We start from the raw sequence: 103,221 nt of genomic DNA, 5'->3' as shown, positions 1-103,221 counted from the left end.
GGCCAGGTCACGCGCACGTGGCTACCGGAACGAGGCCAACTTCATCGCGATGATCTACCTGATCGGCAGTCCGGTGGGCCGCCTGCTCGATCAGGCCAAATCCACATGAAGTGACGAAGAACCTTTAAAATTTCATAATTATCGATTAATTCAGGAGCCCGTCGTACAACAAGTAATCGTGCGCGCTCTTCTGCATGCTCGTTTAAAATTTGATCAGTTCTTTTCTGCGCGTGCATTACTGGATTTTATCCATCATCTGATCGCTGGTAATTCGGTGTTGTTTGATAATCTTTTCGCTTCACCGGGCTATGGTTTGGCAAACTCTTTAGTTGATCTTGACCCTTGCTTGGTGCGCTCACAGAAACTGGATCAGTTTGTTGTACAACATGCGTTATGTATAACAGATCAACAATTTGAAGAGTTCAAAAAATCTTATTGTGAACAATATGGTCATCGAGAGCTCTCATCTTCCAGTTGGATAAGAGCTTTCTACTGCCTTCAGGAAATAGATCTCGGCAACAATTATCATAAGTTTTTTTCTGAAGATTTTGCTTTGCCATTGTTTGATGAATATATTCGTGCATGGCAGCTACATCATTCTGATGATAGCAAAAAACAGTTAAGAGAGTTTTATAAAAAACAGTTAATCGAAAGCCTGGTAAAATTTGCCAACCGGCTGGAAACCAAAACGGTTGGCGATGGAATTTATTTGGAAAAAAGAAACAACATCGTTGTTTCAGCCAGGGTCGATGTGCGCCCCGATCTGGCTCGCATTGCTGATGCCAACCCGAAAAAGCATCAAATCCATTGTTTTTATGCCGTCATCAAGGTCGACCAAACTCAGCTTGAACCCTTTCCAGTTACTATTTCCTTTCTGGAACTGGCTCAGCGAATCCTTGCAGGCTACCGGCCCAACCGTCATGACAAGAATGCTGTGGTTATTTTGGAAGAGGTGATTGAAGAGCTGGTTGGCGTTGCCAATAAAACAAAATCGATCCACTTCCATGATCAGGACAGAGAATGGACATTACGATTAGAAGACGAAGAGTTTGTCGTGGAGGCAGAGTAGATGAGTCTTTATGAAAATCTGTCCGTTGTTAACAATCAAAAAATCAAAGAGAAAAATTTTGTTAACCATTATCTCACGTTTCGGCAGCAGCGAGGTGAGCGGAATAAAGACCCCGATACTTATTCTGTAGGTGGAGAACTGCTGTCAGTAGGATTGCAGCAATCATTAAAAAAAGGCCAAAATCTGGGAACTTTTACTGAAGCTTGCCGCGCTCGTTTTGCACAAAAAATTGATGAGCCAGAATTTCTGGAACTGCTCGAGGTGATGTACTTCGCTGACGATGCAAAAGGACTATTTGAAATCTCACCTGATTTCATGCTGTTCAAAAATGGTTCGTCTAATTCAGGCAATACCAGGCATGTTGGTGAGGTGTTAAGCGGTCTACTGGCTGCATCAAAAACAAGGATTCAGGCTAGCGAGAACAATATTAATTTTCTTGAGCGGGAAATTCTGGATGAATTTCATAAAGTGATCACCGACTTCGAGCCTGAAAAAACGGTAACCAGCTATCTGCCTTTTCTTGCAGATGATTTCGCTAAAGATTTCAAACTGCTATGTCAATATCCTAACTATATGATGCAAGCGCTCAAGGCATTTATAGCGTTATACAATTTTTTATACAGTTCTCAACTGGCTTTGAATATTAATTTCTGGAAATCCGAGCCTGAGAGTAAGCCATTGTTTTTTATTCTGGATACCGAGAAAGCTAGTACCGAGCGCAAGCAGGTTCGAAGCGCCGTCCAGGAACTAAGAGACAAAATCGCGGACCTGTTTCCGATGCTTTCCGCACTGGAGTATTTGAATCGGCCTGATTGCAAAAGCGCCCATCGCTACCCTCTCTGGGCGATCCGTGCCTACCTCCAGGATTGCTCCTTATCCGAGAGAGAAGATCTGGTTACTCGATTGTCCGCTTTTCTTGAGAGCTATCGTAAAGCTCGCAATCTTTCTCCCTGGGCTAATGAGATTACGACTCCAGATGAGGCTCTCGAAGCCATATCCGCTACGTCCAAGGAGGTTTTTAGTCAACCTCGCAGTGGTCAGCTAACCGTCAAGAAAAAGGTTGTTAGTGCTTTTGAAAATGAGGTAGCACGACACTTCATTCAAAATCGACGGCGTGGTGGTAATGTTTTGACTATCAATCAGGATTATTTGTTGCTTTTGACTAACCTGGCAGTTGGGTTCGAACCTCGCTTACAGTTTCAGCGGTTGATCGAAGAGTTTAAAGCCCGTGGCGTCTGGTTTGATTTACAATCTCAGCAAGCATTAATTGAGTTTTATGAACGAGTGGGAAATCTTGAAAGGATGAGTGATAGTGGAGACGCAGTCTATGTCCGAAAAACAATTTGAGTCTTTTCTGGTCGAAAATTTGAAAAATTGGCTAACAGAAAGGGTCAAGGCAGGCGAGCGTTTCCAGTTTCGTTCAACTGATCCGGAAAATACTATCAAGTTGCTTTCAGCGATCCATAACGCAGCTGATGGTTCAATGATGGATGGTGAAACTCAGTTGAACTATCTGCTAATAGATGATGTCAAGGTCGTGATTGCGGGACATTCTGAAGAGTACGGCATTGATGAAGGTTGCTATACAGAGAATTACCTGGCCAAGCTAAGAGATGATGCTGTTAATTGGGAAAGCACCCTATTAATGGTTCATAACAGTATGCTTGATACGATTACCAACAGCACCTTCGATCTGGCTAAACATGGTGCCGTCTGGTCAGTTGAAGGCATCAGGCAACAGCTTGATAGCCTGATCGACGACAGCATGAGCAATCAGAAAACATCCAGATGTTTGCTTGATTTCCAGGCTGAAGTTGTTGAATCGGACAATGCCAGCATCTTTGGATATCGAAGCCTTTATGAATCCATGACAAATGGTGAACTGCGATTTGATGAATTGGGTCTATTTAATGACCCCAGGCTCACTGATGACTGGGCTGCTCAGGGTGAAAATTTTAACCTTAAACAGATTGAACGACGTCTTGAAGAAAATCGAAAACTGCGTTCTGAAATCGAGTTCGAGATAGAGCATCACTCTGAAGAGCTGGAAGACCGTTTAGGGCAGTTTGGAAGCAGATTTATCAAGGACAATTTTGGTAATGGCAGTGAGGAATGGAAATCCAGAACTTTTGATGAATATACAAATGAAATAGAAAAACAAAAAAAGCAGGCTCTGGAGCTTGATGATATTTCGACGGCAACAGGCCTTTTGCAACATCGTAGTAAACGCGATAAAGGTGCAGGCCTGCGCGACATTCATATTCTGCTTGAGACCAGTCAACTCTCTGACAGCTTTGATATTTCGATCAAGTTTTCCGGGTCAAAAACGGAAAACAGTCAGTTTAAAATTATTCCTGCGAAGGGAATGCCAAATAGCGTTAGTTTTTATCATCGAGGGCGCGGCAATCAAACGACATTAACCATTAATGGAGTGGTTTCCAACCAACCGCTTTTTTTTACAGTAAAGTTGTCGCGCGAATTAAATTCTGAGCAGTATAGTTTTCATTGCGCTGTTATTCCTCAGGGTGTTTTTTATTTTGAGGATATGGTTAACCAGTTTTTGGTTAATCGCTCAAAGAAGGCGTTAGTATTACAGTCAAGTCAGCAATCCATTGTAGTTAATCCTGATGTCGAGGATGTGAAGGCTCTGGTCGACAATCAAGAATGTGTAGACGTTTCCCTGTTTGGAAAACTTGATTTTCAACAGTTATATGACGAGTCAGACGAGGTTCGCTTTCAGCTCAAAAATGGCGATACCGAGCTTGGTATTATGGTCGAGGGTGAACCAGCCAAACAGAATCTCGTGCTTCCGTTACTTGCTGACACCAGTCGTACGAAGCACTTATTGTGCGATCACTATTATGCTATCTACAAGCCTGGAAAAAGCACCGTAATATTGGATAATCAGGAAATAAAACAGGTTTTTCTGCGAGAACAGCTGCTGAATATCGAATACGATTTTATCGAAGATGAGCTGGTGTCCTGGGATAAAAATAGCGAAGTCTCAAACCAAGCAGACGCTCTGAAGGATGCAGGCTTTGTAGAGCTCCATGAAAGCTATGTAGCGTTTCTTCGCTATTTCAAAGACCATAATCGACGTACCTTACCTTCTCTTGAAAGCTGGGGTCCTAAAATCACAGGGCTGGCCAGAACCTATATTGATGCCTACCTGAATTACCTGGGAACTCTGGAAACTGGCAAAACACTGACCTCTTCAGAAAAATTTGTCACCAGGCTTGGTATCGCCCGGGTAGCTGATAGTCGGGAGGGCCGGCAGAAACAATACCTGACTCCGTTCCATCCGGTTGTACTGTCCTACTATTTGAATCTGATTAATGCCATTCGAGAAGATGGAAACAAGTACAGCTACAAGTCTCTTCCAAATGTAACGCTGAAGCGCCTCAACCCGCGCGGTCTGGTGCCTCATTTGTTCGATGTCCGTCAGGGTTATAGCTATACCCAAAGCGTGGATGAAAATCCTTTTTGGCTGGAAATAATTCCCAAGGAAAATTCCAGTTTTGAGTATGTCACCAAACTGGTTCGGCACAAGATTGAAGAGTTTGTCGAAACTTTCAAGAAACTGTTCGAAGAAGTGCCCGCTGCGCCCATACTCATCAACTCTATCAATAACGCAGGGAATCGAGAGCTTTTCAGAGGTATTTTGGCCTACTACATCGACCGTCTCGATGATGGCCGTCGAATTCACGTCAATCTTTATGATGATGACGAAATCGATACCGAGTTCGACATTTTTGCCGAGATGGCGACCTACGATGAGATCAAGGATCGATATGGTCTGGATAAAGGGGCAGCCAAACGCAATACCGACACGATCGTGGACGTGTTGCGCACCCATCTAAGCTTCAGCAAATTTCGAAACGGTCAGGTTGATCGTCAAAAATACGCTCACCTGAGCTTTTTCAGAAACAACCAGTTGATTGACCCGCGCAATAACGATGTTGATGAGCATATTTCCGGCATGTCGTGTGGCGGCCTCCTGGCGGGAGAATCCTCACTCAAGGAAAACGAGTTTTACTTCACCGGCCTGGGAATGAAGGGCGTTGATTGCTCTGACAAACCTCATCTTCGGGTTGCCAAGGCATTCAGTCGCCTCTGGCGGCCAGCCATCGTTAGTGGCGACACTTACGATAACAACTCTGCTATTCGCTTATCCGTTAGTACCTCTGTTAAAGAGCAGCTTGAGCGCTCCTACGACAGTTCGATATGGGTCACTATAATCGACCCGAAAGTAACCCTGGATTTCTTTCAGGATAATAATGACATCATCCTGATCCACTATTCGGATCAGTACACCAGCTCTTCCGGGTATGATGCTATTACAGTGACCAAGCAGTCCAACCTCTACAAGAGCGTATTGGGCAACGCCGGTGAAAGCCTGATTCGCGAGTTCAATGCCTTCAATGGCGAGTGGCTTTTGCAGATGGTGGATGACCCGCAACGAGAACGACTGGGTAAGCAAGGCGTAATCGCTTCTTACAAGGTTGTGGCTGCCATGTTGTCTCAGTCTGATATTTGCTGGGTGCCATTGTCTGTTGCCGAGATGATTCGGGTTGCAGGCAATATCGGCCTGGCCATGAGTGACTCGGACTTCTCGCGCCTGAATTTCAACATTAAGCATGGCGCGATCTCGGATGACATCCTGTTCGCAGGTTTCAAGAATGGGAAGCTTTACCTGCTACCCGTTGAAGCCAAGGCCGGTAGCCGTCCGGATTTCAAAAAAGCCTGCACACAAGCGATTGAACTCAAGCACTACATGGAAACCATCCTCGGGCAGGATAATTTGGCCGGCCGATTGTTTAGAGGGCTGTTTATTCGCCAGATTTTGCTCCAAGTTGAAAAGTATCAGCTTTACGAAGTGTTCGATAAAACCCATTTCGATAGCTTTCTTGAAGCGCGTGAAACATGGCTGGATGGCACCTACAGCATAGGGCAGTTAAATAATTACCCTGAAGCGATGGTTGTTGCGCTGCTTAACAGCGACGCCTGTTTCTCTGAAAACTACGAGGAAAGCGACGGGGTGCTGAAAGCAGAGATCCCTATTAGCATGATGGAGGCACTGATTCATACCCCATATCAGTCGCTAAAAAGCAAAATTCTGGAAGGCAAATCCTTGCGGATCCCCGAGCAGTACATGCTTGGTATGCAATACCAGGGTGAAGCCACCTCTGAAAAAGAAGGCCATGATAGCGCCAGAACAGACCATTCAGATGGGGAACATCCAGAGCGTAACAGCGAAGATGAGCAGTCATTCTCTGCAGCTGGGGGCGAAACGGCTGATGGGCATGAAGAGACAGGGCCTGCATCAACTCAGCCCTTGACCATACAGTTTGGTACTGACGTTCAGACCCAACAACCTGTTATCTGGGAGCCCACCGATACCGAGAAGCTGTTCAATACCAATACCGGCATCATTGGCACCATGGGGACTGGTAAAACCCAGTTTACCAAGTCGTTGATCACTCAGCTGGTCCGTAACCAGCATAACAATGTTGGCGGTACCGATATCGGCATCCTTATCTTCGACTACAAGGCTGATTACGTTAAGGATGACTTTGTAGCAGCCACCAATGCCAAGGTGTTTGACCTGTTCCATCTGCCATTTAACCCATTCGCGGTATTTGGCAATCGACCGATGCAGCCGATGCATACGGCTAATCTGTTTCGTACCACCATCGCCAAAGCGTTCGGTCTTGGTCCAAGACAGCAAAACAAGGTGCGCACGCTGGTGATGGAGGCTTATGAAGCTGCCGGGATATATCCGCAGGATTCTTCAACTTGGGTCAAACCAGCACCGACGCTTGCCGACATCTGGGCAGTCTTTCAGTCGCAGGAGAAGGTCGAGCAGGATTCTCTCTATGCGGCTCTGGATGATCTGATCGGATTTGAAATTTTTGAGCCGGATACCCGCAAAACGCAGTCACTTTACGACCTTGTCGATGGTGTCACCGTTATTAATCTATCCGGCTACGATCCCAGCATTCAGAATCTGGTCGTCGCGTTAACGCTGGATCTGTTTTACACCCAGATGCACCAACAGGGTAGCTCAAAGCTGGAAGGTAGCCTGCGTCAGATTTCCAAGATGATCCTGGTCGATGAGGCCGACAACTTCATGTCACAGGATTTCGATAGCCTGAAGAAAATTCTGAAAGAAGGTCGCGAGTTTGGGGTAGGCACCATCCTTTCAACACAGGAACTGACGCATTTTAAAACCGGTGATAACGATTACTCTACTCTGATATTGTCATGGGTGATTCATCAGGTTGCCAACATCAAGTCACAAGAGATTAAAGCCATTTTTAATACTCCAAGTAAGCAGAGTGAAGAATTTTATATGAGTGAAATTCGCAAGCTTGAAAAACACTATAGCTTGTATATCGATGGTAAAAAGAAAGTGGCCAAGATGAAAGATTTGGCATTTTGGGAGCTAGGCATTATACCGACACATATGCAATAGGAATCAAGGAGTATAAATGAAACTTCCCAATAGAAACGATTTTGTTATTTTAAACAAAAAGCTAGAAAAATACGCTAGCATTTTGGAAAAAAATTTAGCAATCTCATTGAATTTAAATAATGAGGGTCGGTGCCGTATTGGTTTCTATCCTTATATCTTGGAAAATGTTTGTGGTGAGACCGATATATCTGTTCTGACAGACTATATCGTTGATGCAGAGTTTAATAAGATTGTATATGGGCAGGCGATAAACGATCATGGTATAGATGCAATTTTTATTGATGAAGACGCTTTAGTCTTAAGGCTTTTTAATTTTAAATATAGGAAAAGTTTTAACCCTAACCAAACGCAATCTTTAAACGACAACTACACTTCAACGAAATTTCTTAATTTTGTGATTAACGGAAAGGAACAAGACTATAAGGTTCTTCCGGAAAAAATGAAAGAAAAAGTTTTGAAGGCGAATGAGATTTTTAATAATCCAAAGGGGGAGTGGCAAGTAGAACTTTATCAGGTAAGTAATGAAGCACAAGAAGTAAAAGAGGCCGGAAATGAATTGGCTTTACTGGCTGAACAATATGCTATCCAGATAATCCCGTTAGCATTACCTACTATTTTAGAATATATGTCAATTCGCCCTGAGCCGATAGATGCTACAATCATATTAGATTCTCAAGCTGTTATGAGCTATTCCGAAAGCGAAAAAGCCTCAGCTAAATCTTTTATTGTGCGAATGAAGTGTAGTGACCTATTACGTATAACATGCGATTCGCATGACCTTCGAGAACAGGTCGATTTAGAGGACAATGAAAACCTTAAAAGCTCAAATTTAGATTTTAGCGTGCTTTTCGATAATGTTAGAGGTTTTGTTAGAAAGTCAAAATATAACGAAAATATCGCAAAAACTTTAAAGCAAAATCCTAAAAAGTTCTTTATGTATAACAATGGAGTCACCCTTGTAGCCAACTCTATTGATTCTAGGGAGTTGCCAGGCAAAAAAAAATTAAAGCTCAATATAAAGGGTTTTCAAGTGGTTAATGGTGGCCAAACGTTAAGAACCATTCATGAGTTTAATAAAAAAGACGCTGATAACTTAGATAGCTATCTTTATGATGCAGAGGTACTTGTAAGAATTTTCATGCCAGATAGCGAATCCGATGAAAGGCATAAGATAGCAGAATATACCAATAGCCAAAATGCTATTAAATCAGTTGATTTAAAATCTCTTGCCTCCGAACAAATAGAGATAGAAAGATTTTTGAACGAAAACAACATTGCCTATGCTAGGAAATCAGGTGATACCGGGCCAGATGAAAATAAGTCCTACGATTATACAATCCATATGGAAACCTTTGGAAAAATTCTAAAAGCAATGTCTGGCCAACCTGAGAAAGCAACAAATGGATTAAAAGAAATTTTCGAAGGTAAATATGATGATCTTTTTATAGAAGGCTTCGATATGAATGCTGCCCCCGATATGATTAAAAAATACTATAGCATAATTCAAAAGTACAAAGACAAGAAAATAAATGGTAATCAATTGAAGTTTTTATATGTTTTATATTTCTCTTCTTTATTTGCTAATTTTTCTGAAGATAAAGTTATTGAATTGCTAGAAGAAAATGTAAAAACTTATTCTAATAAATATGAAACCACAGTAGTAAAGGCTTTAGGTTCAACCAATTTTAGACGTGGGTTTGAAAGCAACCTTGGAGCTTTAACGGCATAAAAAATCAATTTTAGGAATACAAGTTTTTTTTGAGATTTTAATAAGCCCTGTAGGTTTTAGGCCTCAGGGCATTTTTGTGTTTTGAAGTGACCCCCTCCATAGCTGCACAGGTTATAGTGCAGCCATCAGGAGGATAAAATGAGTGACGATACCCCATGACCTTTCCCCTGGATTAGCACCACTGACTCAATGAGATTCTCCACATTATGCCGCCCTGTGGGCATATTCAACGGGCGGCAGGTAATTGAGTGAGCTGTGAGGTCGAACGTGATTGTAATGATCTCTCCACTGTAATGACCCCCTGGTTTCTGCACACCCTAAACTGCTAATGCTGGATGTGCTCGGGGTGCCACATAGTCCAGAGACTGATGTGGCCGCTCTTCGTTGTAATACCGGATCCAGCGATCAATGACTACCCTGGCCTGGCCCAGTGACTCGAAGCGATGAAGCCAGATGCACTCCTCTTTCAAGGAACGAAAGAAGCGCTCAACGAGCCCGTTTTGTTCCGGTGTGTAGGGCGTTATAAACTGAATCGCCCCGGATATTCTAGACACCCGCCAGGCTCTGGAAATGGCGTCGTTCATACTCGATAGGTGACAGATTGTCACTCTTACTGTGTCGGCGCCTTGGGTTGTAGAACATCTCAATATAATCGAATACATCGCTTCTGGCGGCCTCTCGTATCGAATAGATCTTCCGCTTAATCCGCTCCCGCTTGAGGAGTTGGAAGAAGCTTTCGGCAACGGCATTATCATGGCAGTTACCTCGACGGCTCATGCTGCCCACCAGGTGATTGGCTTTCAGAAAGCTCTGCCAATCCGTGCTGCTGAACTGACTTCCTTGGTCTGAATGCACTATTACGACCTCTTGCGGCTTGCGCCACCACACCGCCGCCAGCAAAGCATCCAACGCCAAATCAGTGGTCATGCGCGGCTTCATCGACCAGCCAACCACCTGTCGAGAGAATAAGTCGATGACCACCGATAAGTAGAGCCATCCCTCGTAAGTGCGGATGTAGGTGATATCCGTCACCCACGCGACATTGGGCGCCGCCACGTCAAACTGGCGATTCAGGTGATTGGGTGAAACCACTGCCGGTTTACCACTATAGTGGCCAGGCCGTCGCCGATAGCCAGACTGTGAGCGTAGCCCTTCCCGACGCATTAGGCGGGCAACGCGATGCTTCCCACAGGCTTCTCCGATTTCTCTCAAGTCCCGATGGATCTTGCGATAGCCGTAAATCCCACCGCTTTCGAGCCAAGCATGCTTGATCAGCCCCAGTAAGCGCTGATCGTCTCGAGCCCGGTCAGAGAGGGTTCTACGGCACCAGGCATAGTAGCCGCTGGGGTGCACCGCCATCATGCGACACAGCCGCCGCACCGGATATTGATCCGCATGGTCTTGAATGAACGCGTACCTCAGTCGGACTCTTTGGCGAAGTACGCGGTGGCCTTTTTTAGTATATCTCGCTCTTCTGATACACGCTTCAGCTCAGCCCTTAACCGCCGGTTCTCAGCCTGAAGATCATCGTCCTGCTGGCGTTGCTCGGTAGGCTTGGCATAACGCTTGATCCACTGATACAGACTATGGCCGGATACGCCCAAGCGGGCGGCAACCTCGGCGACGGGATGGCCGCGCTCGGTCACTTGCTTGACAGCTTCGATCTTGAATTCTTCGGTGTATCGTTGATGGCTCATGAAACCTCTTGGATGCCTTCAGTATAAGGCCTGGAGGTGTCTACGAAACCCGGGGCGATTCACTGGGCCAGGCCAGGGTAGTCATTGATCGCTGGATCCGGTATTACAACGAAGAGCGGCCACATCAGTCTCTGGACTATGTGGCACCCCGAGCACATCCAGCATTAGCAGTTTAGGGTGTGCAGAAACCAGGGGGTCATTACAGTTTGGAATAGAGATTAACCTTTAGGTTTCTTGTAAAAATAGGAGATGTCTGAAACTTTTTTTACATGCCCCATTTTATGCAAACCCACATCAATTAATGACCGAACAATATCCTGAACATCGGCATCAATGTTTTGCTCAGCACAAAACTGCCGAATCAAGGCTTCATACACACCTGCCTGATCGCCAAACAACACGTCGCGGTTAATCACATGCGTCTGTTCAGGCTTGTTTTCGTTAATCGTTGCCGTATGCGTATCGCGCAGTGCCAGTACGATCGCCGTACGTGCCAGCACGTTAGGGGTCAGGCGGGTTTTCGTCTGTATATACTGCAGACGGTCCCATGTCTTCTTGCTTAACTGAATTCGAGAAGGAAACATTAGTGGGCCTCCTGCTCTTGCCAGAAATATCCTTCGTGGGCCCGGGTCGCGCCTGCTGCTGAGTCGTACTCAAGCTTATAGGCTCTGGAAATATCCGGAGACAACCTTGAATAGAACGACTCATCGACCTCGGTATCCGTCGACAGAATAATCATTTGATGACTCGCCACCGGGAAATACCCCTCCACGAGTCTGGCGCGGTGCTCTGAATCCAGCCTGCCCAGAGGAGTATCCACGATCATGGGAAGCTGACGTCCGGAGGTCTTGGCCAAGGCTTCAAGCATTGAAATGGCAAAAATCTGCTTTTCTCCGGCTGAGAGCTCATCCTTGGCAATGGTTTTGCCATTGTCTGTGAGAAGGCTCACATGGAACGTGCTGGTGTCGATACGGATTTGCAGATCTAAATCATCCTTCCGAGACAGTTTTGCAAAGCAATCGGTAAATTGTGTCTCGAGATCACGAATTTTCGCGGTGGCAGTTTGTCCCACGTAATCCGTGAGAAGACCGCTGGCATTATTGATGTAGTCAAACACTCGTTTTTGATCGCCCGATTTCGCAGCTTCTTCATAAAGCCGGTCGAGCCGTCGAGCGCTCTCAACGGCCTCATTGGCAGTTTCCCTTCCTTGGTTACGAAGCGTGTCAATTTCAGCATTCAGACGGCCAAGCGTTTGTTGCAGCTGTTGCAGATTTTCAAAATCGGTCGCGATCAGAAGATCATCCGGTGCCCGGGCGAGCGAGGCCCCTATCTCGTCGAGGTCTGTTTCAACCTTTTCCAGAGCTTCAAACAACGCCACCACATCGTCTTTCTGCTTTCGAGCTTCGCTAAATACAGAGAAAAGATGGCTGGCTTGAGATGGCGTAACATCATGGACGGGCTGTTGGTCTTCAAGGCCCTGTGTCGCCTGGCCAAGGTTATCCAGTTCTTCCAGAACAATGGCTAACGCGTCAGCAGATAACCTTGAATCAAGCGAATTTGCCAGTTGAGTCCGATATTCATCGTGAAGCCTGTGCTCACGATGAAGGGTTTGAAGATTAAGGTCGTGCTCAATCTGGCTCTCGGTTCTGACACAAAAGGCTTCTGCCAGCGCAAGAGGCGCAGCGTCAGACATCAGGATATTGATTCGGGAAACAATTTTGTCTCGCTCCCCCTGTAGCTCTACAAGTCTGGATTCGAGCTGCTTTCGAGGCGCAGAAAAATGGCCACCACGGTCGTCAATGTCCTTTTGGAGCCTGTTGGCGTGCTCCTGTGTTTCTGCACGCTGCGCATAAAGCGTGCTCATCTTCTGACGTACAGACTCAATCTGTGCTCTACAACGCTCAAGGCTGGATTGCTCCGAATCGATTTTCGACTGGATTTCCTGGGCTGAAGAGCGTTTGGTCAGATTCCGGTTTAAAACGGTCAGGTCGCCGGCAAGTCGCTCGACGACATCTAGGCCCAGCAGTTTCTTGATCGACTGCTCTAGAGCAGCACCGCCTGTATCATCTGCCAGCTGGGCTATTTTCTCTCCATCGAAGAAGAAGAGGTCCGACACGCCGGCGGGAATAAGCTCGTTCAGGAAATTTTGAGCCTGTTCCTGATTTAATCCTTTTATCGGCGCATCGTCTTCATGGATGGTCAGATATTCCTTGACGCCATTACTGCGTCGCTCCCATTCGCGCTTCACATGGTATTGGCTCTCGGTACCCAGCTTGGCATAGGTAAAGGTAAGCTCGACAGCTGCCGTATTGGCTGAGCGTCCCGTTGCGCGAGAATGATGCAGGGCTTCCAGCAAAAATTCATCGTAACGTCTTTGTGACACGGCGGAGCCCAGACACAGCTTCCCATACAGGGCGAGCCTAATCCCTAGAAGGATGCTGGTTTTTCCTGCGCCGTTGAGACCGCCAAAGAGAATGATGGGACGCAATTTGCCAGCATGTTTTTCCGGGCAAAGATTGAAATGATTCACGCCTTCGTAAACCCGGAAATCGGTCAGCGTAAGCTCTTTAATAAACATTAATGCAGGAACTCTGAAAATTCTTCTTTCACTTCTTCAGCGTAGGTCTTGCCACGTTTACGAAGGGAGTGATTGCGTTCATTGATGACTTCAAGGTCTTCCCAGTCTCTTTGGAGAATGCTTTCAAGGCTGTTCAGGATTCCGCGTCGATTGCCAAGCCCAGAGACCTGAAGTTCAGCTTCGAGCATCTTGCGGATAAGGGCAGCAGGTACGCCGTACTTTTCAGAAAGATGTTCCAGTGTTTCCGAATCCGCCCGCGTGAACGCGCCGGCGTCGTCTTCTACCCAATCCAGATCTTCACCGTAGACTGCTCGATAGATGCCCGGGAGAGAATCTTCCCAGTCGGGTTCATTGGGGTCTCTCAGCCATTCTCTTCTGATCATGTGCAGCTCGGGCCGCGTAATCAACTCAATGGACTCACCATCATCTTTGATCCCTTTCTCAATGGTCAGTAGCTCATGCAAAAATTCCTGACGTTTGGATAGCCAATAGGGACCCGGGATGTGGCGCACTTCCTGGATGCTGTCATCACTTATATCGCCCGAGTTATACGTGACACGCCCGGTCCGCCGACGAAAGTTGCGGTACTCTTCAGAGTTTTCGGGCTGACGAGACTGGTAGAGCTTGTTCCTGAAGGCCAGCAGCGGCGTCATCCAGCTGGCGCCTGATTCGATCAGCCCATGGAGTGCCTTGTCATCAGTCACTACGGTGCATGTCCAGCAGCCGAAGCGGCTATTGCCACAGGAAGGCGTGCTCTTGTCGATGACGATCGGGCACTCGCCTTGGTTTGACCCCTTGTAAAGTTCCAGAAGCTCTCTGTTGGAACCGCCCCAGGGGCAAGGAGCACTCATCAAATACATCCATACTTCATCTGCTGACCAGTTCTCGATCGGCATGTAGGTATAGGCATTAGGCAAAGAGGTATGGCGGCTAAGTGCCGAGCCATCAATCTTATGCTTGGAAATGACCTGAGCTCGAGACGCGCTTTCCTGACTACGAGAGCCCAAAACAACTACGGCCTCGCCAAATCTGGCGACCTTATCGAGGATAAATTCGCTGACAGGGTGAATTTTCATGCGCTCGGTGCACCATCGGAAACTCTGGTTGGGTGCAGGATAACCACGCCCCAATAAATTGACCCAGAAGGTCTGATCAGTCTTTGGTACAACGCTGTGAGCACTAATTGGCAGGTTTTCCTGCGGCGCTGACTCGTTAATCTTAGCGATGACACGTTGAATCATGTCAACGACAACAGGGGTTTCTACCAACGTGTCGGAAGAAACAACATACACATGCTTTTTACGCTTATCCTCCGGAAGCTGGAGTAGTGCCATATAGATAAGAGATAGAATGCATGTTGAATCCTTGCCACCACTAAAACCAATTATCCAGGGGCGGTCATCTGAGCAATAGATGGTCTGAATTTCGCGAATTAGATCTACAAGCGGGCGACCGGCAATGGTGTAATCCTGGATCATGGATAAGTGGTCCGGGAAAATGAATTTCTCTTCAGCAGCGGTCATTTAAAATACTCCTCATACTCCTGTTCTGTAGGCGTAAGTGGAATACCCAGCTGTTGCTTAATATAGTTGCCACTGAGTACCACACTACTACGTGCCTTGCTGATGCGGCCGTGATGCATGGCGCGCCCTTCCCAGTTACTGTTCGCTCGTGCCCAGTCGATGCTTTGTAGGCCCTTAAGAATGTCGCACCAATGCTGTTTCGGCTTGCAAAGGAGATCGGCACCTACATGCCCCATAGCCTGCAACATGACCCCATGAGCATGAATGTATTGCTCTCGTAATTCACAGGTTGCTACTTTTTTTTCCAATGCCAACCGCCAGTCTTGCATGTTGTCAGCGACCTCATTCCAGAACTCTACTGCCAGTCTTTGATCTTCTTCCATGACGGGGTCATGCTTCCCCTTCATCAATAAAGCCTTCGACGCATTTTTTATGGCTGAAAGGGTAAAGAGTTTGCTGCTCCGATTGGAGATACTCGATTTTTCCATTTCAGTAAGCCTGGAAAAGACCTTGACTTCTTTAACGACATATCTGGCGAGTTCCGATAAAGCATCCCGATGGTCATATAGAGTGCTTATAGAGTCACTCGGACGGACGGCATGCTTATTGAGATCAGCAAACATTTGCTGGCTTCTTTTAAGCCCATCATCAATGAAAAAAAGTACGGGGATATTGTCATAACCCAGTTCAGGGTTTTGCTCGATCGCTTGCTCAATGGCTTCACGTCGGTGCTGGCCATCATTGATCAAGATCCTGGCATCCATGGGAATGGAAAGCAGTCCGAGATTTTGTCCTGCGCCAGTATCAGCACTGGGTTCAAATGATACCTGTCCGTCTATGGAAGCAGTAATACCTGAAAGGGTGTAATCCATAGGGTTATCTACTAGATAGCTTACGATATCAGGTATACGAGTACGGTTAAGGGTGCGCTGTGCTCTAAGCTCAGGAGGCACTTCGTGCCCGTCGAAAATAAAAATTTTAGGTATCAGTCTCAGGGGACACATGGCCACATAGCAGGGCCTTCCAGATTGAACACCACGTGCGGCAGGAAAGGTATTAGAGAAGTCGGCCATGAATCCTCCCAAGAGAGGAAGTTAAAATAAAACGGAAGTTAAAATACCATTTTTTAACTTCCAGGTCAATTTATCTATAACTTTCCAGTATTTAAGCAGCTTACTATTGAAATTATTGAATAAAGCCTTTCATGTTTTATTTCTATTTCAATCTTCCTAGCCAATGAATATATAAAGCACCCTCCGATTGAGCCGCCTGCACTGAGGCTTGGAAAAATTTGCCCAAATCAGCGCTCTAAACCAGACTGAGTCAGACAGACAGCTATTGGTTAAGGAGAACCGATATGACGACGATGATTGTGGTAGCCGACGCAGCCCGTGCACGCATTTTCATGCACGATGCAGGTCTGATGAAAGAAGCCGACGCTCTGGTGCACCCTGAAAGCCGCGAGCATACGGGCGATCTTAGAACCGGCGGTAAGGGCGATTCGGGCAATGGCCCCCACCAGCGTCAGACCGGCGACGACGGTGCCACTTCCGACAAGCACGCCGAGTTTTTCGCCAAGGAAGTAGCGCAGTATATGAAGAAGGCCCACGATCAGGGCAAGGCGGATCGCCTCATTATCGCGGCAGCGCCCAAATTCCTCGGCGCACTGCGCCAGAAGATGGACAAGTCGTTGGCTCAATGCGTCGATCAAAGCGTGGACAAGGACCTCTCCAGCGCAAGCGCCGAGGAAATTCGTGACAAGCTGGTGCCGAAAGCCACCCTCGCCTGACGTGAGCACGAAAACAGCTCATGAAGCGTACCGCCCAAACGTAAAAAAGCCCGCGATTGCGGGCTTTTTTACAGCGGCACTGATCAATACTTACTTGATCTTGGCTTCGCGGTAGACAACGTGCTTGCGAACGACCGGGTCGTACTTTTTGAACTCAAGCTTGTCTGGGGTATTACGCTTGTTCTTCTTGGTGGTATAGAAGTGGCCTGTACCAGCAGAAGAAACGAGTTTAATCTTGTCACGCATGTCAGCGCTCTCCGAAAAAGGTCGTTGGGTTAGACGCGTTCGCCGCGGCTGCGCAGATCAGAAAGAACAGACTCGATGCCTTTCTTATCGATAACGCGCATGCCTTTGGAAGAAACACGCAGTTTAACGAAACGCTTTTCAGACTCGACCCAGAAGCGATGCGTGTGCAGATTGGGCACGAACCGACGACGCGTCTTGCGCTGAGAGTGTGAAACGTTGTTACCGGTCACCGGACGCTTACCGGTAACCTGACAAACCTGGGACATGGAAGCCTCCAAACCGTAAGCGCTGAACGCTTATGTAGGTATTAGGGTGATAGTGTCGGGCAAACCGGGAAGTGGCAGGCGCAGGCCTTATGCCCTGTACTCAAAGGGCGTACTTTATACCAGACACCCCACCCTCAAGCAACCCGAGGGCTTGGTTTTCGCTAAAAAAGGGCCAGTTTTCCCTAAAAAAGCGTGGCCGGAAACGCTATAGCCAACCCCGCTCGGCAAACGAGACAACCTCCCCATCACCGACCACGAAATGATCGAGCACGCGAATATCGAACAAACTGAGCGCATCCTTCAAGATGCGCGTGATCGAACGGTCCGCGTCGCTGGGTTCGGCCACGCCCGAGGGGTGATTGTGCGCAAAAATCACAGCACCTGCATGAAGGGCCAGTGCCCGCTTGGCCACTTCCCTCGGGTAGACGCTTGCCGCATCGAGCGTGCCGGTAAAGAGCTGCTCGAACTTGATCACCCGGTGTTGGGTATCGAGAAACAGCGCAGCAAACACCTCGTGGTTGAGGTCACGCAGATGCGCCGATAGAAACCGACGCACCAGCAAGGGGGACGTCAGCGCATCTCCCCGGCTCAACGTGGTTTCAAGGTGGCGTTTTGAAAGCTCGAGCACCGCCTGAAGCTGAACGTACTTGGCCTGCCCTAGGCCATGCGCCTCACAGAACGTGGCCTCATCGGCGTCAAGCAGAGGCCTTAATCCACCGAAGCGCATCAGAAGATCTCGCGCCAGATCCACTGCAGAGCGACCCTTGACGCCGACACGCAGAAAAATGGCCAGAAGTTCCGCATCACTCAGCGCATCCGGCCCCATCGTCAACAGTTTTTCCCGGGGGCGCTCACCCTCGGGCCAATGACAGATCCCCATGCAACTTACCTCGCACACAGTGTGAAGGTAAGTATCGACACCAGTTGCCTATTTCTTCAGACGCCAAGTACATGCAGCAAAGCACTCACGGGAGCGTGTTGGGGGGAGTCCAGGCCCGAAGGGCCGCCTTGCGCGCCACCGATTTCTGCTCGGGCGTCAATGACCAGTCACCCTCATAAAGCGCACCTTCCCAGGCCCCGTAAATCGGGTTGGGCAACAAAATGAAGCGCCGGCCGAACAGCGCCTGATCGGACTGTGCCGCCTGGCGACGACCCGAGGCGCTGTCGCTGTCGTAGGCACTTCGGAAGTCGGCCAGACTATCGCCCATCAGCAGTACCACCTTATGCTCGGCAAGGGCCTGGTCACGGCGGGCCTGTTTGTCGGAGTCGTCGGTCTTGAGCAGTAGCCTTGAGGGCGACAATTGCGAAAAGCCGAGCACGGCGAGGGTATCGTGTGTCGCTTGCCACCCAACGTGATCGCGGTTGGTGATGTAATAGACCGCAACGCCCTTTTGATCGGCGTAGTTGAGGAAGTCCACCGCCCCCGGCATCGCCTGCGCCTGTCTACTTTCCATCCAGCGTTGCCACAGCTCGTCGCTGTACGCCGTATCCTTGCCGACCAGATACGCCTCGAATGCACTGTTGTCGATGATGGTCTCATCGGCGTCCACGATTATCGCAAGCGGTTTGTCACCGGCCTTGTGATACTCAAGCGCTCGATCGAGCCGGTCACGGGCCACATTGAACGCCTGATAACTCAAGGCCTGGTATTCAGCCGCGCTTTGCATCCACGCGGTTGCCATCACCAACTGCTCATTGAGCTCTTGATTGGTATAGGAAGACGCGCTCTTGTCAGGTGGCGCCGAGGCGCAGCCACTCAATAGGCCGAGCGTCATCACGGCGAACGTACAGGATCGTGCAAGCGTCATGGTCACCTCATAAAGGGTCGGTTCGGGTTGGCTTGAACAACGGTTAAAGACAGCATAGCGGCTCACATGAGCGTTGCATCATGAACCATGACGGTCATTCACTGCGGTGCTAAGGTAGACGCCTGATCACAAGGAACTCTCACTGATATGTCTTCGTTGACCGGCCAGCGGATCCTGCTTGGCGTAAGCGGTGGTATCGCGGCCTACAAAAGCGCGATGCTTGCGCGCCTGATGAAGAAAGCGGGCGCTGAGGTACGTGTCGTCATGACCGAGGGCGCACAGGCATTCGTAACCCCCATGACCTTTCAGGCCCTGACGGGCGAGCCCGTTCGAACCACCCTGCTCGACTCGGACGCCGAAGCGGGCATGGGCCACATCGAGCTGGCGCGCTGGGCTGATCTCATCGTCATCGCGCCGGCAAGCGCCGATCTCATGGCGCGCCTGGCAAACGGCATGGCCAATGACCTGCTGACCACGCTGTGTCTTGCAAGCCCGGCCAAGCGCTATTTAGCGCCTGCGATGAACCAGGCCATGTGGGCGCATCCGGCAACACGGGAAAACCTCACTCGCCTCACAGGCCATGGCTGGCAGATGCTTGGCCCGGACAGCGGCGAACAGGCCTGCGGCGATGTCGGCAGCGGCCGAATGCTTGAACCCGAAGCGATCATGGCCGAGCTCGAACGAGAACGTGCGACACAACCAGAGGATTTTGCCCAGCGTACCGTGATCGTCACGGCCGGCCCCACGGTCGAGGCCATCGACCCGGTGCGTTACCTCACCAACAAAAGCAGCGGCAAGATGGGCTTTGCACTGGCCGAGGCCGCTCGCGCCCGTGGGGCACGCGTTATCCTGATTGCAGGGCCGGTCACACTCGACACGCCGCCAGGCGTTGAGCGCGTCAATGTTCAAAGCGCGCGCGACATGCTGGACGCCGCCTGTCGCTACGCCATTGATGCCGATATCTTCATCGGCTGCGCGGCGGTGGCCGATTACCGTGTAGCGACGCCTGCTGAGCACAAGCTCAAGAAAACGCCCGGCTCGAGTGGGCTGACGCTTGAACTGGTCGAGAACCCGGACATCATCGCAACGGTCGCGGCACTACCGACCCGGCCTTTCATGGTGGGTTTTGCCGCCGAAACACGTGAGCTTGAGCGCTTTGCCACCGACAAGCTCGCGCGCAAGGGACTCGACATGATTGCCGCCAACGACGTGCTCGCGCCGGATCTCGGCTTCGGGAGCGATCACAACGCCGTCACGCTCTACTGGCAGGATGGCGACAGCCCTCGCCACGAAGCACTGCCCCCGGCCACCAAACGAACACTGGCCCATGGTATTCTTTCGCGTCTTATGGCGAACTTCAGCGCCAAGGCATCATTTGACGACAGGACTCCCCATGGACAGACCGAGGCTTAAAGCCAAGATTCTCGACCCGCGCGTGCACGATTTCCCACTGCCCCACTACGCCACCGAAGGCAGTGCCGGCATGGACATGCGGGCCATGCTCGATGCGCCGCTCACCCTCGCCCCCGGCGAATGCGAACTCGTGCACACGGGCCTTGCCGTCTACATCGACGATGCCCGTTATGCCGGAATGGTGCTGCCCCGCTCGGGCCTTGGTCACAAGAAAGGCATCGTACTTGGCAATCTGGTCGGTCTGATCGACTCCGACTACCAGGGCGAGCTGATGATTTCGGTGTGGAACCGGGGTAACGAGCACGTCGCGCTCGAACACGGCGAGCGCATCGCACAATACGTTCTCGTTCCGGTCATGCAGGCCGAGCTCGACCTGGTCGAGGACTTCGAAGATAGCCTCCGAGGCGCTGGCGGCTTCGGCCATTCCGGCCGCCATTGACCGCGTGACTCAACGGGTTCGACCATCATGAACGACGCTTTTGCCAGTATTTTCAGGGCCTATGACATTCGAGGCATCGTGGACGAAGCCCTGACGATCGACGGCGCCCGTCTGATCGGCAAGGCCATCGGCAGCGAAGCGATTCACCGGGGCGAACATCGCCTGGCGGTTGCACGTGACGGCCGCGTGTCCGGCCCGGACATGGCAGACGCCCTGATTGACGGCCTTATCAGCACCGGCATCGATGTCATCGACATCGGCATGGTGCCGACACCGGTGCTTTATTTCGCCACGCACCACCTCATGCAGTGCCAGTCTGGCGTGGCCGTTACGGCAAGCCATAACCCGTCGAACTACAACGGTTTCAAGATTGTGCTGAACGGCGAGGCGCTGGCAAATGAAGCCATCACTCGCCTGCATGAGCGCATCGTTCAAGGCGCGTTCGCAAAGGGGCACGGGCAGCGCATCGCCCACGACCTCTCGCCCATCTATACCCAGCGCATCCTCGATGACGTGCACCTCGAGCGCCCGCTCAAGGCCGTGGTGGATTGCGGCAACGGCGTGGGCGGCGAACTCGGCCCGGCCATTCTCGCCGCGCTGGGCGTCGAAGTAGTGCCGATGTACGAGACCATCGATGGCACCTTCCCAAACCACGCCCCCGATCCCGGCAAGCTTGAAAACCTGAGCGATCTGGTGGCTCGGGTACGCCTTGAAGGCGCGGATCTCGGCATTGCCTTCGACGGTGACGCCGACCGCATCGGCGTAGTTACCCCAAGCGGCGAGATCATCTACCCGGACCGGCTGCTCATGGCGCTGGCCGAGGACCTGCTTTCCCGCACGCCGGGGGCAGGCGTGGTGTTCGACATCAAGTGCACCTCGAATCTGGCCCGCATCGTTTCCGAGGCCGGTGGCGACCCGGAGATGTGGTACACCGGGCACTCGCTGATCAAGGCGCGCATGCGCGAAACCGGCGCGCTGCTTGGCGGCGAGATGAGCGGCCACGTGTTCTTCAAGGAGCGCTGGTACGGCTTCGACGACGGCATCTACGCCGCCGCTCGCGTGCTGGAACTGCTGTCGAGACAGCCTGAGGACGCCGATGCGTTTTTCGCTCGCTACCCGCAAGATTTGTGCACATCCGAACTCAACGTGAGCGTGACCGACGCCGAAAAGTTCGCACTGGTAGAGCGGTTTGCTACCACCACGGACTTCGGGCCGGATGCCACCAAGACCCTCCTTGATGGCATTCGGGTCGACTACCCCGATGGCTGGGGCCTGTGCCGGGCATCCAATACGACGCCTGCCCTGGTATTTCGCTTCGAGGGCAAGAGCCAGGCTGCACTGGCCCGCATTCAGGACTGCTTCCGGGCCGCGCTCACAGTTACCGCGCCGCATGCCGTTCCCACGTTCTAGAAATCATCGCCGCGCACGCTGGAGCAGAACGCGTCCTCAAACAGCGCGTTCTGCTCGCCCTGTAACTTGATCGACCACGTTATTCAATCGACCACGCAACCTACTCAAACATTCAATCTATTCGAACACTCAGTCCATTCGAACACTCAACCGCCACACTCAGGAAGGTTCCATGAATTCACACGAGCGCGACCCGGCTCAGGTCGTCAAGATTCTTTCCGAAGCCCTACCCTACATTCAACGCTTTTCCGGCAAGACCGTGGTGGTCAAGTACGGCGGCAATGCCATGACCGATGACACCCTGATCGACTCCTTCGCCCGGGACATCGTTCTTCTGAAGGAGGTCGGCCTGAACCCCATCGTCGTTCACGGCGGCGGCCCGCAAATCGGCCAATTGCTCGAGCGGCTCAAGATCGAGTCCCGCTTCGTCGAAGGCATGCGCGTGACCGACTCGGAAACCATGGACGTGGTGGAAATGGTGCTTGGCGGCCTGGTCAACAAGAGCATCGTCAATCAGATCAACCAGGCCGGCGGCAAGGCGATCGGTGTGACGGGCAAGGACAACGCCCAGATTCGCGCCCGTCAGCTCAAGGTCCAGCGTTACAGCCCGGAGCTTGCCGCGCCTGAAATCATCGACATCGGCCATGTCGGTGAGGTGGAACACATCTCGACCGATCTGATCGACATGCTCTCCCAGGCCGATTACATCCCGGTCATCGCCCCTATCGGTGTGGATGAGCACGGCGCCTCCTACAACATCAACGCTGACCTAGTCGCCGGCAAGGTGGCCGAAGCACTCAGCGCCGAGAAACTGATGCTGCTGACCAACGTGGCCGGGCTGATGAACGCTCAGGGCGAGGTCATGACGGGGCTTTCGACCCAGGATGTGGACCGGCTGATCGAGGACGGCACCATCTATGGCGGCATGCTGCCAAAGATTCGCTGCGCACTGGATGCGGTCAAGCAGGGTGTCAACAGTGCCGTTATTGTCGATGGGCGCGTCGCGCATGCCATCCTGCTCGAAATCTTCACTAACTCGGGCGTGGGGACGCTGATTACCGACAACGCCTGAATCTTGCGGGCTTTTGGCCCGCTCTGATGTCTCAAGCAGGGAACAACGGCGTATGGCCACCACTAAAAAAGGCGCCGAACGGCGTGAACAGATCCTTCAGGCACTGGCGAAAATGCTTGAAAGCGATGACGGCAAGCGGATTACCACGGCCTCGCTTGCAAGCGAGGTCGGTGTTTCGGAAGCTGCGCTTTACCGCCACTTTCCAAGCAAATCAAAGATGTTCGAGGCGTTGATCGACTACATTGAAACCATTGTGTTCGAGCGCCTTGCGGTCATTGCCCGCGATGATCTATCGATCGACCAGCGCTGCCATCACACCCTGAAACTGGTGATTGGCTTTGCCGAGAAAAACCCGGGGCTGTGCCGTCTGATGACCGGAGAGGCCCTTGTCGGGGAAACCGCGCGACTCAAACCACGCATGCAGCAGTTCTTTGATCGCATCGAAACACAGCTGAAACAGAGCCTGCGTGAAGCTCAGGCCAGTGAGCAGGCGCGCCTTCCGATGACGGTCGGCGCCTGTGCGCATCTGTTCATGACCCATCTGGAAGGCCGTATTACGCGGTATTCGAGAAGCCGGTTCCGGCACTCGCCCGCTGAGCACTGGGACGAGCAGTGGGCCATTCTTTCCTCGGCCGTGTTCGCCCCCGAGCGTGCCCATCTGGCGCTCTGAGCCCGCTTTTCACAAGCGTCAGCCATTGGGCGAGGCCAGACGGGTCGCGAAGGTCTGCGCATCGACCGGCGTTCCGAAATAGTATCCTTGCAGCACGTGGCAGTCCTGTTCACGCAGGTACTGCCACTGCTGCTCGGTTTCCACCCCTTCGACAATTACTTCAAGCGACAACGCATGCGCCATGCTGATCACGGCCGTGATCACACCCCGCTCTGGCGTTCGTTCCGGAACCCCATCGACGAACCGCTTATCGATCTTGAGCCGGTCGATCGGAAGCGATGCCAGATACGCAAGCGAGGAGTAGCCGGTGCCGAAGTCGTCCAGCGCGATCGCCACACCCTTAACACGCAGCGCCTCGAGCACGTGATGACTGACCGTCAGATCACGGATCAACTGGGTTTCGGTGACCTCGAGTTCCAACCGGTCCGGCGTCAGACCGAACCGCGCCAGCAACATGGAGACCTGATCGACCAGCGTCGACGTCAGTTGCAAGGTGGAGACGTTGACCGAGACCCGAGGGACAATGATGCCTCTCGCATCCCACTCCGCAATCTGCTCACAAACGGTAGCCAGGCTCCAGCGCCCCAGTTCGGCGATCAACCCAAGCTCTTCAGCCAGGGGAATGAAGCGCTCGGGGGAAATTTCACCAAGGGTGTCGTGGTACCAGCGCATCAGTGACTCTGCCCCGATGATACGGCCATCCTCGGCACTGACCTGCGCCTGGTAGAACATGGACAACTCATCACGCATCAACGCGCACCGAAGTGCCTGCTCAAGCTTCAGGGGGGCACTGTCCTCTTCATAAAGGCCGACGCTGTACTCCGCGTGCAATCGGTTGTGCGCCCGCGCGTGCTGAAGCGCCAGCCGGGCATGACGCAGCAAGGCGTCCGCTCCCTTGTGGGTGTCCGTGGCAACGCCTGCGGTAATATCGACGGTGACCGCCTGACGGCCCAGCCAGTACTCGGGCTTGAGCGTCGCCATCAACCGCGCCAGTACGCCGTGACGGCATTCGGCGTCCGGGAGATAAACCGCAAATTCGTCAGCGCTCAGGCGGGCCAACATGGCGTCGGCGGACACACATGCCCGGATGCGCTCGGCCACCTGCTTTAAAAGCGAGTCCCCCGCTTGATAGCCAAGGCTGTAATTGATCGCGCTGTAGCGAACGATATCGAAATAGAGCAAGGCCCCGGGTTCTTGTTCTCGCGTCGCGTTTTCCAGGTATTCAAGAAACGGCAGACGATGCAGAAAGCCGGTGATGGCGTCGTGCTCTGCGGCGTGCGCCAGATGTTGCTGGCGGCGCTGATGGCCGGTCATATCGAGCAACACACCTTCAAGCGTGTCACCGCTGGCCCGGCGCCTTAATACGCCCCGATCCAGCACCCAGGTGATCGGCCGATGCCAGCCAAGCCCCGGCGCCAATCGATAGAGGATTTCATAGCGCTGATTGTCTTCCGAAAGCGCGGCCAGTGTCTGGTGCCAATGTTCACGGTCTTCAGGGTGCACCAGCATCTCGAAGCCAGCTCGCTGATGCAGCGCCTGCATTTGGCCATTCAATAGCCCATTGGCGCCCTGGCTCAGAAAACAAAGTGTCTTGGAATTGCGCGACAGGCAGTACACGGCGCCTGGCAAGCGGTCGACGATGGCCTCGGCCAATGCCTGACGCGAATCCTGCCCGTCACCGCCCGTGCAATAGGGAGTTACAGCAAGCGGGCTATGCTCCGCCTTGATGTGAGAGAGCCACCACTGCCGAAGTTTCACGTTGCCGGGCCTCTGTTACCTTTCTTGTTATGGACTTCTACCCTGCCCGCGCCAAATTCGGAAGCGATAATTAGTAGATTGGCATAAAAAAGCCCGGCTCTTTCGAGACCGGGCATTCGGAGTGCAGGGCACAATAGTGCATCATGCAGCGGCGTTATCCTCGACCATGTATGACTTGAGCTTTTTCATGGCGTTCTTTTCAAGCTGTCGGATACGCTCGGCAGAAACACCATAGGTATCAGCAAGCTCATGAAGCGTTGCCTTGTGCTCAGCCAGCCAGCGGCGCTGCAGAATGTCTTTCGAGCGCTCATCGAGCTGAGAAATGGCATAAGCCAGTCGACGAGAGGAATCCTCTTCCCAGTCCGAATTTTCAAGCAGTTCAGCCGGGTTCAGCTCGCTGTTTTCAAGATAGCTCGCTGGCGCCTGCGATGTAGCCTGTTCATCGTCTTCACCCGGCGCGTAATCAAAGCCTGCATCGTGCGCGGAAAGACGGCTCTCCATTTCACGTACAACACCGGGCTTCACGTTCAAGTCAGACGCGATGGCATCGACTTCATCGCTATTGAGCCAGGCAAGACGCTTTTTGGAACCACGCAGGTTGAAAAAGAGCTTACGCTGAGCCTTGGTCGTCGCGATCTTGACGATACGCCAGTTGCGAAGCACGAATTCATGAATTTCGGCCTTGATCCAGTGCACCGCGAACGAGACCAGGCGAACGCCCTGAGCCGGATCGAAGCGTTTGACCGCCTTCATCAGACCGACGTTACCTTCCTGAATCAGATCCGCCTGAGCCAGACCATAACCTGAATAGCTGCGCGCGATGTACACAACAAAGCGCAGATGTGACATGACAAGGCGCCGCGCCGCTTCGAGGTCGTTTTCCTCGTGCAGCCGCACCGCCAGTGAATGTTCCTCTTCTGCCGACAACACCGGAATGCCGTTAACGATCTGAATATACCCGTTAAGGTCATTGCCTGGTGACAAATTCCCGATAGGCTGAAGACTATTGCTCATGTGCACCGGGTCTCCACGTTGCCCTTACAATGCGTTGCTTCTTTAGAAGACAAAACGCGATTAAAGTTCCCTTGACCCGCCAGTATAACGTATTTGCGCCTAAACGCTAAAGAGGCCTCATTTTACTTGGGCGTCATGTGTGACAAATGTCGGCCAACAGCAATGAACGCGCCAAGCCAGCCAAGTAACGTACTGACGATCAATAGAAACAGGGAACCCTCAAAACCAAGTGACGGCACAGCCCACTGACCGCCATAACTTTCAGCCAATGCCGTCAATGGGGCAGAAAGCCAGGCCATTCCGGCGGCAAGCAAAATCAGAGAAGCGATGCCGCCGCCGAGCCCAAGCCAGGCCCCACTGTAGAGAAACGGCCGTCGAACGAAGGCATGCGTCGCTCCGATGAGCGTGATTACCTCGATTTCCTCTCGCCGATTTTCGACCGACAGTCGAATTGTATTCCCCACGATCAGGATCACGCCCAGTGCGAAAAGTGCCCCAAACGACAGCACTACGCGCTGACCGAGCGTCGACAGCTGCTTCAACCGCTCGAGCCACTGCATGTCCACCTGCGCCTCGTCCACCTTCGGCATCTGCTTGAGCGCAAGCGACAGCGCCGAGACCGCCTCGGGGGTCTGAGTCACGGGTTTTACGATCAACGCCGCCGGCAATGGATTCTTATCCAGCCCGCTCAGGGCGTCACCGAGGCCAAGGGTTTTCTGAAATTGCTCAAGCCCCTGCTCGGGCGTTACCAGAGTTACAGAGCTAACATCATCGCGCGCGCGAACGCGCTCCAGAAGCGAGCTTGCATCGGCGTCGCTGGCCGAAGGCGTCATGTAAACCGTGAGCTGGGCGGTGTCTGACAGGTTGCGATCAAGCACCTGCGCACTGCCTAGAAGCAGCCAGAGCGCTGCGGGCAGCACCAAAGCCACTGCGATCGCCATCAGCGTCATCGCCGTGCCGATCGGGCGCTGCTTCAAACGGTGCAGAGCATCCCGCGCCGTTTGACGGTGGTGTGCCTGCCAGGCAAGACGCTGCCGCTCAAAGGACGATTGCTGATTACGTGCGCCCTGGTGCGTACGACGTCCCTTCTTCATGAACCCATCCCCTCATCGCCCACGAGGCGCCCCTCGCGAAGCCGTAATACGCGATGCTTAAGCCGCGCGATCAAGGCCAGATCGTGACTTGCGATCAGAACCGTCGTACCAATGCGATTGAAATCCTCGAACAGCCGCATGATGTCTGCAGAGAGCTGCGGGTCCAGGTTACCGGTCGGCTCGTCGGCCAGCAGAAGCGCTGGCTTGTGCACCACCGCGCGCGCAATGCCGATCCGCTGCTGCTCACCGCCGGAAAGTTCGATGGGCAACGCTTTTTCGCGATGAAGCAGCCCAACCTTATCGAGTGCCGCGCGGACTCGACGCGCCACCTCATCGGCCGTGAACCCTTGAATCGACAGAGGCAAGGCGACGTTTTCGAACACGCTTCGATCAAATAGCAGCTGATGGTTTTGAAATACCACCCCGAGCTGACGTCGATAGAACGGGATCTGGGCGTTACCAAGCCGACCAAGATCGTGTCCGGCCACCACGATTCGGCCTCGAGACGGACGCTCGAGACACGTCAAAAGCTTCAGAACCGAGCTTTTGCCCGCGCCGGAATGCCCGGTCAGAAACACCATTTCGCCGCGAGACAGGCGGAAGTTCACATCCGCCAGCGCCTCGAAACGCCCTCCGTAACGCTTCCCTACGTGTTCGAAGGCAATCATCGGTTACGACTCATCTTCCTGAGTAAACAGCGCCTTGACGAAATCGTCAGCCTTGAATGGCCGTAGATCATCAAGCGTTTCACCCACCCCGATGTAGCGAATCGGGGTCTTCAGCTGCTTGGCGAGTGCAAAGATCACGCCGCCCTTGGCGGTACCGTCGAGCTTGGTCAGCGTGATGCCGGTCACCGGCACGGCTTCGTTGAAGGTCTGGGCCTGACTGATCGCGTTTTGTCCGGTGCCGGCATCGAGCACCAGCATCACTTCATGCGGCGCGGTGGCATCGAGCTTGGCCATCACGCGCTGCACTTTCTTAAGCTCTTCCATCAGATGCGACTTGTTATGCAGTCGACCTGCCGTGTCGGCAATCAGGATATCAACGCCACGCGCCTTGGCGGCCTCGACCGCGTCATAGATGACAGACGCACTGTCGGAGCCGGTGTGCTGAGCGATGACCGGCACGCGGTTACGCTCGCCCCACACCTTGAGCTGCTCGACTGCGGCGGCACGGAACGTATCACCTGCAGCCAACATGACGCTTCGACCCTGAGCCTGATAGCGCTTGGTCAGCTTGCCGATGGTGGTGGTCTTGCCCACACCGTTGACGCCGACCATCAGAATCACGAACGGCCCCTTGCCCTTTTCAGGCAGACGCAAGGGCGCAGACACCGGCGCAAGCACGGCCGTAAGCTCCGATTGAAGCGCCTCATACAGCGCATCGGAATCGGCCAGCTCCTTACGAGACGCCCGCGCCGACAGGTTATCCATGATTTCGGTGGTCGCCTCGATGCCGACGTCCGCCATCAGAAGTCGGGTTTCCAGCTCCTCGAGAACGTCATCGTCGATCTGCTTCTTGCCAAGCAAAAGCGTTGCAAGGCCACCGGTCAGATTGGAGCGGGTCTTGCCAAGCCCCTTGCGAACACGAGAAAACCAGCCCTTGCGCTCAGGCTCGGTGGAATCCGCCTTTTCTGGCGCCGTTTCCACCGGGTCGAACATGGCCGGCAGATCATCGGGCTTCGGCGCCGCAGGAACCTCGGCCTTAGCACGTACTGGCTCGGGTTCGGGTTCGGGTTCGGGTTCGGGTTCGGGTTCGGGTTCGGGTTCGGGTTCGGGTTCGGGTTCGGGTTCGGGTTCGGGTTCGGGTTCGGGTTCGGGTTCGGGTTCGGGTTCGGGTTCGACAGAGCGTAGCTCCGGCTCGACCGGATCCGCCGCAGGTGCCAAAGGCTCTGCATGAGGCGCTTCGTCACGGTCTGGTGCGGGGGGTGTGGTGTCAGTGGTTACGCGCGCAGCATCGGCTGCCTCGGTCTCCCGACGCAAAACCTCTTCCCAGGTAGGCTCGTCGGAACGGACCTCGGGCGTCTGCTCGGGCTCCTCGGCAGGCTGTCGCTCAGGGTCGACTGGCCGCTGTTCAGGCGTTACAGGTGACTGCTCGGGCTCAACGACTGGAGACGCATCTTCAGCGTGTGAGGCCGTATCCTCATCTTGAGACTCGTGAGAAAGGCGCTGCTGCTCTTGCTCTTTCTCCTGCTGGGCTTGCTTTTGCTTTTTGCGTTTAAAAAAACCGAACATAGATGGCTGTCTTTGATTGTCGATTCGTCACACCATAGTGGAGTCGTAGCCACTATGCGCAAATGGATGGCGTCGATGCGCCCGAAAACTGGGGCGAATGGCAAACCACCGCCATCCTACCACTGTGTCGTGCTCACGGGTACAATGCGCGCCATGACTCGACACCGCTCTCGCTCTCCATCCAAACCGGCTCGCCACGGTAAACTTCGCCTCATCGGCGGAGATTTCAAACGGCGCCAACTTCCGATTCTGGACCGCCCGGGTTTAAGGCCCACGCCGGATCGCGTCAGGGAAACCCTGTTCAACTGGATCGGCCCTCTAAGTGGCACCCATGTGCTCGATGCCTTCGCCGGCAGCGGCGCGCTCGGCCTTGAAGCCCTGTCACGAGGTGCGGCCTCGCTCACACTGATCGAAAAGGACCGTCAGGCCGCGCGTCAACTCGAGGACAACCTGACAACGCTTGACGTTCGAGCGCGCGCAACACTTCATCGCCTCGACGCACTGACCTGGCTGGACTCGGCCAAACCGACACCCTATGGCCTGGTCTTTCTCGATCCTCCGTTCGGCCAGGGGCTTGCCGACCCCATCTGCGCCCTTTTGGAACGTGGCGGCTGGCTTACCGAACAGGCAATGATCTATCTCGAAGTCGAACAAGCATTGATTCCGAACGTGCCCGCGCACTGGCGGCTTGAAAAACAGACGCGCGCTGGCGAAACCCAGGCCCGACTGTATCGCCGCACGCCTCTTGCCGAGGGGGATACAGACGCGTAGTCTTTCCGCCAGACGCAGCGCGTCAGGTCAAAAAGGACGATCAGGAGAGGTCGATGAGTATAGAATTGTTTGATCAACTCGAACAGAAAGTCAGTACAGCGGTCGACACCATCGAAATGCTACGCATGGAAGTGGAAGAGCTGCGTCAGGAAAACGAACAGCTCAAGAGCGAGCGCACTCAGTGGGAAAGTCGCTTGAACGGCATCCTGGCGCGTTTTCAGGAATTCGACGCCCAGCCGGCACAGGCCGAAGCGACTCACAGCTGAGACGCTAGGCCGATGATGTCGTATCCAGGTCACAAAGCGGGTACGACATCAAAACCCCATCTTCCCGCTCTGCCCCGTCGGCCGGGTAATACCCCGGACGCACGCCATCCTGAATGAAGCCTCGCTTGACGTAGACTCCGATGGCCGCCGCATTGCCGGCCCGCACCTCGAGCAAGAGCCGCTCCTTGCCCAGCGCCCGCCCGGAATCGATACCGCGCATGACCAACATGGAAGCTACCCCGCGTCGTCGCCGTTCCGGCGCCACGACGATCAGTTCAATTTCGGCGTCAAAAGGCTGAAGACCGAGCACCAGCACACCGATCAATGCGCCATCTTCCCAGACGCCCCAGACTTCATGCTCCGGACTGCCCAACGCCCGCACGAAATGGACCTTGGACCAGGCGCTTTCATGGCACCGCTGGTCCAGCGCCACGATGCCCTCAAGGTCACTGAGTGTGGCCTGCCGCACGTCGTACATTGATTCATTCATCCAAACGTTGCGCTCGCTCATCTGTTGATCCATGCCACCACTCATGCCACGGCTCAAGCCCTGCCCAAAGCGCACGCTTGGCATCGGCCGTATCAAGCTCACCCAGCGCCGGGCCCTGCCAGACCGGCAGCGTTAACAGCGTACTGTGCTCATTCTCGATGCCCAGCACACTCGAAAGCGTGTCATCGGAACCGAACGTCAATACGCGCTCGATGAACCAGCCACGCTCCTGCCGACCGCGGATGAACGCACGGATGCCGTCCTGCGCGTCGCCGAGCGGGTCGTGACACAAGAGCCCTTCGACGATCGGCCACTCGAACGATTCGAACGCGACCGGCTGACTTGGGAAGATGCGCCGCGCCGCCAGCAGCGCACGCAGTAGCGCCTGATGCCGAGGCGAGACCTCGCCCCCGAGCGCGACGATCAACCAGCGCCCCTCGAGCGCCGCCACCGACCAGGAAAACGCCAGCGGTGCTTGAGTGGGTTCCGAAGGCACTGCCTCAGTGACCGACTCGCGCTTCTCATGCTCGGGAAGCTCAACGTGGCCTTCAAGCAAGGCCCGCGCCGAGCGTGGTGATACAGACGATGCGTCATCAGCCTGGGCCTTGCCAGGCTGAGACGGCGCGGTTACAGGTGCCGTGTGGGCAGGCGTCGTATGGACAGGCGCATCGACTCGGCTTGCATCGCGCAGCGCCTCGACCCCTTGACGCGGCCCACGCGGGGACATCTCCGGCAGCGCCCACTCACAGGCCTCGGTCGGCTCTGCAAACGGCAAGCGATAGCGGGCCTCCCACGTGGGAAGCCCCATTGCTTCAAGGTACTGACGGCGCTGCGGTTCACTGACCATGGACGTCCATTACTTGACCATGGAGATGCATTACTGTCCGGCGCCCATACAGTTCGGCGATTCAGGGCGCGCCTTGCCACGGGCGTCCCATTCGCTCGGCGTGTAGAGATGAAGTGCAAGGGCGTGCACCGGGCCTGCCAACTCATCAGAGAGCATGCCGTAGATGCGCTGATGACGCTTGACCTGAGTAAAGCCCTCGAACGCCTCGGAGACCAGGGTCACCTTGAAGTGCGTTTCCGAATTCGGTGGCACATGATGCTTGTGGCTTTCGTTCTCCACCTGCAAGACGTCCGGGTTCAAGTCCTTCAATTTTTGTTCTATGACTTCCTGGATGCGCATTGAATCACCCCTGCTGGTTGAACATGTCGTGCGTTATGTGTGCTTCACGGGTCGTTTTTTTTACTCGTTATCGACAAGGGCCCGGGCACGCGTCAGTCTTGAGGCGCTGAGTGCCAGCGCGATCAGTGCCGCCACGATGGCCACGTTCAGAGCAAGCGTGATGAGCCCTGCGTGCGAGGTCTCGATGATTATTCCAGATAGCGCCAGCGCAACCAAGGCAGCCCCCAGCGACTGACCGAAAGTACGAACGCTTGCCATCACTCCGGCGGCGGTGCCGCTTTGCGCCCGCGGTAGGCTCCCCATCAGCTCACGATTGTTGGGCGACTGATACAGCCCGAACCCGAAACCACAAAGCGCCGTGCGCCAGGCTACGTCCCACATCGGCGCTGACGGTGAGAGCGTGGCCAACGCAATGACGCCTGCGATAAAGACGATGATACCACCGGTACAGACCAGAGGCGGCGAGAACCTGTCGGCAAGCCGTCCAGCCCGAGGTGCAGTGAACATGATGGCCAGCGGCCAGGGGGTGAACAGAAGCGCCGATTCGAGCGGCGTGTACCCAAGCTCGCTCTGAAGCAGAAACGGCACGCTCAGAAACGCCATCGACTGAGAGACCCAGGCGAAAAATGACGTCACCGCCGCCATCGAAAACCGCGCCTGTCTGAAAATGCCCAACGGCAAGAGCGGGTAATCGATTTGCTGCTGACGCCGGATAAAGGCCGCGCCGGCGATGAACCCCACCGTCAGATAGACCGCCCAGCCCATACTCCCCTCTCGACGCAGCTCATCCACCCCGATAACCAGACCGCCGAGCATCAGCGCCGAAAGCACCGCACCCAGAACATCGAAGGGCGCGCCGTTGCCCTCTGAACGCGGCAGATAGCGCAGGGTCAGAACCAGTGCGGCGGCCCCCATCGGCAGGTTGATCAAAAACAAGAGCGGCCAGTCACCGAGCGCCAGAAGCACACCGCCAAGCGTGGGCCCTGCGGCCACCCCGGTTGCCACCACCATCGAGGACACCCCGAGCGCGCTGCCAAGCAGCCGTGACGGAAAGACCGAGCGATAAAGCGCCGGCCCCAGGCTCATCATGGCCGCAGCGCCCAACCCCTGAAACGCGCGAAAGACGATCAGCGTTGTCAGTGAATTTGACAGCGCACAGCCCAGAGAGCTTGCAACGAAGACGATCAGCCCGCCGATGTAGATTCGCCAGGCGCCAATTCGGTAGCTCAGCGCCGCGAACGTCAAGATGGCGGCAGCGCCGGTCAGCTGATAGACGTTGACGATCCAGATCGCGTCCGAGGAAGAGACATCAAGGGTCTCGGCAATGGTAGGCAGCGCCACGTTGACGATGTTCATATCGAGTACTGCCATCAACGAGCACAGCATCAATGCAGCCATCGCCAAGGCCCGGGCGCGCGGCGGTAAGCCGTCGTCGTCCGGTTTGGAGGAGAGTAAGTGTTTCACGTGATACCGTTTCTCATTTTCATTTGAAATGAGAGGGCATCTTAATCGTCCTGACCCTCATTGACAAAGTCATCGCCCATGTCATCGCTTGAGAGCGGTGACGCGCCGTCAAGATCCACGGTCAGGTAGCTGTACTCAAGACGCACGAACTCCTTGAACAGTGCCCAATCACGCGGTGCAGGCCACTGGGTTTCATCGTCCTCCCAGGCACCGAACTCGTGCTCGAGAATGTCGACAAAGCGCTCGTGAACATAGGCGTGCAAGGCATTCTCGGTATCCATCTCCGGAATGAGGTACACGGTGCTTTCGCGCTCGACATCATCAAGAAGAAGATCCTCATCGCCCTCGGTGGGCTCCAGAGAATTGATCCAATCGATGAACGCCTGGGTCGGACGAACGCTCAAGGCCGAACGATTGACCAGATGCATGGTGTACTCCTTGCGTTAAAAGCGATGGAGCGCCCTCGGTTTCAAGGGCACTCAGGCACACACAGGGTAGCGGTCGCGCCGCCCCGTGCCAAGCACCGTCACCCGGCAGGCGTTACCCCGCCTGGGGACGCATGGCGGGGAACAGCAGCACATCCCGAATGGAGGGGGCATTGGCCAGGAACATGACCAGGCGATCAATACCGATACCCTCACCGGCGGTCGGCGGCATGCCGTACTCAAGCGCTCGAATGTAATCGGCGTCATAGTACATCGCCTCTACGTCGCCGGCGTCCTTCTCCGCCACCTGCGCCTGGAACCGCTCGGCCTGATCTTCGGCGTCGTTGAGCTCCGAGAAGCCGTTGGCGATTTCACGCCCGCCAATGAAGAACTCGAAGCGGTCGGTCACGAACGGGTCACTGTCGTTTCGACGCGCAAGCGGGCTGACTTCGGCCGGGTACTCGGTGATGAACGTCGGGCGGTCCAGCCGGTGTTCGGCAACCTCCTCGAAGATCTCGGTCTGCACCTTGCCAAGGCCCCAGCCGGGCTTGACGTCGATGCCGAGTCGTCCGGCAAGCGCCGTCGCGGTCTCGAGCGATTCAAGTTCAGTCGCCTCGATGCCCTCGCCGTACTTGAGAATCGAATCCTTCAGCGTCAGCCGATCAAACGGCTGGGCCAGGTCATAATCGGTGCCCTGATAATGCACGGTGGTCGAGCCCAGTACCTTTTGCGCCACCTCACGCAGGAGCGTCTCGGTCAGGTCGATCAGCGCGGTGTAGTCAGCGTAGGCCCAATAGAATTCAAGCATGGTGAATTCAGGGTTGTGCCGCGTCGACAGCCCTTCATTACGGAAGTTGCGGTTGATCTCGAACACTCGTTCGAAGCCGCCGACCACCAGCCGCTTCAGATAAAGCTCCGGCGCGATGCGCAGATACATGTCGATGTCGAGCGCATTATGGTGGGTGACAAACGGTCGCGCCGTTGCGCCGCCGGGAATCGGCTGCAGCATCGGCGTTTCCACTTCCATGAAGGCGCGCTCGTTGAAGAACTGGCGGATCGCGGCGATCACGCCGGCGCGAATCCGGAACGTATCGCGTACTTCCGGGTTCATGATCAGATCGACGTAGCGCTGTCGGTAACGCGCTTCCTGATCGGTCAGGCCATGAAACTTGTCGGGCAACGGGCGCAGGCTCTTGGTCAAAAGCCGAGCCTCAACCATCATCACGTACAGGTCGCCCTTGCCGGACTTGTGCACGGGGCCATGGCCATAGACGATGTCGCCGATGTCCCAGCTCTTGATGTCGTCGAGCACGTCCGTCGGCAGCCCTTTCTTGTCGACGTAGAGCTGAATCTGGCCGGACACGTCCTGAATCACGATGAAGGGTCCGCGCTTTCGCATGATGCGCCCGGCCACTTTCGCATGACGGTCTTTTTGCTCGAGCTCTGGCTTTTCGAACTCACCGAGCTCGGTTTGCAGATCCGCCGCCAGATCGTCGCGGGCGACGTCGTTCGGAAACGCGCTGGTGCCCTCGCTTGAGGCCTGCTCTCGCCGCGCGCTCAGTTTGGCCCGACGCTCACTGATCAGGTGATTGTCGTCGGCCTCGAATGATGAAGTGTCCTGTTCTGACATGGTCTGTCCTGTTGATGAACCCTGAGCGTCTTGCCGATGCCCGGTTTACAGCCCCTGCTTGAGGCTCGCCACGATGAATTGGTCAAGGTCGCCATCGAGCACTTTTTCGCAGTTGCTCGACTGCACGCCGGTCCGAAGATCCTTGATCCGCTGATCATCCAGCACGTAGGAGCGAATCTGGCTGCCCCACCCGATGTCGGCCTTGCTCTCCTCGGCCTCCTGCTTTGCGGCGTTGCGCTTTTGCATCTCGAGTTCCCAGAGCTTCGCCTTCAACTGCTTCATGGCGAAGTCACGGTTGGCGTGCTGACTGCGCTGGCTCTGACACGACACCACGACCCCCGTGGGCTCATGGGTAATTCGCACCGCCGAGTCGGTGGTGTTGACGTGCTGACCGCCTGCCCCGCTCGAGCGGTAGGTGTCGACACGAAGATCCGAGGGGTTGATCTCGATCTCGAAGCTGTCATCGACTTCCGGTGACAGGAACACGGAGGCGAACGAGGTATGACGACGGCCGCCGGAATCGAACGGGCTCTTTCTCACCAGGCGATGCACGCCGGTTTCGGTGCGAAGCCAGCCAAAGGCGTACTCGCCCTGAATATGAATGGTGGCGGACTTGATGCCGGCCACATCGCCGGCCGAGAGCTCTGTAAGCTCGGCCTTGAAGCCGTGATGCTCGGCCCAGCGCAGATACATGCGCAGCAGGATATTGGCCCAATCCTGCGCCTCGGTGCCGCCGGAGCCGGACTGGATATCGAGGTAGGCGTTGTTGGCGTCCATCTCGCCCGAGAACATCCGACGAAATTCCAGCTTCTCGAGCTGGGTTTCGAGACGGTCGAGCTCGGCGCGCACCTCTTCGACCGTGCCCTCGTCGTCTTCCATCACCGCCAGCTCCAACAGCTCCTCGTTGTCACTGACGCCTTGAGTCAGGCCATCGAGCGTTGCCACCACGTTTTCGAGCTGCGCGCGCTCGCGCCCGAGCTTCTGGGCGTAGTCCGGGTCGTTCCAGACGTTCGGGTTTTCAAGCTCCCGGGTTACTTCTTCCAGCCGATCCTTCTTTTCGGCATAGTCAAAGATACCCCCTCAGGACGTCTGTCCGTTCGGACAGGTCCTTGATGTGCTGATAAATCGGGTTGATCTCTTGCATGATCGTCCTCTGTTGCCACGGGCCCGTCCTGCGGGCGAAAGGACGCCATTGTAGCCAAGGCGCCGCCCTGGCGTCATCCGCGAGCGCTTGATCGGGCTCGAAAAGTCAGGCCCATCAAGCCTCACCCCTGACCACCGACGCCCATCTCAGTCACTTGACACGAACCACGCATTTCGCCCGGGTGCCTGTCTATACTGGGCACCGGGTTCATTATCTTTTCAGGGAATCGATCATGTACAAGAAGAAGACACATCAAGCCCTTGCACTCGCTCTCGGGCTTGGGGCAGCGCCACTCACGATGGCGGCGACCCTCAACGTCGGCATCAGCGGCGACCCCTCCTCGCTCGACCCGGCCAAGATCACCGGCGGCGTGTGGGAAGAGGACATCCTGCGCGACATCTACGAAGGGCTGGTCTCGATCAGCGCCGACGGCGAAGTCATCCCGGGCGTTGCCAACTCGTGGGAGATCAGCGAGGACGGCACCACCTACACGTTTCATCTAAGAGACGACGCCAAGTGGTCAGACGGCACGGCCGTGACCGCAGACGACTTCGTCGCCGGGCTTCGCCACCAGCTCGACCCCGAAACGGCCGCCAACTACGCACAGCGCCTTTACCCGCTCAAGAACGCCCAGGCGATCAATGCCGGCGACAAGCCCCTCGACAGCCTCGGCGCCGAATCGAAAGACAACGGCAAAACGCTGGTCCTGACCCTGAGCGAGCCTACGGCGTACTTCTTCAAATCGCTGGTGCTGCCGATCGGCTACCCGATTCCAGCGCACCTCAAGAAGGAATACGGCGCCAAATGGAGCGATATCGGCCATATCGAGACCAACGGCGCGTTCAAGCCGACCAAGTGGGTCTCGCACTCCGAGCTGACCACCGTCAAGAACCCGCATTTCCATGACGCCGACGCCGTCAGCCTCGAGGGCGTCGACTACTTCCCGATGGAAGACAAGAACGCCGGCATTCAACGCTTTCGTGCCGGCGAGCTCGACATCCTGCGCGATTTCCCCGCCTCGCGGTATCAGTGGCTCAAGAAAAACCTCGCGGATGCGACCCAGCTTTACCCATCGCTTGGCACCTATTACTACGTCTACAACCTGAAGGACGGCTCACCGGTCACGGATGTGCGCGTACGCAAGGCGTTGAGTCTTGCCATCAACCGCGAGGTCATCGCCGAGAAACTGCTCGATGGCGCCGTCACGCCCGCGACGACCCTGGTTCCGCCCGGCACCAGCCACTACGACGCCCAGCCGCAGCCAGGCCTTGATGCCCCGTACGCGGAGCGCCTGAACACCGCCAAGGCCTTGATGGAAGAAGCCGGCTACGGCCCGAACAAACCGCTCGAGCTCACGCTTCGCTACAACTCGAGCGATGAGCACAAGCGCATTGCCGTCGCCGTTGCGGCCATGTGGAAACAGCTCGGGGTCAAGGCGCAGCTTCAAAACACCGAAGCCAACGTGCACTACGCCGACCTGATGGCCGGCAAGTTCGAGGTGGGCCGCGCCGCCTGGATCTCGAGCATCGATGATGCCCAGAACTTCCTGCAACTGCTGCTTCAGAAATCGAACAACTACGGGGACTACCAGAACACCGAATATCAGTCATTGATGGCAAGATCGGACACCGAGCAGGACGCCGATGCCCGGGAAAGTTTGATGGAGCGCGCCGAAACACTGGCGCTTTCGGAGTACCCGCTCACGCCGATCTACACCTACAGCTCGCGCAACCTGGTCAACCCAGACCTTGAAGGCTGGGCCAACAACGCCCTCGACATGCACCCCTCCCGCTGGATCTCCATCGAGAAATAAGCATCGAAGGCGCGCGGCCGAGGCCGCGCGCCTTTACCTGCCGCCCCGCTAATACGCCGTCAGCTCGTATGGCTCCGGCGACACCAGCGATTCGAGCTCACCGAGCTGTGCGAAATCGACGCGCTCGAGCACCTGGTTCAACACCACCTCCTGCTGGCGAAGATCGCGCACCACCCGCACTCGAGTCGGCTGCCCCGACTCATCAAGACGCATCACCCACGCCAGATACCCGCGCGAAAACCGCACCAGGCTACCGATCGGATAGAACCCGTGGCGCTGCACGTAGCGAGTGACCCAGTGCCGCTCGAACTGCTCCGGATGTTGATAGACGAATCGATAGGCCTCCATCGCCGTGCTCGATCGGCGATCACCCCTCGGGCGCATCATCGCATCGATCACATCGATCACCGCCGCCATTTTCGACAGCGGCGTCAGCGCTTCGGCCTCGAGCCCATCGGGATAGCCAGAGCCATCCAGGCGCTCGTTGATGCCCTGAATGATTTCAAGGCACATGGCCTTTTCCACCTGCGCATTGGCCTCGAGCGCCTCAAGCAACACCGGCACATGCTGGCGAAAGCGCTGGCGGCGATCGGCCTCGAATTCACCCTCGAGCGTTGGAAACTCAGAGCCGACCATCATCGCCTTGCCCATGTCGTGCACAAGCGCGGCAAGCATCGCCGAACGAGCCCGCGACGCATGCTCGGGTTCGGCCAGCATCAGGTCGCACAGCCGGCACGATACACAAAGCGAATGCTGAACCCACTGCGGCTCATCGGAAAGACACCCGAGCGCGTAGAACATCTGCTGGCGATTGTGTTTGAGAAGCTGGATCAACCGGTCGGCGCTCTTGGCAAGGGCGCGCTCCGGCAGGGGGGTCTTTTGCTGCAACGCCAGCAGGTAAAGGTGCTGAGTGCGCACGATATCTCGCAGATCATCGACCATGGGTGAGCGCACTTCGACAGGCCGGCCTCGGGTGCGGCGCTGCCCTTTTCGGGCAACGGTTGCAACGTAGAGCGTCGATGCCCCGGCAAACTGCATGGCCTCCCCGTTTCGCCAGGCCACCTCGCGCTCTGTTTCGCTCAGAATGTGCATCAACTGCTGCATCTGCGCCTGAGCAAGGCTTAGAAAGGCAAGCCCAACCCGAGCGTGGTGGGAGGCGGCCAAGGGCCTGACGTAGCGAATTTCTGCCGATACCTCAAACCGTTCTTCGCTTGGAAACACCATCGACAGTGACACCGTCATGCCCACTCGGAGTGGACCACACCGCGACAGCGGCAACTCCATCATGCATCCACCGTTCGAGATGTCGCCGAGCCGCCCCCGTATTGCCGCCTGCCCCTCGAAACACACCAGCTCGAGCGGCACCTTCATGCCCGACGTCAATGAAACGCGCGCGCTCTGGCGCTTCGAATCCGTATGAAGCGCCTCCGGAAGCCCGGTCTCAAGCACTCGCCCGTCCTCGACATGGCGCGTCCGTTGGATGCAAAGGCCGCTAAAACGCACCACCTGCTGCGCGCTCTCAGCAATCAGGATCAGGCGCCCTGATTCCATGAAGGCCGCCTCCAGCCCCGGCATGTTCGTGACTCGAATCTGAAGACGCTTTTCCACATGATCGAAAAATTCGAAACGCGCGGGATAGCGGGTCTCGGAATGATCCTCGAAACAGACGGAAATACTGCACGGCTGATACGCCAGCCCTTCGAGGGCGTGCATGATGGAAAGAGGATCGCGAAGCTCGACTGATCCGCCCTCCTCCGAGGAAGGCGTCGTCGCAGATGGCTCTGCCATTGAGAATTCCCTGTACCGAAAAAGCGGGTGACGCTTATTTTGACTATCGGCCAGGGTAAATTATCGCTTTATGGCGCCAAAAACATTCGAAAAAACTCAATTAGCGTCTAAAACACGAAAAAGTGCCCGCCTCTAAAACAAGGGCAAGGGTCTTTACCTCCACTATTGTTATGAAATAACATAATTAAAAACCAAGGAGGATTTATGAAATCAGGCATCCACCCCGAGTACCGTAAGGTCGTTTTCTACGACACCAGCGCCGATGTGTACTTCAAGACCGGCTCGACCATGTCCTCAAGCGAAACCATCGAGTGGGACGACGGCAACAGCTACCCGCTGATCCGGCTGGACATCTCCTCGGCGTCGCACCCGTTCTATACCGGCAAGCAGCGCTCGGTCGGCACCGAAGGGCGCGCCGCGCAGTTCAAGCGCCGCTTCGGAAGCCTTGGGGCGCGCCGCAGTTGAAACGCCCCTGTGCTTCTCCTTTTTAAAGACCCGACGACGGGTCTTTTTTTTATGCGCACGTCGCTCCCCTTCTGCCTGATCGGCCGTCGGCTTTTATCGCATCGGATCATTAGGGATATCTGGACAAGGCGCATTTTCTGACTGTATGGTCAACTTCGGTCATATACTAAGCACCATAACAATCGTTGACCCGGGCCATACCCGACCAGAACACAACAATCAGTCAGGATACTCAGCCATGAAAACCCCATTTCAACGGTTCGCAGGCGCGTTTGCCGCAACTGCGCTGCTTTCCGCAACGCCTGTCTGGGCGCAGACGCTCAACATCGGAGTCATCGGCGAACTCGCCTCCTTCGATACCTCTCAGGTCTCGGGCGGCACCTGGGAATCGGATGTACTGCTCGATGTGTTTGAAGGCCTTGTGACCCAGAATCCGAAGGGTGAGGCAATCCCGGGCGTTGCGACCGACTGGGACATCTCCGATGACGGTCGAACCTACACCTTTCACCTGCGAGACGACGCGAAATGGTCCGACGGCACGCCGGTCACCGCAGGCGATTTCGTCTTCGGCTGGCGCCATCTCCTGAACCCGAAAAACGCCTCCAAGTACGCCTATAACCTGTACCCGATCAAAAACGCCCGCGCGGTCAATACCGGCGAACTGCCGCCGGACGCGCTCGGCGTGGTCGCCAGGGAAAACGGCAAGACCCTCGAAGTCACGCTCACCGAGCCGACGCCCTACTTCATCGAGCTTCTGACCCACTACACCGCCATGCCGCTGCCCAGGCACACGGTCGAGAAATACGGCCGCGACTGGACCGACATGGACCACATCGTGACCAACGGCGCGTTCAAACCGGTCGAGTGGGTGTCTCAATCGCGCATCACGGCGGTCAAGAACCCCGAGTACTACGACGCCCGGGATGTCGCGCTCGACAAGATCAACTACTACAGCACCGAAGACCGCAACGCCGGCATCTCCCGCTTTCGCGCTGGAGAACTCGATGTGCTGCGCGAGTACCCCTCGAGCCGCTATCAGTGGCTCAAGGAGAACTTGCCCGAGGCCACGCACATGAGCCCGATGCTTGGCAGTTACTACTACGTGTTCAATCAGCGCCAGGGGGAGCCCACGGCCGACCCGAAGGTGCGCGAAGCGCTCAACCTGGCGATTCGCCATCAGGTACTGGCCAAGCAGATCATGGCCGGCACTTTTCTCCCGGCCTACGCCTTCGTACCACCGGGCGTGCACCACTACACCCATCAGGAGCTGCCGTTCAAGGGGCAATCGATGGACGAGCGCATGGCGCGGGCAAGCGCCTTGATGAAGGAGGCAGGCTACGGGCCGGACAACCCGCTCGACCTTACGCTGCGCTACAACTCAAGCGATGAACACAAGAAGATCGCCATTGCCGTCGCGGCGATGTGGAAACCGCTCGGAGTGCGCGTGCACATGCAGCAGGCCGAGGCCACCGTGCACTATCAGGCCATCGCCCAGGGCGATTTCGACGTCGCCCGCGCCGGCTGGGTCGCCGACTACAACGACGCCGAGAATTTTCTGGCGCTACTGGGCACCGGCGCCGGCAACAATTACGGCGCCTACTCGAGCCAGGCGTTCGACCAGAAAATGACCAAGGCCTCGACCACCCTCGATGCCGACAAACGCGAGGCGCTGCTGCAGGACGCCGAGCGCATTGCCATCGATGACAACGCCGCCGCACCACTGCTTTATTACGTCACCCGCAACCTGGTCAATCCGGCGCTTACCGGTTGGCAGGACAACCCGGTGGACGACCATCTCTCTCGCTGGGTGAGTTTCACACCCTGACGCGTCGTAAAGGACTTGGCCGTTTCGCGCGTCTCCTTCTCGCGAAGCGGCCGACAGCTCGCTAGGATAAGCGCGCGCTTACTTCTTTCATGATGACGTTGACCAAAGCCCAGGAGATGCCTTCGATGCGCCCTCACGTTCTTTCCCTTCTCGGTCGCCGACTGCTCGGTGCGACCTTCGTGCTCGGGCTCGGCGTTGCCCCGGCGATGGCCGATACCCTGCGTGTCGGCACCCAGGGCGATCCCGCCTCGCTCGACACCGCCCACATCGGTGGCAGCGTGTGGGAAAACGACATTCTGGGCGACATTTACGAAGGCCTGGTGACGCTCTCGCCGGAGGGCCAGTACATCCCCGGCGCTGCCAAATCCTGGCAGGTCAGCGACGATGGCCTGACCTGGACGTTCACCCTCAGAGACGACGCCCGCTGGTCCGACGGCGAACCGGTGGTGGCAGACGATTTCAAGCGCGCCTTTACCCGCTTGATGACGCCAAGCAACGCCGCCGTCTACGCAAGCCTCTTCTACCCGATCAAGAACGGCCGTGCGATCACGGAAGGCACCGCCGCCCCGGAGACCCTCGGTGTGGACGCGCCGGACGCGCGCACGGTGGTGTTTCACCTGGAGCGACCCACGCCCTACTTCGAGGCGCTTCTGGCCAACATCGCCGCCTCGCCGGTGCCGACCCACGTACTGGATCAGTTCGGCGATCACTGGGCCGAGCCCGAGCACATCGTCACCAATGGCGCGTTCACCCCGACCGACTGGGTGGCCAACGACCATCTGAGCACGCAGAAAAACACCTATTTTCATGACGCCGCGAGCGTCTCGCTCGACGGTGTCACGTTTTATCCGATCGAAAACCGCAATACCGGCTTGAGACGGTTCCGTGCCGGTGAGTTCGACCTCGTTCGCGATTTCCCCCCCGAGCGGTATGACGCGCTGAAAGAGCAGCTGCCGGGCGCGGTGCATCTGGCCCCCCAGCTTGCCAATTACTATTTCGCACTCAACCAGCGCGACGGCCACCCCACCGCCGATGCGCGGGTGCGCGAGGCGCTCAACCTTGCAGTACGACGCGACATCATCACTGACAAGATCATGAACGGGACCGTCACCGCCGCCCGCAGCTTCGTGCCCGACGGCGTGAATCAGTACGATGCCCAGTCCATGCCGGGGCTTGAGGCGCCAATGGATGAGCGCATGACGCGCGCCAAGCGCCTTCTGAGCGACGCCGGCTACGGCCCGGACCGCCCGCTCGAGCTGACGCTTCGCTACTCCACCACCGAGGCCAACAAGCGCATCGCGATCGCGCTGGCCTCGATGTGGAAGCCACTTGGCATCAAGACCTCATTGATCAACGCCGAAGGCCGCGTGCACTACGCAGACCTCGCCGCGGGCACGTTCGATGTCGGCCGCGCCAGCTGGGTTGCTGATTTTGACGATGCCGCCAACTTCCTCGGCATTCTCGAGCAGGGCGCGGCCAAGAACTACGGCGGCTATCAAAGCGATGCGTTCGATGAACTAATGTCTCGCGCCGCCCGTACCCAGGACCCGGAGACCCGTCAGACCCTGCTCGAGCGCGCCGAACGGCAGATGCTTGGAGACTACGCCTTGATCCCGATCTACATCGACACCTCGCGCAATCTGGTGAACCCGAAGCTCACGGGCTTTGCCGACAACGTCCTGAACCGACACCTGTCGCGGTGGATCAAGTTCGTCGATTCAGACCACTGACCGGCCGTGCGCACCGACGGGCCTCAATAGCGACACACTCAATAAAAACAAGCTCAATAAAAAAAACTCAATAACAAAAAAGGAGTCTTTCATGGCCGTTCACTGGCGCACGCTGCTTACCGCACTGCCTCTTCTTTTGAGCCTGGGCACCGCCCAGGCCGCCACGCTTCACGTGGATAACGAAGGCGAACCCGGCTCGCTCGATCCGCAAAAATCGGCGAATCACTGGGATTCACGGATTCAAAAGGCGATGTTCGACCGCCTGGTCGACACCGCCGCCGATGGCCGCCTGATTCCAGGGCTGGCCTCGCGCTGGGACGTATCCGATGACGGCACCGTCTACACCTTTCACCTGCGAGACGCGCGCTGGTCCGATGACACACCGATCACTGCCGAGGACGCCGTGTTCAGCCTGCGCCGGCTGTTGATGCCGGCCACCGCCAACCACAACGCCAACCTCTATTACGCGATCCATAACGCGCGGGCGGTCAACCGCGGTGAGCGGGCGCCGGAGGCGCTCGGCGTCAAGGCCCTCGACGCCCACACGCTCGAGATCACGCTTGACCACCCGAGCGGCTACTTCCTGCAGGCCATGGCCATGGGCGAGGCCGCGCCGCTGCCGCGCCACGTTTTAAGCACCACTAAGCGCTGGATCGTTCCGGGCAACACCGTGGTCAGCGGTGCATTTACGCTTGGCGAGTGGCACCCGCAGTCGCAGCTCACACTCGAGAAAAACCCCGCGTTCTACGCCGCCGACACCGTCGCGCTTGACCGCGTGGTGATGTACCCACTCGAGGACACCAACGACGCCATTCGTAGGTTCCGAAACGATCAGATCGATCTGTCGTTTGCCCAGGTGCCCTCGAGCCGAATCGACTGGGTGCGCGCCCAAAGGCCCGACGCGCTTCGCACGGCGCCGTGGGCCGGCGAGTATTTCTACATGTTCAACGTGCGCGACGGCGCCCTGGCCGACGCCCGTGTCCGCAAGGCGCTGAACCTGGTCGTCCGGCGCGAGATCATCACCGACAAGGTGCTCGGCACCGGCATGCGCCCAAGTCATCGCTTCGTGCCCGAGGCCATGAGTGGCGCAGACGGCGTCACCATGCCGGGGCTCGATGCCCCCTACGCCGAGCGCGTCGAAAAGGCCAGGGCGCTGATGCGCGAGGCCGGCTACGGCCCGGACACCCCGCTCACGCTGACCCTTCGCTACAACACCGATGACGACCACAAGAAAGTCGCCGTCGCGGTGGCGGCGATGTGGAAACCGCTCGGGGTCACTGTCGAGCTCTATAACTCGGAAGGTGCGGTGCACTACGCCGCGATCAAGCAGGGCCAGTTCGACATCGCCCGCTACGGCATGGTCGCGACCGTCAACGACCCGATCGACCTGGTCGGAAGCTACGCCGCTGGCGGCAGTGCTGCGGCCGCCAGCGGCTATCAAAACGCCCGGCTTGACGCGCTCATCGAAAAAAGCGCTCACACCGCCAATGCGGCGGACAGACGAAGGGTGCTCGGACAGGCCGAACAAACGCTTCTGGACGACTACGCGGTGCTCCCCATTTTTGAATACGTCTCGAACCACCTGGTCTCCCCCAGGGTGCAGGGCTTTGAAGACAACGTCATGGATGAGCATCCGCTGCGCTTTCTGTCCCTTGCGCCCCCATCCACCCCCTCACACTCTGGAGAATGACATGGCACTCAGTGCACGACGCCATGGAGGCCACCGCCCATGCTGAGCTACACCCTGAAACGGCTGGCCTTTGCCGTGCCTACGCTTCTGGTCGTGATCACGATCTCGTTTTTCCTGATGCGTGCAGCGCCTGGCGGCCCGTTTGACGGCGAACGGCAGCTACCGCCTGAAATCGAGGCCAACCTCAAGGCGGCCTATCACCTTGATGAACCCCTGCCGATGCAGTATCTGCGCTATATGGGCAACCTGGCTCAGGGCGATTTCGGGCCGTCGTTCAAGTACAAGGATTTTTCGGTCACCGAGCTGATCATGCAGGGCTTTCCCGTAAGCCTTGAAATCGGCGGGCTCGCGATCGGCCTTGCGCTTTTGATCGGGCTGCCGCTTGGGGTGATCGCCGCGCTCAAGCGCAACAGCACCATCGATTATCTGGTGATGTCGCTGGCGCTTGGCGGCATCGCGGTACCGAACTTCGTGATCGCGCCGATCATGGCGCTGGTGTTCGGGGTGCTGCTCGGCTGGCTACCGGCCGGCGGCTGGAACGGCGGCGCCCTGCCCAACCTGGTGCTGCCGGTGATCGCGCTGTCGATTCAGCAGATCGCCTACATCGCCCGCATGATGCGCGCCTCGATGATCGAAACCATGGGCAGCCACTTCATCCGCACCGCCCGCGCCAAGGGCCTTTCGGAAGTACAGGTGGTGCTGCGCCACGCGCTTCGCCCCTCGCTTTTGCCGGTAGTGTCGTATCTCGGCCCGGCGATTGCCGCCATCGTCACCGGCTCGGTGGTGATCGAGCAGATTTTCGGCATCCCGGGCATCGGCCGCTACTTCGTGCAGGGCGCGCTCAACCGCGACTACACCCTGGTGATGGGCACGGTGGTGTTCTACGGCGCGCTGATCGTGCTGATGAACCTGCTGGTGGATCTGCTGTATTCCGCCCTTGACCCCCAGATTCGATACAACGACTGATTCGCCATGAAGATCGAGCCGTTATAACAACCAACGCGAGAGCGCCTCATGACCTCGACGACGACCCCCTACCGCGGCGAGCACGACGATACGCCGCTGCCCGCCGGCGGCCCCAACCCACCGGCCGGGCCTGACAAGAACACCGGCGAGAGCCTCGGCCGCGAAGCCTGGCGCCGGCTCAAGCAGAACAAGGCCGCCATGGCGAGCCTTGTGATTCTCACGCTGATGGCGCTGATCTGCTTTATCGGTCCGCATCTGCTGCCCTGGGCGCTCGATGAAGTCGACTGGAGCAACTTCCAGACCGCCCCCTCGCTTGAAAACGGCCACTATTTCGGCACCGACGCTAACGGCCGCGACATTCTGGTGCGCACCCTGTTCGGCGGCCAGGTTTCGCTGTCGGTGGCGCTGGTGGCCACCTTTGTCTCGCTGGTGATCGGCGTGCTCTACGGGGCGGTGGCCGGCTACGTCGGCGGGCGCACCGACAATCTGATGATGCGCTTCGTCGACATCATGTACTCGCTGCCGTTCATGTTTTTGGTGATCCTTCTGATGGTGGTGTTCGGCCGCAATATCTTCTTGATCTACGCCGCCATCGGCGCGGTGGAATGGCTCGACATGGCGCGTATCGTGCGCGGCCAGACGCTGGCGCTCAAGCGCCGGGAATTCATCGAGGCCGCCCACGCGTTAGGCGTTGGCGGGCCGACCATCGTGCGACGCCATCTGATTCCCAACACCCTGGGCCCGGTCATCATCTACGTCACCCTGACCGTGCCCAAGGTCATCCTGCTGGAAAGCTTTCTGTCGTTTCTGGGCCTTGGCGTGCAGGAGCCGCTCACCAGCTGGGGCGTGTTGATCAGCGAAGGCAAGGACATGATGGAAAGCGCGCCGTGGATGCTGATCGTGCCGTCGGTCTTTCTGGCCGTGACGCTTTTTTGTCTCAACTTTCTCGGCGACGGGCTGCGCGACGCCCTCGACCCGAAAACCCGCTGATCGGAGGCCACCGTGTCTGCACTGCTTGAACTCGCTCACCTGAGCGTCACCTTCGATCTGCCTACCGGCCCGGTCACCGCGGTCAAGGACGTAAGCCTTGAGGTCAAGGCCGGCGAAACCGTTGCGCTGGTCGGCGAATCCGGCTCCGGCAAGTCGGTCACCTCCACCGCCATCATGCGCCTGCTGCCGGAACTTGCCCGCATCGAGGGCGAGATTCGCTTCGACGGCAAGACCCTAACGAACCTCAAAGACCGCGACATTCGGGCACTGCGCGGCAACGACATCGGCATGGTGTTTCAGGAGCCGATGACCTCGCTCAACCCGATGCATCGCATCGAACGCCAGATTCGCGAAGTGCTCGAAAAACACACCGACCTTCGCGGCAACAAGGCCCGTGCCCGGGTACTCGAGCTCTTGAAACAGGTCGGTATCCCCGAACCCGAACGGCGGATAAAAAGCTACCCCCATGAGCTTTCCGGCGGCCAGCGCCAGCGCGTGGTGATCGCGATGGCGATCGCCTGCGAGCCGAAGCTCTTGATTGCCGATGAGCCGACCACCGCGCTCGACGTCACCGTACAGGCCCAGATTCTGGAACTGCTTGGCGAGCTTCAGGCACGCTATGGCCTCGCGATTCTGTTCATCACCCACGATTTGAATCTGGTTCGCCACGTCGCCGACCGGGTCTGCGTGATGCAGCACGGTGATCTGGTCGAGCAGGGGCCAACCCGCGACGTGTTCGCCAACCCGAGCCACGACTACACCCGCATGCTGCTTGCCGCCGAACCCGACGGCGTCAAGGCGCCGGTCGCCGACGACGCCCCGGTGGTGCTCGATGCCCGCGACGTTCATGTGCGCTTCACCACCAAGCGCCACCTCTTTCGCCCCGATGAAACGTTTGAAGCGGTTCGCGGCATCGACCTTCGCGTTCGCCGCGGCCAGACCGTCGGCATCGTCGGCGAGTCCGGCTCGGGCAAATCGACCCTCGGCCGGGCGCTGCTGCGGCTCTTGCCGAGCACCGGGCAGATCGTGTTCGACGAGATGGCGCTGCAGCCGCTCGATCAGAAAGCGCTGCGCCCGCTTAGAAAGCGCCTTCAGGTGGTGTTTCAAGACCCGTTCGGCTCGCTGTCACCGCGAATGACGGTCGGCGAGATCATCAGCGAAGGGCTCAAGGTGCACTTTCCGGAGCTTTCCCGGCGCGAGCGCGAGGCTCGCGTGATCGAGGCGCTCGGCGAGGTAAAACTCGACCCGGCCATGCGGGCGCGTTACCCCCACGAATTTTCCGGCGGCCAGCGCCAGCGCATTGCCATCGCCCGCGCGCTGGTACTGAAGCCGGAATTTCTACTGCTCGACGAGCCGACCTCGGCGCTAGACCGCTCGGTGCAGGTCACGGTGGTGAACCTTTTGCGCGAGCTTCAAAAGAAACACGGGCTTACGTACGTATTTATAAGCCACGACCTCTCGGTGGTGCGGGCGATGTCCGATACCGTATTGGTGATGAAAGACGGCGCCGTGGTGGAACACGGTCCGTCGGAGGCCATCTTCACCGCGCCCCGGGTCGACTACACCCGAAAATTGATCGAGGCGTCGTTCATCGACCGCGTCGCGTAAACGAAAAACACACACGCCCGTGCTGTCGACGTCATGTCGATTGACACGGGCCTGGCCAGCGCAAACCATGCAAACATCCGTTCTCTTGCGCAATCAGGTGGCTCATGCCCTTTTCCCTTGTCCAAACCGCCCGAGCCTTTCTTGACGGCCATCCCGACGTCGAGACTGTCGATGTGCTCATCAGCGACCTCAACGGCGTGATGCGCGGCAAGCGCCTGCCCCGGGACGGTCTGCTCAAGGCCTGCACTCAGGGCATTCAGCTTCCCGCCTCGCTGTTTGCCCTCGACATCTGCGGCAACACCATCGAGGAAACCGGCCTCGGGCTTGATTCCGGCGACGGTGACCGCACCTGCTGGCCCCTGGCCGACACATTCGCCCCGACGCCCTGGCGCCCGGGCCGGGCTCAGGTGTTGATGAGCATGTTCGAGCCCGACGGCACCGCGTTTTTTGCAGACCCGCGCCACGTGCTGGCGCAGACGCTCTCGCGGTTCACCGAGCGCGGGCTGACGCCGGTAGTGGCGCTCGAACTTGAGTTCTATCTGGTCGAGCGCCGGCGTGACGCCCGCGGGCGCATTCATCCGCCCTGCGCCCCGAGCACCGGCGAGCGCGCCGTACAGAGTCAGCTCTACGCCATGAACGAGCTCGATGAGTACGCAGGTGTGCTTGAAGACATTCAGGCCGCGGCCCGCGCTCAGGGGTTGCCGCTCGACAGCGCGTTGAAGGAATGCGCGCCCGGCCAGTTCGAGATCAACCTGATTCACTCAAGCAACGCACTCGCCGCCGCCGACAGCGCCGTACTGCTCAAGCGCCTGATTCGCGGCGTCGCCGAACAGCACGACCTTGAGGCCACCTTCATGGCCAAGCCCTTCGGCGATGAGGCCGGAAGCGGCGCTCACGTGCACATAAGCCTTGAAGACGCCCACGGCACCAATCTCTTCGCCGCCGATAACGGCGCCCTCACCGGAAGCGACACACTCGGCCACGCCATCGGTGGGCTGCTCGAGCTGATGCCTGCGTCGATGGCGGTGTTCGCCCCCAACCTGAATTCATTTCGCCGGTTTCAGCCCGGGCTTTACGTCCCGATGGCGCCATCGTGGGGGGTGGATAATCGCTCGGTGGCGATCCGGATTCCGTCAGGCCCCGACCACGCCCGTCGGCTCGAACACCGCGTGGCCGGCGCCGACGCCAACCCCTACCTGCTGCTTGCAACGCTTCTGGCATCGATTCTGTACGGGCTTGATCACCGGACGGCGCCGGGCGCACCCATTGCCGGCAACGCCTACACCCAGCTCGCACCCAGTCTCACCAACAGCTGGCGCGAGGCCCTGAGCCTGTTCGAACACAGCGATGCCCTGAAAGCGTCGCTTGGGGATGCGTTTCATTTTGTCTACTGCGCCAATCGGCGCGCCGAACGCGAGCAGGCGATGGCTCGGGTCAGTACGCTTGAGTACGACTGGTATCTACGCCACGTGTAGGGAATGCATGGGACAGGGCCACGCTACCAGCCGAGCCGGTCGCGCAGCTGGTAGTACCAGGCGCCCAGTGCGCTCAGCGGCACGCTGAACGTACGCCCGCCCGGCAGCCGACGGTGCGCAATGCCTGCAAAGGCATCGAAGCGGCTGCCATCGCCGGCAAGTGCCTCGGCCATCAGGCATCCGGCCAGGTGGGAACAGGTCACGCCGTGACCGGAATAGCCCTGCGCGTAATAAACGCTGGTCTCCACTCGGCCGAACTGGGGCAATCGGTTGAGCGTCAGCAGAAAGTTGCCGCTCCAGGCGTAGTCAATCCGAACGTCCGAGAGCTCCGGAAAAGTGGTCAAAAGCTTGGGGCGAATCGCGCCTTCGATGCTGTTCGGATCCTGACCGCCGTAACTCACGCCCCCGCCGTAGAGCAGGCGTTGATCCGCCGTCAGCCGGTAGTAGTCCAGCAGGTAGTTGCAGTCTTCCACCGCGCGGTCGGTCGGAAGCAGCGCCCGGGCCTGCGCGTCGGTGAGCGGCTCGGTGGTAATGATCTGCGTGCTGGCGGGCATCGAACGGCGCTCCATGTCGGGCAGTAACCCGCTCATGTAGGCGTTGCCGGCCAGCACCACCTTGCTCGCCCGCACCTCGCCGCGCTCGGTACGCACGCACGCGGGCTCGCCCGGCGTGACCGAGATGACCGGTGAGCCCTCAAAGACGCGCCCGCCCTGGGCTTCGAACGCCAGCACCTGCCCGAGCAGCAGATTGAGCGGGTGCAGGTGCCCGCCAGAATGATCGATCAGCACGCCGGTGTAGCGCTTGCTGCCCACCTCACGCCGGTAGGCATCACGGCCCAGAAGCTCGAGCTCTGCGTGGCCATAGCGCGCCCACAGTGCCTGATGGGCCTTGAGGCCCTGCCACTGGCGCTCGGTGCATGCAGCGAACAGATTGCCCTCTTTCAAATCGCAGTCGATGGCGTAGCGCGTGATGCGCTCACGAATGATGCGGTTGCCCTCGAACGCCATGCTCCCGAGCGCCCGCGCGGTCTCAGCGCCGTAACGGGCCTCGATCACGTCCATGTCCCGGCTGTAGCTGTTGACGATCTGGCCGCCATTGCGCCCGGAGGCCCCGAACCCGAGCTGCTCGGCCTCCAGCAGTACCACATCAAACCCGCGCTCGATGAGATGCAGCGCCGTGGACACGCCGGTAAACCCGCCTCCGACCACACACACATCGCAGTCAAGCGCGCCCTTGAGCGGCGCACGTTGTGAGGCATCACTCGCGGTGGCGGCGTAGTAGGACAGAGGGAGGCGAGATGCGCTCATGGCAGGCTCCGGTAAAGACGCACGATAAGTGACCGCGCGTGAGATCGAACTACGCGCGAAATGGAAACACCCAGGGGGGCCGAGCATATCAAGTCCGCCCGCCTTGTACATTGCCACGGCTCCGGCCAGGCCGGCGATGCTACACTGGGTTCGCCGTTTTCTAATTCAAGCGAGGTCACGATGTCTGGCAGGTTCTCATTACGCGCCGTGTGTGCAGGCGTTGCACTGACGTGCACCGCCTCAATGGGCTGGGCCGCCGAGCCCCCCGCCTCATCCACATCCACCAGACCCCCGGCCCCATCCGCCGAAGGGCAGTGGTCACTCGGCGACCTCTACGCCTCGCCCGAGGCCTGGCAGGCGCAGTTCAAGCGCACCGCCAGGGACATCGATGCCCTCTCGCGTTTTAAAGGCAAGCTTGCCGAGTCGCCCGAAACGCTCGCCAGGGCGCTTGACGCCATCGGCGAGGTGGAAAAGACCACGGCGCGCCTGGCGGTCTTTGCAAGCCTCACTGCCGATGAAAACCTCAGTGACAACCGCGCTCAGGAACGCCAGAACCGCATAACGCAGCTCGGGGCGCGACTCGACAGCGTGACCGGCTTCGTGACCCCGGCGCTTGCCGAGATGCCGCCCGAAACGCTGGCCGACTGGGCGACTCGCCCGGTGCTTGCCGATTACCGCTACCGACTGACCCGCATCAGCGAGCAGGCGCCGCATATCCTCGGCGCCGAGACCGAATCCGCGCTGGCGGCGCTGGCGCCCGTGACCTCCTCGGAAGAAAGCTACTCGCTGCTGTCGAACGCCGACATTCCCTGGCCCGAAATCACCGTCAACGGTGACCTCCGCCGTCTTGACAACGCCGGCTACGCTGCGCTCAGAAAAAGCGACGACCGCGCGGTACGAAAGCAGGTCTTCGATACGTTCTGGGCCACATGGCAGACCTACGCGACGACCTTCGGGGCGCTCTTGAACAAGGAAGTGACCGCGCACGTCACCAGCGCGCGCCTGCACCACTACGACAGCGCCCTCGACGCCGCGCTTTCAGGCAATGACATCCCGGTTGGGGTCTACGATCAACTGGTGGCCTCGGCCAACGCACACCTCGACAGCCTCCATCGCTATCTAAAGCTCAGGCAGCGCCTGCTTGGCGTCGAGACACTGCGCTACTACGACATCTATCCGCCGCTGATTGCCCGCGCCCCGGAGTTTGATCTGAATCAGGCCAGGGCGCTGACGCGTGAGGCTACCCAACCGCTTGGGCAGGCGTATCAGGCGCTGTTAAAAGAGGCCACCGACGCCGACTGGACCAGCGCCTACCCGGCCAGGGGCAAACGCTCAGGGGCCTATATGAATGGCGCGGCCTATGATGTGCACCCGTATGTCCTGATGAATTTCAACGGCCACTACAGCGACGTCTCGACCTATGCCCATGAGTGGGGCCACGGCGTGCATTCCATGCTCGCAAGCAGCCACCAGCCCTGGGCGAGCGCCGATTATCCGATTTTCACCGCCGAAGTGGCGTCCACCGTCAACGAGTTTTTGCTGATCGATCACATGATCGCCTCGGCCGACACGCCAAGCCTCAAGCTCTACTACCTCGGTCAGGCGCTCGAATCGCTTCGCGCGACGTTCTTCCGCCAGACCCAGTTTGCCGAGTTCGAACGCGCCATTCACCAAAGCGTCGAGAACGGTGACTCACTCTCGGGCGAGCGGCTGAACCGCATGTACGGCGCACTGCTTGAAAAATACTACGGCGTCGATAAGGGCGTGATGCAGATCGATCCGGCCTACCACGTTGAATGGGCCTACGTGCCGCACTTCTATTACAACTTCTACGTCTATCAGTACGCGACCTCCATCACCGCCGCCTACGCGATCGCCCGCGAGCTCGAGGCCGGAAACCTCGACGCACGCACAGCCTACCTCGACATGCTCAAACGTGGCGGCAGTGACAGCGGCTACCGTTTGATCAAGGCAACCGGCGTGGATCTGGCAACGCCTGCGCCCTACGACGCCCTGATGGGCTACATGAACGACCTGATCGATCAGGCCAATGCGCTTTTGGACAAGCATCCGGAACTTGGTGCGCAGTAATTGACGCAAAACGCCCGGCAGGTGCCGGGCGTTGGGTCGTGCCTTGATGTAGCACGTGTTGGACGAAGGGCTCGAACGCCCCCCTTAGAAGCGCCATGTCACCTGCGCACCGAAGCCATGGCCGTCGCTGTCGTAGCCGGCGTCATAGGTGCCGCGCTGCGGGTTGCTCTGGCTGACACTCACGCTCTCTTCGTTGAAGTAGCTGTAGGAAACATCGAAGGTCAGCGTATCGGTCGGCTGCCAGCCGGCGCCGAGTGAGTAGATCCAGCGGTCGCCGGTCGGGACACGCACCGTGCGGGTGGCGCCATCCATCGGCGATTCGTCATAGGCAACGCCTGCACGCACTACCCAGGCCGGGTCGAGCTGATAGCTTGCACCGACGGCGTACATCCATGTGTCGTCCCAGTTTTCAGGCTCCTGAATGTCGTTCACCCGCGGATTGCTGTTTTCGACGTAGAGCTCATCGAAGCGGCTCCAGTGCGTCCATGTGGCGCTTGCCATGACCGTCCAGCGCGGGTCGAGCTTCTGCGTCAGTGAGAGCTCGACCGATTCAGGCAGGGTGATGTCGAGCTTGGCATCGCTTCGCGCCGACACGATGTTGAATGTGGCGCTGTCGAGCGTGTTGTTGTAGGTCGTATGGCCGTCCAGGCTGTAATCGACCTTCGAGCGGTAGGCAAGACCGAGCGTGGTGGCCTTGGTCGGTTGATACATCAAACCGACGTTGTAGCCCCAGGCCTGATCATCGCCCTCAACCTTGACGTCGCCTTCATTGGTAGGGTCAAGCGGGTTGGCGGTCGCTGCACCCAGCTTGCCGTCGATCCAGTTATAAGTCACGCCCACCCCAAGCGACCACTGGTCGTTGAACTTGTAGGAAAGCGTGGGCTGCGCCGTGACCACTTCAACGCGACTGTAGTCACCGAAGTAGCGGCCCTGAAAGTCGTCGCTGTAATCGGTGATCAGGCCGAACGGCACGTAAACCCCAAATCCGAACGTCCAGCGCTTGTCGAGCGGCACCACGACGTACCCGAACGGAATCGCCTCACCCGGAATCATGTCCCCGTCGCTCTCACCGGAGACCGGAAGGCCAGTCAGCGGCTGCCCCGAGTCTCGGGTGGTGATGTCGCTTGAAAGGTTCAGGTAGACCGTACCGACGGTCAGTTGCGCTTGGTCAAGAAACGACATGCCGGCCGGGTTGTTGAACACGGTGGCCGCGTTGGTCGGCGTCGAGGCCCGGCCGGCGAAGCTGGTGCCCTGAGTCACCACGTCCTGCTCGTTGAGCTGAAAACCGCCTGCCCAGACCGGCCAGCATGCCCAGAGTCCGATCAGTCCTGCGCTTAGGTGTAGCGTCTTCTTTTTCATGGTCATGTCCCTTGCTCACGCGGCTCTTGCCATTCAAACGGGCGTTTACCGCAATCTCTTATGTTTTGGAAGAACCTGACCTTCCGGTCAATCCCGACCTTGGCCGCACGACCAAGGTCGGCCGACGTTCATATCGATGCGCAGCGCTTGACCTTTGTGTTACCCAAAGGTTTTAAACTGCAGGCCTATTCGACACGAGGTCGGCGCGATGAAAAAAGTCAGCGAAGTGGCAAAAGCCGCCGGTGTCACGGCCGAAACCGTGCGCCACTATACCCGAGAGGGCTTAATTAGTTCGACTAGAAACCCGAATAATGGCTACCAACTTTATGATGATGAGGCGCTAAGACGCCTGCGCTTCATTCAGCAGGCCCGCACGCTTGGCTTTAGCCTGAAAGACATCCACGACATTCTGGCCCACACCGAACACGGCGATTCGCCCTGCCCGTTGGTGCGTGATCTTTTGAACGAACGGCTGCCACAGGTGCGCGAGGAAATACGGGCGCTGGAACAGCTTGCCAAGCGTATGGAAGACGCGCTGGAGAGCTGGTCGAGCATGCCGAACGCTGCCCCGAACGGTCATACGCTCTGCCAACTGATCGAGCACTGGGAAACACCCGCCGACGAAATGACGCCCGACGCGCCATCCCCGCAGGGAGACAGACAATGACCTTCGAAGCCACCCCGCATCAGATGCAGTTCGAGCTGACGGGCCTCTCCTGTAAGGGCTGCGTCAAAAAGCTCCGACGCGGCCTCGAGGCCCTGGATGATCAGGCAACGATCACGCTCGATACTCACCACCTTGTCATCGGGTCCACCAAGCCCCGAACCGTCATCGAGCGCACCGTGGAGGACGCTGGATTCACCGCACGCCCGGCCACACGCATGCGCCAGGTCGCCACCATGAACTGCCAGGGCTGCGTCTCAAAAATGCGTCGTGCGATCCAGGGTCTCGATTCGGAGGCGACCGTCGAGGGCGAGCCGGCTCAAAAACGTTTGACGATCACCTCCGTTGCGGCTGACGCCGACATCGACCGCGTACTTACAGAGGCCGGCCACCCCCCGGCCACTGAGCCCCCGCATGCCGAGCCTGTCGAACCGGAAGATGCCCCCACGGCCGCCCGCGATCCCGCCGATACGTCGTCCGCTGTTGAAAAACAGGAGGGGCGAACACTGGAGCTCGCCTTGACCGGCATCACCTGCGCCGGCTGTGTGGCCACCATCCAGAACGCACTGGACCGCGCCGACGGCGTGGACCGCGCGACGGTCAACTTCGCCAGCCGCAGCGCCCAGGTTTCGACCCGGCTGTCGCCCGAGGCGCTTGTGCGCGTTATCGAGGACGCCGGCTATGGCGCGAGCGTGGCCGAAAACGCCGACGCACTCGACGCCGCGCAAAGCGACAACGCCTCCAGGGAATTTCGGCACAAGGTGCGAGACAGCGCGCTCGCACTGGTGCCGGGCGCGCTGCTCATGGGGCTGATGTTCGTGCACATGCCGGCGTTTTCAGGTACCGAGCGTCTTTGCTGGCTCGGCGTGGGCCTTTTGGTACTCGCGCTCATGGCCACCGCCGGGCGCGGCTTTTTTACCGCGGCGTTCAAGGCCGTACGCCACCATCAGGCCAACATGGATCTGCTGGTGGCACTTGGCAGCGCTGCGGCCTGGGGCTACTCGATGGCCGTGGTCGCCCGGCCCGAACTCTTTCCCGACAGTACCCGCCATCTCTACTTCGAGGCGCCACTGATGATCATCGGGCTGATCAGCGCCGGGCAGGCGCTGGAGGTGCGCTCGCGCGGCAAGGCCTCTCAGGCCCTGCGGGCGCTGCTGGACCTTCGGCCATCGACCGCGCGCCGAATCGGCCCCAACGGAGACGAGGATGTTGAGATTGAGCGCATCGCGGTCGGCGACCGGCTGCGGGTACGCCCGGGCGAGCGCGTGCCGGTCGATGGCGTAATCGAGGAAGGGCAAAGCCGGCTTGATGAGTCGATGTTGACCGGCGAGCCGGTACCGGTGTCCAAGCGCGTCGGCGATACCCTCACCAGTGGCACCCTCAACGATCAGGGCACGTTGATCTACCGCGCCACCCAGGTCGGGCGGGATACGACGCTTTCACGCATCATCGGTCAGGTGCGCGAGGCTCAGAACTCACGGCCGCCGATCAGCCGGCTTGCCGACCGGGTCGCCGCCGTGTTCGTGCCGGCGGTCATGATTGCAGCGGTACTCGCAGCCCTTGTCTGGTACAACCTCGGCCCCGAGCCGCAGGTCATGCACATGCTGATTGTCGCGACCTCGGTGCTGATCATCGCCTGCCCCTGCGCACTCGGGCTTGCCACGCCCATTTCGACCATGATCGGGGTCGGCCGCGGCGCGACCATGGGAGTGCTTATTCGAGACGGCGACGCCCTTCAAAGTGCCAGCCGGCTGGATACGCTGGTCGTCGACAAGACCGGGACACTGACCCAGGGCAAGCCCTCGGTCATCGATCACTGGCAGATGGACGAAGGCGACGACACCGCGGCGGTGGTCAAGGCGCTCGAAGCCCGCTCGGAGCACCCGCTTGCGCGTGCGCTCTCGGCGTTCGAGCCGATTCAGGCGGCCCGCGATACCGAGATGGTCGATATCACCTCGGTCACATCTCGCGGTATGGCCGCACGCGACGCGGCCGGCCGGCACTGGCGCATCGGCAACCGAGCGTTCATGGGAGAACACGGGGTCGCACTGACCGACGGCGAGCCTGTCCTCGAACGCTGGCGAGCGCAGGCCCCTACGGTTGTGTACGTTGCCTGCGATGAGCGCCTCACCGCGCTCTATGCCATCGCCGACCCGATTCGCCCGGATGCGGTCGACGCCGTGGCACGGCTTAAAGCGAGTGGTCTTATGCTTGTGATGCTGACTGGGGACAGCCAAGCCACCGCCGAAGCCGTCGCCCGAGCACTCGACATCGATGAGGTTCGAGCCGAATGCCGCCCGGAGGACAAGCTCGAGGCCATAAAAGCCTATCAACGCCAGGGCAAGCGCGTCGGCATGGTCGGTGATGGCATCAACGACGCACCGGCGCTCGCTCAGGCCGATGTCGGCTTTGCCATCGGTACCGGTACCGACGTTGCGCTCAAATCGGCCGGCATGGCCCTGATGCGCGATAGCCTTCATGGCGTTGCCGACGCCATCGCGCTGAGCCGGGCAACGCTTGCCAACATCAAACAGAATCTGTGGGGTGCGTTCGGCTACAACACGCTCGGTATCCCGATCGCCGCCGGTGCGCTCTATCCGCTGACCCACACGCTGCTGTCACCGATGGTCGCGGCGCTTGCCATGTCGCTGTCCTCTGTGACCGTGGTCAGTAACGCCAACCGGCTGCGGCGCGTTACCTTGCACCGGGAGACACGCTCATGACCTTTTTTGTCAACGCCTGCGGGTTACTAGTGATCGCCGCGATCATCGGCTGGTTCTGGGGCCCCTGGCGCGCACGGCGCGGAAAGAAACCGCAGTGACGCCCTAGGGCTCGAGGCGGTTTGGGGAGGCGCGCTTTCGTTTTCTGAGGTGGCGCGAGCCACAGACGTGCGAGCGGCACCAACGCCGCCCACGTCCGTGATCGATGAAGAACCAGCTGCAGCCGTCGCACTGACGTACTTGATCAAGCGAGTGCGTTCGAAGAAACGCCTCGATCTCAAGGGCAATGGCGTCCTCCCACCGCGCTGGCGACATCGAGGCGACACGCCATTCCATGTACTCACTTGACTCCATGCACTCACCTGACTGGCCCAGGTGCGCCCGTCCAAGTGCCCGACTCAAGCGCGCATTGAGCGCATCCCCCAGGCGCATCTGGGGCGCGCCATTCACGTGCGCCTGCACGTGCTCGTAAAAAAGCTGCTGGAGCGTCAGGATGTCATGCAGTATTTGTGCGTGACGGTCGGCGCTTTCACCGGTTTCAAAAAGCTCTCGCCACGCACGGCTGAGCACGCCTGATGCCTCGAACCAGGCCATGAGCGCCGGCCAGTCTCTCAAGCGATTGTGCCGGCGACTGCGGCCGGGATCGTCCACCGTATTCAGAAAATCAAGCGCCGGATGCCCGGCAATAAAATCGCGTTGGGGCCAGAGCACTTTCGTTGAGCGGGACATGACGCCTCCTTGACGATATCAACAGAGTATTCCCTGGTCGGCGAAGAAACCATGACCGTCACCGCATCGCCCTCATCTTGCGCGCATGTGCACAGCCCGTCGGATCGATCATGACCACGGCGCTTCAGCACCCTCACACCCACCGCCCTTCTGCTAGCCTGAAATCACGCTCAGCAACAGGGAAACCGACATGACATCGACCGCGCCCCCGCTTGGCCACGTGCTTGAAAGCGTGCTCTACACCGAGGACATGGCTCGCGCACAGCAGTTTTTCGAAACCGTGATGGGACTCGAGTCGTTTCGACGTGATGAGCGCTTCACCAGCTACCCCACCGGCAACACCATGCTGCTGCTGTTTCAGAAGGGGCAAACCGATGACAACGTCGTGCTGCCTGATGACATGGGCACCATTCCACCTCACGATGGCAGTGGACGCACCCATTTGGCCTTTGCCATCGAGGCAGAGAGCCTGCCGGCCTGGGAAACCCATCTCACGGCGCACGGTGTCGAGATCGAAGGGCGGACCCACTGGCCCGGTGGAAGCGACAGCATCTATTTCCGTGACCCCGACGGGCACTTACTGGAACTGGCCACACCAGGGCTCTGGCCCAATTACTGAGCCGCCTGGAAACCAGAAACACCTTTCAGCTTTCGCCGCGGTAACGCTCAGGCCGGTGGTTGATCATCACGATGGCGTTCAAGGCAACCGCCCCGACCACCGAGAGCGCGACCTTTTCAGGCGGCAGTACAAAAAGCGCCGCGACCATCAGGGCGATGTCGATGGCAAGCTGGATGTGACCTGCGCGGGCGATGTGCCGATCCTGAAGATAGAGGGCGAGGATATTGATGCCGCCGAGGCTGCCCCGGTGGCGAAAGAGCGCGAGAATGCCGAGCCCGATCAACGAGCCTCCCACCAGCGCCGCGTACAGCGGCTGCACGTGGGTTGGGCCCAGCCAGTGCGGCATCGCCATCGAGAACAGCGACAACAGCGCAATGGCGGTAAAGGTCTTGAGGGTGAAGGCAACCCCCATCCGCACAAAGGCCAGCCAGTAGAACGGAATGTTGACGAGGAAGAAGATCGGGCCGAAGTTCCAGCCGGTCACGTAGCTGATTAAAAGCGCAAGGCCTGCGGTGGAGCCGATCAGAAGCTCGGCGTCGCTGTAGAACTGGATGCCGAGGGCGGTAAGACTGACGCCGATCAAAATTGCCAGCGCGTCCTCCCAGGGTCGATGGTGAAGTACCGAGTGCATCATGATGATGTCCTTTATTGTTGTGCCACATGGGTAGTGGTTATCCGGGCTTCGCTTGTGGCGCCGCCCCACAACAAACCTACTCAGCCTCTTACGCCCTGTCGAGCGCTGTTACCACCTCCATATGCTCGACCATCAACTGGATCGATTCCTGCCCTCGAAAGCGGTTACGGTTGAGCTTGAACGCCACACGCACTCGATCGTCGACCGCCACTGGCAGCGCATCGCCCGGATCGACCGCCCGGAATCGAATCGCCTTGATCAAGGCCCCGCCGGCCTCCAGCGTCAGCATCAAATGGTTGCCCTCACTGCCGACCAGCCGGGCCTGATCCACCCGAAATTCGCCTTCAAACACCGGGGCATCGAATTCACGCCCGAACGGCGCCAGATGCGCAAGCTCATCAAGCGTTGCCAGGCTCATCTGCGCCGGGGCCAGTTCGCCATCGCAGAGAATGCGGGGGTACAGCGGCCGGGTGCCGAGCTGTTCATCCACCGCCTGAACGATCGCGCGCGTGAACGCCGCCACCGCATCGATGGGCAGCCCCACCCCGGCCGCGCCGCTGTGACCGCCGAATCGCGGCAGCGCCTCGGGCGCCAGCTCGAACGCACGCTGAAGCGCGTCGCGAAGGTGCACACCGTCCACCGAGCGGCCAGAACCGGTGAGCATGCCGGGGTCGGCGGCCGGCGTCAGCACAAAGGCCGGCCGGCCGTAGGCCTGCACCAGACGCGAGGCCACAATCCCCTGCACCCCGGCATGGCCCTCTTCAAGAAAGACCACCAGCACCCGCGCCTCATCCCGGATCGCCGGCTGCACCCGAGCCCGCGCGGTCTCGACCATGGTCTGCTCGATTGTCTTGCGGGCCTGGTTGTCCTGGTCGAGCAGCGTCAGATACTCGCGGGCGACGTCGTCGCGCTCGGCCAGCATGAAATGAAGCGCCGCGTAGGGGTCATCGAGGCGGGAGCGCGCATTGATGCGCGGGCCCATCTGAAACGCCAGCGTCTCGGCATCGAACGGCGTGCTGTCCGGCCCCAGCCGCTCGGCCATCACGCGCCAGCACGGCGCGTCCATCCGATTGATCAAGGAAAGCCCGAGGGTGACCACGGCGCGGTTGATTGCGCTGTCACCGAGCGAGACACAGTCGGCCACGGTCCCTAGCGCCACGTAGGACAACCACGGCGACAGCTTGGGCGACTCGGCCTCGAGCCGTCCCCGCTCGATCAGCACCGAACGGGTCAGCGACATCACCAGCCACGACACCATGCAGCCGGCAATGGTGGTGTCGGGGTAGTTGCAGTCCGCGCGCGAGGGATTGACCACCGAGTGGGCCGAGCGCGGCGGGCCGTCGACGGGCAGTGCGTGGTGATCGGTCACCACCACGTCGATGCCGGCCGCTGCAAGCTGGGCAAGCCGCGCCTCATCGGACGAGCCGCAATCGGCGCTGATGATGAGACTTGGACGTGGCGTCAGCGCCAGCGTCTTGTCCACCAGCGGTTGGGAAATGCCGTAGCCGTCCTGAATGCGGTGACCGATCAGGCTATGAAGACGCGCCCGCGGCACACCGAAGAGCTCATTGAGCGTTCGAAGGATCACCACGTGGGAGGTGATGCCATCAACGTCGTAATCGGTCAGGATACCGATGTGCTCACCGGCCTCGACCGCCTGGGCAATGCGGGCCGCAGCACGTGGCGCATCGATCAGCCGCTCGGGATGGGCGATGTGTCGAAGGCTCGGATTGACCAGCGCCTCGACCGGTGCCCTGGGCGTATCGAGCCTGCCGGCAAGAATCCGGGACTGAAGCTCGGACAGCCCAAACGCCTGCGCCTCGCGATACACGGACTCGTTCAAAACGCGCCGGGTGATGCGCGGCGTCACGCTGGAGGAAGTCGGGGTCATTGGGTACCTGAATCGAACGCGGGCGTTTCACCCTCGCTTGCCGCGAGAGTGAAACGGGTGACTCGTGTTTAGCGCCTGAACGCGCTCAGCGGCGATGCTCGGCCACGAAGCGCTGAACGGCCTCGAGCTCGGCCGGCAGCACCTCATAGCGCTCATCGCGCTCGAGAAGATCCGCCATCGATGGCGGCAGGGGCGCGCCTTCGAAACCGGCCTTGACCACGGCGTCCTCGAACTTGGCCGGGTGGGCCGTGGCAAGCGTGACCATCGGGGTGGTCTGATCCCAGCGCTTGGCTTCGGCGGCATAGAAGCCGGTGGCCGTGTGCGGGTCAAGCAGTTCGCCGGTACGCTCGAACACGTCTCGAATCACATCGATGATGCCTTCATCTGAAAGCGTTGCGCTGTCAAAGCGCTCACGAAGGTGCGACAGCGGCGCGTCGGCAAGCGCTGCCGGCTCCTGCTGGAACCGCTCGAGCAGCGCACGCACTTGCGCGCCATCACGGTTATAGGCGTCAAACAGCAGCCGCTCGAAGTTGGACGACACGACGATGTCCATCGAGGGCGCAAGCGTTGCCAGAAGCGCCTTCTTGGAGAAGTCGTTGTCGGCAAGCGTGCGGTGAAGGATGTCGTTGGCGTTGGTCGCGATCACGAACTGCTTGACCGGCAGGCCCATCTGGCTTGCGGTGAACCCGGCGTAGAGGTTGCCGAAGTTGGCAGACGGCACGGTGAAGCTGACCTCACGGTGCGGCGCGCCAAGATTGACGGCGGCGTACACGTAATAAACGATCTGGGCCATGATCCGCGCCCAGTTGATCGAGTTGACCGCGATCAGGCGGGTGCCGTTCAGGAAGTCCTGGTCGGCAAAGCTGCCCTTGACGATCGCCTGGGCGTCATCGAAGTTGCCCTCGATGGCGATGTTGAAGACGTTGTCGGACAGCACCGTGGTCATCTGACGCCGCTGCACTTCAGAGACCCGCTGATGCGGATGCAGGATGAAGATGTCCAGATGATCGCTGTGCCGGCAGCCTTCGATCGCGGCCGAGCCGGTATCACCGGACGTCGCCCCCATGATGACGCCCTTCTCGCCCCGCTTTTCAAGAAAATGGTTCAGAAGCCGGCCAAGCAGCTGCAGGGCGACGTCCTTGAACGCAAGCGTCGGGCCGTGGAACAGCTCGAGCAGGTAGTGGTTCGGGCCAAGCTGAACGCTTGGAACCACGGCGTCGTGCTTGAAGGTCGCATAGCTTTCATCGATCAGCCGGCGAAACGTGGCGTCGTCGATGCTGTCACCGACGAAGGGTTTCATGACCCGAAACGCCACTTCACTGTAGGGACGACCTGCCATGTCAGAAAGCTCGTCGGCACTGAACTGCGGCAGGGTTTCCGGCACGTACAGGCCGCCATCGCTTGCAAGGCCTGTCAGCAGCACTTCCTCGAAATCGAGAGCGGGGGCTGTTCCCCGCGTACTGATATAACGCATCGTTGATCTCACGGTTACCGCGCCGAGCCGGCGCGGGCATCATCAGGCGTTGTCGTCGAGGTTTTCCACACGAATGCGCGTGACGCTTCCGGCCACGTCGGCCAGCGCTTCGAGCTGGCGGATCGCCTCGTTCATGCTGGATTCGCGGGTGCGGTGCGTCATCATGATGATCGGCACCAGTTCGCCCTCGGTCGCTTCCTTCTGGATCAGCGCTTCGATGCTGATGCCCTGCTCGGAGAGGATCGAGGCGACCCGGGCCAGTACGCCAGGGCGGTCGACGGCCTGAAGGCGCAGGTAGTAGGCGGTAACGATGTTTTCCATCGGCAGTACCTGCGGAGCCGCTTCGCCCTGCTCGTTGATGCCGCTGAAGGCCAGATACGGTGTGCGGTACTTGTGTTCGGTGGCCATGTCACGCGCCACGTCCAGAAGATCCGCGACGACTGCAGAGGCCGTCGGCTCGGCGCCTGCGCCGGCGCCGTAATAGAGCGTGGGACCTACGGCGTCACCCATGATTTCGATGGCGTTCTTGACGCCATGCACATTGGCAAGCAGACGCTGCTTGGGCAGAAGCGTCGGATGCACGCGAAGCTCGATGCCCTCTTCGGTACGGCACGAGATGCCCAGGTGCTTGATGGTGTAGCCGAGGTTGTCGGCCTGTTCGATGTCTTCGCTGGTGATCTGCGAGATGCCTTCGGTGTAGGCCTTCTCGAACTGAAGCGGCACGCCGTAGGCGATGGACGCGAGAATCGTCAGCTTGTGCGCGGCATCGATACCTTCGACGTCGAAGGTCGGGTCGGCCTCGGCGTAGCCGAGCGCCTGTGCTTCGGCCAGAACGTCGTCGAAATCACGGCCGTCTTCGCTCATGTGCGTCAGAATGAAGTTGCCGGTGCCGTTGATGATGCCGGCCAGCCACTGGATCTTGTTGCCACCAAGGCCTTCACGCAGCGACTTGATGACCGGAATCCCCCCGGCGACTGCGGCCTCGAACGCAACGATCACGCCCTTCTCGGCCGCGGCCTGAAAGATCTCGTTGCCGTGAACGGCGATCAGCGCCTTGTTGGCCGTCACGACGTGCTTGCCGTTGTCGATGGCTTCAAGCACCAGCTGACGGGCAACGTCGTAGCCGCCGATCAGCTCGACCACCACGTCGATCTCGGGATTGCGCGCAACCTCGAACACATCGCGGGTAATGTTGATCCCGGTCAGGTCGCAATCGGGGTTGTCACGACGCGCGCCAACCTGCTCGACCACGAGCGGCCGTCCGGCACGGCGCGCGATTTCATCGGCATTGCGCATGAGCACATTGAACGTGCCACTGCCTACCGTGCCTAGACCACAGATTCCTACCTTGACCGGTTCCAACGTTGTCATCGTTTTGCTACCCAACCGTGTGTCCAAAAAGGATCGAATCGATCCGCGTCTCTAAATCTAAATAAGGGCCGCCCAGTGTAACGTCAAAGCCGCCGGCAATGAATGCCGAGCGCGCGATGAGTTACGAGTTATCGATCATGTCGATCAATCGTTCGGCCGGCAGGTACCCGGCAATCAGCTCACCGTTTGGCATCATGATCGCAGGCGTGCCCTGTACGCCGACCTGCTGGCCGAGCTGATACTGCTGGGCCACCTTGCTGGTGCAACCGCTCTTGCCACGCTTGCCGTCGCCGTTCATGGCAGCCGTCATCGCCTCGGTCTTGTTGGCCGAGCACCAGACGCTTGCCAGTTCCTCGGCGCCTTTCGAGTTCATCCCTGCCCGCGGGAAGGCAAGATAGCGCACCTCGATCCCGGCCTTGTTGAGCGTCGGCACATCCTCGTGCAGCTTGTGGCAGTACGGGCATGTGGTGTCGGTAAACACCGTGATCACGTGCTTGACCTTACCGGCAGGCTTGAACACCACCATGTTCTTTTCGTCGACGTTATCGATCATCGCCTGACGGGCATTGGCCTGTTTCTGTTTGGTCAGATTGACCAGGCCCTTGTCGGTGTTCTTGTACAGATCGCCCACCAGCAGATAATGACCCTGATCGTCGGTATAAAAGGTTTCACCCGAGGTCAGCTGGACCTCGTTGATGCCCGGCAGGGGCGAGCTCGCAACCGACTGGACCGGCATTTTCTTGCCGTTGACGACCAGCTTGTCGGCAAGGTCTGTCGTGTCCGCCATCGCCTGATGAGCCGTCAGTGCCAGTAAGCCGCCAAGCATCAGGCGGCCGATGTAGGTGCGTGAGATCATATCAACCTCTTGGATGATGAGTGGCGTGCAGGGCTTCCAGACGCGCCTGCGCGACGTGGGTATAGATCTGGGTCGTAGAGAGGTCACTGTGCCCTAAAAGTTCCTGAACGACACGCAAATGTGCCCCGTGATTGAGAAGATGGGTGGCAAAGGCGTGTCTGAGCGTATGCGGCGACAGGGGTTTGCGAATGCCGGCCGTGAGTGCGTGGCGCTTGATGCGGTGCCAGAAGGTCTGGCGGGTCATGAAGTTATCACCGCGGCCCGGAAAGAGCGGGTCACGCGTGATCACCGACATCAAGGCCGGCCGACCCACCCGAAGATAGAGGGTCAACCAGTCGATCGCGGCTTCGCCCATCGGCACCAGTCGCTCCTTGTCGCCCTTGCCGTGCACCCGCACCACCCCTTGTCGCAGGTTAAGATCGTTGACCCGAAGACCCACAAGCTCACTGACCCGAAGACCACAGGCGTACAGAAGCTCGAGCATCGCTCGATCCCTGAGCCCGAGCGGCTCGTCGGTATCGGGCGCCTCGAGCAGCGCGTCGACGTCGGCCTCGTCCAGCGTATCCGGAAGATCGGGTCGCACCTTCGGCATCGCGACCCGACCGACCGGATCATGATCGATGATCGCTTCTCGAAGCCCCCAGCGATAGAACCTGCGAAGACTCGACAGTAGCCGAGCGTTGGAGCGCTCGCTGTAGCCGTGTGCGAGGCGCTCGCTGAAAAAACGCTCAACGTTGTCTTGGCGTGCCTCGAGCAGCAACGCCTGCTGCTGGTCGAGAAAGCGCAGCCAGTGCCTCAAATCGGTGCGGTAGGCCGAAAGCGTATGGGCGCTTGCGCCCCGTTCGAGCCAGAGCGCGTCGAGAAAGGTGTCGATCAACGGATCATGCTCGGCCATTGCCACTCCTTGCGCGTGCGCTTCAAAAAATGCGATGAGCGCATAAAAAAAGCCCCGCGGCAATCATGCCAGCGGGGCCTTGCTGTCGGCCAGTGTTCAAACCGGCCTCGCGTAATGACGCGATTAGGACAGCTTTTCCTTGATGCGTGCGGACTTACCGCTACGCTCACGGAGATAGTACAGTTTGGCCTGACGAACGTCACCGCGACGCTTGACGGAGATGCTGTCAACGACCGGGCTGTACGTCTGGAAGGTACGCTCGACGCCAACGCCGTGAGAGATCTTGCGCACGGTGAAGGCAGAGTTCAGGCCGCGGTTACGCTTACCGATCACCACGCCTTCGAACGCCTGAAGACGCTCGCGGCTGCCTTCGACAACCTTGACTTGTACCACAACGGTGTCACCCGGGCCGAACGCAGGAACGTCTTTGTTCATCTGCTCGTTTTCGATTGCCTGGATCACCTTGTTCTTGCTGCTCATGACTTGCTCCTAAACTGTTCTTTGATGCCCACCGATTAATGCACGGCAGGCGTTGATCCCGGCGCTCGAAAACGCGGGAGTCACCTTGTGGATGACACATCCTGTCGGCTTCACCGAACTCGCCCTGATGTCGACCGCTCACCGGGCTAGGAGGATGCACCGCCGTCGCTGTCTGCGACGTAGTCCTTCTTGAACGCCTCGAGCAGGGAAAGTTCCTCCTTGCCAAGCGTTCGGTCATCGAGCAATTCCGGGCGTCTGAGCCAGGTTCGGCCCAGTGACTGCTTGAGCCGCCACTTGCGAATTTCGCCGTGGTTGCCACTCAGAAGCACGTCCGGAACGCGCTTGCCGTCGATTTCTTCCGGCCGGGTGTAGTGGGGGCAATCCAGCAACCCATCAGCAAAGGAATCCTCCTCGGCCGACCCCTGATGCCCTAGCACTCCCGGCACAAGCCGAGCGACGGCATCAAGCAACACCATGGCCGGTAGTTCGCCGCCACTTAGAACGTAATCACCAACCGACCACTCTTCATCGATGTCGGCCTCGATCACGCGCTCATCGACCCCTTCATACCGCCCGGCGACCAGAATCAGCTTTTCTCGGCCCGATAATTCTCGCGCCCCTTGCTGATCCAGTGTCCGCCCCTGCGGCGACAGATAAATAACGCGCGCAGGCGTGGCGTCCTCGCCGTGATCGAGCGCTGCGGCCCGAGCATCGGCAATGGCTGAGCGCAGCGTGTCGACTTTCATCAACATGCCCGGCCCGCCACCATAGGGCCGATCATCCACGGTGCGGTGCCGGTCAGTGGCGTAGTCGCGAGGATTCCAGAAGCGAACGCTCAGAAGCCCCTTGTCGACTGCTCGCCCGGTCACGCCGTGGCGCGTCAGCGCCTCGAACATGTCCGGAAACAGCGACACAACGCCTATCCACACAGCACACACCCCATCGGATGTTGGCTCCGGCGCATGTTAAAACTCCGGATCCCAGTCCACGGTCATGACGCCCTGCTCCAGATCGATGCGCTGAACCACGCCATCGATATAGGGCAAAAGCCGTTCACGCTTGTCCAGACTGTCCGCATCGCCCTTGACCACCAGTACGTCATTGGCACCGGTTTCGAACAGATACTCGATTCGGCCAAGCACATCGCCGGACACGGTAACGACCGAGAGACCTTCAATCTGATACCAATAGAATTCATCCGTACCGAGCGGCTCGAGCTTCTGAGTAGGCAGCCAGATCGTGGCGCCAGCCAACGCTTCGGCATCGGTGCGTGAATCCACCCCGTCCAGAAACACGACCAGACCCTTGCCCTGCGGGCGCCCCTGGCGAACGCGCATGGGAGTCAACGACTCTCCCGTGCCGACCAGCCAGTCAGGGTACTGAAAGATATTCTCGATGGGACTGGTGTAGGAATACACCTTGAGGCCGCCCTTGACGCCATGGGGGCTTGTCAATGTGCCAAGCTGCACCCGCTCGGAGGCACTCTTGTCACCTTGTACGGACGTCTTCAGGGCTGACATCGATCTTACGCCTCGGACGGCGCGGCTTTGCGAGCTTCCTTGACCAGCTCACGCACGCGGTCAGACAGCTGTGCACCCTGGCTTTCCCAGTGAGCGACGCGGTCCAGATCAAGACGCAGGCGCTCTTCACCACCACGGGCAACCGGGTTGAAGAAGCCAAGACGCTCGATGAAGCTGCCGTCACGCTTGCGGCGCGAATCGGTAACGTTGACTTGGTAGAACGGACGCTTCTTGGCGCCGCCACGAGCTAAACGAATGGTAACCATATCGCTCAATTCCTTTGGTTAAAGACGATCAGGGCAGTTTTTGCCCGGCTGAAACACTCACGTGCCCGCATGATGCGGGCACGTAGGTTTGAGGCCGCCGTATTTTACGGGAAACTTCAAGGCTTGGGAACCACAAGGCAGGCGTTATTTGCGGAAGGAGCCACCCGGGCCTCCGCCCATGGGACCACCCATTTGACCATTACCCATGCCGCCGCTTCCGCCCATCATGGAGCTCATGCCGCGCATCATCTTCTGCATACCGCCTTTCTTGCCCATCTTTTTCATCATCTTCTGCATCTGCTTGTGCTGTTTGAGAAGACGATTGACGTCAGCGATCTGCGTACCGGAGCCGGCACTGATGCGGCGCTTGCGCGAGCCGGTGATGAGCTCTGGCTTGCGGCGCTCTTTCGGCGTCATCGAGTTGATTATCGCCTCGAGCTTGCCAAATTCCTTCTCGCTGGCCTGCCCCTTGGCAAGCTCAGCCATCTGCCCCATACCGGGGAGCTTATCCATCAGGCTGCCCATGCCGCCCATCTGCTTGAGCTGCTGGAGCTGATCGCGAAAGTCTTCAAGATCGAAGCTCTGGCCTTTCTTGATCTTCTTGGAAAGCTGATCGGCCTTTTTCTTATCAACGGTACGCTCGGCTTCCTCGATCAGGCTGAGCACGTCCCCCATGCCGAGAATGCGCGAGGCGATACGGTCGGGATAGAACGGCTCGAGCGCGTCGGTCTTCTCACCGATCCCGAGGAACTTGATCGGTTTGCCGGTAATGTGTCGCACCGAAAGCGCGGCACCGCCACGGGCGTCACCGTCGACCTTGGTCAGAATCACACCGGTCAGCGGCAGCGCCTCGTGAAACGCCTTGGCTGTATTGGCCGCATCCTGGCCAGTCATGGCGTCGACCACGAACAAGGTTTCCTGCGGCGATACCGCCTTATGCAGGTCCTTGATCTCGGTCATCATGTTTTCATCGATGTGCAAACGACCGGCCGTATCGACCAGAACGACATCGTGGAACTTGATGCCCGCATGCTTGATGGCCGCGTTGGCGATATCGACCGGCTTCTGAGAGCTGTGCGACGGGAAGAAGTCGACCCCGACCTCGGACGCCAGCATTTCGAGCTGGTCGATCGCGGCGGGACGATAAATGTCTGCCGAGACCACCAGCACCTTTTTCTTCTCGCGCTCACGCAGGTACTTGGCGAGTTTCGCCACAGAAGTGGTCTTGCCCGCCCCCTGAAGGCCCGCCATCAAGATGACCGAGGGCTGCTTGCGACCGAGCTCGAGTGGCACATTCGCCTCGCCCATGATCGATTCCAGCTCCTGCTGGACGATCTTGACGAACTGCTGGCCCGGCGACAGGCTTTTTGAAACTTCCTGACCCACGGCGCGCTCGCGCACCTGATCGACAAAGGCTTTCACCACCGCCAGTGACACGTCCGCTTCCAAAAGCGCACGACGCACTTCCCGCAGGGTGTCCTTGATGTTGTCTTCGGTAAGTTTCGCCTGCCCGGAAATCGATCTGAGCGTGTGCGACAGGCGATCTGTCAAGCTGTCAAACATAAGCCTCTCCGGCAAGGAAGCACCGCGTGTAACGACGCGACGCCTGGGTAATTTCGTAATTTGCGGCGATTATACGCACATGACGAGACGGCCTCCATGGGTGCGGCGTCGATTGACCGCAATGAACGGGCCGATACGTCGGATGTCTTGGCCTCAAGGTTGCGTTATAGTGGCCTTGACGTAGTTTCCGCCGATCTGTTCGATTCCATAAGGATAACGCTTGTGATACCGGCGCTGCCCTTCGCCCTAGCCGCCACCGTCCTCTATTTCAGTGCAGGCCTGTGGCAAGCCATGGCGCTTGCCCGTCGCGTGGCCTTGAGACCCCACCCCATTCAGTTTCTCGGAGGACTGGGCGCGGTCAGCCATGCCGTTGTCGTGTATTTCTCGATCAACGCCACCCATGGCGTCAACCTGGGCCTTTCCGAAAGTGCATCACTCGCCTGCTGGATGATGGCCGCCCTGTTGATCATCATTAGCCTGTTCAAGCCCATCATCGCAGCCGCTGCGGTACTGCTGCCAATAGCAGGGCTTTCGGTAATGGCCGTGGTGAGTCTTCCGGGCAACATGATCGAGTCCGGGTTCACACCAGGCATTCTGGTGCACATCGCAACCTCAATTCTTGCCTACGCACTGCTCAGCATTGCCGCCGTGTTGTCCATCCTGCTGGCCTTTCAGCAGCACGCACTCAAGAAACACCACCTTCGCGGTATCGTTCAGGTATTGCCGCCTTTGGTACGAATGGAGCGATTGCTGTTCGAGGCCATCGGCTGGGGCATGTTCTTTTTGAGCCTGGCCATCGTTTCAGGCTTTCTGTTCGTCGACAACCTGTTCGCCCAGCACCTGATCCATAAAACGGTACTGTCGCTGATGGCCTGGGTACTGTTCGGCGTCTTGCTCTGGGGGCACCACCAAAAGGGCTGGCGTGGCCAGCGCGCGGTGCGATGGACGCTCGCCGGCAGCGCGCTGCTGCTGATGGCGTACCTGGGCAGCAAGCTTGCCATGACCCTGATTTATTGAGCCGCAGCTCGAGCTGCGGCTTGACAGGCCTGCCCTGAATCCATAAAACCAGCTTCTGCTTTGTTATTGAGGATGCGTAAACGTTGAGCGACGACACTCCGTTAGGGTTGATGTTCACCCTGCTCATACTGCTCATTGCCCTGTCGGCGTTTTTTTCAAGCTCCGAAACCGGAATGATGTCCATCAACCGCTACCGCCTGAGCCATCAAGGCAAGGCCGGTGACAAGGGCGCCAAGCGAGTCTTGAAACTGCTTGGACGACCGGACCGCCTAATCGGCGTTATCTTAATCGGTAACAATTTCGTCAATAACCTCGCCGCCTCGATCGCCACCATCATTGCCATTCACGTCTTTGGTGAGGTGTCCGGCCCGGCCATTTCCACCGCCGTACTGACGTTGGTCGTGCTGATCTTTGCCGAGGTCACGCCCAAAACGCTGGCCGCCGTCAAACCCGAGCGCATCGCCTTTCCCGCCTCGATCATTCTCGAGCCGCTTTTAAAAATACTCTATCCACTGGTGTGGCTGGTCAACGGCATATCCAACGGACTGCTGCGCCTGATCGGCGTCAAGGACGTTTCCGGCGGCGCCTCGAGCCTGACTCGAGACGAGCTTCGAACGGTGGTGCATGAAGCCGGTTCGCTGATCCCCAGACGCCACCAGTCGATGCTGATTTCGATCCTCGATCTTGAAAACGTGACGGTCAACGACATCATGGTGCCGCGCCACGAGGTGGTCGGGCTTGATCTCGAAGAGCCGCTCGAGACCCTGCTTTCGGAAATTCGCTCAAGCCAGCACACGCGCCTGCCCGTGTTCAAGGGCAACATCAATAACATCATCGGCATCCTGCATTTACGCAATGCCGCTCGCTTTCTGTCCAGAAGCGAGGTCACCAAGGCCTCGATCGTGCAGGAGGCCCGCGAACCCTACTTCATCCCTGAATCCACCCCGCTCCATACCCAGCTGCTGAACTTTCAGCAGCAAAAGCGCCGCATCGGCATCGTGGTTGACGAGTACGGCGACATTCAGGGGCTTGCGACACTTGAGGACATTCTCGAGGAGATCGTTGGTGAGTTCACGACTGACGTGTCCGGCACCCATCAGGACATTCAGCTCCAAAACGATGGCAGCTACGTCATCGAAGGCACCGCCAACATCCGCGAAGTCAATAAGGTGCTCGGATGGCAACTGCCAACCGACGGCCCGAAAACGCTCAACGGTTTGATCCTTGAGCAGCTCGAATCCTTCCCGGACGCCACCGCCTGCCTTCAGATCGGCACGACCCGCATGGAGATTCTTGACGTCAAGGACAACCTGATCACGGCAGCCCGCTGCTGGCAGGCCACCCTACGCCGGCCGCCGCGGGAGGAGTCTTGAAACACTGCACGTCAAGGGCTGATTCAGGTTTATTGCAAGCCAAGCCAGTACGCTAGAGCGCTTTAGAAGAAATGGAGCATTCCATGCCTTTTGACGCGCACCAAAACCGATCGGCCCAGCGGGCGCTGATGGCCCAGTTATCGGGGTGGAGCATGGGCATGGCATTTGCGCTGTCATCGCTTACGGTCGCGGCAGCGCCCTGCAGCGCCGGACTTTCTCAAGACGATGTCTTGCACCTCACCCGGTCAGGCCACATCAAGGCATTTCCTGCCATACTGGAAAAAGCACGCCACCACCATAGCGGCAAGCTGCTCGAAGCCGAACTCGAGTGCGATGCCAAGGGGCGCTACGTCTATGAGATCGAACTTCTTGACCAGGACGGCATGGTCTGGGAGCTTAAGTTTAACGCCGTTACCGGCGATTACATTACCGCCAATGAGGAAGAGTAAGTTATGCGGCTTCTTTTGGTAGAAGACAACGTGCCGCTCGCGGACGAACTCAACGCGCTGTTCAGCCGTAACGGATACGCGGTCGACTGGTACACAGACGGCCGCGACGCGGCCAACATGGCCGTGAAGGAACCGTATGACGTCATCGTGCTGGACCTTGGTCTGCCCGGCCGACCGGGCCTGAGCCTTCTTGAGGAATGGCGTGAAGCCGGGCTCGATATTCCAATCCTGATTCTGACAGCCCGCTCGAGCTGGAGTGAGCGCATCACCGGGCTTCGCGCCGGGGCCGATGACTATCTGCCCAAACCGTTTCATCCCGACGAGCTGATCCTAAGGCTTCAGGCACTGGTTCGACGCCGTCACGGTCAACGCCCGTCCCCGACGCTCAACGTCGGCGGCGTGACGCTTGATGAAAACAGCCAGACCGCAATTCGCGACAGCAATGGCACGCCCGTGAGCCTCACCCGCGCCGAATTCGCTATCATGCGCTATTTGATGCACCACCCAGAGCATGTCATTTCCAAGGATCGCCTACTCGATCATTTGTATGACAGTGAGCATGAACGCAATCCGAACGTGGTTGAAGTGCACATCAACCACCTGCGACAGAAGCTCGGCCGGGGCATCATCGTGACCCAACGAGGGCAAGGCTACCGCTTTGGTGGCGACACTACTCCATGATGTCGCTGACGCGTCGACTTGATCTGGGGCTTTTGATTGCAAGCCTTGTGGTCATGCTGCTGCTGTCTCAGGGCAGCGTGCTGCTGTTCGACCACGTCACTCGAAACTACCTGGGCGAACGCCTTCAGGAAGATGCTGAAAACCTGATCGCCACGCCGACGCTCGACGACTTGAAGCACGACCCCAACCCCGAAAGTCTTCGAGCGTCGTTCAATCGCGTCTACTCGGGGCACTACTTCTCGATTCGGATCGACGACGGTCAGGCTGTTCGCTCACGCTCGCTTTGGGACTACCAGATCGGCAAGCACGGCGATGGACTGGTGCCCGGCCTCGCCGACGGCCCGGGCAATCAGAAGCTGCTGGTCTGGAGCGGCACCTACCAGCGCGGCGGCCATACGCTCGACGTAACGACGGCGCTCGATTACACCCCGGTCACCGAACGCCTGTCCTGGCTTCGCTGGTCGATCTGGGGCTTTGGCGGCGCCATGGCAGGCCTTCTGGTACTGATTCAGCGCCGGGTCATCCGACTCGGGCTCAAACCGCTTGACCGCCTGCAGCGCGAACTCGCTCAGCTGCACGAAGGCCAGCGCATGACACTTGAAACCCCGATGCCGGATGAAATCGCACCGGTGGTCACCGAGCTCAACCATCAACTCAGCCGAATCGAACAAGTGCTCAACCGCTCGCGCGACGGGATTGCCAACCTCGGGCACGCTCTAAAAACCCCGCTTGCGGTCATGGAAGCACTACTGGGCCGTGAGGAACTGGATCATCTTCCGGACATCAAGCAGGGGCTACGCCACCGCCTCGATGATATTCACCGCTTGATCGAGCGCGAACTTCAGCGCGCTCGACTCGATACCGGCGAAGTTTCTGCCGCCGCCCGATTCAAGCCGGAAAGCGACCTGCCGCCGCTATTGGACACCTTGCGTGAAATTCATGGCGCGCGGGTCCGGTTTTGCGTGGCGGGCGACCGCCCCGCCTCACTGCCCTGGGACCGCGACGAAGTGCTGGAAGTGCTTGGTAACCTGCTCGATAACGCAGGGAAATGGGCGACCAGCCAGGCGCGTCTGACGCTTTCGACCACCAGTCAGGCGCTAACGCTTCAAATCGATGACGATGGACCAGGTATTGCACCGGAATATCGAGGCGACGTTCTCAATCGAGGCACCCGGCTGGACGAACAGGTAGCAGGCCACGGCCTTGGACTCGGAATCGTTGAACAAATCGTCGGCCATCACGGCGGAACGCTGACGCTCGATGACAGCGAGCTCGGCGGGCTCAGGGCATCGATCACACTGCCCTGGCCTACCTCCTCGACTGCCAAAACCTAGCCTGCCAAAACCTAGCGCGGCTCGCCTGCCGAAACCTAGTGCGGCGGGCGCAAGGGCGGCGTACTTGCATTAAGATCGCCCTCCTCCTTGAGCGCGACGACGCGATCTCTAAGCGCCTCACGCCCGGCATCCGGCGCCATGGCCTCACCAAAATGCAAACACACCTTGGCGCGAACGCGCCGAGGAAAGCCCTTGAAGGGGCCGCCGCCCTGACGTGAGGTCCAGGAGCCCCAAAGCCCCGACAGCGACGCCGGCACGACCGGCACCGGGTCTCGCCGTAGAATCAGGTCAATACCGCGACGAAATTCATGCACCTGACCATCACGAGTCAGACGTCCTTCCGGAAACAGCATCACCACCTCGCCATTGGCAAGCGCCTCACTGACCTGATCAAGCGCACGACGCATCCCCTTTGGGTCGCTTCGTTCGGACTCGACCGGAATGGCGCCTGCCATGCGGAAAAACCAGTTGAGCCAGGGCGACTCATAAATCGGCTTATCCATCAGAAACCGGAGCGGCCTGGAGCTTGCACCGCCCAGTACCAGTGCATCCATGAAACTTACGTGATTGCAGACAATCAGCGCAGGGCCGGTAGCAGGAATGTTGCGTCGGCCGGTCAATCGCAGGCGATACCAGATATGGATCATTAAAAAGATCACGATACGCATCAACGGACGCGGATGACGCGTTGCCACACTGACCGCGATCATCAGCGACAACAGTGACAGCAGGCCGAACAGCAGATTCAAGGACGCCTGAAACACGCCAAGCATCACCAGCCCGAAGACCGCCGCTGCGATCATGAACAGCGCGTTCAGAAGGTTATTGGCCGCGATCATGCGTGCACGCTGATCGTCCGGGCTTCGAAGCTGAATCAGGGTATACAGCGGCACGATATAAAGCCCACCGCCAAGCCCGATCATCATCAACTTGAACAGCATCAACCAGAATGCCCCCATCCCCAGGAGCGCCTCGAGCGACAACGGGGCGCTGGCGAGCGGCTCGGTCAGTGCAAACCATCCACCACCCAGCGCGATAATGCCCGCCCCGAGTGGCACCAGGCCGATTTCGAGCCGGCCAGCCGACAGACGCGCGCAGACGAACGAGCCGAGCCCGATTCCGACAGCGAACGCCCCCAGTAGAAAGCTGAAGGCCTTTTCAGGACCCATTACCACATCCTTGGTCCACTGCGGCAATTGGGTGAGGTAACAGGTACCGAGAAACCAGAACAGGCTTATGCCCACCAGCGCCTGGAAAATGCCACGCGCATGCCAGGCATCGCGCATGACCGAGACCGACTCGCGAATCGGGCGCCATACGATGGACTGTTTTTGCGCCGGCGGCGCCGAGGGAATGGCGTGGCTGATCATGACGCCCACCAGCGCGACCGACCAGAGACACAGCGCCGGCAGCCAGCCACCCCCATCACCGCTGATGACAAAGGCCGAAGCCAGCGTGCCAAAAAGAATGGCAAGAAACGTACCCATCTCGACCCAGGCGTTGCCACCTACCAACTCATGCCGGCCTAGATGCTGCGGCAGGATTGCGTACTTGACCGGCCCGAACAGCGCCGACTGTACGCCCATCATGAACAAAAGCCCGAGAAGCGCAGCGTACGAATCGGTCAACAGCGCCCACGCCGCCCCGGTCATGGTCATAAGCTCCAGCCACTTGAGCCCGACGATCAATTGACGCTTGTCGAGAGCATCGGCAAGCGTTCCGCCAAGAGCGGAGAACAACAAAAACGGCAGAATGAACAGGCCAGCGGCCAGATTGTTGACCGTACCGGCGTCCCAGCCCCGTTCGGGCACGGCCACGAACGTGACCAGCAAAAGCAACACGTTCTTGAAAAGATTGTCGTTGAAGGCACCCAGCGCCTGCGTCCAGAAAAAAGGCGCAAATCGCCGGTGAATCATCATGTCAGCGCTCACGCTCACTCCTTGTGGTAACGCAACCCCTTGATGATGGTGCCCAGGAGTTTATCCAGGAGTTCATCGACTTCAAGCGGCGCACCCTCCCACGAGCCAAGGCGTCGCGCTAGCCCAAGCTGCACCAGGCCGTGTACGCTCCCCCACAGCGAACGAGCCATGCGGTTGGCTTCAATAGCGGCCAGATCCGGCTGTATCTCGCGAAGCGTCTGCTCGACGCGAACGAACAATTGTTCGATCATCATATTCTGACGCTGATCAAGCTCGCCCTCCTGGGCCAGCGGATGCTCGAACAGAAGCTGCCACCGATAGGGGTGCTCATGCGCGAACTGCCAGTAGAACTTGGCCAGACGATGAATTCGTTGCCCCGGATCAGCGCAGGTATAATCGGCATCGATGCGCTCGCGCAGATCGTTGAGCGTGTCGATATTGACGTATTGAAGCAGATTGCTGAAGCTGCCATAGAGCTTTAAAAGCGTGCTGGGGGCACACCCGACTTCTCGGGCGATCGAGCGAAGTGACAATGCGTGAATCGGTTGTGTCTTGAGCCATTCATCGCATGCCGCCATCACTCGCGCATGCAGCTCCTCAGGCGCATGCTGTCGTGGACGGGCCATTGCATTCCCCTAGTATAATTATCATCGAACAGCGTTTTCATACAGCATATCGCTCCGTTACCTAAACGCAAGCGCTTTGTGCGCTGGGGTAACGCAACCCCCTTATCATGCAAGGAAGTGTTATGGCAGGCCGACTTTGGGTGGGCGATTTCGCACTGCCCTCAAGCCTTTCGCCGCTTAATGTGCGCCACCCGCGAAGAGAAAGCCCCAATATGGCGCCGCGTCAGCCAATCACCGTTGTGCGCAGACTCGATGAGGGCCTGGTCCAGGACGAATGCTTCTGGGGGCTGACGCCCTCCTGGCTCAAGGTACTCGATCACGCCCCGCACTGCGCGCGGGCCGAATCCCTGTTCGAGCGCGCGATGTTCAAGGAAGCGATCGCCACACGCCGCTGCCTGATTCCGGTCTCCGGCATTTATGTGTGGAAACCGCAGCCCAAGCGCAAGCAGCCCTTTTTAGTGGTTCACGCCAAGCGTCGTCCTCTCCTTTTGGCCGCGCTCTGGACTCGGTTCGAGCAATCGGTCGTACAACAGGACAGCTGCGCTCTAATTACCGTGCCAGCAATCGACCATCTTGACGCGTTAACGGACCGTCTACCGGCGATGATCGCGCCCCACGCGGCCCGCAAATGGCTTGACCCAGAGCTCGAGCTGTCCCACGTCTCTCAGATGCTTGCCCGCCCTTATCCGGAACCGATTGGCGCCTACCCGGTCTCAACACTGGTCAATGATCCCGCCCATCAGGATCGACAATGCACACACCCGACCGGCCCGTTCATCACCGATGCATCCTCATGAGCTCTAGAGTGACCCAACTTCGCTCCACACGTATCGCGGCGCTATTGAGCCTTTGGCTTGGCTGCACCGCGGCTGCGCACGCAGACGCGATCCATAAAAGCCCGAACGACCCGAGGGAGTATCGCGCCTTCACACTCGATAACGGCGTGCACGTCATTACCGTGCACGACCCGAACGCCGAACGCGCGGCGGTCGCCATGAACGTCGATGTCGGCAGCAAGGAAGACCCAAACGCGCGACCAGGTCTTGCGCACTTCACCGAGCATATGCTGTTTTTAGGCACCGACGCGCACCCGACCCCGGACGGGTTCGACGCGTTCATCAGCCAGCATGGGGGCGACAACAACGCCTACACCTCGCTGACCGACACCAATTACCACGCAACCATCGAGCCCGATGCGCTGGAGCCGCTGCTGGCCCGATTCGGTGAATTCTTCGCAGCGCCTCGACTCGACGCCGACCACGTCGACCGAGAACGCCACGCCGTCAACGCCGAATACCAGATGCGCCGCCACGACGACCACGCTCGGATGCGCGATGTGCTCTCGCAGCGCATGAACCCGGAGCATCCGGCCAGTCGGTTCACCATTGGCTCGCTCGACACGCTCAGCGGCCCGCCAAGTGAACTCCGAGGCGCGGTCGAGCGCTTTTTCACGCGCTACTACCGGGGTAAAAACATGACGCTCGCGATCAGTGGCCCGCAGCCTTCCCACCGCCTCGAACAATGGGCACGGCACTATTTCAGCGCCATCAGGAAGGCATCTCCGCAGCACCTGGACGATACGCGCACGCCGCTGCCATCGCTGATGGCTGAAAACGCCCTGCCTCAGGCACTTCGTGTGAAGACACTGGAGCAGCAGCGGCAGGTGCGCTTTCTATTTCCGATTCAGGATCCAACGCAATCGCCGACCGACAACGCGGTCTCCTACATCGCCAGTCTGATCGGCGACGAAGGCCCCGGGAGCCTGCTGGCCGCCCTGAAAGCGCGCGGCTGGGCCAATGCACTGTCGGCCGGCACCGTGTCAAGTGACGGCACCAATGCGTTTTTCTCCGTGCGCGTCGCCCTGACCGCCGAGGGCGCCCGGCATATTGCCCACATTCAGGCCAGCATGTTCGAGGTTATCCAGCGCATCGAGCATTCAGGGCTTGACCGCTGGCGCCTGAACGAACAGCGCCGCCTGACGGATCAGCAGTTCACGTTCGAATCACTGCCAAGCCCAAGCGCACTGGTGGGCTACCTATCGAGCGCGGCAGGCACCTATACCGACAAAAACCTTCGCCGCGGCCCCTACATCACCGGTGACTTCAATGCCCCGCGCCTTCGAGCGGTGCTTGCCAGGCTGCGGCCCGACCGTCTCCTTCGCATCTACAGCGGACCCGAGGTCGACGGTGACCGCCAGAGCCCCTGGTTCGACACGCGCTATCAGGTCGTACAGGCGGCCCACTGGCAAAAGGCCGACGCCCTGTCAGGGCTTTCGCTTCCGATGCCGAACCCCTACATCGCGACCGACCTGACCCAGCAGGCGCTCGAGACGACACCACCGACACAGCTTTCGACACCTGAGGGCATGACGGCCTGGTATCACGGCACAACCCGATTCAGTACGCCCAAAAGCAGCTGGCATCTAAGTCTTCAAAGCCCGCTGACCAGCCAAAGCGCGCGCGGACAAATGGCAACAACCCTGCTCAGCCAATGGTTGATCGATAGCCTTGGCCGAACCCTCTATCAGGCCTCGCTCGCCGGCCAATCGATCGGCGCTTACGCGCACGCGCGCGGCCTGACGATTCAGGTCGAGGGCTGGCGCGACCGCCAGGACGTCATTCTGGGCACTCTGATTCATCAACTTAAACAGGGTGAACTAACTGACACCGACATCGCACGTCTCAAGCAGAATCTGCTCGACGGGTTCGAGAGTCAGGCGCAGGCACCTGCCTATCAACAGCTTCAGCAGCGCATGACTCAGACAGGCCTTTCGCCCGCCTTTTCGACCGACGAGCAGAAAGCCGCGCTGAGCGCACTGACGGCTGAGGACCTTCGCGCCTTCAGAATTCAATTTCTTGAGCGCCTGCATCTGGATGCGCTGACGGTCGGAAACCTGACCCGGCCACAGGCCGAGCACACACTGGGGATGATTCAAAAACGGCTCCGGCCAACGCTTGGCTCTAACGCCATCCCTTCACTTGCCGCAATGCGCCCGACCCAAGCCCAGCCTCCCTGGTCGGTACCGGTCAAGGACCCCAATCATGCGGCACTGACGTATCTGGTCTGGCCTGACGCCAATGACACCAGTCGTGCGGCGGCGGCGGTCCTTGGGGCATGGCTTGAAAGCCCGTTCTACAGCACGCTCAGAACCAGGGAACAACTGGGGTATCTGGTGTCGGCTGGGTATCAGCCGTTGATCGACGTCCCGCGTCTGGCGTTTGTGGTGCAATCCCCCGAGACCTCGGGCATTGATCTATCACATCGCATCGACCGTTTCATCGACGCTCAAACCCCGCCAGCCACGCCCGCAGAGCTTGCGCCCTTCAAGCAAAGCGTGATTCACGCATTGAAGCAGCCTGCGCTTACCCTGTCGGAACTGGCCAATCGGCACTGGCAGGCGCAGGCGTTTGGTCAGCTCGGTCACGACCCACGAACGCGCCTGATCGACGCAGTCAATGCGCTGACACCGGCCACGCTCCAGCACGAATGGAGTCAGGTGGTGCGCGAACCAGCGTTCAAACTGGTCGCCGACCCCGCCGGCTCAAACACAAAACTGCAGACCCCGCCGCCTCCGGCCTGGGCCGCCATCGACGTCATACCTGAAGCACCCTCGAAAACACGGGAGATCACGGAAACGGCCCATGAGGCCGCCTTGAACATCACGAGCCCCTAACCGCATAGAGCGCGCCAATTGGCGCGCTCTATGCGGCTTGATACCACCGTAAGGCTTCGTCGAACGCAAAGGCTTAGCCGAACGCGTCTTCCGGCATCATCGCCTCGACGTAAAGCACGATCTCTTCGAGAATATGGCGCTTGCTCTCTTCGAGTTCACTCTGGTTGTAGCGCTCGATCAACCGGGCGAAATCCCTGAGCGTTAGCGACGAGAGCTGCGGCGAATTCATGCGCTCCCAGCGAAAGCGATCCCACTGGGCCTTTTCCTCGCCAGAAAGCGTTTCGGGGTAGTTGCGCGCCCGGTAACGAAAGAGCATTTCTTCAAGGCGCGGGTCCTGAAACGAGGGCGACCACTGAGCCAACGCCTCCGGTTCTGCTTCACGCACTTTCGCCATCTCGCGCTTGTCGGTGCTGCCGAAGAATGCGCCCCCATAGAGCATCAGGTCCGGATCCTGCACCGAATCCCCCGGCGGCTCACTGAAGACCGCCCGTGCCTTCTCGGCCACATCGGTTCGCCCAGCCAACCCCTGCCAGTGCTGCTCGGCCGTAGCCTTATCGATCGAGAGACGCTCGGCGGCGCGTTCATCGACCACCGAGATCGGCATTACCACCGGCGAGCGGTTGATGTGAATCACCTTGAGTGGAATGCGGGTGGTGCCTTCACTCAACTCCTCGGCGCTTGCGAACACGCGCGCCCGGATGTCATCGGCAGAAAGCTCGAACAAGGGTGCCGGATCGACGGCAAGATCATAGACGATCACGCCGTTGGGGTTGGTCGGGTGCTTGGCCAGCGGCACGATCAAGGCGCTGCAGCCTCGTGCTGCCGGGTAGCGTCTCGAGATATGAAGCATCGGCTTCTGGCGCGTGATATCGAGCTTCTCAGACACCACATGCTTGCTCTTGAGCGACAGAAGGTAGTCAAAAAGCTTGGCGTTTTTTGCCTTCAAAAGCTTGGCAAGCTCGATGGTTGCATAGACATCCGCCAGCGCGTCGTGGGCATTGCCGTGATCGATGCCGTTGGCGGCGCTCAGGTGCTCAAGCTTGAAGCTCGGCACGCCCGGCTCACGCTCAGGCCATTCAATTCCATCAGGCCTTAACGCATAAAAGGCCCTGACCGCATCGATCAGATCCCAGCGGGAATTGCCGTTTTGCCACTCGCGGGCATAGGGGTCGATGAAATTACGGTAAAACAGGTGCCGGCTGATTTCATCGTCGAAGCGCAGCGTATTGTAGCCCAGGGCGCAGGTGTTCGACGTCTGCATCAATTCATTGATGCGGCCAGCAAACTCGGCCTCCGGCATGCCTTCACGCCGCGCTTTCTGGGGCGTGATACCGGTCAGCAGACAGGCGTCCGGATGCGGCAGGTAGTCGTCCGCCGGCTGGCAGTACCAAATGACAGGCTCTCCGATAACGTTGAAATCATCATCGGTTCGAATCGCGGCAAACTGCGACGGCCGATCCCTGCGAGGGTCGGCGCCGAAGGTTTCATAGTCGTGGAACAGGAAACTCGAAGTCACCCGGCCTCCTTTCGATGCATCAAAGGGTCAGGTGTCGTCCTTGCTGTTGGGCAAGGTCACGTTGAGTTCGAGAATGGAACAGTCATCTTCGCTGTCGAGCGTGATGTTCACCGCATCCTGATCCACGGACACGTAGCGTCGAATGACTTCCAAAAGCTCCTGCTCAAGCATCGGCATGTAATCAGGCTGCCCACGGTGGCCCCGTTGATGGGCCACGATGATTTGAAGGCGCTCCTTGGCGACCGATGCGGATTTCTTGCGCTCTCGCTTGAGAAAATCGAGAAGTTTCACCGGCGCCCTCCAAACATTCGACTCAGGAAGCTTTTCTTCTGCGCTTCGTGGAATCTAAGCGGTACATCTTCGCCCAAAAGCCGAGACACCGTGTCAGCGTAGGCCTGGCCTGCATCGCTGTCATCGTCATGGGTGACCGGCACGCCCTGGTTCGAGGCGCGAAGCACCGCCTCGGACTCAGGAATCAGGCCGAGCAGCTTGATGGAGAGAATTTCGGTGATGTCGTTGAGGTTGAGCATGTCGCCATGATCGACGCGGTGCGGGTTGTAGCGCGTGATCAGAAGATGCTCCTTGACCTGCTCCTTGCCCTGCTCGGCCAGACGTGTCTTGGACCCCAAAAGCCCGAGGATGCGATCGGAGTCGCGCACCGAAGAGACTTCGGGGTTGGTCACGACGATGGCTTCGTCAGCGTAATACATGGCCAACTGCGCGCCGCGCTCGATGCCGGCGGGCGAGTCACAGATGATGTAATCGAATTCGTCTTTCAGGTTGTTCAAGACCTGCTCGACGCCTTCCGGTGTCAGAGCATCCTTGTCACGCGTCTGAGAGGCGGGAAGGATGAACAGGTTTTCGGTGCGCTTGTCGCGAATCATCGCCTGATTGAGCGTGGCCTCGCCCTGGATGACATTGACCAGGTCATAGACGACCCGACGCTCGCACCCCATGATCAAGTCGAGGTTACGAAGGCCCACGTCGAAATCGATCACGATTGTCTTGTTGCCACGAAGCGCCAGACCTGTCGCGATGGCTGCCGCGCTGGTTGTTTTACCCACTCCGCCCTTGCCGGAGGTCACTACGATAATCTTAGCCAAAATCACATTCCTATGCTGACGTTAAACGCGATGACGGCTGGCCAAACGCCAGCGTCGGGCTCACAGCGCCTCAATATGTAAATGGTCTTTTTCCAGATAGACCTGAATGGCCTTGCCAAGCAGCACCGGGTCGATGTCCTCAAGCCGCTTGTAGTTGCCGCTGACGGAAAGAAGCTCGGCGTGAAGCTCGTGACAGAACACGCCCACGTCGGTGTCTCCATGAATGCCTGCCAGCGCCCGACCGCGCAATGGGCCATAAACGTGGATGCTGCCTGCGGCGAGGATTTCCGCACCGGCATTAACCGCACCGACCACGACAAGATCCCCTTCCGGTGCACTGATTTGCTGACCGGAGCGCACGGTGCCGCGGTAGACTCGGCCCCCATGGGCCACGAGGGTTTCCGCCGCCACAGGCTCGGCAACAGCGGGCTCGGCATCTGGCACCGGGGCGAGCGTGTGCGTACGCGCCTCAACCGGTGGAAACCAGCCAAGCCCGAGCGCCCACGCCGATTGTTTGGCGCTTTCACCGCCGCCGCGCACGGCCACCGGCAACAGCTTATGCGACCGACAGATCGCGCAGAGCCGCTCAAGGGCCAGGTTCGGTCCATCGACCTTCTCGACGCTCAACACCACCGGAGTGTGCTGGAAAAACGCCGGAGACTGACTGACCTTGCCACTGAGCTGAGCCTCGACCTCCTCGGGGTTTGCACTGGACAACTCCATGACCGTCATCGGCAACATACCGCCTTTAAAGGTGAAGGCCGTATTTTCTCTGTCCACGTTAAGGCTCATGCCATGCTCCACGTTGGCTGACGTTTTTCATATCAAGGCCCTGCCCTGCGTGCTTTTGGCGGCTAACGCTATAGGCAAGTCCCTGCAAACGCAATCGATGATACGGCCTCGGCAGAACAATGTCAGGTGTTGCCAGCATGCGACAGTTTATCGGGGCGTCCTGCGCGATATAGCAACGGCCTTTTGCTTAAAATGCATGGCGCTGCCATGTAAACTCGTCGCATCAATAAATATTACGGTCGTGTCGAGCCATTGCGGTTCTCAGACGCGCCTCTCTCGCTCAGGACAGTTCATGTTTGGATTTTTCAGCCGTTTTTTCGCCCCTGCGTGGCGACATCCCGATCCCAAGCGTCGCCGGAAGGCCATCGACGATCTCGACTCCGAACAAAACAGAGCCGCGCTCGAGCATCTACTCGACGATAGTGCAACCCAGGTTCGAGACGCCGCACTGCTCAAGCTCGATGATCCCGAGCGCTTCATTGAACGCCTGGAACACCAACAGAACGACGTCATTCAGGCACGGCTGATCAAGCACCTGAACGGCAGTGCCGCCGGGGCTCTTTCGCTGGAAACCCGTCAGAAGCTGCTTGAAACGCTGAGCGAGCCGGCCCTTTTGAAAACCGTGGCCTTCAACGCCGACAATCAGCAGCTGCGCCTGACGGCCCTTGAGCGTCTGCGCGACGAATCGGACCTGATCGAGCAGGCCTGCCACAACAAGGTGGCGGCCGTCCGTCACGCCGCGGCGCAGCGCGTGGAAAGCAATCAGGGTCTTGAGCAGTTGATCAAGCTCTCGACCCGAGACCGCAACATCGTACGTCTTGCACGCAACCGGTTGAATGAGCGTCAGCAGAACGCACGCGAACTCAAGGCGCGTCATGAACAGCGCGAATACTGCATCGGCCTGATCGAAAAGCTCGCCAGAGGCAGCTGGGAACCTCAATACGAAGCCCGTCATCGTCATGTCCTAAGGGAATGGGACCAACTAGCAAGCGAGGCAGATGCCGACCAAAGTGCGCGCTTCAAGGCCGCGCATCATCAGTGCGAAGAAACCATTCGGGCGCATTACAACGCGCAATTGGCGGCCGAGGAAAAATCCCGCGCCGAAACCGAGGAGCGCGAGGCGAGAACGGCCACCATCGAGGCGCTCGATAATGCCCTGGATCATCTGAAACGGGAGCCGCACCCGCGACGTCAGGACATCGACAGTCTGCTGGCGCTCAGACGCCTTCAGGCTGAGCGCTGGATCAATCTAAGCGAGGACAACGCGCCCGCCCCAAGCGTACAGGCACGCTATCTCGAGCGCCTGGCCACCATCGACTCCCTGGTCAACACCTGGCAGACCCTCGATGAGCACCGCACCCAAATCGAGCAGGCGCTTGATCAAAGCGACATGGATGCGCTTGCGACTCATCGCCAAGCGATCGATTGGCCCCGCGAGTATCCGCTACCGCTTCTGCTTCAGGAAGTGGATACGGCGCTGGCCACGCACGCCGCTCCGAACACCGACACGGCTTCCGACGATGAGGCCCGGGCCGAATCCGAACACATCGCCAAACAAGCCGAGCAGCTCGAACAGCTGATCGAATCGGGCGAATTGCAAAGCGCCACGCGCCTTTTCGATGCCTTGCAGGCGCGCCACGCTAAACTCGACGCCCAATTCCAGAAAAAGCACGCCGCCCACATCAAGCGGCTCAAGGCGCGCATTGCCGAACTTCGGGACTGGCGAAGCTTCGTAGCCGCGCCCAAACGCGAGCACCTCTGCCAGGCCATGGAGGAGTTGGCTCACTCCGATGAGGCCGAGACCAACCGAGAACAACGCCATCGCCAGCTCGTCAGTGAATGGAAACAGCTCGGCAGTGCCGCCGCCTCTCGCGAGCTTTCCCAGCGGTTTCGTAGCGCCTCAGACCAGGTGCGAAAAAATCTTGAAGGCTATTATCAGCATCTGGATCAGCAGCGCACGTTGAACAAGCAGTACTGCGAGGCCCTGTGTAACCAGCTCGAGCAACTGATCGACAACGCCGACCAGCTTGCCGACCCGGACGCGCTTCGCACCATCCGAAACAAGGCCCGAGAAGAGTGGCGCACGTATTCGCCGCTGCCCCGAGAGCACGTGGCGACCCTGCGCCATCGCTTTGGCCTTGCGCTTCAGGGTGTACAGACTCTCATTGACCAAAAGGCTCGCGGCATTGCCGAGCAGAAACAGGCGCTGGTCGAGGAAGCAGAGCAACTTTTGACCGATGAGCGGGACATCGAACAGCGCACCCGGATCGCCAAGGACCTCCAGAAACAGTGGCGCAGCCTCGGACGCGCGCCAAAAGGCGATGAACAACGGCTCTGGAAACAGTTTCGAAGCGTCTGTGATCGGCTGTTCGAGTGGCGGGACAATGAGCGCACGACGCGCAAGGGTGCACAGGACCAGCAGCTCGACGCACTGCAGGCCTTGATCGACCGTGTGGATCAGTGGCATCCGACGCGGCTTGAGGACAGCGCCTATCTGGATCAGGTCGAGCAGGAACTGGAAGAATATCAACCACTGCCCAGAGGCCGACGCAGCGAGGGCATGCTGAAACGCTGGAACGGCATCGTTCGGCGCCGGCGTGAAGAACTCGACTCACTGGCAAATGACGAGCTCAAGCAACGCTGGCATGCCTGGCAGCCTCTGCTTGAAGCCCACGTCGAGGCCGATGAAGCACGAATGCAGGGCGACACGTTCGAAGACGTTGCCTCATTGACGCTTGAACCGCCGCTGACCAAACAGGCTCAGCGCGCGCATCAGGCCCGCAATCTCAATCGACGTCATGGCACCCCCACCGAAGACGACACGCTTCAGCGGCTCAAGGTGCATCTGGCGCTCATGGCAAATGCACCGATCAGTGCCGACGACAATGACCGTCGACTCGACATCCAGGTCGCACGTCTTAACGATAACGTCGGCCAGGAATACCAGCTGAGCGACGAATTCTCACAGTGGTTGTGCCAGTTGATTGCGACCGGGCCAGTGACGCGTACCCAGTGGGCACGTCTCAAATCCGAGCTGGATCAGCTGGTCACCCAGCTTGATTTCCATCAATGAACTCTTTTTGCCAACAAATGGTTGACGCTGGCCTGAAAATCCGTATTATACAGCCACGTCGATGCGGGGTGGAGCAGCCTGGTAGCTCGTCGGGCTCATAACCCGAAGGTCGTCGGTTCAAATCCGGCCCCCGCTACCAAACATGAAAAAGCCGACTCATTTTTTGAGTCGGCTTTTTTACGTCTGGACAGTCTGGACAAAGTCATTACGCGTACACGAATCAATGCCTGTCGCGAGCTAGTCCGGGTCGTTGGCCGCCTCCTGAAGCTTGCAGTCGCTTTTTCCGAACATATGATGTTTAAGATACGCCGCCTCGCGGTGCCTGCGCACACTGTACGCATCCCCAAAGTCCACCAGCTCGGTAATCATGCCCATCCAGTTATGGGTCAGTGCATAGGTCCAGAATCGCGGAGTACGGTGGGCCAAGTTGGGGCCGTACTGAACTGCGAGGCTGACAACCACCGTGGCCGCGGCTGACGGCAAGGCAGTCCATCCTTTTTCAGGCGACGCATTCTGCTGCGCGTCGAAGCGGTCAGCAACGTCTTTGATGATCGCGCCGTAAACGGCTCGGTCCAGCTGAGTCACCTCCTTTTCGGTCAACGTAAGCGGCGCATTCTCCAGCGCCTCGGCGGCCTTGTGCTGCTTGAGCCCGACATAGGGCGCAAGCTTTTCGATCAATCCTCGCGAAAGTGCCAGCCCGGCCAGACGCTCCATCGACATTTGACCGATATCAACACCATGCGCCACCGTCACGCCACTGTTGCTTTGCCCAAGCATGGGCACACAGGCCGTGGTCGGGTCACCGGCCTGCTCGAGTGCATGGATGAACTCGAAATCGATGGCGGCGGTATATACGAGGGTTTCTGTAGGGGAAGATGCCTGAGTCATGCGTGTACTCCTGAGTCGGTAGATTCACTACCAACGTAATGAGCGAATCGGCACAATTCAGCCAATCTTGCGTGTCCTAAGTTCCCTTACACATCCTGGCCGATCGGCGCATCGAACGAGAGCGCCTGACTGCTTGCATCGCTTTGCTTGGCAAGCGCAAGAAGTCGCATGACTTGAAGTGCGCTGTCCAGGCTGACCGGCGACTCACCACCTCTGAGCGCATCGCGCACGCCCTGATAGAAGGCCGGATAATTGCCCGGTTGAGTGGGCACGGTCTCTCGTACAAATGCTCCGTTTTGAAGGCGCGCAATCTCACCTGGAGTGGCGTCACGCCCCCAGCCGTCAAACGTCGGCCGAGCTCCACGACGCAGCATGTCCTCTTGAGGATCAAGCCCGTAGATAGTGAAGCTGCCCTCGGTACCATGAAGTGAAAATCGTGGTGTCGGCGCACAGGCCACCGTAGTGCTGTGCAAAATGACTCGAAAGCCATCGTAGCGAAGCATTACATGGAAATAGTCCGTTGCCTGCGCCTGATCGCGCAATGTACCCAGATCAGCGAATACCGAGCGCGGCGGCCCAAACAACGCAAGCGCCTGATCGCCCAGATGAGCACCCAAATCCATCCAGATACCACTGCCCTCGCCCGGTTGCTCACGCCATTTTGACGCGTCTACATCAGGCCGAAAGCGGTCGAAATGCGACTCGAACTGGGTGAGCGCGCCAAGCGTGCCCTGCTCAATGAGCTGCCGGACCGTCAAAAAATCGCCATCCCAGCGCCGATTGTGAAAAACGATGGCCTGCTTACCGATTGCCTCGCTGATCTCTTTTACCTTGAGTGCCTCGGAGTAGTTCAGCGCGAACGGCTTATCGATTACCACGTGCTTGCCCGCCTGCATCGCACGGATGGCCAGATCGGCGTGGGTATCGTTGGGACTTGCCACCACCACCAGCTCGATCTCGGGATGCTCAAGTACCTCATCAACGCTGCCCACCGAAGCGTTCGGATAGGCCTTTTTGACCTTATCGTTCTGACGTGTTGCCACCGTATGCAATGAAAGGCCTTCAGTGGTCGTAATCAGCGGCGCGTGAAACGCCGTGCCAGCCAATCCGAAACCAATCAACCCAACGTTAATCGCTTTAGTCATGCGTTCTTCCCTGGTCTTTTGTCATTGCGCTGTATTCCTACCCTGTGCATTCACTAAACTACGGTTGAATTCAGCGCTGTCTGACAGCATTAAAGTGATCACGAACATACCCAGTTAGGAAGGTGCCATGCAAATAGTCGACCCCCGCACCGGGGCTCCGATGGAGAACCCCGCAGAAACCTCCGGCCACCGCGCCGGCGCCCAGGATGTCGATGACGCCAGCATCATCGTGACCGTGGACATGAGCAACTTCCAGCAGGTCGTTCTGGAAGGCTCGATGAATACGCCGGTCCTGCTCGAGTGCCTTTCAAGCGGCAACGACGAGTGCCAACGCCTGACCCCCGTACTTGAAAAACTGGCCCGCGAATACAAGGGGGCGTTCATTCTGGCCAAGCTTGATATCGACTCGGAGCCTCAGATTGCCGCGCAACTGGGCGTGCGCGCCGCGCCGGACGTTAAGCTCATCGCTCAGGGTCAGCTTTATGATCAGTTCCAGGGTGCTCTGCCCGAACAGAAGATCCGCGAGTGGCTCGGTCAGTATCTTGAAGCACCGCAGGATACGGGCTTAAGCACCCAGGCTCAGGCCGAACAAGCCGTTGAGCAAGGCGATACGGCAACAGCCAAGACGCTCTATCAGCAACTGATCAATGAATCGCCGAATCATCATGAGTACAAGATTGATTACGCAGGCGTTCTAACCGCCGAGGGCGACTTCGCGCAGGCGCTCGAGATTCTCGATGCGCTCCCCCCCGAAGACCGTGACAGCTCAAAAGGCCGCGGTGTACGCGCCCGCATCGAGTTCGCCAAGGAAGCGCCCTCGCGTGAGGACGTGGACGCGCTCGGCGCACGGGACGACAGCGAAGCGCAGTTTTTGCAGGCGCAGTTCGCGCTCGGTCAGGGACAGTACGAACCGGCGCTCGAGGCTCTGCTCACGCTGATGCAGAAAGACCGAAGCTACGGCGACGACATCGCACGCAAGACGCTTCTGCGCGTGTTCGATGCCCTCGGCAAGGAACACACCCTGACCACAACCTACCGCCGCCGCATGTTTACGCTGCTTTATTGAGCACAAACGGGCCCAATCGGGCCCGTTTCAATGCAACACGGGGAACTGGGTTAGCGCAGCACCGTGTCCATCCGCTCGAGCGCGATCTGAAGGGTTTCAAGCGAGGTACCGAAGTTGATACGTACGAAGCCCGGCCAGCCAAAATCGGCGCCATCCGACAGCCCAACACGGGCCTTATCCAAAAGCGTCTTTTGCGGGGCATTGCCAAGCCCAGCCTGTCGAAGATCGAGCCAACCAAGATAGGTTGATTCAGGCTTGACCCAACTGACACCCGGCCAGGCAGTGACATAGCGGTCGATTAACTCGGCGTTGCTTGAAAGCACGTCGAGCAGTGCCTGACGCCACGGCTCACCATACTCAAACGCGGCTTGAGCAGCGACCAGCCCCATTGCATTGTCGGAGGGCATCAATCCAAGGCAAGCCCGCTTGAATCGTTTTCTGAGCCCGTCGTCGGCGATGACCGCGCAGGCACTGGTCAGCCCCGCCACATTGAAGGTCTTCGAGGGTGCCCAGAGCGTGATCGTACGCTCGGCAAGTCGAGGTTCTGCCTTGATCAAAGGTACGTGAGCACGATTCGCGTCATGGATCAGGTCACAGTGAAGCTCATCAGAGCACACCCATAGATCGTACTTCTCGACCAGCGCCGCCAGCTCGGCAAGTTCCTGGCTGTCGAACACATGCCCGGTTGGATTGTGTGGATGACAAAGCAGCAGCATTCGCGTGCGTGGCGTAATGGCGCGCTCTAGCGCCGTGATATCCAGCCACCACTGCGGGTTCTGCGCCGTTGGCGCACGCAGTGCAGCCGTCTGGGTATGACGTCCGACATTTTCCGCGACGTGAAGAAACGGCGGGTAGATCGGCGTCAGTGTCAGAATGTCATCGCCGAGTTCGGTCAGCGCCTGCGCCGCGATATGAAGCGCCGGCACCACGCCCGGCAGCCAGTGCTGCCAGGAAGGCTCGAGCGTCAGTCCGTAATGGCGCGCGCTCCAGTCACACAGCGTGCGCTTCAATGCATCGGAGGCGAAGGTGTATCCGAACACACCGTGCTTGACCCGTGCCTCTAGCGCCTCGATAACAGGCTCTGGCGAGCGAAAATCCATATCGGCCACCCACAGCGGCAGCACATCCTCATCAAAGCGGCTCCACTTGGTCGAGCCCATGTGACGACGCGTCGTCACCGTCGTAAAATCAAAGTCCGTACGCTCGCTTGCCATACAGTTACGCCCTTAATGTTTCTTTTCTCGGATACTGCCATGACCGATGCTCAAACGCCTCAGTTCTATCACAGCGCCATGCAGGGGCTTTCACACCTGGTCGGCCATTGGCTGCACATCGGCGACGCAAGCGCCGACCGCCTCGCGATTATCCTTGCCGATACCGCGCGCCTGACCAAGCTCGGACAACCGGAGGACAACCCCACCGGCGAACAACTCAAGGGCTGGGGCCAGGGTGAGACACCGCCGCTTTGGGCGGCCAAGGCCGCGCTCTTTCTTATTACTCAGATGCCTCAGCGCCCCGTGCCAACCACCGACGTCGAGTGCGCTGCGTGGGCCTACACCTGGCTTCGAATCCGTAGCTACCAAAGCGTTGCAGCCGCCATGGACGCCTTGCCCACTCATCTCCACCCCCTGCTTGAAGCAGCGCTTGAAACCGCCTGGGGCGATCTTCACTCCCAGCGGCTGATCTAGCGCCTGGGGCGGCGCGAGCTCGGCTGAAAGCCGGGAGGCTTCGCGCTGAGCCAGGTGACGAATTCGGCAATGTCTGGGTGCGTCATTAGCGCCGCGCGCGAGGCATACTGCTCAGCCATCGCCTGCTCGCTAAGCACCACATGGATATGACGATGACAGGGCCGACACAGCCACAGGATGGCCGTATGCATCTGCTCCTTGCTGTAGCGCTTTCGAAAGCGTTTCTTGCGGTGTACGGTTCGGGGAATCAGATGATGCTTGGTCAACGCCTCAACGGCTCGACCGCACAATTCACAGCACTCCGGCCGTGGCGGCACCGCATACGAGGATGTCACCTCATTCATGACAGCTCCACTAAATGGTCTAGCCCCACTGTAGCTGGCGGGCCACCGGTTTACATCTTCTCAAGGGCCAGGACCTCATGACACCTGCCATTCGCTATCTTGAACATGTGCGCATCGCACATCAGATGCACCGTTTCACGACAGACAGCGCACATGGCGGCAATTATGGGGCCGCCGCCGCCGAGGCGCTCGGCGTACCATCTGAGCGCGTATTCAAGACTCTAATGACCGATCTAGGCGGCAAAACGCTTGCCATGGCCCTGGTACCGGTATCGCATACGCTTGACTTGAAAGCGCCGGCGAAAGCGGCCAAGGTGAAAAAAGCCGTTATGGCCCCGACCGAGCGCGCTGAAAAGGCTACAGGCTATGTGGTCGGCGGCATCAGTCCGCTGGGCCAGAAGCAGCGCCACGCGGCCTTCATCGACCACAGCGCACAGACCTTTGACACCATTTTCGTAAGCGGCGGGCAACGCGGGCTTGATATCGAACTCGGCCCGAACGATTTGATCCAATGCCTGAACGCACTCTGTGCGCCGCTGGCTCGTCGCTGAATCGGCCGCGGCCTGACGGTAAACGTGACAGCCGCGCACCGATCACCGCACCCTGCGCGAGGACGCCAACATGCCCATTTCGTTCGATCTTTGGCTCGACCCTGACGACACCCCGCTGCACCGGCGTATCGAGCGTGAACTCGAACACTACTTCCTTGAGCGCTTTGCCGATTACCCGCACATCCGCTTGCCGGTGTCGCAAACCCACGACTATGATGCGCCCTTCAACCGGCTCTATAGCGCCCTGATCGAGCGCGCCCGCGCGTATTGCCTGCGGAAATGGCAGTATTCACCCAGCCCGATCCAGCTCAATCAGGCCTTTTTTCGAGCAGTGTCCCGCTCACCCAAGTTCATAATCGAAGACGAAACCCATCCCCGATGATTCATCACACCGACAACCGCCCGACCGAGGCACAACTGACCTGTATCGAACGTCAGCTCGGTAGAGCGCCCAACGGCATTCAAGCCGTCAGTGCCGAAAACGATCATGGCACACCGCTGGTACTGCGCATGCATTCGCTGGTCGATGGCAAGCCCTTCCCAACGCTTTACTGGCTGAGCAGTCAGACCCTCAAGGTCGAGCTGTCTCGGCTTGAAGCGCAGGGTGTCATCAAGGCACTTGAAGACGCGCTCGCTGAGGACACCGAATTCATGGCCCGTTACCGCGCGAGTCACGAGGACTACGTTCAAAAGCGCTGGCACTACATGACTGACGACGTGCGCCAGGCCATCGTTGACGGCGGATTCGAACCCCTGATGCGTGAGCGCGGCGTGGGAGGCATCACCAACTGGTCACAGGTCCGCTGTCTGCACACGCAATACGCCCATCATCTCTGTGGCGACAACGCGATCGGTCAGTGGATTGATCAGCACTATCCAGACATTGCCGCCTGTGCACTTGATGAGCGCTAACGATCAGCCGTTATTCCTTCAATAGTGATCCACACCGATACTTCATCTGTACCTTTTAGGAGCTTTCATGACGAGCATCTGTGTTTATCTCGGCTCGCGCAACGGCAATGATGAGCAGTGGGGCGCGCTTGCCGAAGCAACCGGGCGCGCCATCGCCAAACGCGGTTGGCGCCTGGTCTATGGCGGTGGGCGTGCAGGGCTCATGGGGCGCTGCGCCGATGGCGCACTCGCCGCGGGCGGCGAGGTAGTGGGCGTCATTCCCGAACAGCTCGTCGCCCGCGAAATGGCGCATTTCGGACTGACCGAGCTGCATCGAGTCTCGAACATGCATGAACGCAAGGCCATGATGGCTGACCTGGCCGATGGGTTCGTCACCCTGCCCGGCGGCATCGGCACGCTCGAGGAGCTGTTCGAGACCTGGACCTGGCGCTACCTTCAATTGCACAACAAGCCGTTGGGGCTGGTCGATCAGAACGCCTTCTTTACGCCCCTGTTATCCTTTCTGGATAACGCCGTAACGGCCGGATTTCTGGACGCAAGCACACGTCGGGCATTGGTTGCGGCCGAAACGCCCGAGGCTCTTTTGGATAACCTGTTTGATACGCCATGATGACCACAGGCTCTTGCCACATCTACTCCACCGCTTCATAAGGAGCCACCATGTACGCGATTGCGATAAACCAGGGGCAACTCGACTGGGTTGAACACAAGACACCCGAACTGGGTGATACCGAGGTTCGAATTGAGGTTGCCTGGGCAGGTATGAACCGCGCCGACAGCTTGCAGCGCCAGGGCAACTACCCACCCCCGCCCGGCGCCTCCGAGATCCCCGGACTTGAGGTGAGTGGCGTGATCGGTGAGGTCGGGCAGCACGTAACTCGGTTCAAGCCGGGTGACCGGGTCTGCGCCCTGCTGGCCGGGGGTGGCTACGCAGAACACGTCATAGTCTCCCAGCAACAGGTGCTGCCGGTGCCGGACTCACTGTCTCTTCGTGACGCAGCCGCCGTACCTGAAGTGTTCGCGACCGCATGGCTTAACCTTTTCATGGAAGCAAAGGCCACGCCGGGCGAGCGCATCGTGCTTCACGCAGGCGCCAGTAGCGTCGGTACCGCCGCCATTCAACTGTGCAAGAGCCTGGGTAACCCGTGCTTCGTGACCGCCGGCAGTGACGAGAAAATCAAGGCGTGCATCGAGCTTGGCGCGGAAGACGGTGCGAACCGTCACAGCGAGAATCTGGTCGAGCGGATTACCCAGTGGGGCGGTGCGGATGTCGTGCTGGACCCGGTTGGCGGTGACTACCTGACAAAAAACCAGCAGATCCTGAACCAGGACGGCCGACTGGTAATGATCGGCGTCATGGGTGGCACCAAGGAAACGCTTGATCTTGCCACGCTCCTGTTCAAGCGTCAGCGTGTGATCGGCTCGACCCTGCGCTCGCGCCCCGAAGATCAAAAAGGCGCCATCTTGAAAGAGATGCAGAGCTACGTCTGGCCGCGTCTGGAAAACGGAGAGATCACCCCGGTCATCGACCGTGAGTGGCCAATCGAGCAGGCGCAGGAGGCGATGACGTACATGGAAAGCAATGGGGGGATGGGCAAGATTCTGCTCAAGGTCGCCGAGCGCTGAGCCCTGCCGCTCAGTCAGTGCCGGAGAGCGTTCGTTCGTACGTTAACTGCAGAAGACGGGCGTCCTCTCCGGCCCGGTGTCGCCGAATCGAGGCACTGTCGATCATCGCCTCCTTGGTCGACATCCAGCGTTCGAGCTGCTGCTCGTTCAATAACCGCCGAAGGCTTTCGAGCCGGAACCGGGGCAGCAGGCTAGCGCAATCAAACAGCAGCGACACCCACGTGTTATCAAATCCCCAGCTGTCGCTGTAGGCAAGCCGGCAATCACCGAGCTCGTCATTGAGCCACTGCGCGACGTCTCGCACCGGGTAGCCTTCACGCATCAAGCGCTCGCGGGAAATACCATGAAGAAGCTCTGCTTTAGGATCCCAGTGGGTCCACTCCTCGCAGGGCTGAATAAGAAAGGCACAGGTACTGGCATCGGCACGTGCAATGCCGATTTCGATCGGATAGCTGCCCCGACCGAAACCCGAGGCTTCAACATCAAGAATGATTGGAAGCTTCACACACGCCCACCTTTGCTAGAAACATCAAGAGGCATCGATCATGCCCCTTTCCCTAGCCTAGCGGCTGGGTTCCTTTCAGGCGAGTGACCTAATGCACATGCTCCACGCCGCTTAAGCTTTCGACGTGGCTGGCCTCGGACGATGGCTGCCCCAGGTCATCCCAATAATCGGCGCGGACATCGTTCACCTGAAGCCCCAGTTGACCGTTGCGATAGGCACGAGCAAGACGATCTGCCGCCGGCGCGTAGCCTGCTTCTGCCGCACGCGCATACCAGGTCACGGCTCGGGATTCCCGCGCCACATACTGATTGCACCCGAACTCGAAGATTCGCCCGGCCTGAAACTGCGCCTGAACGTCGCCGGCTTCAGCGGCCTGAAGCACCATATGGGCGCCCTTGGCCTTTTCCTGCGCGGTGACACCGCATCGAAACAGCATCAGACCGTACAAGGACTGTGCATCGACAAGTCCTGCGTTGGCACACCGCTTGAATAACCGCATGCTCAATCGATGACAACGGGGTGATGGGCGACCCCGGTTGGCATGGAGCAACCGCTCGGCTATTCGATATTCCATTCGCGCAAAGAGGGTAGCAGCCTGCAACATGGCGACTCACCTTGAAACCGTGAACAAAGCTGTTCGACACGCGCCATCGTATCCGTGACGGCCTTGGTGTTCGAACCGAATCAGCAGGCTCTTTCGCTCGATGCCCCGGCGAGCGATCCCTGAGCCTGCAACGCATGCTGGCCGCCGTTAGGGCGGGCAGGCCGCGCAATATACGCCTGAGATGACGTATTCTCAACCCCCAAAATTGCCGGTTTTTGACGCCGCCGCTACCATGGGGATCCCATCACTCATTGCATAAGAGCGTTCCATGAAAAAGAGACCGTTAGGTGACAGTGGCATCGACGTTACGCCACTGTGCCTGGGCACCATGACGTTTGGTGAGCAAAACACCGAGGCAGAGGCACATCAGCAGCTTGATCGCGCGCTCGACGCCGGGATCAATTTCATCGATACCGCCGAAATGTATCCGGTACCTCCCAAGGGGGAAACCCAGGGTCGAACGGAAACCTATATCGGAAGCTGGCTTAAAAAGCGTGGGCGGCGCGATGACATTGTACTGGCCAGCAAGGCCGCAGGCGCCGGACGCCATATGACGCACCTGCGGGGCGGCCCGAAACTTGACCGCAACAATATTCATCAGGCCATCGATGACAGCCTGGCTCGACTCAACACCGACTATCTCGACCTTTATCAGCTCCACTGGCCGGATCGACAAGCCAATTATTTCGGAAAGCTTGGCTATACGCCGCAGGACGACACCGAGGCTACGCCTATCGAGGACACTCTGGAGGCGCTGAAAGAACTGGTGAATGCCGGCAAGGTACGGACCATCGGGCTTTCCAATGAAACGCCCTGGGGCGTAATGACCTTTTTACACCTGGCGGACAAACTTGGCCTACCTCGGGTCGTCAGCGTGCAAAACCCGTATAACCTGCTCAACCGCAGCTATGAAGTTGGTCTCGCCGAGATCAGCCACCGAGAGCGTGTGGGCCTTCTCGCCTATTCGCCCCTGGCGTTTGGTGTTCTCTCCGGCAAATACCTCGGGGGCATGAAACCTGAAAATGCGCGACTGACCCTGTTCGAGCGTTTCCAGCGCTACACATCAACGCTTGCTGACGAGGCCACATGGGCCTACGTCGACATCGCGCGCCGATTCGGGCTCGACCCGGCGCAGATGGCGCTGGCGTATGTAACCTCAAGGCCCTTTGTGACCAGCAACATCATCGGCGCCACTACGATGGCGCAGCTTGAAAGCAACCTGCAAAGTGCAGAGCTTGAGCTGAGCGATGAGGTCATCGAGGCAATCGAGGGTGTTCATCAACGTCTACCCAACCCAAGCCCATGATTGCGCTTGGTTTATTAACTCGTGTGCCTAGTGCGACGGGTATGACGCAAATAGCTTAAAGCAATCTGTACGACCACTCGCCGGCATGGGCGGGTGGTATACTATAGCTTTTACGAATCGGAGAAAGGTGAGCCTCATGCTGAGCGTCATTTCGCCGGCGAAAACCCTCGATTTCGAGACGCCCCCTGCCACAGCTACGTGCACGCACCCTGACCACCTCGATGACAGCGCTCGGTTGATCGACCGTCTTAAAGAGTACACTCCCGAACAGCTTGCAACGTTGATGGGGCTCAGCGACAAACTGGCCGGGCTAAATGTGGCTCGCTACGCCGAGTGGCAGCGCCCGTTTACTAAGGACAATGCCAAGCAGGCGGTATTGGCCTTTCAGGGCGATGTCTATCAAGGGCTCGACGCACCGTCCTGGTCGCAGGATGATTTCGATTGGGCACAATCACACCTTCGAATTTTGTCAGGCCTGTATGGACTGCTGCGACCACTCGATCTGATACAGCCTTATCGGCTCGAGATGGGCACCAAGCTTGCCAATGAACGAGGAAAGGACCTCTACGCGTTCTGGACCCGCGTTCTGAGTGATCATCTCGAGGCCGCCTTGCTCGAAAGCGGTTCGAACGTCTTGATCAACCTGGCCTCCAACGAGTATTTCAAGGCCGTTGACAAGACGCGACTGTCGGCCCGCATCATCACGCCGGTGTTCAAGGACGAAAAGAATGGATCGTTCAAGATCATCAGCTTCTATGCCAAGAAAGCACGTGGATTGATGGGCGACTGGATGATCCGTCATCGCCTTGACGATCCAGAAGCGCTCAAGGCATTCGACGTGGATGGGTATCAATTCAGCGCCTCAATGAGTCAAGGCGATGAATGGGTATTCATTCGAGAAGAAGCTTCACGTTAACGCCGGGCATTTTGCCCTTACCACCACCTCAGGAGTAGCGATGAAACACCTGCTCATTACGTTCATGGTCGCGTTCATGACCTTCGGGGTCGCCGTCGACCACGCTGACGCCAAACGACTTGGCGGCGGCAAGAGCTTCGGCTCATATTCACGCTCGGCTCAATCAAGCAGCACAGCGAGCTCAAGAGCCACCACCCCGCCCAGACAGGCCACCGCACCCAATAGCCGCCTGTCGCGCTTTGCAGGGCCCTTTGCAGGCATTCTCGCAGGCGGCCTTCTTGCATCGCTGTTCTTCGGCGGCGCATTCGATGGCATCCGCATGATGGATATGCTGCTGATCGCGCTTGTTGCCTTTATCGCCTTCAAGTTCCTGCGCCGCCGGCGTCACGCCATGGCCGGCCAGCAAGACAACACTCAGGACTGGCGCCAGACCCGCAGCGCGGAACAGCCCATGTCCTCAGGTGGTTCCAATGCGGGCGGCGCCGTACCGGGCACTCAAAACGCAACACCGGACTGGTTCAACAAAGAGCAGTTTCTCCAGGGTGCCAAGGAGCATTTCACGGCCTTGCAGCGCGCCTGGGACACTAACGACCTGCAAAAGATTCAGGAGTACGTCACTCCCGAGCTTTATAACCTGCTCCGTAAGGAGCGCGCAGAGCAACCGGTCAACAATGAAACTCAAATCGAGAAACTGTTCGTTGAACTGGGCAGCATTCAGGAGTTTGGCCAGGACGCGGAAGCAACGGTTCTTTTCCACGGCTTGATCAAGGAGGAAGGGGAAGTCAGCGAGTTCAATGAAACCTGGCACCTTACTCGCAAGCTCAAGGATGGCGCACCGTGGTACATCCAGGGTATCGAACAGAACCGGTAATTCCTGTTCGAAGTGACACAAAAAAGGCCAGCATACGCTGGCCTTTTTTTATAGCTAAAAAACGGGATCAGTGGTCAGTAGACTTTTCGACTTCATCACCCATTTCTTCAACCTTGTCCTGAGTTGCTTCTGCTGCATTGTCGGTATGCTCTTCGATCGCATCACCTGCGTTATCAGCATGCTCTTCGATCGCATCGCCTGCGTTCTCTGCAGACTCCTGAGTTTGCTCAGCAGCGTTATCGATGTTCTGCCCTGCTTCCTCTGCCGGGCCGTCGTCGCTGTCGCAGGCGGCTACTGCAGTTGCCATTACAAGCGCAAAAAAGATTCCAGTCAGTTTTTTCATTGATCTCGTCCTTGTGTTGTACAGAAAGCATCCGTGCATGGCATGCACGAGCCGTACTGTAACCTTTATTCTATACAAAAAAAAACCTCAGCACGAAAAGTACCGAGGCTCCCATCAATGTCGTGCCTGCAGCGTCAGCTACTGCACCCCTTTATTGGACCATTTTTGATTAGAATCAACTATTAAGCTTTAGCCGCACGACCAAAGTTTACTGAAGCAGAAACTTAAAGGCTCTTCCGGTATCAGCCACCTGAAAGGACCTGAAAGGGCTGTACGCACGGGGTATATTTCAGGCATAAAAAAAGGCCCCGATCGATTGATCGGGGCCTTGGTATAGATGCCTGACGATGACCTACTCTCGCATGGAGAAGCTCCACACTACCATCGGCGCGGGGTGGTTTCACTTCCGAGTTCGGCATGGGATCGGGTGGTTCCCACCTGCTATGGTCGT

The 103,221-nt window shown here is 58.3% G+C and carries 93 protein-coding genes, 1 tRNA gene, 1 rRNA gene and 2 pseudogenes; 45 read left to right on the top strand and 52 right to left on the bottom strand.

Annotation, left to right across the window (positions count from 1 at the left end):
* Positions 1-136: 136 nt before the first annotated feature.
* From dptF to NAT23_RS13555, 4 genes and pseudogenes are all read left to right on the top strand, one after another.
* Positions 137-1,069, top strand: a pseudogene (gene dptF / locus NAT23_RS13570) (DNA phosphorothioation-dependent restriction protein DptF); the annotation flags it as partial.
* Positions 1,070-2,416: a DNA phosphorothioation-dependent restriction protein DptG gene (gene dptG, locus NAT23_RS13565; protein ID WP_251929164.1), complete on the top strand. Its 1,347-nt coding sequence runs from the start codon at positions 1,070-1,072 to the stop codon at positions 2,414-2,416.
* On the top strand, positions 2,397-7,544 hold the full coding sequence (gene dptH / locus NAT23_RS13560) for a DNA phosphorothioation-dependent restriction protein DptH (protein ID WP_251929163.1): 5,148 nt from the start codon (positions 2,397-2,399) through the stop codon (positions 7,542-7,544). The genes dptG and dptH overlap by 20 nt, the downstream gene beginning before the upstream one ends.
* A gap of 16 nt (positions 7,545-7,560) precedes the next feature.
* The gene (locus NAT23_RS13555; RefSeq protein ID WP_251929162.1) at positions 7,561-9,273 is read left to right on the top strand and encodes an AIPR family protein; all 1,713 of its coding nucleotides are present in this window, start codon (positions 7,561-7,563) and stop codon (positions 9,271-9,273) included.
* 204 nt (positions 9,274-9,477) lie between these two features.
* Here NAT23_RS13555 and NAT23_RS13550 read toward each other — a convergent pair.
* The 3 genes and pseudogenes from NAT23_RS13550 to NAT23_RS13540 form a co-directional block, all read right to left on the bottom strand.
* A pseudogene (locus NAT23_RS13550) lies at positions 9,478-9,564 on the bottom strand (integrase core domain-containing protein); the annotation flags it as partial.
* A 26-nt stretch (positions 9,565-9,590) separates the two neighbouring features.
* Entirely contained in the window at positions 9,591-9,857 is a 267-nt protein-coding gene (locus tag NAT23_RS13545; RefSeq protein WP_251929161.1) for an integrase core domain-containing protein, read from the bottom strand.
* Positions 9,820-10,970 (bottom strand): IS3 family transposase gene (locus tag NAT23_RS13540; protein WP_251929160.1). Its coding sequence is split into 2 segments (ribosomal slippage): positions 9,820-10,727 and positions 10,727-10,970, totalling 1,152 coding nucleotides; the frame shifts between segments, so codons are not numbered across the junction. The genes NAT23_RS13545 and NAT23_RS13540 overlap by 38 nt, the downstream gene beginning before the upstream one ends.
* An 8-nt stretch (positions 10,971-10,978) precedes the next feature.
* Between NAT23_RS13540 and NAT23_RS14820 the strand changes: the two genes are divergently transcribed.
* Positions 10,979-11,146 (top strand): integrase core domain-containing protein, encoded by a 168-nt coding sequence (locus NAT23_RS14820; RefSeq protein ID WP_350028340.1) that lies wholly within the window; start codon positions 10,979-10,981, stop codon positions 11,144-11,146.
* A 42-nt stretch (positions 11,147-11,188) separates the two neighbouring features.
* On the opposite strand, the gene NAT23_RS13535 is transcribed toward NAT23_RS14820, so the two are convergent.
* Genes NAT23_RS13535 through dndB form a run of 4 tightly spaced genes read right to left on the bottom strand, consistent with a single transcriptional unit; the run spans position 11,189 to position 16,144 of the window.
* Positions 11,189-11,554, bottom strand: a complete 366-nt coding sequence (locus tag NAT23_RS13535; protein ID WP_251929159.1) for a DndE family protein — start codon at positions 11,552-11,554, stop codon at positions 11,189-11,191.
* The gene (gene dndD / locus NAT23_RS13530; protein ID WP_251929158.1) at positions 11,554-13,548 is read right to left on the bottom strand and encodes a DNA sulfur modification protein DndD; all 1,995 of its coding nucleotides are present in this window, start codon (positions 13,546-13,548) and stop codon (positions 11,554-11,556) included. The genes NAT23_RS13535 and dndD overlap by 1 nt, the downstream gene beginning before the upstream one ends.
* A complete protein-coding gene (gene dndC / locus NAT23_RS13525) occupies positions 13,548-15,071 on the bottom strand; it encodes a DNA phosphorothioation system sulfurtransferase DndC (RefSeq protein ID WP_251929157.1) in 1,524 nt (507 codons plus the stop codon). The genes dndD and dndC overlap by 1 nt, the downstream gene beginning before the upstream one ends.
* Positions 15,068-16,144, bottom strand: coding sequence for a DNA sulfur modification protein DndB (gene dndB / locus NAT23_RS13520; protein WP_251929156.1), 1,077 nt, complete (start codon positions 16,142-16,144; stop codon positions 15,068-15,070). The genes dndC and dndB overlap by 4 nt, the downstream gene beginning before the upstream one ends.
* 245 nt (positions 16,145-16,389) lie before the next feature.
* Between dndB and NAT23_RS13515 the strand changes: the two genes are divergently transcribed.
* Complete coding sequence (locus tag NAT23_RS13515; protein WP_350028341.1) at positions 16,390-16,860, top strand: baeRF12 domain-containing protein; 471 nt, start codon at positions 16,390-16,392, stop codon at positions 16,858-16,860.
* Between the two features lie 90 nt (positions 16,861-16,950).
* On the opposite strand, the gene rpmG is transcribed toward NAT23_RS13515, so the two are convergent.
* The 4 genes from rpmG to NAT23_RS13495 all read right to left on the bottom strand — a co-directional run bounded on the left by rpmG (position 16,951) and on the right by NAT23_RS13495 (position 19,180).
* On the bottom strand, positions 16,951-17,106 hold the full coding sequence (rpmG, locus tag NAT23_RS13510; protein WP_251594227.1) for a 50S ribosomal protein L33: 156 nt from the start codon (positions 17,104-17,106) through the stop codon (positions 16,951-16,953).
* Between the two features lie 29 nt (positions 17,107-17,135).
* Complete coding sequence (gene rpmB / locus NAT23_RS13505) at positions 17,136-17,372, bottom strand: 50S ribosomal protein L28 (RefSeq protein WP_251594228.1); 237 nt, start codon at positions 17,370-17,372, stop codon at positions 17,136-17,138.
* 205 nt (positions 17,373-17,577) lie between these two features.
* On the bottom strand, positions 17,578-18,252 hold the full coding sequence (gene radC / locus NAT23_RS13500) for a RadC family protein (RefSeq protein WP_251929154.1): 675 nt from the start codon (positions 18,250-18,252) through the stop codon (positions 17,578-17,580).
* A gap of 85 nt (positions 18,253-18,337) precedes the next feature.
* Complete coding sequence (locus NAT23_RS13495; RefSeq protein ID WP_251929153.1) at positions 18,338-19,180, bottom strand: 5'-nucleotidase, lipoprotein e(P4) family; 843 nt, start codon at positions 19,178-19,180, stop codon at positions 18,338-18,340.
* A gap of 147 nt (positions 19,181-19,327) precedes the next feature.
* Between NAT23_RS13495 and coaBC the strand changes: the two genes are divergently transcribed.
* From coaBC to slmA, 5 genes are all read left to right on the top strand, one after another.
* Entirely contained in the window at positions 19,328-20,593 is a 1,266-nt protein-coding gene (coaBC, locus tag NAT23_RS13490) for a bifunctional phosphopantothenoylcysteine decarboxylase/phosphopantothenate--cysteine ligase CoaBC (RefSeq protein WP_251929152.1), read from the top strand.
* Entirely contained in the window at positions 20,574-21,032 is a 459-nt protein-coding gene (gene dut / locus NAT23_RS13485; protein WP_251929151.1) for a dUTP diphosphatase, read from the top strand. Before coaBC ends, dut begins: the two co-directional genes overlap by 20 nt.
* A 27-nt stretch (positions 21,033-21,059) precedes the next feature.
* A complete protein-coding gene (locus NAT23_RS13480) occupies positions 21,060-22,442 on the top strand; it encodes a phosphomannomutase/phosphoglucomutase (protein ID WP_251929148.1) in 1,383 nt (460 codons plus the stop codon).
* Positions 22,443-22,614: 172 nt separating this feature from the next.
* Positions 22,615-23,514, top strand: a complete 900-nt coding sequence (gene argB / locus NAT23_RS13475; RefSeq protein ID WP_251929147.1) for an acetylglutamate kinase — start codon at positions 22,615-22,617, stop codon at positions 23,512-23,514.
* Positions 23,515-23,566: 52 nt separating this feature from the next.
* Positions 23,567-24,184, top strand: a complete 618-nt coding sequence (slmA, locus tag NAT23_RS13470) for a nucleoid occlusion factor SlmA (protein ID WP_251929146.1) — start codon at positions 23,567-23,569, stop codon at positions 24,182-24,184.
* Between the two features lie 18 nt (positions 24,185-24,202).
* Here the strand turns inward: slmA and NAT23_RS13465 are convergent, their stop codons facing one another.
* From NAT23_RS13465 to ftsY, 5 genes are all read right to left on the bottom strand, one after another.
* Entirely contained in the window at positions 24,203-25,942 is a 1,740-nt protein-coding gene (locus NAT23_RS13465) for a putative bifunctional diguanylate cyclase/phosphodiesterase (protein WP_251929145.1), read from the bottom strand.
* Positions 25,943-26,083: 141 nt separating this feature from the next.
* Positions 26,084-26,956: an RNA polymerase sigma factor RpoH gene (gene rpoH / locus NAT23_RS13460; protein ID WP_251929144.1), complete on the bottom strand. Its 873-nt coding sequence runs from the start codon at positions 26,954-26,956 to the stop codon at positions 26,084-26,086.
* 122 nt (positions 26,957-27,078) lie between these two features.
* Complete coding sequence (ftsX, locus tag NAT23_RS13455) at positions 27,079-28,050, bottom strand: permease-like cell division protein FtsX (protein ID WP_251929143.1); 972 nt, start codon at positions 28,048-28,050, stop codon at positions 27,079-27,081.
* Positions 28,047-28,718 carry a cell division ATP-binding protein FtsE gene (gene ftsE / locus NAT23_RS13450; protein WP_251594246.1) on the bottom strand — a complete coding sequence of 224 codons (672 nt, stop codon included), beginning with the start codon at positions 28,716-28,718 and terminating at the stop codon, positions 28,047-28,049. Before ftsE ends, ftsX begins: the two co-directional genes overlap by 4 nt.
* Positions 28,719-28,721: 3 nt before the next feature.
* Positions 28,722-30,284 (bottom strand): signal recognition particle-docking protein FtsY, encoded by a 1,563-nt coding sequence (gene ftsY, locus NAT23_RS13445; protein ID WP_251929142.1) that lies wholly within the window; start codon positions 30,282-30,284, stop codon positions 28,722-28,724.
* Positions 30,285-30,437: 153 nt separating this feature from the next.
* Between ftsY and rsmD the strand changes: the two genes are divergently transcribed.
* Positions 30,438-31,055: a 16S rRNA (guanine(966)-N(2))-methyltransferase RsmD gene (gene rsmD / locus NAT23_RS13440; RefSeq protein ID WP_251929139.1), complete on the top strand. Its 618-nt coding sequence runs from the start codon at positions 30,438-30,440 to the stop codon at positions 31,053-31,055.
* Positions 31,056-31,108: 53 nt separating this feature from the next.
* A complete protein-coding gene (locus NAT23_RS13435) occupies positions 31,109-31,321 on the top strand; it encodes a cell division protein ZapB (protein ID WP_251594252.1) in 213 nt (70 codons plus the stop codon).
* Positions 31,322-31,325: 4 nt separating this feature from the next.
* On the opposite strand, the gene NAT23_RS13430 is transcribed toward NAT23_RS13435, so the two are convergent.
* The 7 genes from NAT23_RS13430 to prfB form a co-directional block, all read right to left on the bottom strand.
* Positions 31,326-31,844 carry a GNAT family N-acetyltransferase gene (locus tag NAT23_RS13430; protein ID WP_251929136.1) on the bottom strand — a complete coding sequence of 173 codons (519 nt, stop codon included), beginning with the start codon at positions 31,842-31,844 and terminating at the stop codon, positions 31,326-31,328.
* Entirely contained in the window at positions 31,804-32,658 is an 855-nt protein-coding gene (locus NAT23_RS13425) for a hypothetical protein (protein WP_251929134.1), read from the bottom strand. Before NAT23_RS13425 ends, NAT23_RS13430 begins: the two co-directional genes overlap by 41 nt.
* Before the next feature lie 30 nt (positions 32,659-32,688).
* Entirely contained in the window at positions 32,689-32,997 is a 309-nt protein-coding gene (locus NAT23_RS13420) for a BolA family protein (protein WP_251929131.1), read from the bottom strand.
* A gap of 60 nt (positions 32,998-33,057) precedes the next feature.
* Entirely contained in the window at positions 33,058-34,461 is a 1,404-nt protein-coding gene (locus NAT23_RS13415; RefSeq protein ID WP_251929130.1) for an MFS transporter, read from the bottom strand.
* 41 nt (positions 34,462-34,502) lie between these two features.
* Entirely contained in the window at positions 34,503-34,889 is a 387-nt protein-coding gene (locus NAT23_RS13410) for a hypothetical protein (RefSeq protein WP_251594262.1), read from the bottom strand.
* A 112-nt stretch (positions 34,890-35,001) separates the two neighbouring features.
* A complete protein-coding gene (gene lysS, locus NAT23_RS13405; RefSeq protein WP_251929128.1) occupies positions 35,002-36,516 on the bottom strand; it encodes a lysine--tRNA ligase in 1,515 nt (504 codons plus the stop codon).
* Between the two features lie 45 nt (positions 36,517-36,561).
* Positions 36,562-37,660, bottom strand: a protein-coding gene (gene prfB, locus NAT23_RS13400; protein ID WP_251929126.1) for a peptide chain release factor 2 whose coding sequence is annotated in 2 segments (ribosomal slippage) — positions 36,562-37,584 and positions 37,586-37,660 — 1,098 coding nt in all. Because the reading frame shifts where the segments join, the coding sequence is not laid out codon by codon here.
* 232 nt (positions 37,661-37,892) lie between these two features.
* Here prfB and NAT23_RS13395 point away from each other — a divergent pair.
* Positions 37,893-39,473 (top strand): peptide ABC transporter substrate-binding protein, encoded by a 1,581-nt coding sequence (locus NAT23_RS13395; RefSeq protein ID WP_251929125.1) that lies wholly within the window; start codon positions 37,893-37,895, stop codon positions 39,471-39,473.
* 48 nt (positions 39,474-39,521) lie between these two features.
* Here NAT23_RS13395 and NAT23_RS13390 read toward each other — a convergent pair whose 3' ends face one another.
* Complete coding sequence (locus tag NAT23_RS13390; protein WP_251929123.1) at positions 39,522-41,261, bottom strand: HD domain-containing phosphohydrolase; 1,740 nt, start codon at positions 41,259-41,261, stop codon at positions 39,522-39,524.
* A gap of 204 nt (positions 41,262-41,465) precedes the next feature.
* Between NAT23_RS13390 and NAT23_RS13385 the strand changes: the two genes are divergently transcribed.
* From NAT23_RS13385 to NAT23_RS13350, 8 genes are all read left to right on the top strand, one after another.
* Positions 41,466-41,726 carry a type B 50S ribosomal protein L31 gene (locus tag NAT23_RS13385; protein WP_251929113.1) on the top strand — a complete coding sequence of 87 codons (261 nt, stop codon included), beginning with the start codon at positions 41,466-41,468 and terminating at the stop codon, positions 41,724-41,726.
* A 238-nt stretch (positions 41,727-41,964) separates the two neighbouring features.
* Entirely contained in the window at positions 41,965-43,551 is a 1,587-nt protein-coding gene (locus NAT23_RS13380) for a peptide ABC transporter substrate-binding protein (RefSeq protein WP_251929112.1), read from the top strand.
* A 125-nt stretch (positions 43,552-43,676) separates the two neighbouring features.
* On the top strand, positions 43,677-45,281 hold the full coding sequence (locus tag NAT23_RS13375; protein WP_251929110.1) for a peptide ABC transporter substrate-binding protein: 1,605 nt from the start codon (positions 43,677-43,679) through the stop codon (positions 45,279-45,281).
* A 91-nt stretch (positions 45,282-45,372) separates the two neighbouring features.
* Positions 45,373-46,971, top strand: a complete 1,599-nt coding sequence (locus NAT23_RS13370) for a peptide ABC transporter substrate-binding protein (RefSeq protein WP_251929101.1) — start codon at positions 45,373-45,375, stop codon at positions 46,969-46,971.
* A gap of 39 nt (positions 46,972-47,010) precedes the next feature.
* Complete coding sequence (oppB, locus tag NAT23_RS13365; RefSeq protein ID WP_251929099.1) at positions 47,011-47,937, top strand: oligopeptide ABC transporter permease OppB; 927 nt, start codon at positions 47,011-47,013, stop codon at positions 47,935-47,937.
* 48 nt (positions 47,938-47,985) lie between these two features.
* Positions 47,986-48,927 (top strand): ABC transporter permease, encoded by a 942-nt coding sequence (locus NAT23_RS13360; protein ID WP_251929097.1) that lies wholly within the window; start codon positions 47,986-47,988, stop codon positions 48,925-48,927.
* 12 nt (positions 48,928-48,939) lie between these two features.
* Complete coding sequence (locus NAT23_RS13355) at positions 48,940-50,535, top strand: ABC transporter ATP-binding protein (RefSeq protein ID WP_251929095.1); 1,596 nt, start codon at positions 48,940-48,942, stop codon at positions 50,533-50,535.
* A 104-nt stretch (positions 50,536-50,639) separates the two neighbouring features.
* Entirely contained in the window at positions 50,640-52,010 is a 1,371-nt protein-coding gene (locus NAT23_RS13350; RefSeq protein ID WP_251929094.1) for a glutamine synthetase family protein, read from the top strand.
* 23 nt (positions 52,011-52,033) lie between these two features.
* Here the strand turns inward: NAT23_RS13350 and NAT23_RS13345 are convergent, their stop codons facing one another.
* Positions 52,034-53,317 (bottom strand): NAD(P)/FAD-dependent oxidoreductase, encoded by a 1,284-nt coding sequence (locus NAT23_RS13345; RefSeq protein WP_251929092.1) that lies wholly within the window; start codon positions 53,315-53,317, stop codon positions 52,034-52,036.
* Between the two features lie 180 nt (positions 53,318-53,497).
* Between NAT23_RS13345 and pepF the strand changes: the two genes are divergently transcribed.
* On the top strand, positions 53,498-55,408 hold the full coding sequence (gene pepF / locus NAT23_RS13340) for an oligoendopeptidase F (protein WP_251929090.1): 1,911 nt from the start codon (positions 53,498-53,500) through the stop codon (positions 55,406-55,408).
* 84 nt (positions 55,409-55,492) lie between these two features.
* Here pepF and NAT23_RS13335 read toward each other — a convergent pair whose 3' ends face one another.
* Positions 55,493-56,767 (bottom strand): OmpP1/FadL family transporter, encoded by a 1,275-nt coding sequence (locus NAT23_RS13335; protein WP_251929088.1) that lies wholly within the window; start codon positions 56,765-56,767, stop codon positions 55,493-55,495.
* A gap of 208 nt (positions 56,768-56,975) precedes the next feature.
* Here NAT23_RS13335 and NAT23_RS13330 point away from each other — a divergent pair, with 208 nt between their 5' ends.
* Positions 56,976-57,434, top strand: coding sequence for a MerR family transcriptional regulator (locus tag NAT23_RS13330; protein ID WP_251929086.1), 459 nt, complete (start codon positions 56,976-56,978; stop codon positions 57,432-57,434).
* Positions 57,431-60,154: a heavy metal translocating P-type ATPase gene (locus NAT23_RS13325; RefSeq protein ID WP_251929085.1), complete on the top strand. Its 2,724-nt coding sequence runs from the start codon at positions 57,431-57,433 to the stop codon at positions 60,152-60,154. The genes NAT23_RS13330 and NAT23_RS13325 overlap by 4 nt, the downstream gene beginning before the upstream one ends.
* A gap of 102 nt (positions 60,155-60,256) precedes the next feature.
* Here NAT23_RS13325 and NAT23_RS13320 read toward each other — a convergent pair whose 3' ends face one another.
* Complete coding sequence (locus NAT23_RS13320; protein WP_251929083.1) at positions 60,257-60,880, bottom strand: CGNR zinc finger domain-containing protein; 624 nt, start codon at positions 60,878-60,880, stop codon at positions 60,257-60,259.
* 190 nt (positions 60,881-61,070) lie between these two features.
* Between NAT23_RS13320 and NAT23_RS13315 the strand changes: the two genes are divergently transcribed.
* A complete protein-coding gene (locus NAT23_RS13315) occupies positions 61,071-61,499 on the top strand; it encodes a VOC family protein (RefSeq protein WP_251929081.1) in 429 nt (142 codons plus the stop codon).
* A gap of 25 nt (positions 61,500-61,524) precedes the next feature.
* Here NAT23_RS13315 and NAT23_RS13310 read toward each other — a convergent pair whose 3' ends face one another.
* The 11 genes from NAT23_RS13310 to ffh form a co-directional block, all read right to left on the bottom strand.
* The gene (locus NAT23_RS13310; protein WP_251929079.1) at positions 61,525-62,133 is read right to left on the bottom strand and encodes a YitT family protein; all 609 of its coding nucleotides are present in this window, start codon (positions 62,131-62,133) and stop codon (positions 61,525-61,527) included.
* Positions 62,134-62,221: 88 nt separating this feature from the next.
* A complete protein-coding gene (gene recJ, locus NAT23_RS13305) occupies positions 62,222-64,024 on the bottom strand; it encodes a single-stranded-DNA-specific exonuclease RecJ (protein ID WP_251929078.1) in 1,803 nt (600 codons plus the stop codon).
* A gap of 85 nt (positions 64,025-64,109) precedes the next feature.
* Positions 64,110-65,498: a threonine synthase gene (gene thrC, locus NAT23_RS13300; RefSeq protein ID WP_251929077.1), complete on the bottom strand. Its 1,389-nt coding sequence runs from the start codon at positions 65,496-65,498 to the stop codon at positions 64,110-64,112.
* A 42-nt stretch (positions 65,499-65,540) separates the two neighbouring features.
* Positions 65,541-66,860 carry a homoserine dehydrogenase gene (locus tag NAT23_RS13295; RefSeq protein WP_251929166.1) on the bottom strand — a complete coding sequence of 440 codons (1,320 nt, stop codon included), beginning with the start codon at positions 66,858-66,860 and terminating at the stop codon, positions 65,541-65,543.
* A 130-nt stretch (positions 66,861-66,990) separates the two neighbouring features.
* Complete coding sequence (locus NAT23_RS13290) at positions 66,991-67,725, bottom strand: thioredoxin fold domain-containing protein (RefSeq protein WP_251929075.1); 735 nt, start codon at positions 67,723-67,725, stop codon at positions 66,991-66,993.
* A 1-nt stretch (position 67,726) separates the two neighbouring features.
* Positions 67,727-68,620 (bottom strand): site-specific tyrosine recombinase XerD, encoded by an 894-nt coding sequence (gene xerD / locus NAT23_RS13285; protein ID WP_251929073.1) that lies wholly within the window; start codon positions 68,618-68,620, stop codon positions 67,727-67,729.
* Between the two features lie 123 nt (positions 68,621-68,743).
* Positions 68,744-69,100 carry a 50S ribosomal protein L19 gene (gene rplS, locus NAT23_RS13280; protein ID WP_251594314.1) on the bottom strand — a complete coding sequence of 119 codons (357 nt, stop codon included), beginning with the start codon at positions 69,098-69,100 and terminating at the stop codon, positions 68,744-68,746.
* A gap of 146 nt (positions 69,101-69,246) precedes the next feature.
* Entirely contained in the window at positions 69,247-70,029 is a 783-nt protein-coding gene (gene trmD, locus NAT23_RS13275) for a tRNA (guanosine(37)-N1)-methyltransferase TrmD (RefSeq protein ID WP_251929071.1), read from the bottom strand.
* A 36-nt stretch (positions 70,030-70,065) separates the two neighbouring features.
* On the bottom strand, positions 70,066-70,620 hold the full coding sequence (gene rimM, locus NAT23_RS13270; protein ID WP_251929069.1) for a ribosome maturation factor RimM: 555 nt from the start codon (positions 70,618-70,620) through the stop codon (positions 70,066-70,068).
* A 5-nt stretch (positions 70,621-70,625) separates the two neighbouring features.
* Complete coding sequence (gene rpsP, locus NAT23_RS13265; RefSeq protein WP_251594320.1) at positions 70,626-70,886, bottom strand: 30S ribosomal protein S16; 261 nt, start codon at positions 70,884-70,886, stop codon at positions 70,626-70,628.
* A gap of 144 nt (positions 70,887-71,030) precedes the next feature.
* Positions 71,031-72,449: a signal recognition particle protein gene (gene ffh, locus NAT23_RS13260; RefSeq protein WP_251929066.1), complete on the bottom strand. Its 1,419-nt coding sequence runs from the start codon at positions 72,447-72,449 to the stop codon at positions 71,031-71,033.
* Positions 72,450-72,545: 96 nt separating this feature from the next.
* On the opposite strand from ffh, the gene NAT23_RS13255 reads away from it, so the two are divergent.
* The 5 genes from NAT23_RS13255 to NAT23_RS13235 all read left to right on the top strand — a co-directional run bounded on the left by NAT23_RS13255 (position 72,546) and on the right by NAT23_RS13235 (position 77,303).
* On the top strand, positions 72,546-73,466 hold the full coding sequence (locus NAT23_RS13255; protein WP_251929064.1) for a cytochrome C assembly family protein: 921 nt from the start codon (positions 72,546-72,548) through the stop codon (positions 73,464-73,466).
* 83 nt (positions 73,467-73,549) lie between these two features.
* On the top strand, positions 73,550-74,839 hold the full coding sequence (locus NAT23_RS13250) for an HlyC/CorC family transporter (RefSeq protein WP_251929062.1): 1,290 nt from the start codon (positions 73,550-73,552) through the stop codon (positions 74,837-74,839).
* A gap of 83 nt (positions 74,840-74,922) precedes the next feature.
* Entirely contained in the window at positions 74,923-75,288 is a 366-nt protein-coding gene (locus NAT23_RS13245; RefSeq protein ID WP_251594328.1) for a PepSY domain-containing protein, read from the top strand.
* Positions 75,289-75,291: 3 nt separating this feature from the next.
* The gene (locus NAT23_RS13240; protein ID WP_251594330.1) at positions 75,292-75,969 is read left to right on the top strand and encodes a response regulator transcription factor; all 678 of its coding nucleotides are present in this window, start codon (positions 75,292-75,294) and stop codon (positions 75,967-75,969) included.
* Complete coding sequence (locus NAT23_RS13235; protein ID WP_251929060.1) at positions 75,966-77,303, top strand: sensor histidine kinase; 1,338 nt, start codon at positions 75,966-75,968, stop codon at positions 77,301-77,303. The genes NAT23_RS13240 and NAT23_RS13235 overlap by 4 nt, the downstream gene beginning before the upstream one ends.
* 35 nt (positions 77,304-77,338) lie before the next feature.
* Here NAT23_RS13235 and NAT23_RS13230 read toward each other — a convergent pair whose 3' ends face one another.
* Complete coding sequence (locus NAT23_RS13230; RefSeq protein ID WP_251929058.1) at positions 77,339-79,234, bottom strand: MFS transporter; 1,896 nt, start codon at positions 79,232-79,234, stop codon at positions 77,339-77,341.
* A gap of 2 nt (positions 79,235-79,236) precedes the next feature.
* Positions 79,237-79,848 (bottom strand): TetR/AcrR family transcriptional regulator, encoded by a 612-nt coding sequence (locus tag NAT23_RS13225; protein WP_251929056.1) that lies wholly within the window; start codon positions 79,846-79,848, stop codon positions 79,237-79,239.
* Between the two features lie 122 nt (positions 79,849-79,970).
* On the opposite strand from NAT23_RS13225, the gene NAT23_RS13220 reads away from it, so the two are divergent.
* On the top strand, positions 79,971-80,645 hold the full coding sequence (locus NAT23_RS13220) for an SOS response-associated peptidase (protein ID WP_251929054.1): 675 nt from the start codon (positions 79,971-79,973) through the stop codon (positions 80,643-80,645).
* A gap of 8 nt (positions 80,646-80,653) precedes the next feature.
* On the top strand, positions 80,654-83,521 hold the full coding sequence (locus tag NAT23_RS13215) for an insulinase family protein (RefSeq protein WP_251929052.1): 2,868 nt from the start codon (positions 80,654-80,656) through the stop codon (positions 83,519-83,521).
* Between the two features lie 73 nt (positions 83,522-83,594).
* Here NAT23_RS13215 and sbcB read toward each other — a convergent pair whose 3' ends face one another.
* From sbcB to minC, 4 genes are read right to left on the bottom strand one after another with little or no spacing between them, the layout of a single operon-like run.
* Positions 83,595-85,037, bottom strand: coding sequence for an exodeoxyribonuclease I (sbcB, locus tag NAT23_RS13210; RefSeq protein WP_251929050.1), 1,443 nt, complete (start codon positions 85,035-85,037; stop codon positions 83,595-83,597).
* A gap of 27 nt (positions 85,038-85,064) precedes the next feature.
* Entirely contained in the window at positions 85,065-85,328 is a 264-nt protein-coding gene (minE, locus tag NAT23_RS13205; RefSeq protein ID WP_251594343.1) for a cell division topological specificity factor MinE, read from the bottom strand.
* Positions 85,325-86,140: a septum site-determining protein MinD gene (gene minD, locus NAT23_RS13200; RefSeq protein ID WP_251929048.1), complete on the bottom strand. Its 816-nt coding sequence runs from the start codon at positions 86,138-86,140 to the stop codon at positions 85,325-85,327. Before minD ends, minE begins: the two co-directional genes overlap by 4 nt.
* Before the next feature lie 60 nt (positions 86,141-86,200).
* A complete protein-coding gene (gene minC, locus NAT23_RS13195; RefSeq protein ID WP_251929046.1) occupies positions 86,201-86,932 on the bottom strand; it encodes a septum site-determining protein MinC in 732 nt (243 codons plus the stop codon).
* A 292-nt stretch (positions 86,933-87,224) separates the two neighbouring features.
* On the opposite strand from minC, the gene NAT23_RS13190 reads away from it, so the two are divergent.
* Both NAT23_RS13190 and NAT23_RS13185 read left to right on the top strand, forming a co-directional pair.
* On the top strand, positions 87,225-90,005 hold the full coding sequence (locus tag NAT23_RS13190; protein ID WP_251929044.1) for a DUF349 domain-containing protein: 2,781 nt from the start codon (positions 87,225-87,227) through the stop codon (positions 90,003-90,005).
* 62 nt (positions 90,006-90,067) lie between these two features.
* Positions 90,068-90,144: transfer RNA gene (locus NAT23_RS13185), tRNA-Met, on the top strand.
* 98 nt (positions 90,145-90,242) lie between these two features.
* Here NAT23_RS13185 and NAT23_RS13180 read toward each other — a convergent pair.
* Positions 90,243-90,893, bottom strand: coding sequence for a pesticin C-terminus-like muramidase (locus NAT23_RS13180; protein WP_251929042.1), 651 nt, complete (start codon positions 90,891-90,893; stop codon positions 90,243-90,245).
* Between the two features lie 86 nt (positions 90,894-90,979).
* Positions 90,980-92,038, bottom strand: coding sequence for an oxidoreductase (locus NAT23_RS13175; RefSeq protein WP_251929040.1), 1,059 nt, complete (start codon positions 92,036-92,038; stop codon positions 90,980-90,982).
* 127 nt (positions 92,039-92,165) lie between these two features.
* Here NAT23_RS13175 and NAT23_RS13170 point away from each other — a divergent pair, with 127 nt between their 5' ends.
* Complete coding sequence (locus tag NAT23_RS13170) at positions 92,166-93,104, top strand: tetratricopeptide repeat protein (RefSeq protein ID WP_251929038.1); 939 nt, start codon at positions 92,166-92,168, stop codon at positions 93,102-93,104.
* Positions 93,105-93,154: 50 nt separating this feature from the next.
* Here the strand turns inward: NAT23_RS13170 and NAT23_RS13165 are convergent, their stop codons facing one another.
* Positions 93,155-94,318, bottom strand: coding sequence for a MalY/PatB family protein (locus NAT23_RS13165; RefSeq protein WP_286010042.1), 1,164 nt, complete (start codon positions 94,316-94,318; stop codon positions 93,155-93,157).
* 39 nt (positions 94,319-94,357) lie between these two features.
* Between NAT23_RS13165 and NAT23_RS13160 the strand changes: the two genes are divergently transcribed.
* A complete protein-coding gene (locus NAT23_RS13160) occupies positions 94,358-94,792 on the top strand; it encodes a hypothetical protein (protein WP_251929034.1) in 435 nt (144 codons plus the stop codon).
* On the opposite strand, the gene NAT23_RS13155 is transcribed toward NAT23_RS13160, so the two are convergent.
* Positions 94,789-95,136, bottom strand: a complete 348-nt coding sequence (locus NAT23_RS13155; RefSeq protein WP_251929032.1) for a hypothetical protein — start codon at positions 95,134-95,136, stop codon at positions 94,789-94,791. The genes NAT23_RS13160 and NAT23_RS13155 overlap by 4 nt on opposite strands.
* A 77-nt stretch (positions 95,137-95,213) precedes the next feature.
* Here NAT23_RS13155 and ybaK point away from each other — a divergent pair, with 77 nt between their 5' ends.
* The 5 genes from ybaK (at position 95,214) to NAT23_RS13130 (ending at position 98,225) form a co-directional block, all read left to right on the top strand.
* Positions 95,214-95,687, top strand: coding sequence for a Cys-tRNA(Pro) deacylase (gene ybaK, locus NAT23_RS13150; protein WP_251929030.1), 474 nt, complete (start codon positions 95,214-95,216; stop codon positions 95,685-95,687).
* Positions 95,688-95,757: 70 nt separating this feature from the next.
* Positions 95,758-96,069: a hypothetical protein gene (locus tag NAT23_RS13145; protein WP_251929029.1), complete on the top strand. Its 312-nt coding sequence runs from the start codon at positions 95,758-95,760 to the stop codon at positions 96,067-96,069.
* The gene (locus tag NAT23_RS13140; protein ID WP_251594364.1) at positions 96,066-96,599 is read left to right on the top strand and encodes a DUF501 domain-containing protein; all 534 of its coding nucleotides are present in this window, start codon (positions 96,066-96,068) and stop codon (positions 96,597-96,599) included. Before NAT23_RS13145 ends, NAT23_RS13140 begins: the two co-directional genes overlap by 4 nt.
* A 67-nt stretch (positions 96,600-96,666) precedes the next feature.
* Positions 96,667-97,209 (top strand): LOG family protein, encoded by a 543-nt coding sequence (locus NAT23_RS13135; protein ID WP_251929027.1) that lies wholly within the window; start codon positions 96,667-96,669, stop codon positions 97,207-97,209.
* 50 nt (positions 97,210-97,259) lie between these two features.
* Positions 97,260-98,225, top strand: a complete 966-nt coding sequence (locus NAT23_RS13130) for an NAD(P)H-quinone oxidoreductase (protein WP_251929025.1) — start codon at positions 97,260-97,262, stop codon at positions 98,223-98,225.
* 10 nt (positions 98,226-98,235) lie between these two features.
* Here NAT23_RS13130 and NAT23_RS13125 read toward each other — a convergent pair whose 3' ends face one another.
* Positions 98,236-98,730 (bottom strand): 3'-5' exonuclease, encoded by a 495-nt coding sequence (locus NAT23_RS13125; RefSeq protein WP_251929023.1) that lies wholly within the window; start codon positions 98,728-98,730, stop codon positions 98,236-98,238.
* An 88-nt stretch (positions 98,731-98,818) separates the two neighbouring features.
* Positions 98,819-99,229 carry a tetratricopeptide repeat protein gene (locus NAT23_RS13120; protein WP_350028339.1) on the bottom strand — a complete coding sequence of 137 codons (411 nt, stop codon included), beginning with the start codon at positions 99,227-99,229 and terminating at the stop codon, positions 98,819-98,821.
* Between the two features lie 373 nt (positions 99,230-99,602).
* On the opposite strand from NAT23_RS13120, the gene NAT23_RS13115 reads away from it, so the two are divergent.
* From NAT23_RS13115 to NAT23_RS13105, 3 genes are all read left to right on the top strand, one after another.
* Positions 99,603-100,640 (top strand): NADP(H)-dependent aldo-keto reductase, encoded by a 1,038-nt coding sequence (locus NAT23_RS13115; protein ID WP_251929020.1) that lies wholly within the window; start codon positions 99,603-99,605, stop codon positions 100,638-100,640.
* Between the two features lie 136 nt (positions 100,641-100,776).
* Positions 100,777-101,556: a peroxide stress protein YaaA gene (gene yaaA / locus NAT23_RS13110; RefSeq protein WP_251929010.1), complete on the top strand. Its 780-nt coding sequence runs from the start codon at positions 100,777-100,779 to the stop codon at positions 101,554-101,556.
* 40 nt (positions 101,557-101,596) lie between these two features.
* Positions 101,597-102,427, top strand: coding sequence for a Tim44 domain-containing protein (locus NAT23_RS13105; protein WP_251929008.1), 831 nt, complete (start codon positions 101,597-101,599; stop codon positions 102,425-102,427).
* 67 nt (positions 102,428-102,494) lie between these two features.
* Here NAT23_RS13105 and NAT23_RS13100 read toward each other — a convergent pair whose 3' ends face one another.
* Both NAT23_RS13100 and rrf read right to left on the bottom strand, forming a co-directional pair.
* Positions 102,495-102,770: a hypothetical protein gene (locus NAT23_RS13100; RefSeq protein WP_251929007.1), complete on the bottom strand. Its 276-nt coding sequence runs from the start codon at positions 102,768-102,770 to the stop codon at positions 102,495-102,497.
* Positions 102,771-103,109: 339 nt separating this feature from the next.
* Positions 103,110-103,221: ribosomal RNA gene (rrf, locus tag NAT23_RS13095) — 5S ribosomal RNA — on the bottom strand; the annotation flags it as partial.

The sequence above is a fragment of the Larsenimonas salina genome, from assembly GCF_023736155.1.
Classification (GTDB): Bacteria; Pseudomonadota; Gammaproteobacteria; order Pseudomonadales; family Halomonadaceae; genus Larsenimonas; species Larsenimonas salina.
Note: the sequence above shows the minus strand (reverse complement) of the source record. Positions and strands in the feature narration are given on the sequence as shown.

Excerpts from the sequence above, each read along its gene's own strand:
- dptG (WP_251929164.1), top strand. The coding sequence starts at position 1,070 with ATGAGTCTTTATGAAAATCTGTCCGTTGTTAACAATCAAAAAATCAAA.
- dptH (WP_251929163.1), top strand. The coding sequence starts at position 2,397 with ATGTCCGAAAAACAATTTGAGTCTTTTCTGGTCGAAAATTTGAAAAAT.
- NAT23_RS13555 (WP_251929162.1), top strand. The coding sequence starts at position 7,561 with ATGAAACTTCCCAATAGAAACGATTTTGTTATTTTAAACAAAAAGCTA.
- NAT23_RS13545 (WP_251929161.1), bottom strand. The coding sequence starts at position 9,857 with ATGAACGACGCCATTTCCAGAGCCTGGCGGGTGTCTAGAATATCCGGG.
- NAT23_RS13535 (WP_251929159.1), bottom strand. The coding sequence starts at position 11,554 with ATGTTTCCTTCTCGAATTCAGTTAAGCAAGAAGACATGGGACCGTCTG.
- dndD (WP_251929158.1), bottom strand. The coding sequence starts at position 13,548 with ATGTTTATTAAAGAGCTTACGCTGACCGATTTCCGGGTTTACGAAGGC.
- dndC (WP_251929157.1), bottom strand. The coding sequence starts at position 15,071 with ATGACCGCTGCTGAAGAGAAATTCATTTTCCCGGACCACTTATCCATG.
- dndB (WP_251929156.1), bottom strand. The coding sequence starts at position 16,144 with ATGGCCGACTTCTCTAATACCTTTCCTGCCGCACGTGGTGTTCAATCT.
- rpmG (WP_251594227.1), bottom strand. The coding sequence starts at position 17,106 with ATGCGTGACAAGATTAAACTCGTTTCTTCTGCTGGTACAGGCCACTTC.
- rpmB (WP_251594228.1), bottom strand. The coding sequence starts at position 17,372 with ATGTCCCAGGTTTGTCAGGTTACCGGTAAGCGTCCGGTGACCGGTAAC.
- radC (WP_251929154.1), bottom strand. The coding sequence starts at position 18,252 with ATGGGGATCTGTCATTGGCCCGAGGGTGAGCGCCCCCGGGAAAAACTG.
- NAT23_RS13495 (WP_251929153.1), bottom strand. The coding sequence starts at position 19,180 with ATGACGCTTGCACGATCCTGTACGTTCGCCGTGATGACGCTCGGCCTA.
- coaBC (WP_251929152.1), top strand. The coding sequence starts at position 19,328 with ATGTCTTCGTTGACCGGCCAGCGGATCCTGCTTGGCGTAAGCGGTGGT.
- dut (WP_251929151.1), top strand. The coding sequence starts at position 20,574 with ATGGACAGACCGAGGCTTAAAGCCAAGATTCTCGACCCGCGCGTGCAC.
- NAT23_RS13480 (WP_251929148.1), top strand. The coding sequence starts at position 21,060 with ATGAACGACGCTTTTGCCAGTATTTTCAGGGCCTATGACATTCGAGGC.
- argB (WP_251929147.1), top strand. The coding sequence starts at position 22,615 with ATGAATTCACACGAGCGCGACCCGGCTCAGGTCGTCAAGATTCTTTCC.
- slmA (WP_251929146.1), top strand. The coding sequence starts at position 23,567 with ATGGCCACCACTAAAAAAGGCGCCGAACGGCGTGAACAGATCCTTCAG.
- rpoH (WP_251929144.1), bottom strand. The coding sequence starts at position 26,956 with ATGAGCAATAGTCTTCAGCCTATCGGGAATTTGTCACCAGGCAATGAC.
- ftsX (WP_251929143.1), bottom strand. The coding sequence starts at position 28,050 with ATGAAGAAGGGACGTCGTACGCACCAGGGCGCACGTAATCAGCAATCG.
- ftsE (WP_251594246.1), bottom strand. The coding sequence starts at position 28,718 with ATGATTGCCTTCGAACACGTAGGGAAGCGTTACGGAGGGCGTTTCGAG.
- ftsY (WP_251929142.1), bottom strand. The coding sequence starts at position 30,284 with ATGTTCGGTTTTTTTAAACGCAAAAAGCAAAAGCAAGCCCAGCAGGAG.
- rsmD (WP_251929139.1), top strand. The coding sequence starts at position 30,438 with ATGACTCGACACCGCTCTCGCTCTCCATCCAAACCGGCTCGCCACGGT.
- NAT23_RS13435 (WP_251594252.1), top strand. The coding sequence starts at position 31,109 with ATGAGTATAGAATTGTTTGATCAACTCGAACAGAAAGTCAGTACAGCG.
- NAT23_RS13430 (WP_251929136.1), bottom strand. The coding sequence starts at position 31,844 with ATGGATCAACAGATGAGCGAGCGCAACGTTTGGATGAATGAATCAATG.
- NAT23_RS13425 (WP_251929134.1), bottom strand. The coding sequence starts at position 32,658 with ATGGTCAGTGAACCGCAGCGCCGTCAGTACCTTGAAGCAATGGGGCTT.
- NAT23_RS13420 (WP_251929131.1), bottom strand. The coding sequence starts at position 32,997 with ATGCGCATCCAGGAAGTCATAGAACAAAAATTGAAGGACTTGAACCCG.
- NAT23_RS13410 (WP_251594262.1), bottom strand. The coding sequence starts at position 34,889 with ATGCATCTGGTCAATCGTTCGGCCTTGAGCGTTCGTCCGACCCAGGCG.
- lysS (WP_251929128.1), bottom strand. The coding sequence starts at position 36,516 with ATGTCAGAACAGGACACTTCATCATTCGAGGCCGACGACAATCACCTG.
- NAT23_RS13395 (WP_251929125.1), top strand. The coding sequence starts at position 37,893 with ATGTACAAGAAGAAGACACATCAAGCCCTTGCACTCGCTCTCGGGCTT.
- NAT23_RS13390 (WP_251929123.1), bottom strand. The coding sequence starts at position 41,261 with ATGGCAGAGCCATCTGCGACGACGCCTTCCTCGGAGGAGGGCGGATCA.
- NAT23_RS13385 (WP_251929113.1), top strand. The coding sequence starts at position 41,466 with ATGAAATCAGGCATCCACCCCGAGTACCGTAAGGTCGTTTTCTACGAC.
- NAT23_RS13380 (WP_251929112.1), top strand. The coding sequence starts at position 41,965 with ATGAAAACCCCATTTCAACGGTTCGCAGGCGCGTTTGCCGCAACTGCG.
- NAT23_RS13375 (WP_251929110.1), top strand. The coding sequence starts at position 43,677 with ATGCGCCCTCACGTTCTTTCCCTTCTCGGTCGCCGACTGCTCGGTGCG.
- NAT23_RS13370 (WP_251929101.1), top strand. The coding sequence starts at position 45,373 with ATGGCCGTTCACTGGCGCACGCTGCTTACCGCACTGCCTCTTCTTTTG.
- oppB (WP_251929099.1), top strand. The coding sequence starts at position 47,011 with ATGCTGAGCTACACCCTGAAACGGCTGGCCTTTGCCGTGCCTACGCTT.
- NAT23_RS13360 (WP_251929097.1), top strand. The coding sequence starts at position 47,986 with ATGACCTCGACGACGACCCCCTACCGCGGCGAGCACGACGATACGCCG.
- NAT23_RS13350 (WP_251929094.1), top strand. The coding sequence starts at position 50,640 with ATGCCCTTTTCCCTTGTCCAAACCGCCCGAGCCTTTCTTGACGGCCAT.
- NAT23_RS13345 (WP_251929092.1), bottom strand. The coding sequence starts at position 53,317 with ATGAGCGCATCTCGCCTCCCTCTGTCCTACTACGCCGCCACCGCGAGT.
- pepF (WP_251929090.1), top strand. The coding sequence starts at position 53,498 with ATGTCTGGCAGGTTCTCATTACGCGCCGTGTGTGCAGGCGTTGCACTG.
- NAT23_RS13335 (WP_251929088.1), bottom strand. The coding sequence starts at position 56,767 with ATGAAAAAGAAGACGCTACACCTAAGCGCAGGACTGATCGGACTCTGG.
- NAT23_RS13330 (WP_251929086.1), top strand. The coding sequence starts at position 56,976 with ATGAAAAAAGTCAGCGAAGTGGCAAAAGCCGCCGGTGTCACGGCCGAA.
- NAT23_RS13325 (WP_251929085.1), top strand. The coding sequence starts at position 57,431 with ATGACCTTCGAAGCCACCCCGCATCAGATGCAGTTCGAGCTGACGGGC.
- NAT23_RS13320 (WP_251929083.1), bottom strand. The coding sequence starts at position 60,880 with ATGTCCCGCTCAACGAAAGTGCTCTGGCCCCAACGCGATTTTATTGCC.
- NAT23_RS13315 (WP_251929081.1), top strand. The coding sequence starts at position 61,071 with ATGACATCGACCGCGCCCCCGCTTGGCCACGTGCTTGAAAGCGTGCTC.
- NAT23_RS13310 (WP_251929079.1), bottom strand. The coding sequence starts at position 62,133 with ATGATGCACTCGGTACTTCACCATCGACCCTGGGAGGACGCGCTGGCA.
- recJ (WP_251929078.1), bottom strand. The coding sequence starts at position 64,024 with ATGACCCCGACTTCCTCCAGCGTGACGCCGCGCATCACCCGGCGCGTT.
- thrC (WP_251929077.1), bottom strand. The coding sequence starts at position 65,498 with ATGCGTTATATCAGTACGCGGGGAACAGCCCCCGCTCTCGATTTCGAG.
- NAT23_RS13290 (WP_251929075.1), bottom strand. The coding sequence starts at position 67,725 with ATGATCTCACGCACCTACATCGGCCGCCTGATGCTTGGCGGCTTACTG.
- xerD (WP_251929073.1), bottom strand. The coding sequence starts at position 68,620 with ATGGCCGAGCATGATCCGTTGATCGACACCTTTCTCGACGCGCTCTGG.
- rplS (WP_251594314.1), bottom strand. The coding sequence starts at position 69,100 with ATGAGCAGCAAGAACAAGGTGATCCAGGCAATCGAAAACGAGCAGATG.
- rimM (WP_251929069.1), bottom strand. The coding sequence starts at position 70,620 with ATGTCAGCCCTGAAGACGTCCGTACAAGGTGACAAGAGTGCCTCCGAG.
- rpsP (WP_251594320.1), bottom strand. The coding sequence starts at position 70,886 with ATGGTTACCATTCGTTTAGCTCGTGGCGGCGCCAAGAAGCGTCCGTTC.
- ffh (WP_251929066.1), bottom strand. The coding sequence starts at position 72,449 with ATGTTTGACAGCTTGACAGATCGCCTGTCGCACACGCTCAGATCGATT.
- NAT23_RS13255 (WP_251929064.1), top strand. The coding sequence starts at position 72,546 with ATGGGTGCGGCGTCGATTGACCGCAATGAACGGGCCGATACGTCGGAT.
- NAT23_RS13245 (WP_251594328.1), top strand. The coding sequence starts at position 74,923 with ATGCCTTTTGACGCGCACCAAAACCGATCGGCCCAGCGGGCGCTGATG.
- NAT23_RS13240 (WP_251594330.1), top strand. The coding sequence starts at position 75,292 with ATGCGGCTTCTTTTGGTAGAAGACAACGTGCCGCTCGCGGACGAACTC.
- NAT23_RS13235 (WP_251929060.1), top strand. The coding sequence starts at position 75,966 with ATGATGTCGCTGACGCGTCGACTTGATCTGGGGCTTTTGATTGCAAGC.
- NAT23_RS13225 (WP_251929056.1), bottom strand. The coding sequence starts at position 79,848 with ATGGCCCGTCCACGACAGCATGCGCCTGAGGAGCTGCATGCGCGAGTG.
- NAT23_RS13220 (WP_251929054.1), top strand. The coding sequence starts at position 79,971 with ATGGCAGGCCGACTTTGGGTGGGCGATTTCGCACTGCCCTCAAGCCTT.
- minC (WP_251929046.1), bottom strand. The coding sequence starts at position 86,932 with ATGAGCCTTAACGTGGACAGAGAAAATACGGCCTTCACCTTTAAAGGC.
- NAT23_RS13190 (WP_251929044.1), top strand. The coding sequence starts at position 87,225 with ATGTTTGGATTTTTCAGCCGTTTTTTCGCCCCTGCGTGGCGACATCCC.
- NAT23_RS13180 (WP_251929042.1), bottom strand. The coding sequence starts at position 90,893 with ATGACTCAGGCATCTTCCCCTACAGAAACCCTCGTATATACCGCCGCC.
- NAT23_RS13175 (WP_251929040.1), bottom strand. The coding sequence starts at position 92,038 with ATGACTAAAGCGATTAACGTTGGGTTGATTGGTTTCGGATTGGCTGGC.
- NAT23_RS13170 (WP_251929038.1), top strand. The coding sequence starts at position 92,166 with ATGCAAATAGTCGACCCCCGCACCGGGGCTCCGATGGAGAACCCCGCA.
- NAT23_RS13165 (WP_286010042.1), bottom strand. The coding sequence starts at position 94,318 with ATGGCAAGCGAGCGTACGGACTTTGATTTTACGACGGTGACGACGCGT.
- NAT23_RS13160 (WP_251929034.1), top strand. The coding sequence starts at position 94,358 with ATGACCGATGCTCAAACGCCTCAGTTCTATCACAGCGCCATGCAGGGG.
- NAT23_RS13155 (WP_251929032.1), bottom strand. The coding sequence starts at position 95,136 with ATGAATGAGGTGACATCCTCGTATGCGGTGCCGCCACGGCCGGAGTGC.
- ybaK (WP_251929030.1), top strand. The coding sequence starts at position 95,214 with ATGACACCTGCCATTCGCTATCTTGAACATGTGCGCATCGCACATCAG.
- NAT23_RS13145 (WP_251929029.1), top strand. The coding sequence starts at position 95,758 with ATGCCCATTTCGTTCGATCTTTGGCTCGACCCTGACGACACCCCGCTG.
- NAT23_RS13140 (WP_251594364.1), top strand. The coding sequence starts at position 96,066 with ATGATTCATCACACCGACAACCGCCCGACCGAGGCACAACTGACCTGT.
- NAT23_RS13135 (WP_251929027.1), top strand. The coding sequence starts at position 96,667 with ATGACGAGCATCTGTGTTTATCTCGGCTCGCGCAACGGCAATGATGAG.
- NAT23_RS13130 (WP_251929025.1), top strand. The coding sequence starts at position 97,260 with ATGTACGCGATTGCGATAAACCAGGGGCAACTCGACTGGGTTGAACAC.
- NAT23_RS13120 (WP_350028339.1), bottom strand. The coding sequence starts at position 99,229 with ATGCGGTTATTCAAGCGGTGTGCCAACGCAGGACTTGTCGATGCACAG.
- NAT23_RS13115 (WP_251929020.1), top strand. The coding sequence starts at position 99,603 with ATGAAAAAGAGACCGTTAGGTGACAGTGGCATCGACGTTACGCCACTG.
- yaaA (WP_251929010.1), top strand. The coding sequence starts at position 100,777 with ATGCTGAGCGTCATTTCGCCGGCGAAAACCCTCGATTTCGAGACGCCC.
- NAT23_RS13105 (WP_251929008.1), top strand. The coding sequence starts at position 101,597 with ATGAAACACCTGCTCATTACGTTCATGGTCGCGTTCATGACCTTCGGG.
- NAT23_RS13100 (WP_251929007.1), bottom strand. The coding sequence starts at position 102,770 with ATGAAAAAACTGACTGGAATCTTTTTTGCGCTTGTAATGGCAACTGCA.